General features: G+C 66.0%; 119 protein-coding genes and 1 tRNA gene (1 of these 120 cut by a window edge). 51 read left to right on the forward strand and 69 right to left on the reverse strand.

The genetic code is table 11. The features are described from left to right. Positions 1 to 22: 22 nt before the first annotated feature. From DBY63_RS12385 to DBY63_RS12395, 3 genes are read right to left on the reverse strand one after another with little or no spacing between them, the layout of a single operon-like run. Positions 23 to 619, reverse strand: a complete 597-nt coding sequence (locus DBY63_RS12385; protein WP_108582080.1) for a putative metallopeptidase — start codon at positions 617 to 619, stop codon at positions 23 to 25. A gap of 10 nt (positions 620 to 629) precedes the next feature. Continuing rightward, a complete protein-coding gene (locus DBY63_RS12390; RefSeq protein WP_108582079.1) occupies positions 630 to 959 on the reverse strand; it encodes a hypothetical protein in 330 nt (109 codons plus the stop codon). Then, positions 931 to 1,311: a hypothetical protein gene (locus DBY63_RS12395; RefSeq protein WP_108582078.1), complete on the reverse strand. Its 381-nt coding sequence runs from the start codon at positions 1,309 to 1,311 to the stop codon at positions 931 to 933. The genes DBY63_RS12390 and DBY63_RS12395 overlap by 29 nt, the downstream gene beginning before the upstream one ends. A gap of 436 nt (positions 1,312 to 1,747) precedes the next feature. Between DBY63_RS12395 and DBY63_RS12405 the strand changes: the two genes are divergently transcribed. Both DBY63_RS12405 and DBY63_RS12410 read left to right on the forward strand, forming a co-directional pair. Continuing rightward, positions 1,748 to 1,936, forward strand: a complete 189-nt coding sequence (locus DBY63_RS12405) for a hypothetical protein (RefSeq protein WP_108582076.1) — start codon at positions 1,748 to 1,750, stop codon at positions 1,934 to 1,936. 91 nt (positions 1,937 to 2,027) lie between these two features. Beyond that, a complete protein-coding gene (locus tag DBY63_RS12410; protein ID WP_108582075.1) occupies positions 2,028 to 2,309 on the forward strand; it encodes a hypothetical protein in 282 nt (93 codons plus the stop codon). Positions 2,310 to 2,335: 26 nt separating this feature from the next. On the opposite strand, the gene DBY63_RS12415 is transcribed toward DBY63_RS12410, so the two are convergent. The 10 genes from DBY63_RS12415 to DBY63_RS12455 all read right to left on the reverse strand — a co-directional run bounded on the left by DBY63_RS12415 (position 2,336) and on the right by DBY63_RS12455 (position 6,850). Beyond that, a complete protein-coding gene (locus tag DBY63_RS12415) occupies positions 2,336 to 2,566 on the reverse strand; it encodes a hypothetical protein (protein ID WP_108582074.1) in 231 nt (76 codons plus the stop codon). Between the two features lie 332 nt (positions 2,567 to 2,898). Continuing rightward, on the reverse strand, positions 2,899 to 3,486 hold the full coding sequence (locus DBY63_RS12425) for a hypothetical protein (protein WP_108582190.1): 588 nt from the start codon (positions 3,484 to 3,486) through the stop codon (positions 2,899 to 2,901). A gap of 82 nt (positions 3,487 to 3,568) precedes the next feature. Further along, on the reverse strand, positions 3,569 to 3,727 hold the full coding sequence (locus DBY63_RS24880; protein ID WP_158541727.1) for a hypothetical protein: 159 nt from the start codon (positions 3,725 to 3,727) through the stop codon (positions 3,569 to 3,571). Then, positions 3,724 to 4,170 (reverse strand): recombination protein NinB, encoded by a 447-nt coding sequence (locus DBY63_RS12430; RefSeq protein WP_108582072.1) that lies wholly within the window; start codon positions 4,168 to 4,170, stop codon positions 3,724 to 3,726. Before DBY63_RS12430 ends, DBY63_RS24880 begins: the two co-directional genes overlap by 4 nt. Further along, positions 4,163 to 4,288 (reverse strand): hypothetical protein, encoded by a 126-nt coding sequence (locus DBY63_RS25255; RefSeq protein WP_256594387.1) that lies wholly within the window; start codon positions 4,286 to 4,288, stop codon positions 4,163 to 4,165. The genes DBY63_RS12430 and DBY63_RS25255 overlap by 8 nt, the downstream gene beginning before the upstream one ends. Continuing rightward, the gene (locus DBY63_RS12435; protein WP_108582071.1) at positions 4,288 to 4,734 is read right to left on the reverse strand and encodes a RusA family crossover junction endodeoxyribonuclease; all 447 of its coding nucleotides are present in this window, start codon (positions 4,732 to 4,734) and stop codon (positions 4,288 to 4,290) included. The genes DBY63_RS25255 and DBY63_RS12435 overlap by 1 nt, the downstream gene beginning before the upstream one ends. Then, on the reverse strand, positions 4,727 to 5,299 hold the full coding sequence (locus DBY63_RS12440; protein WP_108582070.1) for a hypothetical protein: 573 nt from the start codon (positions 5,297 to 5,299) through the stop codon (positions 4,727 to 4,729). Before DBY63_RS12440 ends, DBY63_RS12435 begins: the two co-directional genes overlap by 8 nt. Next, positions 5,247 to 6,185: a DnaT-like ssDNA-binding domain-containing protein gene (locus DBY63_RS12445; protein ID WP_108582069.1), complete on the reverse strand. Its 939-nt coding sequence runs from the start codon at positions 6,183 to 6,185 to the stop codon at positions 5,247 to 5,249. The genes DBY63_RS12440 and DBY63_RS12445 overlap by 53 nt, the downstream gene beginning before the upstream one ends. Positions 6,186 to 6,188: 3 nt before the next feature. Next, entirely contained in the window at positions 6,189 to 6,500 is a 312-nt protein-coding gene (locus tag DBY63_RS12450) for a CII family transcriptional regulator (RefSeq protein WP_108582068.1), read from the reverse strand. 2 nt (positions 6,501 to 6,502) lie between these two features. Continuing rightward, entirely contained in the window at positions 6,503 to 6,850 is a 348-nt protein-coding gene (locus DBY63_RS12455; protein WP_349254542.1) for a YdaS family helix-turn-helix protein, read from the reverse strand. Between DBY63_RS12455 and DBY63_RS12460 the strand changes: the two genes are divergently transcribed. The 14 genes from DBY63_RS12460 to DBY63_RS12520 all read left to right on the forward strand — a co-directional run bounded on the left by DBY63_RS12460 (position 6,840) and on the right by DBY63_RS12520 (position 16,815). Next, the gene (locus tag DBY63_RS12460) at positions 6,840 to 7,496 is read left to right on the forward strand and encodes an XRE family transcriptional regulator (RefSeq protein WP_158541728.1); all 657 of its coding nucleotides are present in this window, start codon (positions 6,840 to 6,842) and stop codon (positions 7,494 to 7,496) included. The genes DBY63_RS12455 and DBY63_RS12460 overlap by 11 nt on opposite strands. 35 nt (positions 7,497 to 7,531) lie before the next feature. After that, on the forward strand, positions 7,532 to 8,455 hold the full coding sequence (locus tag DBY63_RS12465; RefSeq protein ID WP_108582065.1) for a hypothetical protein: 924 nt from the start codon (positions 7,532 to 7,534) through the stop codon (positions 8,453 to 8,455). 8 nt (positions 8,456 to 8,463) lie between these two features. Then, positions 8,464 to 9,087, forward strand: a complete 624-nt coding sequence (locus DBY63_RS24750) for a hypothetical protein (RefSeq protein ID WP_146750252.1) — start codon at positions 8,464 to 8,466, stop codon at positions 9,085 to 9,087. Positions 9,088 to 9,276: 189 nt separating this feature from the next. Then, positions 9,277 to 9,498, forward strand: coding sequence for a hypothetical protein (locus tag DBY63_RS12470; protein WP_108582064.1), 222 nt, complete (start codon positions 9,277 to 9,279; stop codon positions 9,496 to 9,498). A 106-nt stretch (positions 9,499 to 9,604) separates the two neighbouring features. Further along, entirely contained in the window at positions 9,605 to 10,105 is a 501-nt protein-coding gene (locus DBY63_RS12475; protein ID WP_108582063.1) for a hypothetical protein, read from the forward strand. A gap of 115 nt (positions 10,106 to 10,220) precedes the next feature. Further along, positions 10,221 to 10,481, forward strand: a complete 261-nt coding sequence (locus tag DBY63_RS12480) for a DUF1654 domain-containing protein (RefSeq protein WP_108582062.1) — start codon at positions 10,221 to 10,223, stop codon at positions 10,479 to 10,481. An 812-nt stretch (positions 10,482 to 11,293) separates the two neighbouring features. Continuing rightward, the gene (locus DBY63_RS12485) at positions 11,294 to 11,623 is read left to right on the forward strand and encodes a hypothetical protein (RefSeq protein ID WP_108582061.1); all 330 of its coding nucleotides are present in this window, start codon (positions 11,294 to 11,296) and stop codon (positions 11,621 to 11,623) included. Continuing rightward, positions 11,620 to 11,826, forward strand: coding sequence for a hypothetical protein (locus DBY63_RS12490; protein WP_108582060.1), 207 nt, complete (start codon positions 11,620 to 11,622; stop codon positions 11,824 to 11,826). Before DBY63_RS12485 ends, DBY63_RS12490 begins: the two co-directional genes overlap by 4 nt. Next, a complete protein-coding gene (locus DBY63_RS12495) occupies positions 11,823 to 12,023 on the forward strand; it encodes a hypothetical protein (protein ID WP_108582059.1) in 201 nt (66 codons plus the stop codon). Before DBY63_RS12490 ends, DBY63_RS12495 begins: the two co-directional genes overlap by 4 nt. 108 nt (positions 12,024 to 12,131) lie before the next feature. Next, positions 12,132 to 13,034, forward strand: a complete 903-nt coding sequence (locus DBY63_RS12500; protein WP_108582058.1) for a lambda-exonuclease family protein — start codon at positions 12,132 to 12,134, stop codon at positions 13,032 to 13,034. Between the two features lie 11 nt (positions 13,035 to 13,045). Next, positions 13,046 to 14,029 carry a recombinase RecT gene (locus DBY63_RS12505; RefSeq protein WP_108582057.1) on the forward strand — a complete coding sequence of 328 codons (984 nt, stop codon included), beginning with the start codon at positions 13,046 to 13,048 and terminating at the stop codon, positions 14,027 to 14,029. Between the two features lie 5 nt (positions 14,030 to 14,034). After that, positions 14,035 to 14,235 (forward strand): hypothetical protein, encoded by a 201-nt coding sequence (locus DBY63_RS12510; RefSeq protein ID WP_108582189.1) that lies wholly within the window; start codon positions 14,035 to 14,037, stop codon positions 14,233 to 14,235. A 10-nt stretch (positions 14,236 to 14,245) separates the two neighbouring features. Next, positions 14,246 to 15,070, forward strand: coding sequence for a cell division protein FtsK (locus DBY63_RS12515; RefSeq protein WP_108582056.1), 825 nt, complete (start codon positions 14,246 to 14,248; stop codon positions 15,068 to 15,070). A 5-nt stretch (positions 15,071 to 15,075) separates the two neighbouring features. Beyond that, the gene (locus tag DBY63_RS12520) at positions 15,076 to 16,815 is read left to right on the forward strand and encodes an AAA family ATPase (protein WP_108582055.1); all 1,740 of its coding nucleotides are present in this window, start codon (positions 15,076 to 15,078) and stop codon (positions 16,813 to 16,815) included. A 95-nt stretch (positions 16,816 to 16,910) separates the two neighbouring features. Here DBY63_RS12520 and DBY63_RS24755 read toward each other — a convergent pair whose 3' ends face one another. After that, entirely contained in the window at positions 16,911 to 17,492 is a 582-nt protein-coding gene (locus DBY63_RS24755) for a hypothetical protein (protein ID WP_146750253.1), read from the reverse strand. Here DBY63_RS24755 and DBY63_RS12530 point away from each other — a divergent pair. Then, complete coding sequence (locus DBY63_RS12530; RefSeq protein WP_108582053.1) at positions 17,491 to 19,554, forward strand: DNA cytosine methyltransferase; 2,064 nt, start codon at positions 17,491 to 17,493, stop codon at positions 19,552 to 19,554. The genes DBY63_RS24755 and DBY63_RS12530 overlap by 2 nt on opposite strands. A 12-nt stretch (positions 19,555 to 19,566) precedes the next feature. Here DBY63_RS12530 and DBY63_RS24760 read toward each other — a convergent pair whose 3' ends face one another. Then, on the reverse strand, positions 19,567 to 20,025 hold the full coding sequence (locus tag DBY63_RS24760; protein ID WP_146750254.1) for a hypothetical protein: 459 nt from the start codon (positions 20,023 to 20,025) through the stop codon (positions 19,567 to 19,569). Between the two features lie 171 nt (positions 20,026 to 20,196). Between DBY63_RS24760 and DBY63_RS12535 the strand changes: the two genes are divergently transcribed. The 3 genes from DBY63_RS12535 to DBY63_RS12545 all read left to right on the forward strand — a co-directional run bounded on the left by DBY63_RS12535 (position 20,197) and on the right by DBY63_RS12545 (position 21,881). Beyond that, positions 20,197 to 20,481, forward strand: coding sequence for a hypothetical protein (locus DBY63_RS12535; protein ID WP_108582052.1), 285 nt, complete (start codon positions 20,197 to 20,199; stop codon positions 20,479 to 20,481). A gap of 94 nt (positions 20,482 to 20,575) precedes the next feature. After that, positions 20,576 to 20,812, forward strand: coding sequence for a DUF4224 domain-containing protein (locus DBY63_RS12540; protein ID WP_108582051.1), 237 nt, complete (start codon positions 20,576 to 20,578; stop codon positions 20,810 to 20,812). Position 20,813: 1 nt separating this feature from the next. After that, on the forward strand, positions 20,814 to 21,881 hold the full coding sequence (locus DBY63_RS12545; protein WP_108582050.1) for a tyrosine-type recombinase/integrase: 1,068 nt from the start codon (positions 20,814 to 20,816) through the stop codon (positions 21,879 to 21,881). Between the two features lie 121 nt (positions 21,882 to 22,002). Here the strand turns inward: DBY63_RS12545 and DBY63_RS12550 are convergent. After that, positions 22,003 to 22,090 (reverse strand) — tRNA-Ser (locus tag DBY63_RS12550). Between the two features lie 127 nt (positions 22,091 to 22,217). On the opposite strand from DBY63_RS12550, the gene DBY63_RS12555 reads away from it, so the two are divergent. The 7 genes from DBY63_RS12555 (at position 22,218) to DBY63_RS12585 (ending at position 26,346) form a co-directional block, all read left to right on the forward strand. After that, the gene (locus DBY63_RS12555; protein WP_108582049.1) at positions 22,218 to 22,886 is read left to right on the forward strand and encodes a Bax inhibitor-1/YccA family protein; all 669 of its coding nucleotides are present in this window, start codon (positions 22,218 to 22,220) and stop codon (positions 22,884 to 22,886) included. A gap of 49 nt (positions 22,887 to 22,935) precedes the next feature. Next, positions 22,936 to 23,331 (forward strand): sulfurtransferase complex subunit TusD, encoded by a 396-nt coding sequence (tusD, locus tag DBY63_RS12560; protein WP_007162312.1) that lies wholly within the window; start codon positions 22,936 to 22,938, stop codon positions 23,329 to 23,331. A 1-nt stretch (position 23,332) separates the two neighbouring features. Further along, positions 23,333 to 23,689, forward strand: a complete 357-nt coding sequence (gene tusC, locus DBY63_RS12565; protein ID WP_108582048.1) for a sulfurtransferase complex subunit TusC — start codon at positions 23,333 to 23,335, stop codon at positions 23,687 to 23,689. Continuing rightward, entirely contained in the window at positions 23,686 to 23,985 is a 300-nt protein-coding gene (tusB, locus tag DBY63_RS12570; RefSeq protein ID WP_108582047.1) for a sulfurtransferase complex subunit TusB, read from the forward strand. The genes tusC and tusB overlap by 4 nt, the downstream gene beginning before the upstream one ends. A gap of 2 nt (positions 23,986 to 23,987) precedes the next feature. Next, on the forward strand, positions 23,988 to 24,299 hold the full coding sequence (locus DBY63_RS12575; protein ID WP_108582046.1) for a TusE/DsrC/DsvC family sulfur relay protein: 312 nt from the start codon (positions 23,988 to 23,990) through the stop codon (positions 24,297 to 24,299). Then, a complete protein-coding gene (locus tag DBY63_RS12580) occupies positions 24,296 to 25,279 on the forward strand; it encodes a glycosyl transferase family protein (protein ID WP_108582045.1) in 984 nt (327 codons plus the stop codon). Before DBY63_RS12575 ends, DBY63_RS12580 begins: the two co-directional genes overlap by 4 nt. 65 nt (positions 25,280 to 25,344) lie before the next feature. Further along, positions 25,345 to 26,346, forward strand: a complete 1,002-nt coding sequence (locus DBY63_RS12585) for a glutathione S-transferase family protein (RefSeq protein ID WP_108582044.1) — start codon at positions 25,345 to 25,347, stop codon at positions 26,344 to 26,346. Between the two features lie 3 nt (positions 26,347 to 26,349). Here the strand turns inward: DBY63_RS12585 and cysG are convergent, their stop codons facing one another. The 5 genes from cysG to DBY63_RS12610 are packed head-to-tail and all read right to left on the reverse strand — an operon-like array spanning position 26,350 to position 33,531. Continuing rightward, entirely contained in the window at positions 26,350 to 27,744 is a 1,395-nt protein-coding gene (gene cysG, locus DBY63_RS12590; protein ID WP_007162306.1) for a siroheme synthase CysG, read from the reverse strand. Next, a complete protein-coding gene (gene serS, locus DBY63_RS12595; protein ID WP_027597797.1) occupies positions 27,744 to 29,021 on the reverse strand; it encodes a serine--tRNA ligase in 1,278 nt (425 codons plus the stop codon). The genes cysG and serS overlap by 1 nt, the downstream gene beginning before the upstream one ends. 47 nt (positions 29,022 to 29,068) lie before the next feature. Next, positions 29,069 to 30,397: a replication-associated recombination protein A gene (locus DBY63_RS12600; RefSeq protein WP_108582043.1), complete on the reverse strand. Its 1,329-nt coding sequence runs from the start codon at positions 30,395 to 30,397 to the stop codon at positions 29,069 to 29,071. Positions 30,398 to 30,406: 9 nt separating this feature from the next. Then, positions 30,407 to 31,030 carry an outer membrane lipoprotein chaperone LolA gene (lolA, locus tag DBY63_RS12605; protein ID WP_007162303.1) on the reverse strand — a complete coding sequence of 208 codons (624 nt, stop codon included), beginning with the start codon at positions 31,028 to 31,030 and terminating at the stop codon, positions 30,407 to 30,409. Between the two features lie 17 nt (positions 31,031 to 31,047). Next, a complete protein-coding gene (locus DBY63_RS12610) occupies positions 31,048 to 33,531 on the reverse strand; it encodes a DNA translocase FtsK (protein ID WP_108582042.1) in 2,484 nt (827 codons plus the stop codon). Positions 33,532 to 33,787: 256 nt separating this feature from the next. On the opposite strand from DBY63_RS12610, the gene aat reads away from it, so the two are divergent. From aat to infA, 3 genes are all read left to right on the forward strand, one after another. After that, positions 33,788 to 34,477 (forward strand): leucyl/phenylalanyl-tRNA--protein transferase, encoded by a 690-nt coding sequence (aat, locus tag DBY63_RS12615; RefSeq protein ID WP_077173029.1) that lies wholly within the window; start codon positions 33,788 to 33,790, stop codon positions 34,475 to 34,477. A gap of 35 nt (positions 34,478 to 34,512) precedes the next feature. Next, on the forward strand, positions 34,513 to 35,220 hold the full coding sequence (locus DBY63_RS12620) for an arginyltransferase (RefSeq protein ID WP_007162300.1): 708 nt from the start codon (positions 34,513 to 34,515) through the stop codon (positions 35,218 to 35,220). A 94-nt stretch (positions 35,221 to 35,314) separates the two neighbouring features. Further along, the gene (infA, locus tag DBY63_RS12625) at positions 35,315 to 35,533 is read left to right on the forward strand and encodes a translation initiation factor IF-1 (protein ID WP_002553999.1); all 219 of its coding nucleotides are present in this window, start codon (positions 35,315 to 35,317) and stop codon (positions 35,531 to 35,533) included. A 71-nt stretch (positions 35,534 to 35,604) separates the two neighbouring features. On the opposite strand, the gene clpA is transcribed toward infA, so the two are convergent. Both clpA and clpS read right to left on the reverse strand, forming a co-directional pair. Next, positions 35,605 to 37,875, reverse strand: a complete 2,271-nt coding sequence (clpA, locus tag DBY63_RS12630) for an ATP-dependent Clp protease ATP-binding subunit ClpA (RefSeq protein WP_007162299.1) — start codon at positions 37,873 to 37,875, stop codon at positions 35,605 to 35,607. A 48-nt stretch (positions 37,876 to 37,923) separates the two neighbouring features. Next, a complete protein-coding gene (clpS, locus tag DBY63_RS12635) occupies positions 37,924 to 38,280 on the reverse strand; it encodes an ATP-dependent Clp protease adapter ClpS (RefSeq protein WP_007162298.1) in 357 nt (118 codons plus the stop codon). Between the two features lie 222 nt (positions 38,281 to 38,502). Between clpS and cspD the strand changes: the two genes are divergently transcribed. Next, positions 38,503 to 38,778: a cold shock domain-containing protein CspD gene (cspD, locus tag DBY63_RS12640; RefSeq protein ID WP_007162297.1), complete on the forward strand. Its 276-nt coding sequence runs from the start codon at positions 38,503 to 38,505 to the stop codon at positions 38,776 to 38,778. Between the two features lie 2 nt (positions 38,779 to 38,780). Here the strand turns inward: cspD and DBY63_RS12645 are convergent, their stop codons facing one another. Next, the gene (locus tag DBY63_RS12645; RefSeq protein ID WP_108582041.1) at positions 38,781 to 39,101 is read right to left on the reverse strand and encodes a SelT/SelW/SelH family protein; all 321 of its coding nucleotides are present in this window, start codon (positions 39,099 to 39,101) and stop codon (positions 38,781 to 38,783) included. A 71-nt stretch (positions 39,102 to 39,172) separates the two neighbouring features. Between DBY63_RS12645 and DBY63_RS12650 the strand changes: the two genes are divergently transcribed. After that, positions 39,173 to 41,371: a patatin-like phospholipase family protein gene (locus tag DBY63_RS12650; RefSeq protein WP_027597792.1), complete on the forward strand. Its 2,199-nt coding sequence runs from the start codon at positions 39,173 to 39,175 to the stop codon at positions 41,369 to 41,371. Here the strand turns inward: DBY63_RS12650 and DBY63_RS12655 are convergent, their stop codons facing one another. From DBY63_RS12655 to recQ, 3 genes are all read right to left on the reverse strand, one after another. After that, a complete protein-coding gene (locus DBY63_RS12655; protein ID WP_108582040.1) occupies positions 41,372 to 43,570 on the reverse strand; it encodes a FimV/HubP family polar landmark protein in 2,199 nt (732 codons plus the stop codon). It abuts the gene before it with no gap. A gap of 239 nt (positions 43,571 to 43,809) precedes the next feature. Continuing rightward, positions 43,810 to 44,247: a MarR family transcriptional regulator gene (locus DBY63_RS12660; RefSeq protein ID WP_007162293.1), complete on the reverse strand. Its 438-nt coding sequence runs from the start codon at positions 44,245 to 44,247 to the stop codon at positions 43,810 to 43,812. 73 nt (positions 44,248 to 44,320) lie between these two features. Beyond that, a complete protein-coding gene (recQ, locus tag DBY63_RS12665; RefSeq protein ID WP_027597790.1) occupies positions 44,321 to 46,459 on the reverse strand; it encodes a DNA helicase RecQ in 2,139 nt (712 codons plus the stop codon). A 162-nt stretch (positions 46,460 to 46,621) separates the two neighbouring features. Between recQ and DBY63_RS12670 the strand changes: the two genes are divergently transcribed. Together DBY63_RS12670 and DBY63_RS12675 are read left to right on the forward strand one after the other, a co-directional pair. Next, a complete protein-coding gene (locus tag DBY63_RS12670) occupies positions 46,622 to 47,206 on the forward strand; it encodes a YecA family protein (protein ID WP_007162291.1) in 585 nt (194 codons plus the stop codon). A 3-nt stretch (positions 47,207 to 47,209) separates the two neighbouring features. Further along, positions 47,210 to 47,608, forward strand: coding sequence for a YbaN family protein (locus DBY63_RS12675; RefSeq protein ID WP_007162290.1), 399 nt, complete (start codon positions 47,210 to 47,212; stop codon positions 47,606 to 47,608). A 70-nt stretch (positions 47,609 to 47,678) separates the two neighbouring features. On the opposite strand, the gene DBY63_RS25000 is transcribed toward DBY63_RS12675, so the two are convergent. The 4 genes from DBY63_RS25000 to DBY63_RS12690 form a co-directional block, all read right to left on the reverse strand. Beyond that, complete coding sequence (locus DBY63_RS25000) at positions 47,679 to 47,846, reverse strand: hypothetical protein (protein WP_007162289.1); 168 nt, start codon at positions 47,844 to 47,846, stop codon at positions 47,679 to 47,681. Between the two features lie 59 nt (positions 47,847 to 47,905). Continuing rightward, the gene (locus tag DBY63_RS12680) at positions 47,906 to 48,517 is read right to left on the reverse strand and encodes a tRNA-uridine aminocarboxypropyltransferase (protein WP_007162288.1); all 612 of its coding nucleotides are present in this window, start codon (positions 48,515 to 48,517) and stop codon (positions 47,906 to 47,908) included. A gap of 61 nt (positions 48,518 to 48,578) precedes the next feature. Continuing rightward, positions 48,579 to 50,144, reverse strand: coding sequence for a PAS domain-containing methyl-accepting chemotaxis protein (locus DBY63_RS12685; RefSeq protein WP_108582039.1), 1,566 nt, complete (start codon positions 50,142 to 50,144; stop codon positions 48,579 to 48,581). A gap of 107 nt (positions 50,145 to 50,251) precedes the next feature. Beyond that, positions 50,252 to 51,151 (reverse strand): LysR family transcriptional regulator, encoded by a 900-nt coding sequence (locus DBY63_RS12690; protein ID WP_044342329.1) that lies wholly within the window; start codon positions 51,149 to 51,151, stop codon positions 50,252 to 50,254. A gap of 135 nt (positions 51,152 to 51,286) precedes the next feature. On the opposite strand from DBY63_RS12690, the gene speB reads away from it, so the two are divergent. From speB to DBY63_RS12705, 3 genes are all read left to right on the forward strand, one after another. Next, entirely contained in the window at positions 51,287 to 52,237 is a 951-nt protein-coding gene (speB, locus tag DBY63_RS12695; RefSeq protein ID WP_027601158.1) for an agmatinase, read from the forward strand. Positions 52,238 to 52,374: 137 nt separating this feature from the next. Then, complete coding sequence (locus DBY63_RS12700; protein ID WP_108582038.1) at positions 52,375 to 53,880, forward strand: cytosine permease; 1,506 nt, start codon at positions 52,375 to 52,377, stop codon at positions 53,878 to 53,880. Positions 53,881 to 53,943: 63 nt separating this feature from the next. Then, positions 53,944 to 55,323, forward strand: a complete 1,380-nt coding sequence (locus DBY63_RS12705) for a sodium:solute symporter (protein ID WP_108582037.1) — start codon at positions 53,944 to 53,946, stop codon at positions 55,321 to 55,323. Here DBY63_RS12705 and DBY63_RS12710 read toward each other — a convergent pair. Further along, positions 55,320 to 56,582 carry a cytochrome P450 gene (locus DBY63_RS12710; protein WP_108582036.1) on the reverse strand — a complete coding sequence of 421 codons (1,263 nt, stop codon included), beginning with the start codon at positions 56,580 to 56,582 and terminating at the stop codon, positions 55,320 to 55,322. The genes DBY63_RS12705 and DBY63_RS12710 overlap by 4 nt on opposite strands. 202 nt (positions 56,583 to 56,784) lie before the next feature. On the opposite strand from DBY63_RS12710, the gene DBY63_RS12715 reads away from it, so the two are divergent. Continuing rightward, a complete protein-coding gene (locus DBY63_RS12715; RefSeq protein WP_027601161.1) occupies positions 56,785 to 57,438 on the forward strand; it encodes a DUF2238 domain-containing protein in 654 nt (217 codons plus the stop codon). Here DBY63_RS12715 and DBY63_RS12720 read toward each other — a convergent pair. Next, positions 57,435 to 59,132 carry a dihydroxyacetone kinase family protein gene (locus tag DBY63_RS12720; RefSeq protein WP_108582035.1) on the reverse strand — a complete coding sequence of 566 codons (1,698 nt, stop codon included), beginning with the start codon at positions 59,130 to 59,132 and terminating at the stop codon, positions 57,435 to 57,437. The two genes, DBY63_RS12715 and DBY63_RS12720, sit on opposite strands and share 4 nt — an antisense overlap. Positions 59,133 to 59,343: 211 nt before the next feature. Between DBY63_RS12720 and msrP the strand changes: the two genes are divergently transcribed. Both msrP and msrQ read left to right on the forward strand, forming a co-directional pair. Continuing rightward, entirely contained in the window at positions 59,344 to 60,354 is a 1,011-nt protein-coding gene (gene msrP / locus DBY63_RS12725) for a protein-methionine-sulfoxide reductase catalytic subunit MsrP (protein ID WP_027597781.1), read from the forward strand. Beyond that, a complete protein-coding gene (gene msrQ, locus DBY63_RS12730; RefSeq protein WP_027597780.1) occupies positions 60,354 to 60,965 on the forward strand; it encodes a protein-methionine-sulfoxide reductase heme-binding subunit MsrQ in 612 nt (203 codons plus the stop codon). The genes msrP and msrQ overlap by 1 nt, the downstream gene beginning before the upstream one ends. Before the next feature lie 166 nt (positions 60,966 to 61,131). On the opposite strand, the gene DBY63_RS12735 is transcribed toward msrQ, so the two are convergent. Both DBY63_RS12735 and DBY63_RS12740 read right to left on the reverse strand, forming a co-directional pair. Continuing rightward, on the reverse strand, positions 61,132 to 61,731 hold the full coding sequence (locus DBY63_RS12735; protein WP_007162268.1) for an START domain-containing protein: 600 nt from the start codon (positions 61,729 to 61,731) through the stop codon (positions 61,132 to 61,134). 50 nt (positions 61,732 to 61,781) lie between these two features. Next, positions 61,782 to 62,036 (reverse strand): YkgJ family cysteine cluster protein, encoded by a 255-nt coding sequence (locus DBY63_RS12740; protein WP_027597778.1) that lies wholly within the window; start codon positions 62,034 to 62,036, stop codon positions 61,782 to 61,784. A gap of 185 nt (positions 62,037 to 62,221) precedes the next feature. Here DBY63_RS12740 and DBY63_RS12745 point away from each other — a divergent pair, with 185 nt between their 5' ends. Further along, positions 62,222 to 62,773 (forward strand): exonuclease domain-containing protein, encoded by a 552-nt coding sequence (locus tag DBY63_RS12745; RefSeq protein WP_108582034.1) that lies wholly within the window; start codon positions 62,222 to 62,224, stop codon positions 62,771 to 62,773. Between the two features lie 82 nt (positions 62,774 to 62,855). Then, positions 62,856 to 63,137 carry a pyrimidine/purine nucleoside phosphorylase gene (locus DBY63_RS12750; RefSeq protein ID WP_108582033.1) on the forward strand — a complete coding sequence of 94 codons (282 nt, stop codon included), beginning with the start codon at positions 62,856 to 62,858 and terminating at the stop codon, positions 63,135 to 63,137. A gap of 110 nt (positions 63,138 to 63,247) precedes the next feature. On the opposite strand, the gene pdxB is transcribed toward DBY63_RS12750, so the two are convergent. Further along, positions 63,248 to 64,411: a 4-phosphoerythronate dehydrogenase PdxB gene (gene pdxB / locus DBY63_RS12755; RefSeq protein WP_108582032.1), complete on the reverse strand. Its 1,164-nt coding sequence runs from the start codon at positions 64,409 to 64,411 to the stop codon at positions 63,248 to 63,250. Positions 64,412 to 64,541: 130 nt separating this feature from the next. Here pdxB and DBY63_RS12760 point away from each other — a divergent pair, with 130 nt between their 5' ends. The 3 genes from DBY63_RS12760 to DBY63_RS12770 all read left to right on the forward strand — a co-directional run bounded on the left by DBY63_RS12760 (position 64,542) and on the right by DBY63_RS12770 (position 68,889). Then, on the forward strand, positions 64,542 to 65,903 hold the full coding sequence (locus DBY63_RS12760) for an MATE family efflux transporter (protein WP_044342320.1): 1,362 nt from the start codon (positions 64,542 to 64,544) through the stop codon (positions 65,901 to 65,903). A gap of 93 nt (positions 65,904 to 65,996) precedes the next feature. Then, positions 65,997 to 68,150 carry a mechanosensitive ion channel family protein gene (locus tag DBY63_RS12765; RefSeq protein WP_108582031.1) on the forward strand — a complete coding sequence of 718 codons (2,154 nt, stop codon included), beginning with the start codon at positions 65,997 to 65,999 and terminating at the stop codon, positions 68,148 to 68,150. A gap of 88 nt (positions 68,151 to 68,238) precedes the next feature. Beyond that, entirely contained in the window at positions 68,239 to 68,889 is a 651-nt protein-coding gene (locus tag DBY63_RS12770) for an SGNH/GDSL hydrolase family protein (protein WP_108582030.1), read from the forward strand. 260 nt (positions 68,890 to 69,149) lie between these two features. Here DBY63_RS12770 and tusA read toward each other — a convergent pair whose 3' ends face one another. Beyond that, entirely contained in the window at positions 69,150 to 69,389 is a 240-nt protein-coding gene (gene tusA, locus DBY63_RS12775; protein WP_108582029.1) for a sulfurtransferase TusA, read from the reverse strand. Between the two features lie 56 nt (positions 69,390 to 69,445). Further along, positions 69,446 to 70,507 carry a 23S rRNA (cytidine(2498)-2'-O)-methyltransferase RlmM gene (gene rlmM / locus DBY63_RS12780; protein ID WP_027597770.1) on the reverse strand — a complete coding sequence of 354 codons (1,062 nt, stop codon included), beginning with the start codon at positions 70,505 to 70,507 and terminating at the stop codon, positions 69,446 to 69,448. Positions 70,508 to 70,704: 197 nt separating this feature from the next. Between rlmM and acnA the strand changes: the two genes are divergently transcribed. The 3 genes from acnA (at position 70,705) to DBY63_RS12795 (ending at position 74,333) form a co-directional block, all read left to right on the forward strand. Continuing rightward, entirely contained in the window at positions 70,705 to 73,404 is a 2,700-nt protein-coding gene (gene acnA / locus DBY63_RS12785) for an aconitate hydratase AcnA (protein WP_108582028.1), read from the forward strand. Positions 73,405 to 73,563: 159 nt separating this feature from the next. Continuing rightward, a complete protein-coding gene (locus DBY63_RS12790; RefSeq protein WP_108582027.1) occupies positions 73,564 to 73,740 on the forward strand; it encodes a YhfG family protein in 177 nt (58 codons plus the stop codon). After that, positions 73,737 to 74,333: a Fic family protein gene (locus DBY63_RS12795; protein WP_108582026.1), complete on the forward strand. Its 597-nt coding sequence runs from the start codon at positions 73,737 to 73,739 to the stop codon at positions 74,331 to 74,333. The genes DBY63_RS12790 and DBY63_RS12795 overlap by 4 nt, the downstream gene beginning before the upstream one ends. Before the next feature lie 6 nt (positions 74,334 to 74,339). Here the strand turns inward: DBY63_RS12795 and DBY63_RS12800 are convergent, their stop codons facing one another. From DBY63_RS12800 to DBY63_RS12875, 16 genes are all read right to left on the reverse strand, one after another. Continuing rightward, the gene (locus tag DBY63_RS12800; RefSeq protein ID WP_108582188.1) at positions 74,340 to 75,230 is read right to left on the reverse strand and encodes a LysR family transcriptional regulator; all 891 of its coding nucleotides are present in this window, start codon (positions 75,228 to 75,230) and stop codon (positions 74,340 to 74,342) included. Positions 75,231 to 75,305: 75 nt separating this feature from the next. Next, complete coding sequence (locus DBY63_RS12805; RefSeq protein WP_042136361.1) at positions 75,306 to 76,265, reverse strand: ABC transporter substrate-binding protein; 960 nt, start codon at positions 76,263 to 76,265, stop codon at positions 75,306 to 75,308. 9 nt (positions 76,266 to 76,274) lie between these two features. Then, the gene (locus DBY63_RS12810) at positions 76,275 to 77,456 is read right to left on the reverse strand and encodes an acyl-CoA dehydrogenase family protein (protein ID WP_042136359.1); all 1,182 of its coding nucleotides are present in this window, start codon (positions 77,454 to 77,456) and stop codon (positions 76,275 to 76,277) included. Further along, positions 77,457 to 78,782 carry an LLM class flavin-dependent oxidoreductase gene (locus DBY63_RS12815; protein ID WP_108582025.1) on the reverse strand — a complete coding sequence of 442 codons (1,326 nt, stop codon included), beginning with the start codon at positions 78,780 to 78,782 and terminating at the stop codon, positions 77,457 to 77,459. Continuing rightward, on the reverse strand, positions 78,779 to 79,726 hold the full coding sequence (locus tag DBY63_RS12820; RefSeq protein WP_108582024.1) for an ABC transporter substrate-binding protein: 948 nt from the start codon (positions 79,724 to 79,726) through the stop codon (positions 78,779 to 78,781). The genes DBY63_RS12815 and DBY63_RS12820 overlap by 4 nt, the downstream gene beginning before the upstream one ends. A 70-nt stretch (positions 79,727 to 79,796) precedes the next feature. Further along, on the reverse strand, positions 79,797 to 80,885 hold the full coding sequence (locus DBY63_RS12825) for an LLM class flavin-dependent oxidoreductase (protein ID WP_108582023.1): 1,089 nt from the start codon (positions 80,883 to 80,885) through the stop codon (positions 79,797 to 79,799). Positions 80,886 to 81,303: 418 nt separating this feature from the next. Beyond that, on the reverse strand, positions 81,304 to 82,170 hold the full coding sequence (locus tag DBY63_RS12830) for an ABC transporter permease (RefSeq protein WP_027597761.1): 867 nt from the start codon (positions 82,168 to 82,170) through the stop codon (positions 81,304 to 81,306). Between the two features lie 15 nt (positions 82,171 to 82,185). Next, a complete protein-coding gene (locus DBY63_RS12835; RefSeq protein ID WP_027601178.1) occupies positions 82,186 to 83,067 on the reverse strand; it encodes an ABC transporter ATP-binding protein in 882 nt (293 codons plus the stop codon). A 14-nt stretch (positions 83,068 to 83,081) separates the two neighbouring features. After that, positions 83,082 to 83,963: a TauD/TfdA family dioxygenase gene (locus DBY63_RS12840; protein WP_042137627.1), complete on the reverse strand. Its 882-nt coding sequence runs from the start codon at positions 83,961 to 83,963 to the stop codon at positions 83,082 to 83,084. 26 nt (positions 83,964 to 83,989) lie between these two features. Then, positions 83,990 to 84,997 carry an ABC transporter substrate-binding protein gene (locus DBY63_RS12845; RefSeq protein ID WP_223855428.1) on the reverse strand — a complete coding sequence of 336 codons (1,008 nt, stop codon included), beginning with the start codon at positions 84,995 to 84,997 and terminating at the stop codon, positions 83,990 to 83,992. A 166-nt stretch (positions 84,998 to 85,163) separates the two neighbouring features. Continuing rightward, the gene (locus DBY63_RS12850) at positions 85,164 to 85,847 is read right to left on the reverse strand and encodes a TerC family protein (RefSeq protein ID WP_108582022.1); all 684 of its coding nucleotides are present in this window, start codon (positions 85,845 to 85,847) and stop codon (positions 85,164 to 85,166) included. Positions 85,848 to 86,009: 162 nt separating this feature from the next. Beyond that, positions 86,010 to 86,747, reverse strand: a complete 738-nt coding sequence (locus DBY63_RS12855) for an ABC transporter substrate-binding protein (protein ID WP_108582021.1) — start codon at positions 86,745 to 86,747, stop codon at positions 86,010 to 86,012. Between the two features lie 118 nt (positions 86,748 to 86,865). Further along, positions 86,866 to 87,582, reverse strand: coding sequence for an ABC transporter ATP-binding protein (locus DBY63_RS12860; protein ID WP_108582020.1), 717 nt, complete (start codon positions 87,580 to 87,582; stop codon positions 86,866 to 86,868). Further along, entirely contained in the window at positions 87,582 to 88,370 is a 789-nt protein-coding gene (locus tag DBY63_RS12865; RefSeq protein ID WP_042137849.1) for an ABC transporter permease, read from the reverse strand. The genes DBY63_RS12860 and DBY63_RS12865 overlap by 1 nt, the downstream gene beginning before the upstream one ends. 26 nt (positions 88,371 to 88,396) lie before the next feature. After that, the gene (locus tag DBY63_RS12870) at positions 88,397 to 89,395 is read right to left on the reverse strand and encodes an aliphatic sulfonate ABC transporter substrate-binding protein (protein ID WP_027601184.1); all 999 of its coding nucleotides are present in this window, start codon (positions 89,393 to 89,395) and stop codon (positions 88,397 to 88,399) included. Between the two features lie 17 nt (positions 89,396 to 89,412). After that, a complete protein-coding gene (locus DBY63_RS12875) occupies positions 89,413 to 90,396 on the reverse strand; it encodes an aliphatic sulfonate ABC transporter substrate-binding protein (protein ID WP_256594388.1) in 984 nt (327 codons plus the stop codon). A gap of 259 nt (positions 90,397 to 90,655) precedes the next feature. Between DBY63_RS12875 and DBY63_RS12880 the strand changes: the two genes are divergently transcribed. Both DBY63_RS12880 and DBY63_RS12885 read left to right on the forward strand, forming a co-directional pair. Next, the gene (locus DBY63_RS12880) at positions 90,656 to 92,023 is read left to right on the forward strand and encodes an LLM class flavin-dependent oxidoreductase (protein WP_077173052.1); all 1,368 of its coding nucleotides are present in this window, start codon (positions 90,656 to 90,658) and stop codon (positions 92,021 to 92,023) included. Between the two features lie 17 nt (positions 92,024 to 92,040). Continuing rightward, a complete protein-coding gene (locus DBY63_RS12885; protein WP_108582019.1) occupies positions 92,041 to 92,826 on the forward strand; it encodes a MetQ/NlpA family ABC transporter substrate-binding protein in 786 nt (261 codons plus the stop codon). Between the two features lie 42 nt (positions 92,827 to 92,868). Here the strand turns inward: DBY63_RS12885 and DBY63_RS12890 are convergent, their stop codons facing one another. The 15 genes from DBY63_RS12890 to DBY63_RS12960 all read right to left on the reverse strand — a co-directional run bounded on the left by DBY63_RS12890 (position 92,869) and on the right by DBY63_RS12960 (position 107,564). Further along, on the reverse strand, positions 92,869 to 93,471 hold the full coding sequence (locus DBY63_RS12890) for a class I SAM-dependent methyltransferase (protein ID WP_108582018.1): 603 nt from the start codon (positions 93,469 to 93,471) through the stop codon (positions 92,869 to 92,871). A gap of 29 nt (positions 93,472 to 93,500) precedes the next feature. Next, positions 93,501 to 94,247 (reverse strand): ABC transporter ATP-binding protein, encoded by a 747-nt coding sequence (locus DBY63_RS12895; RefSeq protein ID WP_027601189.1) that lies wholly within the window; start codon positions 94,245 to 94,247, stop codon positions 93,501 to 93,503. 3 nt (positions 94,248 to 94,250) lie between these two features. Further along, on the reverse strand, positions 94,251 to 95,573 hold the full coding sequence (locus DBY63_RS12900) for an ABC transporter substrate-binding protein (protein ID WP_108582017.1): 1,323 nt from the start codon (positions 95,571 to 95,573) through the stop codon (positions 94,251 to 94,253). A gap of 56 nt (positions 95,574 to 95,629) precedes the next feature. Next, positions 95,630 to 96,676, reverse strand: a complete 1,047-nt coding sequence (locus tag DBY63_RS12905; protein WP_074584495.1) for a branched-chain amino acid ABC transporter permease — start codon at positions 96,674 to 96,676, stop codon at positions 95,630 to 95,632. A gap of 10 nt (positions 96,677 to 96,686) precedes the next feature. Next, the gene (locus DBY63_RS12910; RefSeq protein ID WP_108582016.1) at positions 96,687 to 97,568 is read right to left on the reverse strand and encodes a branched-chain amino acid ABC transporter permease; all 882 of its coding nucleotides are present in this window, start codon (positions 97,566 to 97,568) and stop codon (positions 96,687 to 96,689) included. 170 nt (positions 97,569 to 97,738) lie between these two features. Next, on the reverse strand, positions 97,739 to 98,530 hold the full coding sequence (locus DBY63_RS12915; protein ID WP_108582015.1) for an ABC transporter ATP-binding protein: 792 nt from the start codon (positions 98,528 to 98,530) through the stop codon (positions 97,739 to 97,741). A gap of 3 nt (positions 98,531 to 98,533) precedes the next feature. Further along, positions 98,534 to 99,625 (reverse strand): dimethylsulfone monooxygenase SfnG, encoded by a 1,092-nt coding sequence (gene sfnG, locus DBY63_RS12920; protein ID WP_027597745.1) that lies wholly within the window; start codon positions 99,623 to 99,625, stop codon positions 98,534 to 98,536. Positions 99,626 to 99,851: 226 nt separating this feature from the next. Beyond that, positions 99,852 to 101,036, reverse strand: coding sequence for a signal peptide prediction (locus tag DBY63_RS12925; protein WP_074584498.1), 1,185 nt, complete (start codon positions 101,034 to 101,036; stop codon positions 99,852 to 99,854). Further along, positions 101,033 to 102,022: a GTP-binding protein gene (locus DBY63_RS12930; protein WP_108582014.1), complete on the reverse strand. Its 990-nt coding sequence runs from the start codon at positions 102,020 to 102,022 to the stop codon at positions 101,033 to 101,035. Before DBY63_RS12930 ends, DBY63_RS12925 begins: the two co-directional genes overlap by 4 nt. Continuing rightward, positions 102,019 to 102,318 (reverse strand): hypothetical protein, encoded by a 300-nt coding sequence (locus tag DBY63_RS12935; RefSeq protein WP_027601197.1) that lies wholly within the window; start codon positions 102,316 to 102,318, stop codon positions 102,019 to 102,021. Before DBY63_RS12935 ends, DBY63_RS12930 begins: the two co-directional genes overlap by 4 nt. A 9-nt stretch (positions 102,319 to 102,327) precedes the next feature. Continuing rightward, positions 102,328 to 103,077 carry an SDR family NAD(P)-dependent oxidoreductase gene (locus tag DBY63_RS12940; protein WP_108582013.1) on the reverse strand — a complete coding sequence of 250 codons (750 nt, stop codon included), beginning with the start codon at positions 103,075 to 103,077 and terminating at the stop codon, positions 102,328 to 102,330. Between the two features lie 10 nt (positions 103,078 to 103,087). Beyond that, positions 103,088 to 103,858: an SDR family NAD(P)-dependent oxidoreductase gene (locus tag DBY63_RS12945; protein WP_037006823.1), complete on the reverse strand. Its 771-nt coding sequence runs from the start codon at positions 103,856 to 103,858 to the stop codon at positions 103,088 to 103,090. 11 nt (positions 103,859 to 103,869) lie between these two features. Then, positions 103,870 to 105,228, reverse strand: a complete 1,359-nt coding sequence (locus DBY63_RS12950; RefSeq protein WP_027601200.1) for an MFS transporter — start codon at positions 105,226 to 105,228, stop codon at positions 103,870 to 103,872. A 25-nt stretch (positions 105,229 to 105,253) separates the two neighbouring features. Further along, positions 105,254 to 106,135, reverse strand: a complete 882-nt coding sequence (locus DBY63_RS12955) for a polysaccharide deacetylase (protein ID WP_027601201.1) — start codon at positions 106,133 to 106,135, stop codon at positions 105,254 to 105,256. 73 nt (positions 106,136 to 106,208) lie between these two features. Then, positions 106,209 to 107,564, reverse strand: a complete 1,356-nt coding sequence (locus DBY63_RS12960) for an amidase (protein WP_108582012.1) — start codon at positions 107,562 to 107,564, stop codon at positions 106,209 to 106,211. A 286-nt stretch (positions 107,565 to 107,850) separates the two neighbouring features. On the opposite strand from DBY63_RS12960, the gene DBY63_RS12965 reads away from it, so the two are divergent. Beyond that, positions 107,851 to 108,191, forward strand: partial view of a GntR family transcriptional regulator gene (locus DBY63_RS12965; protein WP_108582011.1) — the 5' portion only. 673 nt of this gene lie beyond the right edge of the window; the window shows 341 of its 1,014 coding nt (coding positions 1-341); the start codon lies at positions 107,851 to 107,853; the stop codon falls past the right edge of the window.

Consider the following 108,191-nt stretch of genomic DNA (forward strand, 5'->3'; position numbering starts at 1 on the left):
ACTTCCGTCAATGTGCTGTCAATCAGGCCGACTTGAGCAGACAGGTTCCGCAGGCCCTCGCAATGTTGATTTTCTCCACCTCGGGGCGGCTGCTCGCGGCTTCCACCAGGCGCTGCACGTCCGGGCTGGCGCCATACCGACGCACCACGCCGACGAACTCCTCGACGTCGTGGCCGCGCAGCTTCAGCTTGGGCATGCCGTCCCGGGTGAACGCTGGGGCGCCGAAGGCATCCAGCTCCTGAGCGATGTGGTAGAGCTCGTGCTCGACCAGGGCGCAGAACTCGGCGTCGCTGCATTCGGCGCAATAGTCAGCGGCCAGGGTGATGAGGAAGTCCGGGATGCCGCCGAACCACTCAACCATCTGCTGCTCTGCCCTCGCCTTTTGCCACCCACCGGCACGGAACGCGACCTGCTCGGCCTGGCCTAGCACCAGGCGGCTCGCCTTGACGAAGCCTGTCCTGGCCCAGAGAAAGCCGATGTCCGCGTCGAGCAGGTGGATGTGGTCCTCGTTGCGCAGCCGCCCACCCTCACGAACGAAGGTGGCCATGGCCCAGTCCCGCAGCTCAAGCGACGGAACGAGCTGCGGCCAATGGGCGGTGGGTGGCCGGGGACGGTTCATCACTACGCTCCTATCGAGGCAGGTCCTGTGCCTGGGCTTGGCCTGCAACTTCAACAGCTTTGGCCGCAGCCTCGCTGGCCTGCTGCGCTGCTCCGGCGGCAACCTCAGCAGCCTTACCGGTCTGGCTCGCGAGGGTTTCGAGCCGCTGATCCTTTTTGCCCAGCGCCTTGTCGTAGGCGTCACGGATCGCGGCGAGCTCCACGAGCATGATTCGGTGAGCGCTGTACATGGCGGCCTGGTACCCGAAAATTCCGCCGCTCAGCACCAGAAGCGCGCCGAGCGCCCACAGTTCGTACCGTCGCCACCAGGCTTTAGCTCGCTTCAGGGTTTCGCCGTTCATAACCGGTCCTCTGCAAGGCCTGCCGTAGCTGCGAGACCTCGCTCGTCAATTGGCTGATCTGGGCTTCCTGCAGGTCGAGCTGCGACTTCATTGCCTTCATGGTCCCGGTGAGTTCGCCCACCGTTCGGTACATCTCGTTGCGCTCTTTCGTCACCGTCTCCAGTGTCGTCCGAAGGTCTTTGTTCTCTTCGGTCAAGCGCTCCAGCATGTCCTTCTCGGCGCGATCATTCGCGACGGAGGCGTTGGTGCTGGAGTAGAACTTGCGGAGCCAGGTCAGGCCCCAGGCGAGGCCAATACCGCCAGCGGTGAACCACCCGGTCGGGTTTCCGCCGCCCAGATCGGATGGGTCCATTTGCGTACTCCAGAAATGCGAAAGGCCCGCCTAAGCGAGACGTTAAAGATTAGGGATAGCTAGGCGATAACCACGCTAGAACAGTCGCCGGAGAGCGCTTCGTGGACAGCTTCCTTCCCGTACCAGACAGCCCATCGCGGCAATATCTGCTCCGTCTGCACCGGCATTTCAATGCCCGGCTCGACGAGCTTCACCGATTGAGCATGGATGACCCCAAGCTAGAAGAGGTCCTTCGAGATTTCGAAGGACTCACGCAGCGTACGAAAGAGCTGGTAGAGGAAGTAGCGGTCAGATTAGCGCTAGAGGCATCCCGCCCCTCTAGTTAGGGGGGGCGCATCTGCAGCCGGATGGTATCTATTCGCTGACAAAATGCTCTAGGACAATACTTTCAGAGCGTTCAGAATCTCGCCACCACTCGCCCTGAAGGTTGCACAAAATGCTCGTGAATCTCGAAAATGCGCTTTCGGACCATCGGAAGTTGGAAAGCTGCATTGATTCGATGAGGTCGATGACATCTCTGGATCCATTGACTCAGGAATTTATCAATCAACTTGTCGCCCTGGCCGAAGCAGCAGCAGATCTCGTCTCAGAGTCCGCGGTATCGGAAGCACTCGAAAAGGCCTAGGGGCACCATCGAAAAGCGCCACTTTTTCTCTTGAGCGAAGCGTACCGACGCGTGCCAGACTGCCTCGCATTGATCAAGCGAGGAGTGGACCATGCGCAACCGGGTCGAGAGGATGAGCCTGTGCTCATACGTGCAAGCGTTTTTCCCCATGAACTTTGACGTGACACTTGATCGAAGCGATGTCAATCCTGATCACCGGGTTCTGACAGTCCGAGATGCAGTAACTCACAACACAGCTGTGTACGAGGGGCCGCTGCTTGCGATCATCGATATCTGCTCAATGGGAGATATCGCGGCGCGCATGTGCAGTCAGCTTGCCGAGCAGGCAACTGGCCCACGCAAGTCACACCTCGAGATGAGACAGCGTGCATAAAAGACCCGGCCGGAGCCGGGCGTTGTTCACTTTCTCAGGCAGCCCGGAAATCGCTTTGCGGCGTCCGACACGTACTGCTTGCCGTCCTTCCCCATGCACCAGGTGCTGCCGTACTGACGGAAGCTGGTGAACTGGCTGCCTTCGACATCCATTCTCGCCGCACGACGAAACTTGCGATGCCATTTGGCCTTGTCGGCCTTCTCGCTTTCGCAGGTCGTCATTCCGAAGATAGGTGTCTTTCTGTGGCTTCGGCTCATAGGGGCCATCCCGCGGCATCAGCGCGCCGCTCCTGCATGGTCAGCTCGTGGAAATACCGGCGAGGATTGCCGCACATGAAGCAGGAGCAGACCTTACCGTGGTTGGCGAACATACCCGCCATCCTGGCGTCATTCGTCCACGCCTCATGGGCACTCTGCTTTCGGTAGAACTTGGCCTTCACGCGTTGCGCATGATGCCTTCTCTCGGATCGATCCATGGTCATCTCCAATGGCCAGATCCAAGAAAGCCCCGGGAGACGAATCTGCCGAGGCTTCTGATGGGGTGCTACTTCACACGATGGATAAATCATGCCGCCAGCCGCACATTTGTGTCAAGCCGCACACTTCATCGCCCTTAGAAGGCCCGCGACGGGGCCCAGCGCCATCTTGTCGAGGTCATTGCAGGCGGTGAAACAAGCCTGGACGAACTCCTCCCATTCCCGGTCCCAATTGCGAGCGTCAAGCTCGACGCCGTAGGTGTAATCGAGAAAGGTGCGGAAGGCCTCAGGGGTCGGCAACGGATCGGGCGCCGCACTTTGTCCGCCCTGGTGCTGGCGCCGGTACCGGTATAGCACCGCCATGGCGACGAACTCGGCCTTGGCGTGCTTCTTCGCGTACATCTTGGGCCCGCGCAGGTAGGCCAGCTGGAACACCGACCATTCGGCTACCTCGCGCCACAGGTCGTTGCTGTCCGGGTGATACAGGTGGTTGCCGAAGGCGAACAGGTCCGCCGGCAGGCGCTCCACCACGCTGCGGACGTGGGCGCCAATAGTCTCGCTTACCAGACCGGCCACGCCGCGCACGCGCTCGGTGCTCTGGTAGGGACCGACTAACGCCAGCGACTCGCAATGGCGGTTGGTCCCGTCCCCTGGGCGGTAGTAGGCGTTGAACCACTCGTCTCGGGCTGAACTCAGGCGCATCTGGGATACCTCGGAAATCTGGATTGCGACTTGCGCGGCCACCTGGCGGCGCAGACAACTGCAGGCATCCTTGCCGGGTGAATTACAGGCGACACTTTGCCTGGCGCTCGATTTGGTCTTGGCGGTCACGGAGCAGCCGGCGAAGCTCCCGGGCCTCCTTCTCGCGCTTCAGCTGGAGCAAGCCGTGCCCGACGATGCCAACGCCGATCAGGGGGACCAGGTACGACAGGAAGGTCATCATGCGGTCCGCCTCTGGCCGTAGATCGCCAGCATCAGGTCTTCGGGGTGTGGCAGCAGCAGCTCCAGGTGCTCCGCGCAGTAGCGGTCAAGCAGGTCGAGGTACTCGGCCATCTGAGCTTGGGTGAACCCGCTCGTCTTCGCGCGGCCGATCTTGAACTCACCCCCTGCGGGTCCTGGCATGGCCACCTTGCGGATCTCGCAGGGCCACAGCCGCGCCACCAGGATCTCGTGCCATTCCTCGGCGCTGGCGAACTGACCGAAGCTCTCGGCCAGGTGCTTCTGGATGGCGTTGTTCCACATCCACAGCAACCGGTTCTGGGCATCGCTGCGCTGGCTACGGATTTCGGTGATGGCGATCTTCCGCGGCTTCGACAGGTCCAGGCCGGCAAGGAAGGACAGCAGGCGCTCGCGATCGGCGGGCGTGCGGATCACGAGATCAGTCATCGCCCTGCCCCTCTACATCGCCCAGCCAGTCACAGGAAAGCCGGACAGAGCGTTGAGAGCGCAGACCAAGCAGGTTGTGCAGGTGCGCCAGCAGGATCAGCAGCCAGTAGATGCCCATCACGCCGCCTCCTTCGTCATCAGCGGCACGATCCGCACGCGCACGCACGGCGTCTCGGCGTAGCGCTTGCGCACGATGGCGTCGACCACCTGGACGTCGTCCTGCCAGACCACGCCATTGAGGCCGTCGTAGATCGCCTTGATCACGTTGTCCATGTCGGGCTTCGTGGTCGGGAATACCTGGCCGGCGACGGCCTGGGCCTTCCACTTTTTCGACTTCGACTGAGGGATCGGAAGCAGGATCTGCAGCTCGACCATGACCGGGTGCGGGATCAGGTCGCGACCGGCCATGGCGATCTGCGCTGCGTGGGCGATCAGCCCCTCATAGGCCACCGTTTCCTTTGGCGTGAACATGCGGGCATGGGCGCCCACCTTGCCGATACGGGGGCGGCCCTTGCCGATGGGCTTGCCGGGTACCACAAACTCCACCGCGGAGAATTCACGCATGGTTGTCTCTCCGGATACGCATCTTGGCGAGCAGCATGGCGCGGGCTTGCGCTGGATCGCTGGGAATGCCCTGGGCTTGCATGAGGTCCCGCGCCTGTTGGTGGCTATGGGCGAACTGCACCTGCATCGGCGACTTGTGCTCGTGCTCGATGCCCAGGGGGATCGTGTCCTCAAGCGGCTTGCCCATGACGGCCCGGGCCCGGACGATCGAGTAGTTCCGCGCAAAGGTCTTGCGCAGGGTCTTGTTGTCCGGCCGCGCGGTGCGCAGGTCGTAGGTGCCGGTCTGCTTGGCGGCAACGCGGACAGCGTCGTGCTTGTACTCACCGCGCAGCGCCTGGTCCCAGGCCTCCTCCTCGGTGGGCAGGCCGGGCACATGCAGGCAGAGCTGCCGGAAGACGTTCGCCGGCGGCGGCCAATCGAACTCGTCGCCCTTCTCGACCAGCAGGGTCAGGCCGTTGGCGATCTGGCGGCCGCTCACGTCGTGCAGTACGGTCGCCCAGACGCTGTCCTGGTCAGCTGTGACGCCAAAATTCGCCGTCCAGCGGTGCCCGTACATCTCGGCCATCTTCGTCCAGAGCTTGTCCAGCAGGTCCTGCCTGAGCTTCCCGGGCTTCTCGGGCTTTTCGCTCGGCGATGTGGTGCTTGACGATTTCTGGAGCAGAGAGCTTGCGCCCTCCACCAGCGTGAGTACCGGCTTGGGCTTGATAGGTTCTTCCGGGATTCGATTGGGCATGGCGTTGGTCTCGGATGATCTTCTGGGCGAGCTCGTGCTCCCACTGGCCTTGGGACTGGTACTTGTCCGGTCGGCAGATCCAGTAGGAACGGAATTCGAGGAGGGTCTGGGGTTGAACAGGGGTGTTGCCGATGCCGTTGCGCATCGCCGTGGCCTTCCAGGTCCTGGCGGCTGGCTCCCAGCTGTCGTGCATCGGGAAACGGCTCTCCGGGCTCACGCGCGGAGGAGGAGTAGGATTGTCTTTACCGGATACCGGAGGTGTGCCCACTTTCGGAAACTCACCCCCTGCCGCTTCCCTGCCCTCTTGTCCGTCGTAACCCGCGTGGTTACTAGGTTTCGAAGTGCCCTCTTCTCTGCCCACTTCATCTGCCCACTTACTGCCCACTTTATTTCGCGCGGACTGATCCCGTTGAGCGAGCAGTAAGGGGAAAACAAGTCGTCTATCGGCCTGGTTCTGTCCGACCAGACCTACCTTCTGCAGCCATACCAGGGCGCGACGAAGCTCCTTTTCGGACGGCTCTCCACCCTTGATGCCCTGGTGCGGCTCGACATACAGCTCCTCGGCCAGCGACTTCCACGAGATGCCTCGCTTGAGCCCCACGATGCCGGTGCCGTAGTCCATGAACGGACGAAGCCCGAAGGTGTACGTCAGCCTTGCCAGGTGAGGCAGGCCGCGCAGCGCTTCTCGCTCGTCGTCGTTGATCTGGAATGTGGGCACAGCTCAATCCCAGCCCAGGGGTCCTGGGCGTTTCTTCTCAGCTTTGAGGCCGATGCGTGCCATGGTTTCGAGCGCCGAGAGGTACTCGGCCGTCACCACCACCGCACTATCTGGAACGACACGCAGGCCCAACAGCGCGAGCACCTTCGCCCAGCGCTGGTACTCGTCCTCATTCCATCGAGAAACCGTCGATTCGCTGCAACCGACTTCCAGGGCTATCTGCTTCTGACTTACGCGCGGAACGCGCTGCAAGATCAGGGTTTCGATCTCCCGTGCTATGTCATCCCTGGTAGGGCTCAATGCGGTTGTGTTCATGGTTAGGACGCTAGTTGGGACGGCTCGGGTATCGGATAGATGTCCGGCCGCAGCTCGTGACGCGAAACCCCGGAAGCTGCCTCGATTTCGAGGACGCGCTCGGCGGGAACCTTGCCCAGTGCGCACCAGCGCTGGACTGCTTGAGGGGTGACCTTCAGCGTTCGCGCTAGGGCCGATTGGCCACCAGCCGCTACAGCTGCGCGAGTCGGCGCGTTCTGTTCCTGCTGCATAACAAGGACCTCGTCAGTTGGGCTACAACCAAAAGTTACAGGCAAGGACGAAATGATACAAGCAAAACTTGCAATGCCACCTACAAGCCAAGGTTGTAATCTGGGCCGCATGAATAGCATCGGCTCTAGAATCACAGCCGCACGCGAAGCGCGCGGGCTGAACCAATCGGAACTAGCCAGACAACTCGGCGTGACGCCTCAGGCTGTCCAGAAGTGGGAAGCGGGAGAAACTGAGCCGCGGCGAAAGCGCGTCGAAGAGATGGCTGTCATCCTCGGCACCTCCGCCGAGCACCTTCTCATTGGCGGCTCGCGCCCGGATGCCGAACAGTCCAACGTCGGCCAGCCGATCCCCATCACCTCCCCCTTCCGGCAGATCCCTATCGTCGGGACCGCCCAACTCGGTGCGGAGGGCTACTGGACCGCCTTGAGTCCCAGCGAGGGGCACATCAAATTTCCCACTCAGGACAAGGATGCCTATGCGCTGCGCCTACGCGGCGACTCCATGTCCCCTGCCATTCGATCTGGCTGGGTGGCAATCATCGAGCCGAATGGCGACCTGGTGCCAGGCGAATACGTCTACATCAAGCTGCACGGTGTCCACGACGAAGGCGAGAGCATGGTCAAGGAGCTGCTGCGGGCGGATGACTACGAGGTCAGCCTCATGTCGATCAATGACGCTTTCGGGCGGCGCAGCATTCCCTGGGAGCAGATTCAGCACTGCTACCCCGTCGGCGCCATCGTGCCGCCGAGCAAGATCGTGCAGTGACATTCGAAAATTATTGACTCAAGGAGCGAGCGAACATGCTTGACCAGAACCAGCGGTGGATACATTTCTACGGGATTCACCTTGCACAAGTGCCTCCCGATGCGCCTACATATCAAATACTGGAAGTCTTCCAGATACTTGATCAGGTCTATAGGGACAAGAAATTCTTCACTGTAATAGATAAAGGCACCGCATCCATTCGAATCAGAGACCTGAGTATCGAAAAGGTGAAGGGCCAAATTCATATTCTGTTTCAGTATTCCGACAAAAAAATTTCCGACCCCGCATTCTCAAAGTTCGCGACTGGCGATGTCAGGTCAGCCCTGAAAGAAGAAGACGAGGGCGTAGCTGTTTCCGCGCATGCAGTAATCTATACAAAGCCTATCAAGGATGGCGGTCTTGAGTTTGAAATGAGGCTCGAGGATTCGCCGGGAATCGGCAAAACAAAGATTACCAGGATAATGAACCAATTCCTAAAGCACTACCTTACCCGGGATTATGTAGATCCGTCCGATAACGCAATAAAAAAATGCCACCCCACCTTTGTAATGGATCATTACAGCAAGCAAAGCTTGCGGCAGGATCTTGAAGAAGGGGAACTCAAGTATATTGAGCTTGTAAAAAACGAAACCATTCATGACCTAGACGAGCAGCCATGCCTAAAACGTGTCGAGCAAGTCATAAAGATCACAGCTGAAAAAAAGAGCACAGGTGACGAGGCAATTAATTTTGCCAATGCAGTCAAACGATATGCTCGCACAAAGGACTATCATGATATCCGAGTTGTCTTCAACAACAACGAAGGCAAGCAGCGATCCGTGAAGGTCCCTACATTCAGGGAGGATGCTGGGGAGATTCTGTTTGGCAAGCTTGAAATGGTTGAGGTAGATTATAGCCTTCCTCAATGTGCCATGAACCTAGATCCAACGTTCATAATCAAGATGAACTCTCTGAAATAGGTGCAAAAATGCAAAGCTTGCGCCGACTGTTGATGCCACTCGCCTATCTGCGAATACAGCGCCAAGATAAGAATTTTGATGAGCTATGGCTGCCAGGCATATTAACGGTGTTAACCGTTTTTCTCCTAGCTCTTTCGAATGGGAAGATACCTGTATTTGGTAGCACCGGCGCAATAGCCAGTGTTGTTAGCTACTTGCAAATATTGAGCGGATTTTATATTGCATCACTTGCCGCCATTGCCACCTTCAATAAGGAGTCGATGGATAAGCCCATGCCTGGCATCCCACCAAAACTTAAGATTAGAGGCCGGGTCAAGCCCGAGAATTTATCCAGAAGACGCTTCTTATGCTTTATGTTCGGATATCTATCATTTGTATCATTGATACTTTATTTTGCTGGAAGTGGAATTAATCTTTCGGCTAGTGCAGCCAAGGATATACTCCCAACAGAAATGGCACCTTTCATCAAGTGGCCACTAGTTGCAGCGTATACCTTCGCGACATACAATATGCTTATCACCACTCTTCTTGGCTTATATTATATGACTGACCGCATTCATAAAGAGGAGCCGAGATTCGTTGATAGTCCGTCGCAAACGTCAACTGCGCCAGCTGAATCAGATACCGACTAACGCCGAATCATGAGGTCAAGAAGGTCACCAGCCCGCCCCGCGCGGGCTTTTTTTTGCCCATGGTCTACGCTAAATGCCTGGGCTCGATCAGCCCCCAAGGTATTGAGCCAAGGCCCGCACAGGAGTCCGGGCCTTTCTTTTGCGTCGGCACGATCCGGCCTATGCTGAGCCTTTGCCCTGGAGGTAGCTATGGAAGACCCCCTACTCGCCCTGCTCTACCGCCTCAACGAGAATCAGCTGGCCCTAGGCATGGCCATCGAGGAGCTGACGGCCTGGGTCGTTGATCGTGGCTCCGTCGACGTCGGCAAAGCTGTCGAGCAGCACATGCTCTCGCTCGAAGCGAATTCGCATGTGATTGCTGATGCACTGGCCGACCTCATAGCCGAACGTGCTGGACGCCCCAAAGGATAGGTCAATCACCTACCGCCCACCCCGCTATCTGAACAGCCTGTCACGTTCTGAGCCTACAAAGGATCGAGCGGCTAGAATACGGACATCAACGACATGGAGGTAATACATGAGGCTATACCGCTGCACTATAGGCACTTTGACGCTGGCGCTGGCACTGACCGCGGGTTGCGTTAGCAAGCCGGCTCCTCAGCCGAGGATCGCCTTCCCCGTTGCTGAATATAACGCCCTGCCGAAGGAAGGAACTGGAGTCGTCGAAGGGCAAGCCTTCATGAAGACCGTCGGCGGTGATGTCAAATTCGGTGCTGGGTCAGAGGTAACACTGAACCCGATAACTTCGTACTCCGAGCAGTGGTACAGGCATTACTATGAGCTGCGCTCACCGCTGCAGGCGGCGGATACGCGCCAGGATTCGTACATCCTGACTACCCAAGCCGATGGCAGCGGGAATTTCAAATTTACCGACGTGCCGCCTGGTCGGTACTTCGTTACCTCCACCGTTCGATGGCAGGCCCCTAGCCAATTTGGCCTCACCAACCAAGGCGGCTGGCTGACGAACCGTATTACGGTGTCGAACGGTAAGACAACGCGTGTGATGCTCACTCGCTAACGCCCGCACCACAAGCAAGCCCGCCTCGCGCGGGCTTTTTTCCGCCTGGAACCTTGTCGCTCCGCTCTGTGTCGCATACTGTATATTTGAACAGTGTCACAGTAAGGAGGTACCCATGTCCCGCAGCAATGCCCAGGTAGTCAAGAAACAGGTCCAAGTCTCCAGCTATGAGCGGCTGTGTCGCCGCATCAACGCACATATCGCCGAGCCGCAAGCGCAGTTAGAAAGGAGGTGTAGGGTCGAGCGCCTGGATACGGACCACGACGACGACTGGGAGCGGGTTGTGGACGAGATGCGTGAGGTGGATGGCCTGTCCGTTGATCAAAGCGGCACTGGATACGAATTTAGCTGGCGGGAGGTGCCTGCCACTGACTGAACGACCCCACACGAAAAGCCCGCCGAGCGCGGGCTTTTTTGTGCCCTACAACTTTTTCTTGGAAAGAATTACAAGTTTTGCTTGCAGACTACAAAGCAGGGTTGTAACTTTAACTCACAGCCAGCAACCACTGGCCGGGCAGCTCCACCGCCCCTGCTCTTTCACAATCCGACGCAACAAAGAAATCACAGACCGCATTGCCTCTACGGCGACCGGCAATCAGACAGGCCCGAAAGCCTGCCCACGCGAAGGCGACCCCGAGGGGCGACCGGGACGGCTGATTGAGGGCATCTAGCCCGCTCCGCGCGAGAGACCCGCAAGCAATGCGCCGTTTTCACTGGCTGGCCCTGGCAACAGGGCCAGACGGGAAGACAACCGAGGAAAGCACCATGCGCATCTATCTGATCGTGTTCGCCATGACCTGCGCCGCTTTCTTCGGCGCCGTCGAGTACACCAAGCCCGTCAAGGACCAGCCGATGGTGATCATCGGCTACATGGACAAATAGGCCTGGTTCGCCAGGCTGCATCGGAAGCAGCACTGCCCGGTCGGTACGCCGGGTCCTGTACCGAGGGTCGCGTCAGAGGCTTGCCAGTCAGCAATGGCCTGCATGCCCCGGCGCGATAGTGCTGCCTCCGATGCAGAAGACGGAGTCGCGCCAGCTAGCACACAACAGGCGCTGGCACTACATCACCGCCGGCTACGGCTCAATCCTGACGCCGGCACCTTTTCGCCGGGCTGCTGCACACCGCCCCCACCGGTTGCAGCCCGGCCTTTTATCCCGCGCCGTCCGGCGCCCATCGAGACCCACACCATGACCATCGCCATCCAGCATGAGCGGGCGCTCGAGTGCGCCCACGAGCAAGTGCTCCAGCTCGAGCACGACATCGACACGGCCAACCCCAGCACCATGCTGGCCTTCGCCATCCACTGTGACATGCAGATCGACCCGCAGCGCCAGGTGGTGCTGCTGGAAACCCTGGCCAGCATGCGCGATCGCCAGTTCAACGAGGCCTACATGACCCTCGCCAGCATCAGCCTCCCCCTCGCTAAGGAACTGATGGAGTGGCGCCGGGTGCTGCTGGCCGAGCACGAACCTTTCTTCACCGCCGAACTGGCCAAGCGCCGCAAGGAGGCAGCATGAGCACCGAACAGGAAATCGCCCAACGCATGGTGGAGATGTGGATCGCCCGCATTCCCGCCTTCGGCGACGGCATCGCCGAGGGCATGAACGAGATGGCCTATGCCCTGGGCGCCATCGATGACCGCACCCACGATCACAACCGGGTTCGGATCTCTCAGGAAGTGGCCAAGGTCTGGGCCAAGACGCGGGGGGCTGCGGCATGACCGCTTCCCCTGCGCCAAGCACCACCGACGACCTGGTCGCCCACGCCGAAGCACGCCACACCCTGCTGCTGCGCGCCAGGCAGTCGCTGCCCGAGGCCCTGGGCCTGCCGCCGGAGACCAGGCTGATCGACACCCCGATCCGCTCCCCAATGATGCGCCGGCCTGGTCGGCGCTGGTCGGTGGAGGTCGCGTCGTGAGATGCCGACCGATCTGCCGCGCCCTGCTCGGCGGCGGCCTCGCTGCTGTTGTCCTCTACGCCCTCCTGATGACCCTTTGGCTCGCCACGCACTGAGCCTGGAGCACCCATGAACGCACTCGTTTCGGTCGGCCAGCTCGACCGCCAGAAGTACCTGGGCGGCAGCGATGTCGCCGGCATCCTCGGCATCAGCCCCTGGCGCACGCCGCTGGACATCTACCTGGACAAGATCCAGCCGCGGCGCCCGGACGATCCGTCCAAGGCGAAAATCTTCTCCCGGGGTCAGCGGATGGAGCCCTATGTAATCGACCTGCTGGCCGAGGAGACCGGGATGGTGATCGTCCGCCGCGGCGAGCGCTATCGAGACCCGGTGCATGACTTCATGGCCGCGGAGATCGATGCCGAGGCCGAGAGCGGCGAGAACATCGAGATCAAGACGGTCTCTCCCTTCAAGGCCCAGGCCTGGGGCGAGGAACAGACTGACGCGATCCCGGTGCACTACACCGCCCAGGCCATGCACGGGCTCATGGTCACCGGGCGCCAGGTCTGCGTCTTCGGCGTGCTGATCGGCGGCGATGACTTCCGGATCTACCGAGTTGAGCGCGACGCCGAGACCATCGAGGCGATCCGCACTGCCGAGATCGAGTTCTGGGACCGGATCCAGCGACGCGACCCACCGCCACCCTCCGCGGTGACCGACATCCTGAGGCTGTTCGACAAGGACTCCGGCGCCAGCATCGAGGCCGATCCCACCACGGCGGCCATGGCAGCGGAGCTGTCCGGCATCAAGGCCCAGCTCAAGCGGCTGGAGAACGAGCGGGACCGCCTGGAAGAGCACATCAAGGTCTTCATGCTCGATTGCACCTCCCTGACGGTGCAGGGCCGGCCGGTGGCCACCTGGAAGACCCAGGAGACCCGACGCTTCGACCAAACAGCATTCGGCGAGGCGCATCCCGCCCTGCTCGAACAGTTCAAGCGGACCACCAAGTCCCGCGTCTTCCGCCTCAAGTAAGGAAACCGACCATGTCCCAAGCTCAGCTCAAGGCGGCCGCCCAAGGCGGCGCCGGCAATTCCCGCCAGATCCTGGCCCAGACCGCCACAGATGCTGGCGCTGGCAACGTGAAGAAATTCTTCGAGAGCCAGAAAGGCATGCTCAAGCAGGTGCTGCCGAAGCACCTGGACCCGGACCGGATGCTCCGGATCGCCTTGGGCGCCATGCGTACCACGCCTAAGCTCATGAACTGCACCGTCGAGTCCCTGCTGGGCGCCGCGGTCCAGTGCTCGATGCTCGGCCTGGAGCCGAACACCCCGATGGGCCACATCTACCTGATCCCCTTCGACAAGCGCGAGAAGGTCGGCAACGAGTGGCGCACCACGAAGACCGAAGTCCAGATCATCATGGGCTACAAGGGGATGCTGGACCTGGCGCGCCGCTCCGGCCAGATCATCAGCATCGGCGCCCACGAGGTCTGCGAGAACGACGAGTTCGACTATGCCTACGGCCTGGACGAACGCCTGCACCACAAACCGGCCCTGGGCGACCGTGGCGAGGTCATCGCCTTCTACGCGGTGGCGAAGCTGGTCGGCGGTGGCCATGCCTTCGAGGTCATGAGCCGCGAGCAGGTCGACCAGATCCGCGACAAGTCGGCGGAGAAGAACAGGGCGAAGCGCGACAACCGCGGCAATCTGATCATCACCGGCCCCTGGGCAGACCACTACGTCGAGATGGGCCGCAAGACGGCCACCCGGCGGCTCTTCAAGTGGCTGCCGATGAGCATCGAAATGGCCAAAGCCGCCAGCCTGGACGAGCGGGCCGACACTGGTGCCAGCCAGGCGCTGGATACCGCGCTGCAGGGTGACTACACCGTGCTCACTCCGAGCGACCCCGAGCCCCAGGAGCCGGACGGCGCCAGCGCCCAGGCCGAGCAGCAGGACGATCAGCCAGCCACCGATACCGTCTCCGCCCAGCAGCAGCAGGCTGAGGACGAAGAACTCGACATGGGGTGATGCACATGGCCAGCCGGACCGTAGAGGAGCTGTTTGACCGCGTCGAGCAGTTCACCGCCCTGCTGGCCGCCGCTGAGGACGGCGCGGATACCGACTGGGAGATCCAGTTCACCACTGATATCCGCGACCAGTTCGAGCGCTACGGCGCCCATACCTACCTCAGCGACGCCCAGCTGCAGTCGCTCAACAAGATCGCCCACCAGTAGGAACCGCCCTATGAAACCGGAACACCGCGCCATCATCGACAGCGCCAAACGCCACGGCTGCATGCCCTCGGAGCTCGCCCACGAGTTGCTGGTCCACGACCTGGTGGAAATGAACCGCTTCGAGCTGCACAACCTCAAGGCGCCCTATCACAAGCTGAACGAGGAAGCGCAGCAGGAAGTGATTGACCGCCTCACCAAGAAGACCGAGGAAGCGGTCACCCGCGCCATCAGCATCATCAGCGCCCGGGGTGTCGCATCGGTGCCGATCGAGGTGCGCGCCATCAAGGTAGAAGCCAAGGCCCTGACCGTCACGGCCAAGGTCGATGCCTCTGCTCCAGACAAGCACGAGCTGACCGACTCAGCCGGCAAGCTCTGCCTGCTAGTGTTAGCGCCGGACGATTACCGCGAAGGCTTGGACGCCATCCAGCCCGAGCGCGACCAGCACGAGATGCCGATGCAGGTCGCAGACCTCTTGGGCAGCCCGGAAGAGCTGGCCGAGCGCCTGGGCGGCAGTGCCGAGGATGTCGTCGCAGCCGGGGGCGAAGCTCCCGATCAGCAGGATGAAGAGCAGGAGGATGCGGCGACCGGCGTCCCGCCAACGGTCTACGGCGTGGCCCCCTATTCCGACATCTGCACCGTCCTGGCCCGCGCCACCCCGGTGGTCACCATCGACTACCTGCAGAGCCGGTTCGCCATCGGTAGCGATGCCGCCCGCGCCCTGGTGGTCCGCCTGCTCGATGACAAGGTCATCGCCGTGGACAGCGAAGCGGAGAACCCGCTGCACAACACCTACCGCGTCACCAAGGACCTCGACGAAGTCGTCTCGATGGAGTAACCAGCATGCGCGTCACGAATATCACCGTTACCAACGTCCAGGGGCTGCGAAATGCAGCCCTTGCCGTATCTGAGCCCCTGCTGCTGGTGTCGGGTGACAACGGCGCCGGGAAGTCCAGCCTGCTAGATGCGATCAGCATGGCGTTCACCGGCCAGCCGCGCCGGGTGTCCCTGAAGAAGGACCTGGGCCAGCTGGTCAATGACGATGCCAAGAAAGGCGAGGCCCACGTCGCCTACGTCGACGCCGCCGGCGAAAGCCAAACCGCATGGATGATGCTGCCGGGTGGTAAATCGGTGGTAATTCCCGATGCGCCGTTCCTGCCCTTCGTCCTGGAAGCTGCGAAGTTCGCGGCCCTGGATGGTAAGGAGCGCCGGAAAATGCTTTTCGAGCTGACCGGTGCCGGCGCCGGCGCTGCCGAGGTGGCCCGCCGCCTCGAGGCCCAGGGCGCCGACCTGGCGAAGTTCGAGAAGGTGAAGCCGCTGCTGCGCGGTGGCTTCCCCGCCGCCGAGGCCCAAGCCAAGGAATACGCCGCCGAGTCGCGCGGCGCCTGGAAGGCCATCACCGGCGAGAACTACGGCAGCCAGAAGGCAGAGGCCTGGAAGCCGGAGCTGCCACCCACCACCGTCACCCAGGAGCAGATTGCTGACGCCGCCAAGGCCTTGTCCGATCTCGACAGCGACCTGGCCGAAGCGCAGCAGACCCTGGGTGGCCACAAGGCCAACGCCCAGGCCGCCTCCCAGCGCCAGGCCAAGGTCGCGGCACTGCGCGAGACGGCTGACCTGCTGCAACGGCGCCAGGACAAACTCGGCGCCGACCAGGCCCGAGTGACCGAATGGGAGCCGAAGGTGGCCGAGGCCCAGCGCGCCGCAGCCGGCGAGCCCGCGCACGATCCGCTGGCCTGCCCGCACTGCCAGGGCCAGGTGCTGGTGGAACGCGGCCAGTTGGTGGCGTACGTGGCGCCAGAGCAGGTCGCCGAGCCGGAGGCCGCCCGCCGCCTGGTCGAGTACCAGGGCTATCTGCAGAGCGCCCAGCGCGCCGTGACCGCCAGCCAGCGCGATGTCGACCAGTCCCGGGCCGCTGCTGAGCAGCTGGCGGACCTGGAACAGGAGGCCGCCGCGGTACCGGATGCCAAGGCCATGCAGAACGCCGAGCAGGCCATCACCGAGATCCGCCAGGAGCGCGACAAGGCTCGGGCCAAGCACCAGGCTCTGCTGGATGCACACGGCGCCATCGTCGGCCGCGACGCGGCGATAGCCAACGCTGCCCAGCACCATGCCGACGTCGTGGCCTGGTCGCTGATCGCCGAGGCCCTGGCGCCCACCGGCATCCCCGCCGAGATCCTGGCTGGCGCACTGGACCCGTTCAACGAGCTGCTGGCGGCTCAGGCCGCGGTGGCCACCTGGCAACCGGTGGTCATCACCCCCGAGATCGAGATCACCTACGGCGGGCGTCTCTACGGCCTGCTCTCGGAATCGGAGAAGTGGCGCGCCGACACCTTGCTGGCTATCGCCATCGCGCGGCTGTCCGGCATCCGCCTGGTCCTGCTGGATCGCTTCGACGTGCTGCAGCCCACCGCCCGCCCCCAGGCGCTGAAGCTGCTGCTCAGCCTGACCCGCTCCGGCGACCTCGATAGCGCAGTCATGGCCGGGACGATGAAGGAGCCAATGGCAAAGGTGCCGGCGGGGATCCAGCAGGTATGGATCCAGGGCGGCGTGATCACCGAGACCGAAGATAAGGCCGCATAAGCGGCCTATCTGCACAAGCTGAGTGCCTACCTTGTCTTTAAGCTATTAACGCAGGACAGATAGGCACTTCGGTCATCGGTCAGGCTCAACACGTATCACGAAACCATCTCGGCCAGCATGACTATCTCTTCCGCAACACTAATTCGCTCTAAATCATTAATCCTATTTATTAACGCGAAATATAGCATCGTGGCCGACAGGGCGAATATGGTTCTATTATCACCCTCATATGGATGCTCTACTTTTTTAGGAAACTCCAAGTTTCCGACAAAAGATGCAATTCGGGCATCGTCAAAGGAAATTGAAAGCATCGCATTATGCGCAAACTGATTACGTATCTTTACTAGGTATTTGAAATCATGCATCTCTGTCTTCGACAGGACGCCAATCAGATAGGCATTCTCAATCGAGAAATCAAGCCTCCCAGGCGGTGCAAGGTTTCTGTGCATGCTCTCTGAAGCTAGCGGCATTCTTCGAGCCATGAGATCCCGCAAGGCATCTTCAAGTACACAAAGAGTAAGAACTGCACAGCCACGTGCCGACTCTTTTTCGAACGCAACTAGAAATTCATTAAATCCCAGAACTTGTTTTTCATTCAAATCAAAATACCTCAGAAATAAGATTGAACCCGCAATAGCATTCTGTTCAACCAAACCCATTTGAAGGAATCCTAACATGACCGCATTCCAGCGGCGGGCCTCGCTCGACTTCAAAACGCAGTACGGCCTGGGCTTCAGCAGCCAGGACGACGAGATCATCGTGGACTTCTTCTGCGGTGGCGGCGGCGCCGGTACTGGGCTGGAGATGGGACTGGGCCGCCCTGTGGCGGTTGCCAAGAACCACAGCGCGGCGGCGATCAGCATGCACACCGCCAACCACCCCACCGCCCGGCACTTCACCACCGACGTCTTCGACGGTGATCCAGATGCCGAGTGTGCGGGCCGCCCGGTCGGCTGGTTCCACATGAGCCCCGACTGCACCCACCACAGCCAGGCCGCCGGCGGCCAGCCGCGGAAGCGCGAGATCCGGAACTTGTCCTGGATTGGCCTGAAGTGGGCCGGCAAGAAGCGCCCCCGGGTGATCAGCCTGGAGAACGTGAAGCAGATCCTGCAGTGGGGCCCGCTGATCGCCAAGCGGTGCAAGGCTACCGGCCGGGTGATGAAGGTCGACGGCACTGTGGCCGCCCAGGGCGAGCGCGTGCCGGTGCACCAGCAGTTCCTGGTGCCGGACCCGAAGCGTAAGGGCCAGACATGGCGCCGCTTCGTCCAACTGCTGCAGGGCATGGGCTACCAGGTGGAGTGGCAAGTCGGCCGGGCCTGCGACTACGGCGCGCCCACCAGCCGCGAGCGCCTGTTCATGATCGCCCGCTGCGATGGCCAGCCCATCGTCTGGCCGGCGCCGACGCACGCCAAGGCCCCGGCCAAGGGGCAGAAGAAGTGGCGCAGCGCCAGCGAGTGCATCGACTGGTCGATCCCGTGCCCTTCGATCTTCGAGCGGAAGAAGCCGCTGGCGGCCGCCACGCTGCGCCGGGTGGCCAAGGGCATGCGGAAGTTCGTGCTGGACTCGGCGGATCCCTTCATCGTGCCGATTGCCAACTGGTCGCGGGAAGCCGCGCTTTCAACTGCCGATCCGCTACACACCGTCACCGCCTGGCCGCGGGGTGGCTCGTTCGCGATCGCCAGCCCCACCCTGATCGGCCTCGGCGGCCCGGCCTATGCCGGAAAGCCCGCTGATGCTGGCGCGCCGCTGGGCAGCGTCCTGACCGAGAACCACCGGGCTATCGTAGCGACGACCCTGGTGTCGGTAGGCTACGGCGAGCGGGACGGCCAAGAGCCTCGGGTGCCCGGCTTGGACAAGCCCCTGGGCACGGTCATGGCTGGCGGCATCAAGCACGCGGTGGCGGCTGCCCACCTGGTGAAATTCCGCTTCGACTCTGGCGGCGCTGCTGCCGACGAGCCGATGCCGACGATCACCAGCGGCGGCAACTGCCAGCGTCCGGCTGGTGCGGCCCACGCCATGGGCGTCTGCACTGCCTTCCTGGAGCAGGCGAACGGCGGCTTCAATACCACGCTAGCGCACAGCGTAGAGCGGCCGATGACCACCGTGACCAACTCGGGCAGCCAGCAGCGTCTGGCGGTGGCCACCCTCGCCCACCTGCGCGGCAACTGCGATGCCCGGGCGCCGCAGGATCCGCTGCACACCATCAGCGCCGCGGGCCAGCACCATGGCGCGGTCACCGCGTTCCTGTCCCGTCAGTTCGGCGCTTCCATCGGCCAGGGCGTGGACGAGCCAGCGCCCACCGTCACCGCGGGCGGCGGCGGCAAGACCTCGGTGGTCGAGCTGCAGCTGGCGCCCGAGGTAGAAGCCGGCGCTCTGCGCGTGGCGGCCTTCCTGATGAGCTACTACGGCACCGACAACACCAGTCGGCCGGACGAGCCGTCGCCCACGGTCACCACCAAGGACAGGCTGGCCCTGGTCACCGTCACCATCCAGGGCACGCCCTACGTGGTGGTGGACATCGGCCTGCGCATGCTGCAGCCGCGGGAGCTGTACCGCGCCCAGGGCTTCCCGGAGGACTACCAGATCGACCGCGGCGCCGACGGCAAGGCGTTCACCAAGAGCCAGCAGGTGCACATGTGTGGGAACAGCGTCAGCCCTCCCCACATGGCGGCGATCGCCCGGGCCAATGATCCGTGGCGTGTAGCCCAGGAAATCACTCCCAGTATCGTCGCGGCTTAATCTGCAAAATAACTACTTGGACGATACGGCGTGAGGCTCGTTCAAGTATCTCTTTATTGGCTCAGACGCTACGGCAACAATCAGTGCCGACAATAAACTGATTATTGCAACGACGAGTATCCTGTCCCGATCGGCCTTTCGATCAGAAAGGTATTCAAGACCCTTCCCACCCAAATAAAAATAAGAGTTGTCATTCGTCGTACCGCCCATAGTGTGGGCGCTTTTGTAGATCTGAGGCCCATCGCCCTGGGCCCATGCCTGTAACAGATGCGTCATATAAGTGTCTGCAAACTTAGGACTATCAGGGATAGGCCCAGTAAAACCTAAATATCCGGAACTAATAAGACTGGCAAGAGGGTAAAAATCACGATGATCATTAGTTATTCTAGAGACCATCTTAATCGCATCAAACACACCGAGCGTTTGTTTATCGTAAACCTCTTTGAGAATCTTCAAAGTGGATTTTTTCACAGGAAACTCCATTTAATCGGGACCGCTATTATGGATAGCAAAGAAACCTTGGTTAAGCGAGAAAGGCTGTGAACTCTCCGATCTACTGCCGCACCAGCGGCCAGCGCGTCGGCACGTGCGCGTGCCTGCGCTGCAATCCCCCACCACCTGATCCAGCACGAGGGCACTGACATGGCTCGGCAACCCATTAAAACCCTGGTGCGCGGCGAGCGGCTCACGCTGCGCGAGGTGTCCGACCGCTACGGTATCGCCTACGAGGCAGTGCGCGAGCGGTACTACCGAGCCAAGAAGCGCGGCGAGGACCTGGTCAAGCCTTCGCAGAAGGCCAAACAGACGAAGCGCCTGGTGCTGGCTTTGCTGGAGCAGGAATTCGCTGGAGTTGAAGTCGCCAGGGCCCTGGGCTGCAGCCCCCAGGTAGTCAGCTACTACAAGACCACCTACCTATCTGACCGGTAAACGCCTCGTCACCTGAGCCGAACGCGCCAGCTATTCGACTCACCCCTCTCCTATCATCTTGCACCGCTGGCCGCCGGCCGGCGAAGGACTCCCTATGCCCGAAGTATCTGAGTTCCTCGACGGCCAGGAGCTGGCCACCATGATCGGCCGCAAGTCGAAAGCTGCCCAATGCGCCTGGCTGGACGCGCACGGGTGGCGCTACGAACGCAACGCCGCCGGCCGCCCGGTTGTAGGGCGCGTCTATGCCCGGCTGAAGCTGGCCGGCGTGAAGCCGAATGCCACCAATGCTGCGTCCGACGCCTGGGCGCTGGACTTATCGAGAGTGAGTTGAGATGCGCCCGAAGGAACCAGGGAATAGGGATTTGCCGCCAAGGATGATCAGGCGGACCAGGAAGCTGAAGTCTGGAAGGGTCTGGGTTGCCTACTACTACAACCAGACTCTGCCGGGAGGGGGACAGAAGGAGATTCCGCTGGGCGGGGACCTCGACGAGGCGAAAGCGGAATGGGCACGGCTCGAACGGACAACGATGCCGAAGTCCATGAAGCGCCTGGGAGATGTGTTTGATCGGTACGAGCGGGAGATTGTCCCGTCTAAGGCAGCCCGGACACAGAGGGACAACCTGCTATCGCTGAAGCAGCTGCGCGCAGCGTTCTCCGATGCACCAGTCGAGGCGGTGACGCCGCAGGTCATCGCCCAGTACCGGGACAAGCGGACAGCGAAGGTTCGGGCGAATCGAGAGATCGCCCTGCTATCCCACGTCTACAACATCGCCAGGGAATGGGGGATCACCAACATGGAGAACCCGGCCAAGGGCGTGCGGAAGAACAAGGAAACGCCACGGGACTTCTATGCACGGGACGAGGTATGGAATGCGGTCTACGCCCACGCCTGCATCGAGCTGCGTGACGCCATGGACCTGGCCTACCTGACGGCGCAGCGGCCCAGCGACGTGCTGGTCGCTCGTGCCGCCGACATCCAGGACGGGTTCCTGCTGGTGGCCCAAGGCAAGACGTCCAAGAAGCTGCGGATCAGGCTTCTAGCCGGCGAGGTGCCGACCGCCTTGGGCGTGCTGGTTAAGAAGCTGCTGGAGCAGCGGAAGGACCGGGGAGTGGTCGGGCCGTACTTGGTCACCACGCCAGACGGTCGCCGACTGACTTCGAGCATGCTCCGGATCCGCTTCGACGAGGCACGGATAGATGCTGCAGCGGCAGCGCTGGAAAGCCTCGATGAGATGTTGGCCGCCGCTATTCGCCAGTTCCAGTTCAGGGACATCCGACCTAAAGCAGCGTCCGAGATTGAGGACCTGGGGCGCGCATCGAAGCTCCTCGGCCATACCGACAAGCGCATAACCGAGACCGTCTACCGGCGCGTCGGCGAAGTCGTTGACCCTACCCGCTGATCCGGTAGTTACGGAAACTCACTTTAAAGTTACGGAAACCGGCCTCATATAAAGGCTAGCTGAAGTCGTGCGCCCAGAAACGCGAAAGCCCCGTCATGCGGGGCTTTCAGGGTGTTGCAGGTGGCGGAAGCGCAGAGATTCGAACTCTGGGACCCTTGCGAGTCGGCGGTTTTCAAGACCGCTGCCTTAAACCACTCGGCCACACTTCCGTAAGAGGGGCGCATAGTACCTGATGGCAACACACTGTCAAACAGTCGCAAGCGATCCTTAAGCAACATTTGCTATCTTCGGGGTCGTACGGTACATCACACCGTTAATTTAGCTTTGGAGTACACCATGAACGAGCGTCAATACGCCTACAACCCTGCTATCGCGCAACCGCGGGACGTCAGCCGTGTATTGCGCAACACCTATGCCCTGCTGGCCATGACTCTGGCGTTCAGCGGCCTGGTCGCCTACGTCTCGCAGCAGATGCGACTGCCCTACCCCAACATCTTCGTGGTCCTGATCGGCTTCTATGGCCTGTTCTTCCTGACCGTGAAGACCCGCGACAGCGGCTGGGGTCTGGTCAGTACCTTCGCCCTCACCGGCTTCATGGGCTACACCCTGGGCCCGATCCTGAACATGTACCTGGGCCTGCCCAACGGTGGCAGCGTGATCGCCTCCGCTGCCGGCATGACCGCCCTGGCCTTCTTCGGCCTGTCGGCCTACGCCCTGATCAGCCGCAAGGACATGAGCTTCCTCAGTGGCTTTCTGATGGCGGGCTTCTGGATCCTGCTGGGCGCCGTGGTGCTGTCCTTCTTCGTCCAGATCAGCGGCCTGCAACTGGCCATCAGCGCGGGCTTCGTGCTGTTCGCCGCCGCGGCCATCCTGTTCCAGACCAGCGCCATCGTGCACGGTGGTGAAGACAACTACATCATGGCTACCATCACCCTGTACGTCTCGATCTACAATATGTTCATCAGCTTGCTGCAGATCTTCGGATTCGCCAGCAACAACGATTGATCACGAGCGGTAGCCCAAGAGGCCCGCTTCGGCGGGCCTTTTTACATCCATGAAATTTGCCATCGTTGTCCTTTCTCCACCCCAGGCGCCTTCGGCGCGTCGGGCCCTGCGCTTCTGCGAGGCGCTGCTGGCCGGGGGTCACGAGCTGTCGCGCCTCTTTCTTTACCGCGACGGCGTCCATAACGCGTCTCACGCCCTGGTCAGTGGCCAGGACGAATCCGATCTGCCCGCCCGTTGGCGCGAGCTGATCGAACGCCACCAGATCGACGCCGTGGTCTGCATCGCCGCCGCCCTCAAGCGGGGGCTGCTGGACGAGAACGAAGCGCGGCGCTACGAACGTGAGGGCGCGGTGAACGTGCGGGCGCCCTGGCAGCTGTCCGGCCTGGGCCAGTTGCACGAGGCGGTGCAGGACGCCGATCGCCTGCTCTGCTTTGGAGGCGACTAGCATGGCCAGGAGTACTCTCGTCATCTCCCGCCAACCGGCCCTGAGCGGCCCCGGTCCGCGCGAGGCGCTGGATATCGTACTGGCCGGTGGTGCCTTCGAATTGCCCCTGGCGCTGCTGTTCGCGGGTCCTGGCGTAACCCAGCTGCTGGCGGCCGACAGTGCAGCCATCGAGCAGAAGGACCTGAGCGCCAACTTCTCTGCGCTGCCGCTGTTCGGTGTCGAGGCCATCTACGCTGAAGCCGCCGCCCTACACCGCCTGGGCATCACGCCGGAGCAGTTGCCCGCCTGGGTGACTCCGCTGGAGCCCGAGGGGCTGATGGCGCTGATCCACGACCATGACCAGGTGATTTCCATTTGACTACCCTGCACCTGTTTTCCCGCTCGCCGCTACTGGACGCCGGTGCCCTGGACGGCCTGAGCTGGGTCCGCGGCGAGGACACCGTTCTGCTCACCGGCGCTGCCGTCGAGGCCCTGCGCTCTGGCAGCGCGGCGGCGGAGTTGTTGACGCAACTCCCGGCCGAGGCGGCCCTCTATGCCCTGGCGGAAGACGTCCAGGCGCGTCGCCTGCAACCCGAGCGGGCCGTGACCCTGATCGACTACCCCACCTTCGTCGACCTGAGCGTGAGCTGCGCCAAGGTCATCAGCTGGACCTAGCCATGCCTCTCGACCTCGACCCCGAAGGCTATCTGCGCGACCTCTCCCAGTGGAGTCCCGAAGTAGCCCAGCAACTGGCACTCAAGGAAGGCATCGAGCTGACCGAACGCCACTGGCAGGTGCTGCAGGCGCTGCGTGACTTCTACGCACAATTCCAGCTTTCACCAGCCAACCGGCCACTGATCAAGTACATTGCCCAGACGCTGGGCCCGGAATTGGGCGCCAGTCTGCAGCTCAACCTGCTGTTCAAGGGCGCGCCGGCCAAGCTCGGCGCCAAACTGGCCGGCCTGCCGAAACCGGATAATTGCCTATGACCCTCACCACGCCCGAAGAACACCCCTTCGCCGTCTATGTCCGGGCCCTGGGCAAGGGCAAGCGCGGCGCCCGCAGCCTGACCGAGGCCGAGGCGGAAATGGCCATGGGCCTGATCCTCGACGGCCAGGTGACCGAAGCCCAGCTCGGTGCCTTTCTCATGCTGCTCAGACACAAGGAAGAGAGCGCCGAGGAACTGGCCGGCTTTACCCGCGCCGTCCGGGCGCGGCTGCAGCCGCCTGGCTTCACGGTCGACCTCGACTGGCCCTCCTACGCGGGCAAGAAGCGTCACCTGCCCTGGTACCTGCTGGCGGTGAAATGCCTGGCCGGCAGTGGCGTGCGGGTGGTCATGCATGGCGGTGGTACCCACACCGCGGGCCGACTCTATACCGAACAGTGCCTGGCCGACCTGGGGATGCCGACCGCCACTGACTGGCGGGACGTCGACGCCCTGCTCGATCGCGGTCAGCCGGCCTTCCTGCCGCTGGCCGCCTGGATGCCGGCCCTGCAGCGGATGATCGATCTCAAGGCCGAGCTCGGCCTGCGCTCGCCGATCCACTCCCTGGTCCGGCTGCTCAACCCCAGCCAGGCGCGCTGCATCCTGCAGAGCATCTTCCATCCGGGTTACCAGGAGGTGCACCGCGAGGCCAGTCGTCTGCTGGGTGATGACAGCATCGTCATCAAGGGCGAAGGCGGTGAAGTCGAGCGCAATCCCGATGTCATCGCCCACCTCTACGGCACCCGTGGCGGCGAAGCCTGGGACGAAAGCTGGCCGGCGCTGACCGAGCGTCGCCAGGTCAAGCCGGAGCGCCTCGATCCGGCCCTGCTCGCCGCCACCTGGCGCGGGGAAGCGGAAGACCCCTATGGGCGCCTGGCGGTCATCGCCACCCTGGCCGTGGCCCTGCGCGCCCTGGGCCAGGACCAGGCCAGCGCCCAGCGCGAAGCCGAGCGACGCTGGGAAGCGCGCGACCGGACGCTCTGACGTCGCCTCAGGAACCCGGAGCGGCTCCCCGGGTTCCTAACCGCAACGCAGCGGAGGATGACGATATGGGCTTGTTGGTCGATGGGCAGTGGCAGGACCGCTGGTACGACAATGGCAAGGATGGCCATTTCAAACGGGAAGAGGCCCAGCGTCGGGACTGGATCGCCCGCCCCGAGCAAGCCATTCCGCAAGGCGCCTCGCGCTACGCCCCGGAAGCCGGGCGCTACCACCTCTATGTGTCCCTGGCCTGTCCCTGGGCCCACCGCACCCTGATCTATCGCCAGCTCAAGGGCCTCAGGGACCTGATCGGCGTCTCGGTGGTCAGCTGGCTGATGCGCGAGGAAGGCTGGACCTTCGACCTGGCCAAGGGCTCCAGTGGTGACGACCTCTATCACCTCGAGCGTCTCTACCAGCTCTATCAGCGCGACCAGGCCGACTACACCGGCCGAGTTACCGTGCCGGTGCTCTGGGATCGCCAGGAGGAGCGCATCGTCAGCAACGAATCCGCCGAGATCATCCGCATGTTCAACGGCGCCTTCGACGAGCTGACCGGCAATCGCCTGGACCTCTACCCGGAGGCCCTGCGCGGGCGCATCGACGCCCTCAACGAGCGCATCTATCCGACGGTCAACAACGGCGTCTACCGGGCTGGCTTCGCTACCACCCAGGAGGCCTACGAAGAGGCCTTCGACGAGGTCTTCGCCACCCTCGACGACCTGGAAAAGCTGCTGCAGACCCAGCGCTATCTCACCGGCGAATGGCTTACGGAAGCCGATTGGCGCCTGTTCACCACCCTGATTCGCTTCGACGCCGTTTACCACGGCCACTTCAAATGCAATCTGCGGCGCATCCGGGACTATCCGGCGCTACAGGGCTGGCTGAGGGAGCTGTATCAGTGGCCGGGGATCGCCGAGACCGTGGACTTCGAGCACATCAAGCACCACTACTATGGCAGCCATGCGCAGATCAATCCGACCGGTATCGTGCCCAAGGGGCCGGCCCTGGAGCTGGATCTGCCCCATGGCCGCGAGGCCCTGAGCAGTGCCGGCATCCAGGGCGCGGCCTAGGTGTCAGACCGTCGTCTGGGCGCCTTCGAACCAGGCCAGCTTCTCGCGTAGTGCCACCACTTCGCCGACGATCACCAGCGTCGGCGCGTGGACCTCATGCTCGGCAACCAGCTGCGGCAGATCCTGCAGGGTACCGGTAAATACCCGCTGATTGAGCGTGGTGCCCTGTTGCACCAACGCCGCCGGCGTTGCCGGATCCTTGCCATGGGCGATGAGTTGCTCGCAGATGGTGGGCAGTCCCACCAGGCCCATGTAGAACACCAGGGTCTGCCCCGGCGCCACGAGATCGGTCCAGGGCAGATCGGCCGAGCCGTCCTTGAGATGGCCGGTGACGAAGCGCACCGACTGGGCATGGTCCCTGTGGGTCAGGGGAATGCCAGCATAGGCCGCACAGCCACTGGCCGCGGTGATGCCCGGCACCACCTGGAAGGGAATGCCTTCGGCCGCCAGCTCCTCGATTTCCTCGCCCCCGCGACCGAAGATGAAGGGATCGCCTCCCTTCAATCGCAGGACCCGCTTGCCCTCCCGGGCCAGCTTGACCAGCAGGCGATTGAGATCATCCTGCGGCACCGCATGCTCGGCGCGACGCTTGCCGACATAGATGCGATCGGCATCGCGCCGGCACATGTCGAGGATGGTTGGGGCCACCAGGCGGTCGTAGAGCACTACGTCGGCCTGCTGCATCAGCCGCAGGGCGCGGAAGGTCAGCAGATCCGGATCGCCGGGACCGGCGCCGACCAGATAGACCTCGCCGCGAAAGGTGGCGGTCTCGCTGGTCAGCTTGGCTTCCAGCAGCTGTTCGGCCGCCTGGGGCTGGCCGGAAAAGACCTTTTCCGCGACCTCGCCTTGGAACACTTCTTCCCAGAAGATCCGCCGCGCCTGGAGATCGGCGAAGCGCGTCTTCACCCGGGCGCGAAAGCGCTGGGCCAGTTGCGCCAGCTGCCCGTAGGTCGCCGGGATCCAGCTCTCCAGCTTGGCCCGCACCAGGCGCGCCAGCACCGGGGCGTCACCGCCGCTGGAGATGGCGATCACCAGGGGCGACCGATCGACGATGGCCGGGAAGATCACGGTGCACAGCTTCGGCGCATCCACCGCGTTGACCGGCAGGCCCAGGGCCTGGGCGTCGTGGGACACCCTCTCGTTGACCTCGTCATCGTCGGTGGCCGCGATCACCAGGCAATGTCCGGCGAGATGGTCCGCCGCATAGCGCTCGACCCGGCAACTGCCGCCCCGCGCCTCGACGAAGGCGCGCACCTCAGGCTCGATCTCCGGCGCCACCAGGGTGATGAGCGCGCCGGCTTCGGCCAGCAGCACGCTCTTGCGCAGGGCGATATCGCCCCCGCCGATCACCAGTACCGGACGGCCGTCGAGCTTGTGGAAGAGCGGCAGGTAGTCCATCAGCCGATGACCTCGAGGCCACCCATGTAGGGCTTGAGGACGTCGGGAACGCGGATGCTGCCATCGGCCTGCTGATAGTTCTCCAGCACGGCGACCAGGGTACGACCCACGGCCAGGCCGGAGCCGTTGAGGGTATGCACCAGCTCGGGCTTGCCCTCGGCGTTGCGATAGCGGGCCTGCATGCGGCGCGCCTGGAAATCACCGCAATTGGAGCAGGACGAGATCTCGCGATACTTGCCCTGGCTCGGCACCCAGACTTCCAGGTCGTAGGTCTTGGTGGCACCGAAGCCCATGTCGCCGGTGCACAGCGACAGCACCCGGTAGGGCAGTTCCAGGCGCTGCAGTACGGTCTCGGCGTGGCCGGTCAGCTCTTCCAGGGCCTGGAAGGAGGTGCTCGGCTCGACGATATGGACCATCTCCACCTTGTCGAACTGGTGCTGACGGATCATGCCGCGGGTGTCGCGCCCCGAGGCTCCGGCTTCGCTGCGGAAGCAGGGAGTATGGGCGGTGAACTTGAGCGGCAGACGCTTGGCGTCGAGGATCTGGCCGGCGACCAGGTTGGTCAGGGTGACCTCGGCGGTGGGGATCAGGTAGAGATCGCTCTCGCCTTCGCGGCCGATCTTGAACAGGTCTTCCTCGAACTTGGGCAGCTGACCGGTGCCCTGCAGGGTTTCGGCCTGCACCAGGTAGGGCGTATAGGTCTCTTCGTAGCCGTGCTCGCCGGTGTGCAGGTTGAGCATGAACTGCGCCAAGGCGCGGTGCAGACGGGCGATGGGGCCACGCATCACGGCGAAGCGGGCGCCGGAGAAACGCGCAGCGGTCTCGAAGTCCAGCCAGCCGTGGGTCTCGCCCAAGGCGACGTGATCCTTGATCTCGAAGTCGAACTCACGCGGCGTGCCCCAGCGACGGACCTCGACGTTGTCGTCTTCGTCCTTGCCGACCGGTACCGAGGCATCGGGCAGGTTGGGCAGGCCCAGCAGCAGGGCATCCAGCTCACCCTGGACCAGATCCAGCTCGCGCTTGGCTTCTTCCAGTTCGCTACCCATGCGATCGACCTCGGCCAGCAGCGGCGCGATGTCTTCACCGCGCGCCTTGGCCTGGCCGATCCCCTTGGAGCGGGCATTGCGCTCGGCCTGCAGGGTCTCGGTGCGGGTCTGCACGGCCTTGCGACGAGCTTCCAGCGACTCCACCAGGCTGACGTCCAGGACGTAGCCACGGGTCGCCAGACGTGCGGCCACCTCCTCGGTTTGGGTGCGAACCAGTTTCGAATCAAGCATGTCCGTTTCTCTTGCTTAGGAATGGGGGCAACGGCGCGGGCGGGGGGTCAGGAACGCCGCCGGCGCTGGCGCGGGCTGGACCGGTCGAGGTCCGCCAGGTGCTGCAGTTTATCGCGGATCTTCAGCTCCAGCCCACGGGGAACCGGCTCATAGTAACGGCGCGGCTCGAGCTCTTCGGGAAAGTAGTCCTCGCCCGCGGCATAGGCCTCAGGCTCATCATGGGCATAGCGGTATTCGTCGCCGTAGCCGAGATTCTTCATCAGTTTGGTCGGTGCGTTGCGCAGGTGCAGCGGCACCTCGCGCGAGCCGTTCTGGCGCACATCGGCCAGGGCGGCCTTGTAGCCCAGGTAGACGGCGTTGCTCTTGGGCGCGCAGGCCAGATAGACGATCGCCTGGGCGATGGCCAGCTCGCCTTCCGGACTGCCCAGGCGCTCCTGGACGTCCCAGGCGTCCAGGCACAGGCTCAGGGCGCGCGGATCGGCGTTGCCGATGTCTTCGCTCGCCATGCGCACCACTCGCCGGGCGATGTACAGCGCATCGCAGCCACCGTCGATCATCCGCGCGAACCAGTAGAGGGCACCATCGGGATTCGAGCCGCGCACCGATTTGTGCAGCGCGGAGATCTGGTCGTAGAAGGCCTCGCCACCCTTGTCGAAGCGGCGGCGCTGATCGCCCAGCAGACTCTGGAACAGCTCGGCGTCCAGGACGCCGCCATCCTCGGCCAGGTCCGCGGCGTTCTCCAGCAGGTTGAGCAGTCGGCGACCGTCGCCATCGGCCGCGGCCAGCAGCAGCGCCAGGGCGTCGTCGGGCAGACTCAGCTGGCGCTCGCCCAGGCCCTTGGCGCTGGTCAGGGCGCGGCGTGCCAGGCCGCCGAGAGCCTCGTCGTCCAGGCTCTTGAGCACATAGACCCGCGCTCGCGAGAGCAGCGCGTTGTTGAGCTCGAAGGAGGGATTCTCGGTGGTCGCCCCGATGAAGATCAGGGTGCCATCCTCGACATAGGGCAGAAAGGCGTCCTGCTGCGACTTGTTGAAGCGATGCACCTCGTCGACGAAGAGGATGGTGCGGCGGCGATACTGGGCGGCCTGCTGCTTGGCCACCTCCACCGCGTGGCGGATCTCCTTGACCCCGGAGAGTACCGCCGACAGCGTTTCGAAATGGGCCTCGGAGACCTGCGCCAGCAGCCGCGCCAGGGTGGTCTTGCCCACCCCGGGCGGCCCCCAGAAGATCATCGAATGCAGCGCACCCTGCTCCAGCGCCTCGCGCAGGGGCTTGCCCCGCGCCAGCAGGTGCTGCTGACCCGCGTATTCATCGAGGGTCTCGGGACGCATGCGGGCAGCCAAGGGCTGCCCGACGGGTGCGGTGCTGAAGAGATCCATGGGGTGCGATCACTCCTGGATGACGTCGGCTCCCTTGGGCACCTGGAAGGTGAACTGGGACGCGGCCACCGGCTCGTTGAGCTTGACGTTGAAGAAGAGGATGTTGGTTCGCTGACCGGCACCGTCGATCAACTGCATGTCGTTGATCACGCCGTTGCGGAAGGACAGCCGCAGGCTGTCGAACAGGGTGTCCTTGGTCTTGGGCTTGAGCACGAAGTCGACGACGTTGCCGGCGTCCTTGCTGGTGACGTCGAAGCTGCTTTCGATCTTGGAGATGTCGCCCGACAGGAGCAGCGCCGGCGTCTGGGTCAGGCGCAGGTCCAGCTTGCGAATGGTGACCTGCTCCAGGTCCGGGTCGTACAGCCAGACCTGCTTGCCATCGGACACCAGCAGCTGCTCCTGGGGGGCATCGGAATGCCAGCGGAACAGCCCGGGACGCTTGAGGCTCATGTTGCCGGCGGTTTCCTGCAGGCGGGTACCCGAGCCATCCAAGGTCAGTTGCGAAAAGCGCGCGGTCAGGGTCTGGGCCTTGTCCAGCAGTTGCGACAGGCGACCCACCGACGCCTGGTCGGCATGGGCGGAAAAGCTTACGGCGGCCAGGGCGGCCAGGGCGAAGCAACGCAGCTTGTGCATCGAGGTCCTCATGGATGTCAGTCTCTCACCGGAGCAGGCGCTGTGACCTCACGCGAGCCGTTGGTGTTCATGGGCGATACGACACCGGCCATTTCCATGGTTTCGATCATGCGTGCCGCCCGGTTGTAACCGATCTTGAGCTTGCGCTGGACCGCGGAGATGGAAGCCCGGCGACTCTCGGTGACGAAGCGCACCGCTTCGTCGTAGAGCGGATCGTCCTCGTCGCTCTCGCCGCCTTCGCCACCACCCCCCTCGAAGCCTGCCCCGCCGCCCTCGTCCGGGCCGCTGAGGATGTCTTCGATGTAGTCGGGGGCGCCGCGCTCCTTCCAGGCCTCGACCACGCGATGGACCTCGTCGTCGGACACGAAGGCGCCGTGGACGCGAATCGGCAGGCCGGTACCCGGCGGCAGATAGAGCATGTCACCGTGACCAAGCAGCTGTTCGGCGCCGCCCTGGTCGAGAATGGTCCGGGAGTCGATCTTGCTCGACACCTGGAAGGCCATCCGCGTCGGGATGTTGGCCTTGATCAGACCGGTGATGACGTCCACCGAGGGACGCTGGGTGGCCAGGATCAGGTGGATGCCAGCCGCTCGCGCCTTCTGCGCGATCCGCGCGATCAGCTCTTCGACCTTCTTGCCGACGATCATCATCATGTCGGCGAATTCGTCCACCACCACCACGATGGTCGGCAGGGTCTTCAGTAGCGGCGCCTCGTCGTCCATGCTCTCGCGACGATAGAGCGGATCGGTCAGCGGCGTGCCCGCTTCCTCGGCGTCCTTCACCTTGCGGTTGAAGCCGGCCAGGTTACGCACGCCCATGGCCGCCATCAGCTTGTAGCGCCGCTCCATCTCCGCCACGCTCCAGCGCAGGGCGTTGGCGGCTTCCTTCATGTCGGTGACCACCGGACAGAGCAGGTGCGGAATGCCCTCGTAGATCGAGAGTTCCAGCATCTTGGGATCAATCATGATCAGCCGCGCGTCTTCCGGGCTGGACTTGAACAGGATCGACAGCAGCATGGCGTTCACGCCCACCGACTTACCGGAGCCGGTGGTACCGGCGACCAGCAGGTGCGGCATCTTGGCCAGGTCGGTGATCACCGGCTTGCCGCCGATGTCGTGACCCAGGGCCAGGGTGACGGGCGACTTGGCAGCCGCGTACTCGGGCGATTCGAGCACCTCGGAGAAGCGCACCATCTGGCGATCCTCGTTGGGAATCTCGATACCCACGGTGGTCTTGCCGGGAATGACTTCCACCACCCGGACGCTGAACACGGCGAGGGAGCGCGCCAGGTCCTTGGCCAGGTTGGAGATGCGACTGACCTTGACCCCGGCCGCCGGCTGAATCTCGAAGCGGGTGATCACCGGGCCGGGATGGACGCTCTCCACCAGCACCTCGACGCCGAACTCCTTGAGCTTGACCTCCAGCAGGCGCGACATGTTTTCGAGGAATTCCGGCGAGTAGCTCTGCTGTTTCTTTTCGGCGCGATCCAGGATTGATAGCGGCGGCAGGGTGCCCTCCAGGTCCGCATCGACACGGGTGACGGCGGCTGCCGGCGCATAAGGCGCAGGGGCTGGCGCCGGCGCAGCCTTGCGCGGCGGCGGGCTGGGCATGGCCACGCTGGCAGCCGCCGCGACGGGTGCGGCTGCAACTGGTACGGACTCCGCCGGCTCGGCGACGAAGCGACTGGGCGCCGGCATCTCGATGCGCGGCGCGGCGCGCTCGACCCGTGGCGGGGGCGCGATGTCGAGCAGGTCGTCGAGGTCTTCGTCGGCGACCGGAACCGGCACGTCACGCGCCTTGCTCTTGCGGGCCACCGGCGGTGACACCGGCTCGTCGAAGACGTCCAGCTCCGGAGCCTGACGGCGACCGCCGGCCAGGCGGCTGAAGCCACCCTGCACCAGATCCAGCAGATCGAGCACGACCTTGCCGGTGAAATCCATCACCTTGAACCAGGACAGGTCGGTGAAGACGGTGAGCCCCAGCAGGAACAGCGCGAGGAACAGCAGCGTGCTGCCCTGGACATTGAGGGCGGCGACCGACAGCTGCCCCAGGCTCTCGCCCAGCGCGCCGCCGGCGGACGCCGGCAGCGCCGAGGCCGCATGGAAGTGGATATAGGCCAGTACCGAACCCGAGATCACCAGCAGCACCAGGCCGGTCAGCCGCCAGGAAAACAGCCAGCCGCTCCATTCCCAGGGCAGATGCCGCTTGCGGAAGATCTGCCAGGTCTTGACGGCGAGCAGTACGGGAAACACAAAGGCGAAATAGCCGAGGGCCATGAACAGCACGTCGGCCAGCCAGGCGCCGGCGCGGCCCGCGGTGTTATGGACCTGATCGATGCGACTGGTGTGGGTCCAGCCCGGATCGGAGGGGTCGTAGCTCAGCAGAGCCATGAGCAGATACAGGCACAAGGCGGCCAGTGCGATGAGCACCACCTCCTTGAGACGATAATGCAGATGCTCACGCCATTGGTTGACGTGGCTGACAGAACTGGATTGCTTCAAGCGCGCTTTTCCCGCACACGGAACGTGTGACCGTGAATCAAAAACAGTGCGCCATTCTAGATCGCCCGGGCCCTGCTTCTACAGTCCCACGGCGAAACATGGCACGATAGCGGCCGGCCGTACCGGAACCGCCTTCAGGCACAACATTGGAGCATTCTTTCGTTGTCCTGACAAAGAGTTATGACGATTTCTTGAGCTTGTTACGCACAAGCGGCACAGCTTCGGCTCCACCCATCAGAAGGCGCCCTCCCCTACCATGGTGAAATGGCTGACCCGCGAAAGCCCCGACTTTCCGCCGCTGCAGCAGGCGCTACGCGAACCCAACGGCCTGCTGGCCATCGGCGGCGACCTGAGTGCGGCGCGCCTGATCAGCGCCTATCGACATGGCTGCTTTCCCTGGTACCAGGCCGGCCAGCCCCTGCTCTGGTGGTCGCCGGATCCGCGGACGGTGCTTTTTCCGCCGGATCTGCACGTCTCTCGCAGCCTGGCCAAGACTCTGCGCAAAACGCCGCTGCGGGTCACCTACGACCAGGCGTTCGAGCGGGTGATCCTGGCCTGCGCCGGTCCGCGCCGCGATGCGGACGGCACCTGGATCACCGCGGAGATGCGTCAGGCATACCAGCAACTGCACACCCAGGGCTGGGCCCACTCCGTGGAGGTCTGGGACGGCGACCAGCTCGTCGGCGGCCTCTATGGCATCGCCATGGGCAAGCTGTTCTTCGGCGAATCCATGTTCAGCCACGTCGACAACGCCTCCAAGATCGGCTTCGTGACCCTGGTCCGGGACCTGGCGGCCTGGGGCTTCGTGATGATCGACTGCCAGATGCAAACCGCACATCTGCAGAGTCTCGGTGCGAGCAGTCTCTCTCGGGAACGCTTTTCCGAATACCTGGCCAAATACCTGGATCAGGCCAGCATGGCCGCCTGGCCTACCTTCTGCGGGTGACTTACACTCAGGCTAGGCTTATGTAGAGGTTCGACATGACCGAGCTGGCGAGACTCAAGTTCTACGCAACCCAGCCTCACGCTTGCAGTTACCTGCCCAACGAGCAGGCGACCACGCTGTTTCTCGACCCCTCGCAGCCCATGAACGGCCAGATCTACGCGGAGTTGTCCGAACTGGGCTTCCGCCGCAGTGGCGACCACCTCTATCGTCCTCACTGCCAGCTCTGCAAGGCCTGTGTCCCCGCCCGCATTCCCGTCGCCCGCTTTCGCCCCAGCCGCAAGCAGAATCGCGTTCTCAAGCGCAACCTTGACATCAAGGTCAGCCGCTGCGACCCGGGCTTCACCGAAGAGCGCTATCAGCTGTACGCCCGCTACATCAGCGAGCGGCACGCCGACGGCGACATGTTCCCGCCGAGTCGCGGCCAGTTCTCCACCTTCCTGGTCAGCAACCTGCCCTACGCCTTCTTCTATGAGATGCGGGTGGAAGATCGTCTGATCGGAATCGCCGTCACCGATGTCCTGCCCAACGGCATGTCGGCCGTCTATACCTTCTACGATCCCAGCGAGGAGAAGCGCAGCCTCGGCGTCTTCGGCATCCTCTGGCAGATCGCGGAATCCCGGCGCCTTGGCCTGGATGCGGTTTATCTCGGTTACTGGATCAAAGGGTGTCGCAAGATGTCCTATAAGACCGAGTATCGCCCCATCGAGCTCTTCGTCAATCAGCGCTGGGTCGCCCTGGCCTGACGAAATAGCGCTTTTTCTGAATTTCTGTCAGAATATGGGCCTTTTTCGCCCGGACTGCTCTGGGCCTATCTTGTCACCGAGGGCTTTTCTATATATGTCGAAAGAAGACAGCTTCGAAATGGAAGGTACTGTCGTCGACACCCTGCCCAACACCATGTTTCGCGTGGAGTTGGAAAATGGGCACGTCGTCACCGCGCACATCTCCGGAAAGATGCGTAAGAACTACATCCGCATCCTGACGGGGGACAAGGTTCGCGTGGAGCTGACGCCTTACGATCTGAGCAAGGGCCGGATCACCTACCGCGCGCGTTAAGCGAATCCTTTCATGAAAAAGCCCGGCGATGCCGGGCTTTTTCATGAGCGATTGTAAACCGCGACCTGCCCTCAGGCAGGCTCGGCCGTGGTCTCGAACTCGAACTCCAGCTCGTCGTTCACCGCATCGATGTGCACGATACCGCCATGGTCGGCCAGATCGCCAAACAGGATCTGTTCGGCCAGCGGCCGCTTGATCTTGTCCTGGATGAGGCGCGCCATGGGACGAGCACCCATCTGCACGTCATAGCCACGCTCTGCCAGCCAGCCACGGGCCGCATCGCTGACCTCAAGCTGCACACGCTTGTCCTCGAGTTGCGCCTGGAGTTCGGTGAGGAACTTGTCGACGATGCTCTTGATGACTTCGGTGCTCAGGCGGCCGAACTGGATGATCGTGTCCAGACGGTTGCGGAACTCTGGCGTGAAGCTCTTCTTGATAACTTCCATGGCATCCGTGGTGTGATCCTGCAGCGTGAAGCCAATGGAGGCACGGGATGCGGTTTCGGCACCGGCGTTGGTGGTCAGGATCAGGATCACGTTACGGAAGTCGGCCTTGCGACCGTTGTTGTCCGTCAGGGTGCCGTGGTCCATGACCTGCAGGAGCAGGTTGAACACCTCGGGGTGGGCCTTCTCGATCTCGTCGAGCAGGAGCACGCAGTGCGGCGTCTTGGTGATGGCCTCGGTCAGCAGGCCACCCTGGTCGAAACCGACATAGCCGGGGGGCGCACCGATCAGCCGGGACACGGTATGCCGCTCCATGTACTCGGACATGTCGAAGCGCACCAGCTCCACACCCATGGCCTTGGCCAGCTGCCGCGCCACCTCGGTCTTGCCCACGCCGGTGGGACCTGCGAAGAGGAAGGAACCGACCGGCTTGTCCGGCGACTTCAGACCGGCACGGGACAGCTTGATGGCAGTGGACAGGGATTCGATCGCCAGGTCCTGACCGAACACGGTCAGCTTGAGGTCACGCTCCAAGTTGCGGAGCAGCTCCTTGTCGGAACTGTTGACGGTCTTGGGGGGAATCCGCGCGATCTTGGCGACGATGTCCTCGACCTGCTGCACGTCGATGCGCTCGGCGCGCCGATCCTCGGGCTGCAGGCGCTGATAGGCGCCGGCTTCGTCGATGACGTCGATGGCCTTGTCAGGCATGTGGCGGTCGTTGATGTAGCGGGCGGCCAGCTCGGCTGCCGCACGCAGCGCCTCATCGGTGTACTCGATGTGGTGATGCTGCTCGAAGCGCCCCTTGAGGCCACGCAGGATGCCGTAGGTGTCGTCCACCGAGGGCTCGACCACGTCGACCTTCTGGAAGCGCCGAGCCAGTGCCCGGTCCTTTTCGAAGATACCGCGGAATTCCTGGAAGGTGGTGGAGCCGATGCAGCGGATCTCACCGGAGGACAGCAGCGGCTTGAGCAGGTTGGAGGCATCCATCACCCCGCCCGAGGCCGCGCCGGCACCGATGATGGTGTGGATCTCGTCGATGAAGAGCACGGCATGGGGCCGTTTCTTCAGCTCGGCCAGCAGGGCTTTGAATCTCTTCTCGAAGTCACCACGGTACTTGGTGCCGGCCAGCAGGGCACCGAGGTCCAGGGAGTAGACCACGCTGTCCGCCAGCAGATCGGGGACCTGACCGTCGACGATGCGCTTGGCCAGGCCTTCGGCGATGGCGGTCTTGCCGACCCCGGCCTCACCCACCAGCAGCGGATTGTTCTTGCGACGCCGGGCGAGGATCTGGGCAACGCGCTCGACTTCGTGCTCGCGGCCGACCAGTGGATCGATGCGGCCCTGCCGCGCCTGCTCGTTGAGGTTGCTGGCGTAGGCTTCGAGCGGATTGTTGGAGGAACTGGGCTCGGCACCCTCCTCCTCGGCGGCGTCCTGATCCTGTTCGGCTTCAGGGGCGGCGCCGGGCACCTTGGAGATGCCGTGGGCGATGAAGTTGACCACGTCGATCCGCGCCACGCTCTGCTGCTTGAGCAGGAACACCGCCTGGCTTTCCTGTTCGCTGAAGATGGCCACCAGGACGTTGGCCCCGGTCACTTCGCGCTTGCCCGAGCTCTGCACGTGGAAGACCGCACGCTGCAGGACCCGCTGGAAGCCCAGCGTCGGTTGCGTTTCGCGCTCGTCATCCTGCTGTGGAATCAGGGGCGTGGTGGAATCTATGAATTCCAACAGATCGCGACGCAGGCGATCGATGTTGGCGCCGCAGGCTCTCAACACGGTGGCGGCCGCTTCGTTGTCCAGCAGCGCCAGCAGGAGGTGCTCAACGGTCATGAATTCATGACGCTTCGTCCTCGCCTCCTTGAAGGCGAGATTCAGGGTGACTTCGAGCTCACGATTCAACATAGCTTCACCTCATAGCCCAAGCAGCACAGTAGCCCAAGCAGCACAGATCTAACTTTCGATTTCGATTTCACACAGCAGCGGGTGGTTGCACTCCCTCGCATATTGATTGACTTGCATGGCCTTGGTTTCAGCGACATCGCGAGTAAATGTTCCGCAGACCGCCTTTCCCTGAGTATGCACAGTGAGCATCACCTGGGTAGCCGCTTCGCGGTTCATGCTGAAGTAGCGTTCCAGCACCTCGACGACGAACTCCATCGGGGTGTAGTCATCGTTATACATCAGAACGCGATATCTGGCTGGCCGTTTTAGTGCAGGTTTGGCTTCCTGCACCGCCAGGCCACCGTTGTCGCCGTCCTGATGTTCGTTGTCGTCCGCCGCCAGTCGGATGGGGTCGATTACACGCATTCTGATCGATTCCGAATTACGGGATGAATAGCAGGAAAAAAAGAGCTTGATCCACGTCTCAGCCGCCTAGTGCCTTGCCTTGACTAAGACTGAAAGGGTGTTACAAACATCCTGTACCCGACGAGGTACCAAGGGTTCCGTTGTAGTGGCGTCTGTGTGGATTCACTGGAACTGTAGTCGAATGATACTCCAGGCTTGGAGTCCTTTGCAGAGGGAGCCGGTATGCTCAGTGGCAAGGTCAAATGGTTCAACAACGCCAAAGGATATGGCTTCATCGTTGCAGATAACAGTGATGAAGACCTATTCGCTCATTACTCGGCCATTCAGATGGACGGTTACCGCACACTCAAGGCGGGCCAGGCGGTCAACTTCAATATCGTTCAGGGTCCCAAGGGCCTGCACGCCGTCGAGATTCGCGCGGCCGAAGTGAGCGCACCCGCCGCAGCGCCAGTCACCAATACCCTCGATGTACGGGATACGGTCAGCTCGGAAGCCTGATCTCACGCCCCTTCGGGGGCGCCATCCCCGCCTTCGCGCCGCTGTCCCTCGCCGTGCCCCAGATCGCGCTCCGGAAACATCAGGTCCCTGACCCGGTTCTTAAGCGTTCTGGCATCGGGAAAGCCGCCATCCCGCTTGCGCTCCCAGAGCACCTCCCCGCCACAGGCGATCTCGAACACACCACCGGTTCCCGGTAGCAGCGTCACCCCACCCAGATCCGTACCAAAGGTGCTGAGCAGCTCCTGAGCCAGCCAGCCCGAGCGCAGCAGCCATTGGCACTGGGTGCAGTAATGGATGGTGATGACAGGTTTGGCGTTCGCCACGGTACACCTCGCAAGGCCTGGGCTCCCTATAATACGCAGCCCTCGATCCCGTCCGCCATGTGGTCCGTCCTATGCGCCTGTTGCTGCCCGTAGTCTGCCTTCTGCTGTCCGCCCTGGCCTGGGGTGCGCCACCGCCCAAGGTGGGACTGGTGCTGTCCGGCGGCGCGGCCCGGGGGCTGGCGCATATCGGCGTGCTCAAGGCGCTGGAGGAACAGGGCATCCAGGTCGACGCCATCGCCGGCACCAGCATGGGCGCGGTGATCGGTGGTCTCTATGCCGCCGGCTACAGCGCTGAGGAACTGGAACGCATCGCGCTGGACATGGATTGGGGCCAGGTGCTCTCCGACCAGCCGCCACGCAAGGACGTGCCCTTCAGGCGCAAGCAGGACGACCGCGATTTCCTGGTCAAGCAGAAGCTGAGCTTTCGCGACGATGGCACCCTGGGCCTGCCGATCGGGGTGATCCAGGGCCAGAACCTGGGGATGATGCTGGAAAAGCTGTTCGTGCATACCAGCGACACCCGGGATTTCAACCAGTTGGCCATCCCCTTCCGCGCCGTGGCCACGGACATAACCACCGGCGAGAAGGTGGTGTTCGACCACGGCCACCTGCCCCGGGCCATCCGCGCCAGCATGTCGATTCCGGCGGTGTTCGCCCCGGTGGAGATCGACGGCCGGCTGCTGGTGGACGGCGGCATGGTCGACAACATCCCCATCGACGTGGCGCGGGACATGGGCGCGCAGCGGGTGGTGGTGGTCGACATCGGCACCCCGCTGCTCAAGCGCAAGGACCTGACCACGGTGCTGGACGTGCTCAATCAGTCCACCACCCTGATGACCCGCAACAACTCCCAGGCGCAACTGGCGACCCTGGGCAAGCAGGACCTGCTGATCCAGCCGCCGCTGGCCAGCTATACCAGCGCCGACTTCAGCGAGGTCAAGGCGCTGATTGATGCGGGCTACCGGGCGACGATGGCCATGGCCGGCGAGCTCGCGGTGCTGCGCAAGGACGCGAAGAACGAACGCACCACCGCGGTGGCGGCCGCGCGTGCACCTAGCAGCCGCACCCCGGTCATCGACGCCATCCGCATCGAAAACGATTCCAAGGTCGAGGACGAGGTCATCCGCCACTACATCCGCCAGCGCCTGGGCGAACCGCTCAATGTCGAGCGCCTGCAGGATGACATGAGCACCCTCTATGGCCTGGACTACTTCGACCAGGTGGAATACCGCATCCGCCGGGATGGCCCCGGTGACAACGTGCTGGTGATCTACGCCCGCGGCAAGCGCAGCGGCACGGACTTCCTGCGGCTGGGCCTGAATCTGTCGGATGACCTGCGAGGCGACAGCGCCTTCAACTTCGGTGCCAGCTATCGCATCAATGGCCTCAATCGCCTGGGTGGCGAATGGCTGACGCGGGTGCAGATCGGCGACCACCAGGAGCTCTACAGCGAGTTCTACCAGCCGCTGGACGTCGGCTCACGCTATTTCATCGCCCCCTATATCGGCGGCGAGGCGCGCAACATCGAACAGCTGGAACGCAACGACCCCATCGCCGAATACCGCCGCGAACGCTATGGCTTCGGCCTGAACGTGGGTAGGCAGATCGGCAACAAGGCCGAGATACGCCTGGGCATCGGCCACGACTGGGGCAGCACCAAGGTGCACGTCGGCCCGCGAGAGACACCCGAGGAGTCCTTTACCGAAGGCTTCTACGTATTGCGCTATTCGCTGGACGATCTGGACGACGTGAACTTCCCGCGCGAGGGCCAGGACCTGGCCTTGACGCTCAAGCAATTCGATCCGAGCCTGGGCTCGGATTCGCGCTATCGCCAGCTGGATCTGCACCTGAACAAGGCGCTCAGCTACGGCTACAACACCTTCGTGCTGGGTGGCGGTCTGGGCCGCACCCTATCGACCGACAGCGACACCAATGTGGTGACCAGCAGCTTCCTGCTGGGCGGAGCCTGGCAGCTCTCGGGCTATCGGCAGGACGCCCTGTCCGGGCAGAACTACGGTCTGGCGCGACTGATCTATTACCACCAGCTCACGCAGCGCTCGCTGTTCCCGCTGGACACCCCGGTGTACCTGGGTGGCAGCCTGGAGCAGGGGCGGATCTGGAACCGCGATGACGACTACGACAGCGGCAACATCAGCGCAGCCAGCCTGTTCCTCGGCCTGGATACGCCACTGGGGCCGCTCAAGTTCACCTATGGCCTGAGCGACCAGGGCGAGCACGCCTTCTACATCAACCTGGGCAACAGCTTCTGATCAGGCGATGCGGGACAGCAGGATCTCGGCCCGCTCGCGCTGACTGTCGCTGCCCTCGCTGACGATCTCCTGCAGCAACGAGGTCGCGTGCTGGACGTCGCCCTGGTCGAGACAGGCCTCGGCCTCGGCGAACCGCCGGGCGATGGTGTCGGCCATGAAGTGCTCGTCGAGACTCAGGTCCAGCTCCATGACCGCCGGCAACTCGCCCAGGCCTTCGGGGAAGTCGTCCTCGAGGCTGACCTCCAGGGCATCGACCTGCTTCCACCCGGAATCGGCATCCAGCTCCTCGGTCAGGGCAATGGCCTCATCGAGACTGAGGTCGGCCAGATCCAGGTCATAGTGCTCTTCGGTCACCGGGGCAGGCGCCGCCGGCTCGGCGAATTGCAATTCCGCCGACCACTCGCTCGCTGGCGCGTCGAACGCCGGCAGGTCGAGGTCCAGATCATCTTCCAGCAGGGGGTCCACCGGTTCGGCGGACATCCCGGGAAACTGGGCATGCAGCACTGTCAGGCTCGCCGCCACGCCGCCCAGCGCGAGAAAGCGCTGTTCGTGCTGCCGGAACGCCTGGGCCTCGCCCAGGGTGGCCAGTACCCGGAGCAGCAGCAGCCGCAGATCCTGCCGCCGATCGTCTTCGGCGAGACCGCTTTCCAGCACTTCTCGCGCCTGGCCGTAACGGCCATAGGCGATGTAGATCTCCGCACGACCGGCATGATCGTCGACCGGCGCCGGGCTGGCGACGGTCGCCGGCCTGGCCTTGGCAGGCACCGGCTGGGTAGCGGCCAGAACGGGCTCGGGCAGGGGCTCCGCCCTGTCGAGCTGCTCGACCTCGTCCTCCACGTCGACAGCAGCCTCTTCGGCCTGGCGCCGACGCCACCAGAGCACCCCGGCCAGGGCCAGAATGGCCGCGGCGCCAGCCAGCAACAGCGAGCGCAGGGACAGCAGGCCTTCGTCGGCGCTGTCGGACGTGGAACCCACAACGGGTGCCGCCTGCGGCGCTGGCGTTGCAGGTGCCGCGGGGGTGGCTACCGGCGCCGGCGCGGCCAGGGCCACCGAACGCGCCTGCTTCAACTGCTGCTGCAGACCGTCACGGTCCTGCTGAAGCTGTTCGATCATCGCCTCTTTCTGCGCCAGCAGCGCGTCGTAGCGCTCCTGCAGCTGGGTGAGCTGACCCTCCAGATCGCCGACCTGCCGACCCAGGTCCTGGGTCACCAGCAGCGGCTTGGTGTCCTCGGCAGGGCTCGCGGCGGGCTGCGGCGCCGTTACGGGTGGCGCCGCCCCTTCGCTTGCCGGGGCTGGGGCCGCGACGGGCGCTGGTGCGGCTGCCGAGGCCGCGGGTGCAGGTGCCAGCACCGGCGCGGCGGCGACCGGTGCCGCGGGCACCGGGGTGGGCGCCGGCGATGGGGCGGCCCTGGCCACCACGGGTTGCCGCGGGGCAGGCTCGCTGACCCCCACCGGCAGCCGCAGGCGCTGCCCGGCCTTGAGTCGCCCGGGATCGTTGTTGGCGAAGGACGCCGGATTGAGCGCGAACAGATCGGCCATGAGCTGCTCCGCCGACCGGTTCGCCATGGGCCCCAGGCGCTTGGAAATGCTCCAGAGGGTGTCCTTGGGACGCGTCTGGTAGACGCCTTCCCCGGCAGCCAGATCCGGCGAGGGTGCCAGCGCCTGGCGCGGCGCTGAAACGGCTTGTCGAGCCATCGATCCCGTGGCGGGGGCCGCAGCGGCGGCGCGGGTGGGTGCAGGCTGGACGCGCGCCGGCGCCGTACTGGCGACGCTGGTAGGGGCGCCACCGCTGCGCGGGGGATCCACCAGCAGGGTGAATTCGCGCAGCTGCTTGCCGCCTGGCTGTTCCAGCTGAACGATGAAGCCGAGATAGGGCTCGACCAGCGAGCGGCGCGAGGTGACCTCGATGTAGCTGCCGGCCGCCGTGCGCAGATGCGGGGTGAACACCAGGTCATCGAGGAACTGGGTGCGGTCCACGCCAGCCTGGGCGAACGCCTCGTTCGCCGCCAGGTGGATGCGGAAGTCCCCGGCATCGGCATCGCCGATATTGACCAGCTCGATCCGCGCGCGCAGGGGCTCGTTCAGAGCGGACTGCAGGGTGATGCCCCCCAGGCCGAGCGCGAACGCCGCTTGAGGAAGAGTGGTCAGCGCGGCGGCCGACAGGATTATAAAGGCAAGGGGACGGCGTTTCGCGACCATGGATACCGCTGCGTCAGGTATTCGAGTAAACCGGTGTTTTAGCGCGGTGGCTCACAAAAATCGCCTCCGCTACGCTGGAACGTAGCATCGATACCGACAGACGGCAAACCGATGGCCGCACGCGCCGAAAAGCCCACCGCGAAGGCGACCGGGCGCGATAGGCGATCCCAGACGCCTCGGCCGAAGCGGGTGTTGATGGCGGGGGGCGCTACCGCGCGGGGCAAGCCGCCAGACGGCAGTCAACCGCGCTCGAGATTGGCCAGGACGCGCTGGTGTACCTGTTGGCAGATGGCGATCTCTTCGTCGTCCAGGCCGCTGAGCAGCTCCTTGCGCAGGGCTTCGGCGATGGTCTCGATCTTCTCGATCAGCGGACCGGCCTCCTGGGTCAGCATGATGCGCTTGGCACGCCGGTCCTCGGTGACCGCCAGGCGCTTGACCAGCCCCTGCTTTTCCAGACCGTCCAGCAGCCGTGCCAGGGTCGGCCCCTCGATGCTGATGCTCTGGGCGAGCTCACGCTGGGTGGGCTGGACGCCCTTCATCCGCGCCAGGTTCAGCAATACCTGCCAACGCGCCTGAGACAGCCCCAGATGACTCAGGCGCCGGTCGAGCTCGGCGCGCCAGGCACGGGACACGTGGAAGATCTGGCGGCCAAACAGGTGTGGATCGGTAGGGGTCATTCAGGCTAAACCTTGTACTTGGATTTTCTCATTATTCTGTTTACCGGCATGGCGGGGCAACCGCCGCGCCTCGCTAGTCCGCCAATTCCGCCTGCAGGGCTGCCCGCACGCAGTACAGCGCACCCGCCGCCACCCGCCCTTCGAAGCGCGCGGCGACCTGGGCTACCGGCGGCAATTCGCCCTCATCTTCGAGGAAGGCATCCTGGATTTCCGCCAGCAGATCCTCTGGCAGGTCCAGGGCCTGCTCCAGGGCGATCTGCTGCCCGGCGATGGCCTCGGCCAATAGTGCATAGACATTCTTTTCCGAGCAATTAAGCTGGCGCGCCGCCTGCTCGGGCGTCATCCCGGCGCGTACCAGGGTCAGCACCTCGTGGCGCACGTCGGCGACCGGCGCGGGCGCGGCGTCGCCGTCATTGAGCGCGTCGAGAAAGGCCTGGCCATAGCGCTCCAGCTTGCGCGCGCCCACGCCGCTGACCCGGCTCATCTCGTCCAGCGAGCGCGGCTGGCTGCGCAGCATCTCCAGCAGGGTGGCGTCGGGGAAGATCACATAGGGCGGTACCGAGTGCTCCTCGGCCAGCTTGCGTCTCAGGGTGCGCAAGACCTCCCAGCGTTCGCGTTCGTCGGCGCGCACCAACTGGCTGGCGGCACTGGCCGAACCACTGCCACTGCTGCCCCGCCCGCGCTGGGGCTTGGGATCACGGCGCAATTCGATGCGCACTTCGCCGCGCAGCAGGGGGCGGCAGCTTTCGGTCAGGCGCAGGCCGCCGAAGCCGTCGACATCCACCTCGGCCAGGCCACGGGCGACCAGCTGGCGGAACAGGGTGCGCCATTCGTCTTCGCCGCGGGCCTTGCCCAGGCCGAACACGGCCAGGCGCTGATGGCCGAGGCTCACGATCTTTTCGGTTTCCCGACCGAGCAGGATGTCGACCAGGTGCCCTACCCCATAGCGCTGACCGCTGCGGTAGATGGCCGACAGCGCCTGGCGCGCCGGTTCGGTGGCGTCCCAGGTCTCCACGGTGTCGATGCAGTTGTCGCAATGGCCGCAGGGCTGGGGCAGGTGCTCGTCGAAATAGGCCAACAGCACCTGTCGCCGGCAGCGGGTTTCTTCGCACAATGCCAGCATGGCTTCGAGCTTGTGCCGCTCGATGCGTTTGTGGCGCTCGTCGCCTTCGGAGTTCTGCATCATCTGCCGCAGCAGCAGCACGTCCTGCAGGCCGTAGGCCATCCAGGCGTCGGCCGGCAGGCCGTCACGGCCGGCACGCCCGGTTTCCTGGTAGTAGGCTTCCAGGCTCTTGGGCAGATCGAGGTGGGCAACGAAGCGCACGTTGGGCTTGTCGATGCCCATGCCGAAGGCGATGGTGGCGACCATGATCAGCCCTTCCTCGTTGAGGAAACGCTTCTGGTTGGCGGCTCGCACGTCATTGGGCAGGCCGGCGTGATAGGGCAAGGCCGGAAAACCCTGGTTGCTGAGCTGCTCGGCCACCTCCTCCACCTTCTTGCGCGACATGCAGTAGACGATGCCGGCATCGCCGCGACGCTCGGCCAGAAAGGCCAGCAGCTGCTTGCGTGGCGACTCCTTGGGCACGATGCGATAGAAGATGTTGGGTCGGTCGAAGCTGGAGAGAAAGCGCTCGGCCTGCTCCAGGTGCAGGCGGCTGGCCATCTCTTCGCGGGTACGGGAATCCGCGGTGGCGGTGAGCGCCAGGCGCGGCACGCCGGGAAAGTGTTCGGCCAGCTGACCGAGCTGCATGTATTCCGGGCGGAAGTCATGGCCCCACTGGGACACGCAGTGGGCTTCGTCGATGGCGAACAGGGCGATCGGCAGGCGCTTGAGGAAATCCAGCATGCGCGGCTGGACCAGGCGCTCGGGTGCGAGATAGAGCAGCTTGATCTCGCCGCGCTCCAGCTGCGCAGCGACGGCTCTTTGCTGTTCGCCGGTCATGGTGGAGTTGAGCGCGGTCGCCGACACGCCCAGTTCCAGCAGGGTGGCGACCTGGTCGTCCATCAGCGCGATCAGCGGCGAGACCACCACGGCCACGCCGGGCCGCAGCAGGGCCGGCACCTGGTAGCACAGGGACTTGCCGCCGCCCGTGGGCATCAGCACCAGCGCATCGCCACCGCTGGCCACGCGCTCGATGATCCGGGCCTGGTTGCCACGGAACGCGTCGTAGCCAAAGACGTCTTTAAGGATGCGCAGCGCAGGTTCTGACATGAAGCCTCCTCGAATGGAACGGCCATTATACGGATGCCGAGGTCGCTGCGGCGGTGCTTTTCCGTCGGCCGGCGCCGGGCCGTCAGGTTCGACGTGACCGGGGCGCTCGTCTACAATTCCGGCCGTTCTGCCCTTTCGAATCCTTTCCGAGGTAAGTAGCCGATGTCCTTCGCCGAACAATTGACCCGTCTGCGCGATTTTCTCGATGCAGACGATCTGCACGAAGAAGCGCTCGACTACGTAGCCGCCCATGGCTACCTGACCGCCCTGTCCATCTGCCCGGAAGAGGTTCCCGAACGCGAGTGGATCGACGCCCTCTTCGCCGAGCCGCCGCAGTATCGCGACGCCGCCCAGCAGGAGGAGATCGAGCGCTCCCTGGTGCAGCTCAAGGCGCATATCCTGCGCGTGCTGGGCAGTGACGAAGAGCTGGACCTGCCCTGCGACCTGGATCTCGGCCCCGAGCCGGACGACTCCGAACTGCGCGGCTGGTGCATCGGCTTCATGGAAGGCGTGTTCCTGCGCGAAGCCGTGTGGTTCGAAGACGCCGAAGACGAGGTCAGCGAGCTGCTGCTGCCGATCATGGTGGGTTCGGGTCTGTTCGACGAACAGCCGGAGTTCTCCGAGATCGCCCAGGACCGTCGCCTGGTCGCCGACATGATGGTGCAGATCCCGGAATTGCTGACCCAGCTGTTCCTGCTCTGCCATTCCCCCGAAGAAAAGCCGGCGCTGCTCAAGCCGCGTCACTGAGCGATGGACGAGGCCACCCCCAGACCCCGCCAGCGCAAGGGCTGGGTCCGCTACCTGCTGCTGGGCCTCGGCTGGCTCAGCGTGGCCCTGGGCATCATCGGCGCCTTTCTGCCCTTGCTGCCCACCACGCCCTTCCTGCTCCTGGCCGCGGCCTGCTTCATGCGCAGTTCGGAGCGCTTCTATCTGTGGCTGATCAACCACAAATGGCTGGGGCCCTGGGTCAAGCCCTATCTGGAAGGCGAAGGCATCCCGCTCAAGGGCAAGGTCTACGCCATCGTCGCCATGTGGATCAGCGTGGGCTTTTCCTGCTGGCTGGTGCCCTACGTCTGGGCACGGGTAGCGGCCTTCACCAGCTGCGCGGCGGTGACGGTCTACCTGCTCCGGCAGAAGACCCGGCGCTAGCCGCGCGACCGGCATGAAAAAAGGGCGATCAGTGATGATCGCCCTTTTTTCATGGGAAACGCAGCGGCGCTCAGGCGGCTCTGGCCATGGGGGTCGGCGGTGCCTGATCGGGGACGGTGGGCTCGCCCGGCTCGCTGGGCTGGATGGGCGCCGGATCGGGCTGATCGGGTTCACCGCCAGCACGGGGCATGGCAAGGCTGGCGAATTCGTCGTGCTGGCGGATCGGGAAGCGGGACATGGGGTGACTCCTCTGCTGACTCTCTCTAGGTAGAGTGGTCCGGCACCCGGGTAATTCCCTCAGTCGCGCGGCTCTGCGCCGCCATGATTGCGTGCAAAGGTTTCCGGCCCCATGGCGGCGATCTGGCCGTCGATCAGCGCCTCGAAGGGTGCCAGCAAGGCATCGAAGCGGCGCGGCGCCTCCAGCGCATTCAACGCCGCGACCACGGCCTCCACGGTCGACAGCGCATCCGGCGCCGGGGCCTTGCGCACCCGGTAGCGCGAGGGTGCGCCAGGCGGCAGGGTAAGCCTGGGCAGGGCCGCCAGCAGCGGATTGGCGTGCAGCAGCAAGCGCGCCTTGCGCCAGGTGCCGTCGGGAATCACCAGCAGCCGTGGCGCTTTGGTCACGGCAGCAGGCGGCAACAGATCGACCGTGACCGCCTCGGGTCCGGGAAACAGCAGCCAGGCGTCATGATCGGCGAGCCAGAGCGGCAGGTCGGGAAAGGTCTCGCCAATCTCCAGCTGCGCATTGTCGAGCCCCAGGGCGGCCAGGCGCGCCGTGTTGAGCGGATGGCGCCGCTCGCTGGGATGCTGCAGCAGCAGCACCCGGGTGCGACTGGCCAGGGCAGGAATCAGCGCGCACAGGCAGAGCGACAGGGGACGCTGGCAGCGGGCGCAGGCGGGACGGGACATCAGGGCTTCCGGAGCGAATCGGGGCGGCGATCATACCGGATCGCCGCCGCCCTGCTCCGCCCTAGCGATTGAAGCGCGCGGTGAGATCGTGCAGGTAGTCGGCCATGCCTTCCAGTTCGCGACTCAGTTCCGAGCCGCGACGGGCCTGGGCCGAGCTGTGATCGGAGAGATCGGCGATGCGGCTGATCTGGCGGTTGATGTCCTCGGACACGTGACTCTGCTCTTCCACCGCAGTGGCCATCTGCTGGCTCATGGCGGTGATGAGGCTGACCGAGGCACTGATGCCTTCCAGGGACTCGCGTACCGCTGCCGAGTGGCGTTCGCTCTGGCGCGAGGTCTCTTCGCCGCGACTGGCGGTGGCCACGGCGCGGTCGGCATTGGCCTGCAGATTGGCGATGATCTGGTGGATCTGTTCGGTGGATTCGCGGGTGCGCGAGGCCAGCGAGCGGACCTCGTCGGCCACCACGGCGAAACCGCGACCGGCTTCGCCGGCGCGGGCGGCCTCAATGGCGGCGTTGAGCGCCAGCAGGTTGGTCTGTTCGGCGATGGCGGTGATGACGTCGGCAACGCTGCCGATGCTCTGGGTCGAGTTGGCCAGCTCGCCAACGGCCTGACCGATGTCGCTGACCGCTGCGCCGAGTTCGCGCATGGAGGTCAGGCTCTCTTCGGCCTTGTCCCGCCCGGAATGCACCAGACTCTCGGCATTGGCGGCGGCCTGGGCGGTCTCCTGGACGTTCTGCGAGACCTCGTGGATGGTGGAAGTCATCTGGGTGATGGCAGCGGCGGACTGGTCGGTCTCATGGCGCTGCTGATCCAGCAATTCGGCCTCGGACTGGGCCAGTTGGGAGGATTCGCGGGCCTTCAGGCGCACGCTGTCGCCGACATCGGCCAGGCGGGTCAGGGCCGTCTGCAGTCGCGCGGCTTCGCTGTGCAGCGCCAGGTCCAGGCGGGCCGGGGCGCCGCACTGGTCGCTGTAGGTCGGGGCGACCACGGCACTGGAAAACATCTTTGGATGATCGGCGAGGATGCGCTCGATGCTGGCGCGTTGGCGATACAGCTGATGGCCACTGATACCCAGCAGCGCCGCGACGATGAGGACCGCCTGAGCCGTGTCATCAAGCAGGAAGTGGCCGCCGAGGATGACGCCAGTGGCTGCCACCGTCGACCAGCAGGCGGCGATGGCGCTGCCCAGGCGGCGAGTCATGGGCACGGGGGCCTTGCCGGCATTGATGCGGGCATAGAGTTCGCCGGCGCGACGGACTTCGCTGGCGCTGGGCAGCGAACGCACGGATTCGTAACCGATCACCCGGCCCTGCTCGAGGATCGGGGTGACATAGGCGCTCACCCAGTAGAAATCACCGTTCTTGCAGCGATTCTTGACGATGCCCATCCACGGCTTGCCCTCCTTGAGGGTCGCCCACATGTGGCCGAACACCGGCGGCGGCATGTCGGGATGACGCACCAGATTGTGCGGACTGCCGATCAGCTCCTCCCGGGTATAGCCACTGATGGCGATGAAGGCCTCGTTGCAGTAGGTGATGTTCCCCTGCAGGTCAGTGGTGGAGATGAGTCGTTCTTCTTCCTTGAAGGTACGGCCTTGCTGGGTGACCGGCAAATTCGTGCGCATGCGGGTGCCTTATCTAGCGGGTTATCTACTCCGTGCGACATCAACCAGTTCAATGGTGGCCAACTGCCGTCACAGGCGCCGACGGTAACCATTTGGTTATCGTCATACTAGCTATCGGCATGTTGCATCTGGGCTTTAAGGATGCGCTGAAAACTCTGGATAAGCGGCTCCTTTCCGCGCCCTCGACGGCTGATGAGGGAGAACGGCGCCTGATAGCCAAAGGTGGCCGGTTGCAGGGCCTTGAGCCGCCCTTGGTCGACCCAGGCGTGGACATAGTGCTCCGGGAGATAGCCGATATAGGCGCCCGAGAGGATGAGGATCAACTGCGCTTCCATGCTTTCCACGGTGGCGGCGCTTTCCTTGAAGCCATGGCGAGCCAGCTCGGCCTGACTCCAGTAGCCGCGTCGTACCATCCGCTGGCGGGTGATCATCTCGGCCGGGATGCGCCGCTCCTGGAACAGTGGATGCCGATCGCTGCAATACAGCCAGTGCTGCTCGCGATACAGCGGCTGGTAGACCACCCCGTTCATACGGGCGGAAAAGGCGCCCACGGCGAGATCCAGCCGTCCTTCCAGGACGCCGAGCTGCAATTCATAGGGGCTGGTCACGGCCAGGTGCAGATGCACGCCGGGATAGTCATGGGTGTAGCGGCCAATCACCTGCGCCAGCGGCAGCGCCGGTTCGCTGGACAGCGAATCCAGCACGCCGAGGTTGAGGGTGCCGCTCAGTTCGCCCCTGAGCGTGGTGGCATAGCGTTCGAAGCCCTCGATCTCGCCCAGGATGCGCAGGGTTTCCTGATGGAAGAGTTCACCCTTGCTGGTCAGGGCGAAACCGCCCCGGCCGCGATGACAGAGGGTGACGCCGAGCTGACCCTCCAGCTGGCTCATGTAGGTGCTGATGGCCGAGGTGGACAGGTTCAATTCCTGCTGCGCCGCGGCGAATCCCTGGTGGCGAACCACGCAGGCGAATAGCTTGAGCAGGCGGATGTCGTGGAGGGCATTGGCCATGGCGGACTCCGGTGGACGCAGCCCGGCAGTCTAGCCATTAGTTCAGAAATCTCTGAAGTGATTTTTTGTCCGGGCCGATTCTTCAGCCGCCATCGGCTTTGCACAATCGGGACATCACTACGACGAGGATGACCCGTGGAAAAGATCCTGCACCAGCCGCTGGGCGGCAACGAGATGCCCCGTTTCGGCGGCATCGCCAGCATGCTGCGACTGCCCCACCTTGCCTCCCCTCAAGGCCTCGATGCCGCCTTCATCGGCATCCCGCTGGACATCGGCACCTCGCTGCGCTCCGGCACCCGCTTCGGTCCGCGCCAGCTGCGCAGCGAATCGGTGATGATCCGGCCCTACAACATGGCCACCGGCGCGGCGCCCTTCGATTCCCTGAGTGTCGCCGACCTGGGCGATGTGGCCATCAATACCTTCAATCTGCTCGATACGGTGCGCCTGATCGAGGCGCATTACGACCAGGTGCTGGAGCACGATGTCATCCCCCTCACCCTGGGCGGCGATCACACCCTGACCCTGCCGATCCTGCGCGCCATGAAGAAGAAGTACGGCAAGATCGGCCTGGTGCACGTGGATGCCCACGCCGACGTCAACGAGCACATGTTCGGCGAGAAGATCGCCCATGGCACCACCTTCCGCCGCGCGGTGGAGGAAGGCCTGCTCGACTGCGACCGGGTGGTGCAGATCGGCCTGCGCGCCCAGGGCTACGCCGCCGACGATTTCGACTGGTGCCGCGAGCAGGGCTTTCGGGTGGTGCAGGCCGAGGAATGCTGGCACAGATCGCTGACGCCGCTGATGGCCGAGGTGCGCGAGCGAGTCGGGGGCGGACCGGTGTATCTGTCCTATGACATCGACAGCATTGACCCGGCCTGGGCGCCAGGGACCGGCACGCCGGAGATCGGCGGCCTGACCACCATCCAGGCGCTGGAGATCATCCGCGGCTGCCGAGGACTCGAGCTGGTGGGCTGCGACCTGGTCGAGGTCTCCCCACCCTATGACACCACCGGCAATACCGCGCTGCTCGGCGCCAATCTGCTCTACGAAATGCTCTGCGTGCTGCCGGGGGTGGCCTACCGCTAACCCACCAAGGTGCGGCGACCCGCCATGATGGCCGCCCACCCGCTGTCTTTTCGCTGCCGAACACCGGCGGATCGCCTGGTCCGCCGACAACAAGAACGCGGGTCCGGCCTGCGTATAACCGTGTCGAGGCGTCATCCATGGACCATCATGACGGCATCACCCGTATCGAAACCTTTGGCGTCGAGCAGATTCCCGACCACGAACGCCATGCCACCCCCTTCGACCTGTTCCGCCTGATCTTCGGCGGGGCCAACACCTTCGCCACCGCCGTGCTCGGCAGCTTTCCGATCCTGTTCGGCCTATCCTTCCAGGCCGGGGTGCTGGCCATTGCGAGCGGGGTCCTGTGTGGCGCCCTGATCCTGGCGCCCATGGGGCTGTTCGGCGCGCTCAACGGCACCAACAACGCCGTCTCCTCCGGTGCCCATTTCGGCGTCCACGGCCGTATCGTCGGCTCCTTTCTCTCGCTGCTGACCGCCATCGCCTTCTTTTCGCTGTCGGTCTGGAGTTCCGGCGATGCCCTGGTGGGCGGTGCCCAGCGCCTGGTCGGACTGCCGGAGAACGCGCTAAGCCTGGGGCTGGCCTACGGGCTGTTCGCCGTGCTGGTGCTGACGGTGTGCCTCTATGGCTTTCGCTTCATGCTGTGGGTCAACAAGATCGCCGTGGTCAGTGCCAGCCTGCTGTTCCTGCTCGGCATCCCGGCCTTCGCCGGCAGCTTCGACGCCGGTTACGCCGGCACCCTGCAAGCGGGTCAGCCGGGCTTCTGGGCAGCCTTTGTCGGCGCGGCCCTGGTGGCCATGAGCAATCCGGTGTCCTTTGGCGCCTTTCTCGGCGACTGGTCGCGCTACATTCCGCGGCAGACGCCCCGCCTGCGCATCCTGCTGGCGGTGATCGCGGCCCAGGCCGCCACCCTGATCCCCTTCCTGTTCGGCCTGGCCACCGCCTCGCTGGTGGCGACCAGGGCACCCGACTACATCGCGCAAAACAACTATGTGGGCGGTCTGCTGGCCATCGCGCCTACCTGGTACTTCCTGCCGGTATGCCTGCTGGCGATCATCGGCGGCCTGTCCACCGGCACCACCGCGCTCTATGGCACCGGCCTGGATCTCTCCAGCGTGCTACCCCGGCTGCTGACCCGGGTACGGGCGACCCTGCTGATCGGGCTGGCGGCCATCGCCTTCATCTTCCTCGGGCGCTTCAGCTTCAACCTGGTGCAGAGCGTCTCCACCTTTGCCGTGCTGATCGTGACCTGCACCAGCCCCTGGATGGTGATCATGATCCTCGGACTGGTGGTCCGCCGCGGCTTCTATTGCCCGGACGATCTGCAGGTGTTCACCCGCGGCGAGCAGGGTGGCCGCTACTGGTTCCACCATGGCTGGAACTGGCGCGGCATGGGCGCCTGGATTCCCAGCGCCCTGCTCGGCCTCGCCTTCGTCAATCTGTCCGGTCAGTTCGTCGGGCCCCTGGGTGAACTGGCGGGCGGCATCGACCTGAGCCTGCCGCTGGCCCTGGGCAGCGCCGCCCTGCTCTATCTGCTGCTGCTCCTGCTGTTCCCGGAACCGGCGGCCGTTTATGGCCCGACCGGCCCGCGACGCCCCGGACGCAGTCGTGCCCGCACCTCGCTCCCGGGCATCCGCGCCGCCTGACACCTGAACCCTGTCACGGGGTCGGTGCGCCCGACCCTGTCTAGTCCTGCAAGAGATTCCGTCATGCTCCTGGATATTTCCGTTGTTCTGGCCTACGCCCTGGCCATGCTCCTGCTCGGCTGGTACGGCATGCGCCGCGCCCGCAATCAGGAAGAATTCCTCGTCGCCGGTCGCAACCTCGGCCCGGCCTGCTACCTGGGCACCATGGCCGCCACGGTGCTGGGTGGCGCCGCCACCGTGGGCACGGTGCGCCTGGGCTACGTCCACGGGCTGTCCGGCTTCTGGCTGTGCGCCATGCTGGGTAGTGGCATCCTGGTGCTCAATCTGTTTCTCGCCAAACCCCTACTGAAGTTGCGCATCTACACCGTGACCCAGGTGCTGGAACGGCGCTATACGCCCCTGGCCCGGCAGGCCAGCGCCGCCATCATGTTCGTCTATGCGCTGATGCTGAGCGTGGTCTCGGTGCTGGCCATGGGCACGGTGATCCAGGTGCTGTTCGAGCTGCCCTTCTGGAGCGCCATCCTGGTCGGTGGCAGCGTGGTGGTGGTCTATTCCAGCATCGGCGGCATGTGGTCCTTGACGCTGACCGACATCGTCCAGTTCGTCATCAAGACCGCAGGCCTGATGTTCGTGCTGCTGCCGATCTGCCTGACCCGGGTCGGTGGCTGGGATGCCCTGGTGGCCAAGCTGCCGGCCAGCGCCTTCGCCCTGACCACCCTCGGCTACGACACCATCTTCACCTACTTCCTGATCTACTTCTTCGGCATCCTCATCGGCCAGGACATCTGGCAGCGGGTCTTCACCGCGCGCAGCGAAGGCGTGACGCGCGTGGCGGGCAGCCTGGCCGGTGTCTATTGCGTGATCTACGGCCTGGTAGGTGCGCTGATCGGCATGTGCGCCCGGGTGCTGCTGCCGGACCTCGCCGACGCCAACAACGCCTTTGCCGCCATCGTCCGCAGCGCCCTGCCGGACGGCATCCGCGGCCTGGTGATCGCCGCCGCCCTGGCCGCCATGATGTCCACCGCCAGTGCCGGTCTGCTGGCCGCGTCCACCACCCTGACCGAAGATCTGTTGCCGCGACTGCGCGGCGGCCGGGCCTCGACCCTGGGCATGGCGCGGTTGTTCACCCTGCTCACCGGACTCGCCGTGCTCGCCATCGCGCTGCTGGTCAATGACGTCATCGGCGCCCTGACCTTGGCGTACAACCTGCTGGTAGGTGGCATCCTGGTGCCGCTACTGGGGGCCATCCTCTGGCCGCGCGCCACCACGGCGGGTGCCCTGGCCAGCATGCTGCTGGGTTCCGGCGCGGCCATCGTCTTCATGCTCAAGGACGGCCTGGAGGCGAATACGCCGATCTATTTCAGCCTCGGCCTGAGCCTGGTCAGCTTCGTGGTGGTAAGTCTGCTCACGGCGCGCTCCCAGGTGGCGGCGCGGGCCGCCTAGCTGACCGAACCGCGCGTCCGCTGCACCGCCTGAACCTCGCTCAGGATCAGGCCGCTGGCCGGGCGCATCGGCATCCGGGCCAGGTCGATGCGCAGGTCCTGGGTCGGTACCTGATAGGTCATGTCCTGCAGCAGCAGGCGCAGGGCGGAGGTCATGAGTTCCAAAGCGATACCCTCACCCGGACAGCGGTGCTGGTGGGCCACCTCACCGCCGCCCTGGGGTACGAAGGCGACCTCCGGAGGCTGTTCTGCGAGAAAACGCGTGGGATCGAACACCTCGGGACGTGACCAGCTGCGCGGATCGCGGTTGGTGCCATAGAGATCGAGCAAGACCCGCGTGCCGCGGGGAAAGGCGACGCCGTGCCATTCGAAGCTCTCCCGCACCCGCGCTACGGTGAAGGGAAAGAAGGCGTAGAAGCGTCGTACCTCCTGGGCAAAGGGCAGCCGGGCGGCGGGGTCGGCCCGCAGTCGTTCGCGCCAGGCCGGTTGCTTGTACAGCGCCAGGGCGGCGAAGGTGGAAAAGCGTGCCACGGCCACCGTTGGCCGCAGCACATTGAGCAGTTCCACCGCGGCCACCCGCGGCGACAACGGCTGGCCATCCGCTTCCCGGTGCTGAGCGATCAGCGCCAGGGCGCTGCCGGCAGGCGCCGGCCGCTGGCGGGCCTGCTCGACCTGGCGACCGAGCCAGAGCTCCAGCCGCTGTCGAGCGCGGCGGGCGCCCAGGTTGCCCAGACCCACGCGGCCACCGCCCTCGATCAGGGCGACCAGCTCGGCACAGCGCTGCCCTTCCTCCTCCCTGTCCAGGGCGACACCCGCCCAGTCGCAGACCGCGCGGGTATAGAGGCGATGCAATTCATCCAGCAGGACGATCTCGCCGCGGCTCTGCCAGCTGGCCAGGCTGGCGCGCCACTCCTGTTCCACCCGGGTCATCAAGACCTCCACCCGCGTCGATCGGGTGATGTCGACGAAGAGTGCCTTGCGCTGGCGATGGGCCGCCCCGTCCAGGCCCTGGACGCCGCCTTCGCCGAAGAGCGTCTTGCGCAGCTGACGAGGCGCAGCATCCACCCGGCTGAAGCGCTCTTCGCGATAGAACAGTTCGACCGCCGCCGGGCCGCGCAGGCAGAGGGTGGGCTGCAGCAGCAGGCGCGTGGCGAAGACATCGCTTTCCAGACGTGCACAGCGATTGCTGATGAAGGCATAGCCCTCGCGTAGCAGTGCCAGGCTCGAATCGAAGGCCGGGAGCTTGGGCAGGATGGACATTGGAGAGGCTCCAGGGTAGCGGAAAGACCTGCTCGTGGGACCGCCGGCAAGCGGCGCCGGTGCCGCCGTTGCGCTTGCGGTTTTTGCCAGCGAAGCCGCGCCGACACGGGATCGCTGCGCTGGAACGGCAGCGCTCGAATGCCGGTCCATGCTGCTGGGATCGCCGTCGCGATGCTCCGCTTTCCGCACAAGGCGCTCGTGTTTGAACACCACCCGCTGCTCTCGTCTGCAACTCGCCCTGCTGCTGATGCTGGCGCTACTGACCCTGACGCTCGGCTGGGCACCCAGCGACCGTCTCACCTGGATGATCGAGCAACTGCTGGTGATCGCTGCGCTGGCGGGCGTCGCCCTCGTGCAGCGGCGCTTCCAGCTGTCGGCCAGCGCCAGTCTGCAACTCTACGGCTTTCTGGTGCTGCACCAGATTGGCGCTCACTACACCTATTCCCAGGTGCCCTACGAGGAGGCCTGGCAGGCACTGACCGGCTTTCGCCTGGACGAGGCGTTGGGCCTGCAGCGCAATCACTACGACCGGCTGGTGCATTTCGCCTACGGCCTGCTGCTGGCGCGCCCCGTTCGCGAGGTGGTCCAGGGCCTGAGCGGCCTGCGCGGCTGGCGGAGCGCCTATGTGGCCCTGGAATTCGTGCTGGCCTCCTCGGCCGGCTACGAACTGATGGAGTGGCTGGGCGCCGACCTGCTCGCGGAAGACGCCGGGGAGGCCTTCGTCGGCGCCCAGGGCGATCCCTGGGATGCGCAAAAGGACATGGCCCTGGCCTTTCTCGGCGCCCTGCTCTCCCTGGGTTGCCGCCATGGCTGGCCCGGACGCCGCAGGACTAGTCAGGGCCCTGGCTCGGCCTAGCGGGCCATTACGGGTTCCAGCGCCTCCAGCCAGCAGACCACCGCGACGGCGCCGCCATCGGGAATGCCGCGGGCGCGCTCGCCCAGGTAGCTGGCACGGCCCTGGGCCGGCAGCATCTCGGCGGTGGCCTCGGCGCCCTCACGGGCAGCGGCGAGGGCAGCGGCAAAGGCCTGCGTCGGGCTGGCGCCCGCCTGGGCGCCGGCCAGCAGGGCATCCGCGGCCGGGCGCAAGGCATCGAGCATGGTGCGCTGGCCCGGCTGGGCGCCACCCAGTTCGGCCAGGGCCTGGACGCCCCCGTCGAACGCCTCGGCCCACTGCGCAAGGGTCGGACGCTCCACCCCATCCAGCACCTGGGCGGCGCGAACCAGGGCGCAGGCATAGAAGGGGCCGGAGCTGCCGCCAATGGCCCGGCGCAGCGCCTGACCGGTGGCGGCCAGGGCGCTGGCCGGGGTATACCAGGCACTGGCCGGCAAGGCGCGCATGGCTTCGGCGCCCCGGGCCAGGCTGGTGCCCAGGTCGCCATCGCCGGCGCGACTGTCCAGATCGGTGAGGCGGGCTTCGTTGGCCAGCAGGCTGGCGATGACGGCATCTGCCGCCGCCTGCAGCCGCGCGGCCAGGGGACCGGGGGTGCGAGGGATCGTTTCGGCTGCCGCCGCGGGTGCGGGCAACAGCGTGGGCGCCGCCGGGACCCGGCCGTCACCCGGCCAGGCTCGCGCCTGGGTCGGCGCATCGAGCAGCGCCAGGCACGCCTCATCCACTGGCATCAGCGACAGCGAACAGCCGGGCATGTCCAGGGCGCTGAGGAAGGTGCCGGTCCAGGCGCGTTCCACTACCAGGCCCCGCTCGCGCAACTGGCTCAGTGCAGCCCGCGCCACCAGCGCGAGTTCCAGCGGCGGCGTCGCGCCCAGGCCATTGACCAGCAGAGCCAGGCGCGTGCCCTTTGGATAGCCGCCGTCTTCGACGAGGGTATCCAGCAGCCGCGCCACGGTGGCGTCGGCGCCCAGCCGGGGGCCGCGCTCGACGCCCTGCTCGCCATGGATGCCGAGGCCCCATTCCACCTCGTCGTCCGCCAGCTGGAAACCCGGATGCCCCACTGCCGGCACCGTACAGGCGCCCAGGGCCACGCCCATGCTGCGCAATTCGGCGCTCGCGGCGCGGGCCAGGGCAGCCACCTCGCCCAGGGGACGTCCGGCGGCGGCTGCCGCGCCCGCCAGCTTGTGGATCAGCACGGTGCCCGCGATGCCCCGGCGCCTTTCCGGCGCCACCGTGTGGCGCAGGGCCGCGTCGTCCGCCACCAATACCGTCTCGACCGGAATGCCTTCGCTGCGCGCCAGTTCGGCGGCCAGGCCGAAGTTGAGACGGTCGCCGGTGTAGTTCTTGACCACCAGCAGGGCGCCGGCAGGACCGGCCGCGGCCCGGATCGCGGCCAGCACGGCATCCACGCTCGGTGAGGTGAAGACGTCTCCCGCCACCGCCGCGGTCAGCATGCCCTCGCCGACATAGCCGGCATGGGCCGGTTCGTGGCCGCTGCCGCCGCCGGAAATCACCGCCACCGGGCGCTCGCCCGCTGCGGCCAGGGGCTGGCGCAGGATGACCTGTTCCTCGGCCAGCAGGGCCAGGCCGGGATCCAGGCTGACGAGACCTTCGAGCAGTTCGCGAACCACCGTGGTGGGGCTATTGATCAGCTTCTTCATCGGGGACTCCTGAGGGCGAGAGGTCGCCGCAGTATGGCACGGGGTCCCGCGCCTGCCTGGCAGCGACCTGAACGGCCGACTGACAGGCGCGCAACGGCCTTCCGCCGGACCGGGACGGCAGGCTATCGTTGGCCCGGGAAGCTTTTCACGACCGGGATGTCTCACGCTGTTAGCCAGCCGCGCTTCTGCGCGCTCCCCGTCGAGGTCCGTCATGCCGATCAAGATCGTTCCACGCTCTGCCTGTCGTGGGTCGGAGATCACCCCCGAAGCCGTCTACCTGTCCAGGCGCCAACTGCTCGGTGCCAGCGGTGCCCTGCTCGCCGGCGCCGCCCTGCCCGGCTGGGCGCTGGCCGCCGCCTCCAACTACGGCGACGTCGAAGCCGCCAAGGGCCCGGACTGGTTCGAGCGCAAGCTACCGGATACCCGCTGGCAGGCGGCCACGGTCAAGGGCGAGGACATCACCCCCTTCAAGGACGCCACCCACTACAACAACTTCTATGAATTCGGCCCGGACAAGAGCGATCCCGCGGCCCATGCCGCCCAGTTGCCGACCCAGCCCTGGAGCGTGGTGGTCGATGGCGAGGTGGGCAAGCCCGGCACCTACGGCCTGGAAGACCTCTTCGGCCCGGATACCCTGGAAGAGCGCATCTACCGCATGAGGTGCGTCGAGGCCTGGTCCATGGTCATCCCTTGGCTGGGCTTTCCGTTGGCCAGCCTGCTCAAGCGCGTCGAGCCCACCGGCAAGGCGCGCTACGTGAGGTTCGAGACGCTCAAGGATCCGCAGCACATGCCCGGCATGAATTCCAGCTTCGCCTTGCTGGACTGGCCCTATGTGGAAGGCCTGCGCCTGGATGAGGCCATGCATCCGCTGACGCTGATGACGGTGGGCATGTACGGGCGGGTGCTGCCCAACCAGAATGGCGCGCCGCTGCGCCTGATCGTGCCCTGGAAGTATGGCTTCAAGGGCATCAAGTCCATCGTCCGCATCAGTCTGGTGGCAGAGCAGCCGCGCACCACCTGGCAGGGCATGGCGCCCAACGAGTACGGCTTCTATGCCAACGTCAATCCGGAAGTGGATCACCCGCGCTGGAGCCAGGCCCGCGAACGGCGCCTGCCCAGCGGCCTGTTCAGCCCCAACGTGCGACCGACGCTGATGTTCAACGGCTATGGCGAGGAAGTGGCTTCGCTCTACAGCGGCATGGATCTGCGGAGAAACTATTGATGGGTGTACTGCTCTGGCGAGTGGTGGTGTTCGTCGCCGCGCTCTGCCCGCCGCTGTGGTGGCTGTACCAGGCCTGGATCTTCGCCCTCGGCCCGGACCCGGGCAAGGCACTGGTGGACAAGCTGGGCACCGGCGCCCTGGTGCTGCTGTTGCTGACCCTGAGTCTGACCCCGCTGTCGCGCCTCACCCGCTGGAAGCTCTGGCCGGTGATCCGCCGCCAGCTCGGGTTATGGACCTTCACCTATGCACTGCTGCACTTCCTCGGCTACCTGGCCTTCGTGCTGGGCTTCGACCTGTCGCAGCTGGGCGTGGAATTGCAGCGCCGGCCCTACATCATCGTCGGGGCCGCGGCCCTGCTGATCCTGCTGGCCCTGGCCGTCACCTCCAATCGCCCGGCCATGCGCCGCCTGGGCAAGCGCTGGAAGGAGCTGCATCGGCTGGCCTACCTGGTGCTGGGTCTGGGGCTGCTGCACTACCTCTGGATCGTGCGTTCGGACCTGGAAGAGTGGGCGATCTACGCCACCATCGGCGCCGCGCTGCTGGCCTTCCGGCTGGTGGATGGCTGGCGTCGCAAGAGACGCAGCCGGGCAGCCACTGCCCCTGCTCGCTGATTACCAGCGTCGAGGCAGAGGGGTTCGCCCTTCATGCATCAAAACCATATGGGTGGTATTAAAGACGCCTACTCAGGAATGCGGGTGGACCGCCACGGCTTGGCGCGGGGGAGGTATTGAACAGGCCTGGCGCCAACGGGCCAGGCCTTTGCCCGAAGGCGGTCGATCAGCGCTGCGCGGCCTGGCGCAGGCCCTTCAGGGTGTTGAGCGGGGCATCAACCACGAAGCTGTTGGCCAGCCAGGACGGCACGCTGCCACCCGGCTCGCTCTGGGCCTCGTAGGTCACTTCCGAGCCGCCGTTCTTCGGCACCACGCGCCACTGACCCTGGAAGCTGGCGACCCGTACATAGCCGTCGGCGGCAGGCCGATAGTCCGGCTGGCCTTCGAGGGTGCGGGTAAAGCCGCCATCGGGGGTCTTCTGCTCGGTGATGTGCAGCACCACGTCACGGGCGGTCACCGGCCAGGGCATGTCGATGCGCATGTAGGTCCAGGCCTGATTGTCCTGGCGCTTGAGCACCTGCAGCGACTGGCAGCGGAAGATCCACTTGCAGGAACCCACGGGGTCGTCCTGCAGCTTGGCGATGGTGGCCGGATCGGCCTTGATCTGGACCACGCCGCGGTAGGCCTTGTACTTGGAGCCGGCGACCGCGCGGGTGTAGACCTGGATGCCGTCTTCCTGCTTGGCGAGTTGCCAGTCCTCGGCCTGGGCCAGGCCGGTGGCTGCGAGCAGGGTCAGGGCGAGGATGGAGCGAAGCGGCTTGTGCATGGGACGTCCCTTGTTGTTGTGGTTGTCGGAGAGCGCAATTCAAAACCGGATCAGGCGGCGGTTTCACCTTCGAGGCGCAGCAGGATGGCCATGGCTTCGGCGCTACTGGTGCCGCAGAACGCCAGCTCGGCCTGGAAGCCGCCGCACACCGCCGGACGCAGCGGCGAGCCGAACAGGTCGCAGCGGTTGGTGCTGTCCAGGTGGGCGCAGCGCACGCCGGAGGGCTTGCCCTGGGGCATGCGTGGCAGCGGTGAGGAGATCGACGGCGCGATGCAGCAGGCGCCACAACCTGGACGGCACTCCATGGGTGAAACTCGCAGATAAGGAGGCTTCAAGCTTAAGAGCAAGGCTGGGGCCTCACAAGCGAATCGTGACCAGATGTCGCTATCGAGTCATGAATGTAACATTCATTCGCACCTCGCCACGCAACCCCGCGGCCTTTCCACCGTCTTATCTGCGACGATCGAGGCGGCTCCCCGAGGGCGTGACGATGAAGCATTGGCTGGTGCTGGACCTGGAAGCGACCACCGACGAAGGCGGCTGGCCCCTGGAGTTGATGGAGATCATCGAGATCGGTGCGGTGATGGTGGACGCCGAAGGCCAGGAGCTCGGTCGCTATCAGAGCTTCGTCCAGCCCCGGCGGCTGCCGCTGCTGACGCCCTTCTGCCGCGACCTCACCCATATCAGCCAGGCCGACGTCGATGGCGCCGATCCGCTGGAGAGCACCTGGCCGGCGTTCGAGGCCTGGCTGGGCGCCTATGAGACCACCCTCGCCGGCTGGTGCAGCTGGGGCGATTTCGACCGTCGCCTGCTTGAACGCGCCTGGCGCGAGCACGATCTGCATACCCACCTGGCCCGGGTGCCGCATCGCAATCTCAAGCAGGCCTTCGCCAAGGCCCGCGGCCTGGCGCGCCCGTTGGGACTCACCGCCGCCCTGGAATCGGCGGGACTGGCCTTTACCGGGGTGCTGCACCGCGCCGAGACCGACGCCCGCAACACCGCCAAGCTGTTGCCCGCCAGCCTGCCGGCCTTCGCGTGCTAGCCTCGTCTGGAGCGGTGACAGTGGGCCTCGGCCTTGGGCATACTCGCCGACGGTCCCAACCGCTTTCGCACAAGGAAATCCGATGTTCAAGGTCAACGAATACTTCGACGGCACCGTCAAATCCATCGCCTTCAGCCTCAAGTCCAAGCCCGCCACCCTTGGCGTCATGGCCCCCGGTGAATACGAGTTCGGCACCAGCCAGCTGGAAGTCATGCACGTGGTGGCCGGCGCCCTGACCGTCAAGCTGCCGGGCAGCGATGCCTGGGAAACCTTCGCCGCAGGCAGCCAGTTCACTGTGCCGGCCAATGCCAAGTTCCAGCTCAAGGTCGCGGAAGACACCGCCTACCTCTGCGAATACCACTAAGTCCGGGGGAGCCGTGCGGCTCCCGCGCCTTGCGCTCTCGTCATTCGGCCGTCCGGGCCGGCTGGCGGGAGGCCGCTCTCCCGCCTGAACGCTTGCGCCGCGCCTCGGTCCTAAGCGACACCGCCGCTTTCGGAGCCGTCGCCATGTCGCCAGCTGCAGCCCAGGGCCCTCGCCAGCCGAGCCACGCCCGCCCCATCGAGCACCAGCCCCGGAATCTCCCGACGCATGGGATAGCCCTTGCGCAGGGCGTCGAACGCCTGGGCGCGCGCCACGGCCGGCAAGCCGAGGGTCGCGCGTAGCGCCGCATCGTCGTCACGCGGATCATAGACCGCGCGGCAGACCCGCCTGAAGACAGTCGCCTCGGGCGTATCCCCGCTGAACACCAGGCGCTCCAGCTGCTGCGGCGGCAACAGATCGCCCAGATTCAGCCGCGGTGTCTCCCCGCTCCAGGCGCAGAAGGCTTCGTAGATCTGCGCCGTGCCGCGCCACTTGCCTTCCAGGCTGTGCCCGGCGATATGGGGCGTCACCAACTGGCACAGGCGGGCCAGTTCAGGATCGATGCCCGGCTCGCCTTCCCAGACATCCAGCGCCACCCTGAGCTCGGCGCCGCTGGCCAGATGCGTCCGCAGCGCGGCGTTATCGACCACCTCGCCCCGGCAGGCGTTGAGCAGCCAGGTCCCCGGGCGCAGGCTGGCCAGGCGAGCGGCATCGAACAGGTGTAGGGTGCGCTGCTCGCCGTCCCGGATCAGCGGGGTATGCAGACAGAGCACATCGCAGCGCTCGAGCAATTCGTCGAGGCTGTGGAAGTCACCCCCCTCCGCGGCCTGGCGGGGAGGATCGCAGACCAGCACCGTCCAGCCCAGTCCGCGCAGCACCTCGGCCAGGCGGCCACCGACCTGCCCGGCGCCGACGATGCCATAGGTGCGCTGGGCCAGCTCGGCGCCGGCACCATCGGCCAGTGCCAGCAGGGCGCCCAGCACCCAGTCCACCACGCCGCGGGCATTGCAGCCGGGCGCATTGCTCCAACGGATGCCGGCCTGGTCGAGATAGCCCAGGTCCAAGTGATCGGTGCCTATGGTGCAGGTGCCGACGAAGCCGACCCTGGACCCGGCCAGCAGCGCGGCGTCGACACGGGTGATGGAGCGCACCAGCAGCGCATCGGCGCGACCTACGGCGGCGCGATCAAAGGCGCGACCGGGAAGGCGCTCGAGGGTGGCGTGGGGCCCGAAGAAGGCGTCCAGCAGCGGAATGTTTTCGTCGGCGAGAATGTGCATGCCTGGGCACTCGCAAGGGCGGGGACCGGCACTTTAGCAGGCCATCGGCGGCAGGCAACGGTCGCCGCGAGGGTTGCCACCCGGGCCATGAGGACTAGACTATCGGCCCCGAAGCTGACCGAACGATCAAGTGACCTCCTCCCTGCCCCGCATCAGACGTGAATTCGGCGCCCTGCTCTCCCTGGCCGCGCCCATCGTCATCGCCCAGCTCTCCCATTCGGCCATGGGCTTCGTCGACGCCGTCATGGCCGGCCGGGTCGGCCCGCTCGACCTCGCCGCCGTCGCCCTGGGCAACTCCGTATGGATTCCGGTGTTCCTGCTGATGACCGGCATCCTGCTGGCGACCACCCCCAAGGTGGCCGAGCGCCACGGCGGTGGTCGCAGCCAGGAGATCGGTCCGCTGGTACGCCAGGCGCTTTGGCTGGCCCTGGGTTGCGGCCTCATCGCCAGCCTGCTGCTGCTCAACGCCCGCCCGCTGCTGGTGGCCATGCATGTCGACGCCCAGCTGATCGGGCCGACCCTGCTCTATCTCAAGGGCATCGCCATGGGCCTGCCCGCCACCGCCTTCTACTATGTGCTGCGCTGCTTCAGCGACGGCCTCGGGCGTACCCGCCCGGCCATGCTGGTAGGACTCGCCGGCCTGGCGCTGAACGTGCCGCTGAACTGGATCTTCATTTACGGCCACCTCGGCATGCCGGCGCTGGGCGGCGCCGGCTGCGGCTTCGCCTCCGGTACGGTGATGTGGGCGATGCTGCTGGCCATGCTGGCGATCATCCGCACCGAGCGCTATCGCGCCTGCGCCCTTTTCGCCCGCTTCGAGCGGCCCCATGGGCCGACGCTGCGCGCCCTGCTGGCCATCGGCGTGCCCATCGGCATCGCGATTTTCGCCGAATCCAGTATCTTTTCCGTGGTGGCCCTGCTGATCGGCGAACTGGGGCCGACCGTGGTCGCCGGGCACCAGGTGGCGCTCAACTTCTCCGGTCTGGTGTTCATGGTGCCCCTGGCGCTGGGCATGGCGGTGACGGTGCGGGTCGGCCAGGCGCTGGGGCGCGGCGAACCCCGCGAGGCGCGCTTTTCCGCCGGGGTCGGCATGGCTGCTGGGCTGCTCTGCGCCTGCGTTTCCTGCACCCTGATGCTGACCGCGCGCACGGCGATCGCCGGGCTCTATTCCCAGGACCTGGCGGTGATCCAGCTGGCGGCCTCGCTGCTGGTGTTCGCCGGCATCTTCCAGTTCTCCGATGCCATCCAGGTGACCGCCGCCGGCGCCCTGCGCGGTTACCAGGACACCCGCGCGACCATGATCATCACCCTGCTGGCCTACTGGGGCGTGGGCCTGCCGGTGGGCTGGGCGCTGGGCCTGAGCGACTGGTTCGGTGCCCCGCGGGGTCCGGCCGGCCTCTGGCAGGGGCTGGTGCTGGGCCTGACCTGCGCGGCCATCCTGCTGTCGGTGCGGCTGGCCCGCAGCGCCCGTCGACGCATCCACAGCGCCTAGCGCGCTGCCCTTGCTACACTGGCGCCCTCGCCCCGGCCGGCGGTCCTGCCGACCGGGACGGGCGTTTCCCTCTTTCGCGAGCGTGCGGCTTCGATGATCTTTCGCCTGCTACAACTCCTCTGCCTCTGCTTTCTGCTCATCGGCCCGGTTCAGGCCGCCCTGCCCGGACTGCCGGGCGCCCAGAAGGACCAGGTCGATCCGCAATTCGGCCAGTCCCTGGACCAGGTCATCAAGACCCTGGAGAGCGACCAGCAGCGCAATCGCCTGCTGGCAGATCTCAAGAAGCTGCAGGCGGCACAGAACAAGGCCGAGCCCAGCGCCTCCCAGGGCGTGATCGGGCTGATCACCGACACCCTGACGGTGGTCGAGCAGCAGCTGCAGCGCGACAACCTGCGCGAACGCTGGCAGTACCAGCTGGACCAAGCCGGCGCCGAGCTGGCCGCCTTGGCGCCGGCGCCCGAACAGCGCCTCAATCTGCTCTCCGGCTTTGTCGTCACCCTGGCCTTCTGGGCCGGTTGCGCCCTGGGCCTGAAGACCATCAGCCATCGCCTGCGGGTGAGATTCGGACTTTCCGAGGAGTTGCCGCTCAGGCCGCGCACCCTGGACCTGGTCCGTTTCGCCCTGCGCAAGCTGGCGCCCTGGCTGCTGGCCTTCATCCTGACCCTGGTGGTGTCGCTGTGGCTGCCGGATTCGCTGGGCAAGACTGTGGCCGTCGCCCTGGCCTATGCCGCCGTCACCGGCCCGCTGTTCGCCGCTACCGTGGTGGTGATCTGCTCGCTGCCCAGCGGCGCCCATCGCAGTCGCGCCCTGCTGATCCTGCGCCGACGCGCCTTCCGCCCGCTGTGGATCATCGGCAGCCTGGCCGCCCTGGGCGGCGCCGCCAGCGATCCGCACCTGGCCGAGACCCTGGGGCCACACCTGGCCGCGGTCATCGCCATCGGCGCCAACATCTGCGCGGCGCTGCTCACCGCCCAGTTCGCCCTGAGATTCCGCCGGCCCATCGCCCACCTGATCCGCAACCAGCCGCTGGCCAAGCGCCAGGCGCTGCACGGTCTGCAGGGCGTGCGCCACCTGATCGCCCGGCTCTGGCACCTGCCGCTGCTGATCCTGGTGGCGGTCTCGGTGGTGGCCACCTTCGTCTCCGCCGGCGATACCAGCGACGCCCTGCGCCGGGCGCTGCTGTTCGCCGTGACCATGGGCGCCGCCCTCGGGCTCAACGCCCTGGTGCGGGCGCGACTGCTGCACCGGCGCCATCACGGCCGAATACAGGAGGCCTATGCCGAACGGCTGCGCGCCTTCTTCGTGCTGGTGCTGGGCATCGTCATCTGGCTGGTGGGCATCGAGCTGGCCCTGCGCGCCTGGAATCTCTCGCTGCTCAGATTCAGCCAGGGTGACGGCCATGCGGTCGCCAGCAAGTTCTTCGGCCTGGGTGGCACCCTGCTGCTGGCGTGGCTGGTGTGGATCCTGGCCGACACCGCCATCCACCGCGGCCTCAACCTGCACCGCGTCAGCCCGAACAACGCCCGCGCCCAGACCATGTTGCCGCTGATCCGCAACGTGCTGTTCCTGACCATCTTCGTCATCGCCCTGATCGTCGCCCTGGCCAACATGGGCGTGAACGTCACCCCGTTGCTGGCCGGTGCCGGCGTCATCGGCCTGGCGGTGGGCTTCGGCGCCCAGAGCCTGGTAGCCGACCTCATCACCGGGCTGTTCATCATCATCGAGGACTCCCTGGCCATCGGCGACTACGTCGACGTCGGCAACCACCTGGGTACCGTCGAGGGCCTAACCATCCGCACCGTGCGGCTGAGGGACATCGACGGCATCGTCCACACCATCCCCTTCAGCGAGATCAAGAGCATCCAGAACTACTCGCGGCAATTCGGCTACGCCATCTTCCGTCTGCCGATTCCCCAGGCGCTGTCGGTGGACAAGGCCATCGAGATGGTCCAGGAGGTCGGCCGCTCGCTGCGCCAGGATCCGCTGATGGGCCGGGACATCTGGTCGCCGCTGGAGCTGCAGGGGGTGGAAAGCTTCGATTCCGGCATGGCGATCCTCAGATTCCGCTTCAAGACTGCGCCGATCAAGCAGTGGGAGGTGTCGCGGGCGTTCAACCTCAGGCTCAAACGCTACCTGGACGATGCCGGCATCGAGCTGGCCTCGCCGCGCATGAACGTGCGTTACGAGGTGGGCGGCTCGCCGCTGGATCAGGCGACGCGGGGCGGCCAGGCGCCCAGCGAGGGCTGACCCGGCCGCGCTGGCACGACCGCCGGCCCTCGCGATCGGCGGGAATAGCTTCTAGGGTGGGGATGACCTGTCCCGACGAGGCTTTCCCATGCCCTTGCGTACCCTGCTCTGCTATGGCGACTCCAACACCCACGGCACCCGCCCCCTGACCCAGTCCGGCGTGCTCGAACGCTTCGGTTGGGACGAACGCTGGCCCGGCGTCCTGGCCCGCGGCCTGGGCGCCGACTGGCGGGTGATCGAGGAAGGCCTGCCCGCCCGCACCACGGTGCACGACGACCCCATCGACGGCCATCACAAGAATGGCCTCCGCTATCTCAGGCCCTGCCTGGAAAGTCAGCTACCGGTGGATGTCCTGCTGCTGATGCTGGGCACCAACGACCTCAAGGCGCGGCTGTCGGTAGGGCCGGCGGATATTGCCAGTGCCTTGCAGATGCTGCTGGAAGAAATCAGGCGCTGCAACGCCGGACCGGACGGTGCCACGCCCAGGCTCATCGTCATGGCGCCGGTGCCCATCGAGGAAGTGGGCTTTCTCGGCGAGATCTTCGTTGGTGGTGCGGCCAAGTCCCGCGAGTTGGCCGCACGTTATCGCCAGGTGGCCGAAGCCCAGGGCGCGGCTTTCGTCGACGCGGGCGAGATCATCCAGGTGAGTCCGGTGGACGGCGTGCATTTCGAGGCGGACCAGCATCGCCGGCTGGGCGAGCATCTGGTGGGGGTGGTCAGGGGCCTGGGTGTTGCCTGACCGCAGCCGCCCACAGTGGAAAACGCTGCGCGGTTTTCCACGCTACGACTCGCTTGGCACCGGCCTGTTGGGCTTCGACGAGGGAGCCGTCTCAACCCAACCTACGGCTCACTTCCTGTGTAGGAGCGGCCCATGGCCGCGATAGGAGGTTAGGCCTTGGCTCGAAGTGACGAGATGAGCCCGCTTTATCGCGGCCATGGCGGTCCGCCGATGCGGCCGGTCCTACAGGTGCTCGACAGGCTGCGGAGCGGTGCCTGGCCTCACTCCACCTTCTTGCGAATCCAGTACAGATAACGCCCTTCCCCTTCGCTCTTTTCCACCAGTTCATGGCCGAGGAAGATGCAGAACTTGGGGATGTCGCGCTGGGTGGAGGGGTCGGTGGCGATGACCTTGAGCAGGGCGCCGGGGGCGATGTCGCGCACCTTGTTGTGCAGCATCATCACCGGCTCCGGGCAGTTCAGCCCGCTGGCGTCGAGGGTGGCATCGGCTTCGAGGGTCATGGGGTCTCCAGGGATAGAACGGTTACAGCGATCTGCATTCAGAGCCTGACGGCGGCCTAGGGTTTCCGATCCAGCCGGCGCAGATGACAGGTCACTTCCTCGCGATCGTGGTAGAGCTGCTTGCAGCCGATGGTGACGCGCTGGCCGCGAGCGGCGAAATGCGCGTGCAGCCGCTCGAGGATACCGGCCACTTCGCGATAGCGCTGCTTCATCGGCAGCTTGAGATTGACCACCGCCTCGCGGCAATGACCCTCGCCGATCCAGCGTTCGATCAGGGCCGCGGTGCGGGCGGGCTTCTCGACGATATCGCAGACCATCCAGTCGACCGGGTGCTTGGGCACGAAGGCGTAGCCGTCGACCTGCAGGTGCTCGACGAGGCCGCTGTCCATCAGCGCCTCGTTCATGGGGCCGTTGTCCACCGCCGTCACCAGCATCTCGCGGGCCACCAGCTGCCAGGTCCAGCCACCCGGGGCGGCGCCCAGATCCACGGCGCGCATCTCGGACGACAGCCGCGTCTCCCAGTCGGCACGAGGGATGAAGTGGTGCCAGGCCTCTTCCAGCTTGAGGGTCGAGCGACTGGGGGCCTCGCGCGGGAATCTCAGCCGCGGGATGCCCATGGGCCAGAGCGCGGCGTTGTCCGGCTCGACCAGGCCGACGAAGACCTCGCGCCCGCTGAGAAAGGTCAGCTGCAGGCGTGGCGCCCGGGCATCGTCCACCAGGCGGCCGGCCTTGCGCAGCGCCAGGGTCAGGGGGCGTTCGAACTTCTTGCAGAAGGTGGAGAGCGCCTTGCCGTCGTTGGTGTCGGGCATCTCCAGGGCCAGGCTGCCACAGACGGGATAGTCCGCCAGCAGCTCGAGCAGCGGACCGATGCGATCCTGCTCGGGCAGGCTGAGAAAGGCGCCGCGCGACCACTGGCGGGGAAAGATCAGCTCGGCGAAGCTGAGCTGCTGCATCAGCCGCGCCGCGTCCGCCGCGTCGCCGCAGACGAATTCGGCATAGGCCGCACCCGGCTTGCCCTTGGCGTAGCCGGCCACGCCGAGCAGCGCCGCCCGTTCGCCGAGCTCGGCGCAGACCTCGCCTTCGAATCCGGTACGGCACAGCAGCAACAGGGTATTCACGACAGGGCTTCCTCAAGGGGTCACGCAGGGCGCGCACTATACCCCAGCGCGCCCACTGGGGAACGCCGGCGGCGCCTATCGGTCCAGTACTACACCTAGAAAAATCAGTCCGCCCAGCGCTGGTTCGGCTCTCTTTCACCTTTCGAGGCCCGAACGGCCAGCGGGCAACCGTCGAAACGTCGATTAGGAGACCCCTGATGCCAGCCTTGGACAGCCTCAACAGCCTCAAGACCCTGCAGGTCGGCGAGCGCACCTATCACTACTACAGCCTGCCCGATGCGGCCAAGACCCTGGGCAATCTCGACCAGTTGCCCAAGTCGCTCAAGGTGCTGCTGGAGAACCTGCTGCGCTGGGAAGACAACCAGACCGTCACCGGCGAAGATCTCCAGGCCCTGGCCGACTGGACCAAGACCCGCTCCGCCGACCGCGAGATCCAGTACCGTCCCGCCCGCGTACTGATGCAGGACTTCACCGGGGTACCGGCGGTGGTCGACCTGGCTGCCATGCGCGAAGCCGTGGCCAAGGCCGGCGGCGATCCGCAGCGGATTAATCCGCTCTCCCCCGTCGACCTGGTGATCGACCACTCGGTGATGGTGGACCGCTACGCCAGCGAGAACGCCTATCATGAGAACGTCGAGATCGAGATGGAGCGCAATGGCGAGCGCTACGCCTTCCTGCGCTGGGGCCAGAACGCCTTCGACAACTTCCGCGTGGTGCCACCGGGCACCGGCATCTGCCATCAGGTCAACCTGGAATACCTGGGCCGCAGCGTCTGGACTAAGGACGAAGACGGCCGCACCTATGCCTTCCCCGACACCCTGGTAGGTACCGACTCCCACACCACCATGATCAATGGCCTGGGCGTGCTGGGCTGGGGCGTGGGCGGCATCGAGGCCGAGGCGGCCATGCTCGGCCAGCCGGTGTCCATGCTGATCCCCGAGGTGGTGGGCTTCAAGCTGACCGGCAAGCTGCGCGAAGGCATCACCGCCACCGACCTGGTGCTGACGGTGACCCAGATGCTGCGCAAGAAGGGCGTAGTGGGCAAGTTCGTCGAATTTTTCGGCGACGGCCTGGCCACCCTGCCCCTGGCCGACCGCGCCACCATCGGCAACATGGCCCCGGAATACGGCGCCACCTGCGGCTTCTTCCCAGTCGACCAGATCACTCTGGACTATCTGCGCCTGTCCGGTCGCCCCGAGGAAACCGTGCAGCTGGTGGAGGCCTACACCCAGGCCCAGGGCCTGTGGCGCAATCCCGGCGACGAGCCGGTGTTCACCGATGTGCTGGAACTGGACATGGGCGAGGTCCAGTCCAGCCTGGCCGGTCCCAAGCGGCCCCAGGACCGCGTGCTGCTCGGCGAGGTGGCCAAGACCTTTGGCGACTTCACCGCGCTGGCGCCGAAAAAGGCCGAGGCTGCCAAGGTCGGCAGCAGCGTCGAGGTCCAGGTGAACGGCGAGACCTTCCAGCTGGAAGACGGCGCCGTGGTCATTGCCGCCATCACCTCCTGCACCAACACTTCCAACCCCAGTGTCATGATGGCTGCCGGTCTGCTGGCGAAGAAGGCCGCGGAGAAGGGCCTGATGCGCAAGCCCTGGGTCAAGTCGTCCCTTGCCCCCGGCTCCAAGGTGGTGACCGACTACTACAACGCCGCCGGCCTCACGCCCTATCTCAACGACCTCGGCTTCGACCTGGTCGGCTACGGCTGCACCACCTGCATCGGCAACTCCGGTCCGCTGCTCGATCCGATCGAGAAAGCCATCCAGGACGCCGACCTCACCGTAGCCTCGGTGCTGTCCGGCAACCGCAACTTCGAAGGGCGGGTGCATCCCCTGGTCCGGACCAACTGGCTGGCGTCGCCGCCGCTGGTGGTGGCCTACGCCTTGGCCGGTAGCGTGAAGGTGGATCTCACCCAGGATCCGCTGGGCACCGGCAACGATGGTCAGCCGGTCTATCTGAAGGACGTCTGGCCCACCCAGCAGGAAGTGGCCGACGCCGTGCAGAAGCTCGACACCGCCATGTTCCACAAGCAATACGGCGCTGTGTTCGACGGCGATGAAAAGTGGCAGGCCATCCAGGTGCCGGACGCCGAGACCTACGTCTGGGACGCCGATTCAACCTACATCCAGAATCCGCCGTTCTTCGAGGGCATCGCCGGCGATCCGCCGCGCATCGCCGACATCCACGACGCCCGCATCCTGGCGCTGCTGGGCGATTCGGTCACGACCGACCACATCTCCCCGGCCGGCAACATCAAGAAGGACAGCCCCGCCGGCCGCTACCTGGCCGAGCATGGCGTGGACTACGCCGACTTCAACTCCTATGGCTCCCGCCGCGGCAATCACGAAGTCATGATGAGAGGCACCTTCGCCAATATCCGCATCAAGAACGAGATGCTCGGTGGCGAGGAAGGCGGCAATACCTTCCATGTCCCCTCCGGTGAAAAGCTGTCGATCTACGACGCGGCCATGAAGTACGAGCTGGAAAACACCCCGCTGGTGATCATCGCCGGCAAGGAATACGGCACCGGCTCCTCCCGTGACTGGGCGGCCAAGGGCACCAACCTGCTGGGCGTGAAAGCCGTGGTCGCCGAGAGCTTCGAGCGTATCCACAGATCCAACCTGGTGGGGATGGGCGTGCTGCCGCTGCAGTTCAAGGACGGCGTGGATCGCAAGTCCCTGGGGCTGACCGGCAAGGAGAAGATCGCCGTGCTGGGCATCGACGGCGTCGAGTTGCGTCCGCGCATGCCGCTGACCCTGGAGGTCACCCGCGAGGACGGCAGCCGCGAAAGCGTGGAAGTGCTCTGCCGCATCGACACGCTCAACGAGGTGAGCTACTTCAAGGCCGGCGGCATCCTGCACTACGTGCTGCGGGAGTTCCTGGCCAAGCCGGCGGCTTGAGGTCACGCGCCCCGGTCGCGCCGACCGGGGCAACCCCTCACTTCTAGCATAAGCGTTCGCGCCATCTGGGCTCGAACGGCGGGACTCCACCAGGACGCTCTGGCTGATAACGCACAGGCTTTCAGCTAAACTTGTAAGTGACCTGTGAGAGGTATCCTCATGCCCCAGCCCGATCTGGATAGGAAACGCCGCTACTTCGTACGCATGCGGCAGGCCAACTATGCAGCCAGCTTGAAACTGGAAGGCTTCGACCTGAAATCTGACGTCTCGGAAACCGTGGGGAAAGATAAGCACGCCCTACTTGCGCACTACCGACGTCTGAGCCAGGCGCAATGATCGATAAGTACGGAGCCAGCCAGGATCCGTACTGCTATCCCGGTACCACGACCTTACGCAACCTGCTCGACATCCGAGATGATGAACTCCTGGCTGCAGCCGAGCGCGACCTTTCTCGCCTCGCGGCCAGCAAGTTGACGTTCGAGTTACCGCCCTACAACCTTGACTATCTGTGCCAGTTGCATCGACTGCTGTTCCAGGACATTTACCCCTGGGCTGGCGAACTGCGCACCCTCGACATTGCCAAGGACAGCACCCGCTTCTGTACAGTGCGCCGGCTGGTACCCGAGGCCAACAAGCTGTTTTCCAAACTGCAGGCCGAAAACTGGTTCGAAGGGCAATCTCGTGACGTCCTGATCGGGCTGAGCGCCGAGCTCTACGGCGATCTGAACATGGTGCACCCTTTCCGCGATGGCAACGGCCGTGCCCAGCGCCTGCTGTTCGAGCATCTCATCATCAATGTGGGCTACGAGATCGATTGGTCACTGGTAACGCGCGATGAATGGATAGCTGCCAATATCGACGCCGTCCACTGCGACTACCGTGCACTGGAACAAATATTCTCTCGCTGCATAGGCTCAGCTATCGAGTGAGTGGCCTCAGCCCTCTAGTAAGCCTTGCGCTCCTCGCCCAAACCCCTCGACCACTTCCTGCAACGCCCCGAGAAAGGGCGGATGGATCAGCCACAGCTGGATCTCCGGCTTGAAGTCCTTCAGCGGGATCGCGGCCAGGCGGTCGCGGTGGGCGCTGCGGGCCAGTAGCGGCGCTGGGACCAGGCCGAGGCCCTGGCCGTCGGCGACCAGACCGAGCTGGAGTTCGGTGCCGTAGGTCTCCAGGTTGATGCGCAGCGCCTGGCCCTGCTCGGCCAGGGTGCGTTGCAGACTGGCGCGAAAACCGCAGCCGTCGGGATTGAGCACCCAGCCCTGGCCCTGGATGTCGGCCAGCCGCTGCGCCCTGCCCGGTACCTGGTCACGGGCACCGACTACCTGCAAGGGCATGGCGCCCAGTGGCCGGGCCTCGACGCCATCGGGAAACACCTTGTTGGCCGGAAACAGCACCAGGGCGCCGTCCAGCTCACCCTGCTCGATACGGTTGACCAGCACGCTGCCCCAACCCGTCGCCACCTGGGTGCGCAGCTCCGGGTAGCGGGTGCGGATGTCTTTCACGGCCTCCAGCAACAGCGCATCGCCCAAGGTCTGGGGTACGCCCAGGCGCAGCAGCCCGGAGGGCGGCGCATCGCCCGCCACCCGCTCGCGCAGGGCGTCCATCTCGCGCAGGATGGCACGGCAATGCCCATAGACCTCCTGCCCCAGGCGGGTCGGCTTGAGCGGCTTGGTGTGGCGGTCGAGCAAGTCGACGCCGAGGTCCTGTTCGAGACTCTGCAGGCGGCGGGTGATGGCCGGCTGGGTGAGCCCCAGGGACAGGGCAGCGGCATTGAGGGAGCCGCTGCGGATCACCGCGACAAAGGCTTCGATATCGTCGGTCTTCATGAGGAGGCGTCTGACTTCCCGCTGCTGGACATGCGCCTCAAGCATAACGCAAGGCCGCCTCCGTGGGTGTCGTACTCAGCGTTGCGCGGTCTGCGCCGGGGGTTCCAGGGCTGCCTGGAAGCCGTCGTAAAACAGGCGACTGGCCTCATAGCCCTTGACCAGCCCTTCGCCGGCAAAGAAGTCGACGGTGCGCTGGGCCTGGGCGATGGCCGCAGGAGTCACCGGTCCGATAGCGGTGCGCGCCCGGGCGAACCAGGCCTGGGCGATGGCGGCGTCGGCACGGGTACGCTCGGCCCAGGCGCTGGCGTAGCGCGCCGTGTGTTCGGGATCGGCATTGGCCCAGGTCCGGGCCTGCTGCAGCCGCCGGAGAAAATCGGCGATGGCCTGGTGCCGGGCGACATCGTTCAGCGCACCCTGACTGGCCACTACGAAACTCTGCGCGGGGATCAGGCCCTCGGCGGTGGTGAGCACCCGGGCGCCGTGGCGCTGGGCCTGGGTGACATAGGGTTCCCAGGTGGCGATGGCGTCCACCGAGCCGCCTTCCAGGGCATGGGAGGCGTCCAGGGCGTTGAGATAGCGGAAGTTCACCTGCTCGCGCGGCACCCCGGCGCGGTTCAGCGCGGCCAACGCCAGCTGCTGGCTCCAAGAGCCCTTCCAGATGGCCACCGTCTTGCCCTGCAGATCCGCCAGGCTATGGATGCTGGAGTCGCCGCGCACCAGCACTGCCACCCCCTCCAGGCTCTGGCGGCTGATGCCCACTACCCTGATCGGTGCGCCCAGGGCACCGAGGAACAGCGGCGGCGCATCGCCCAGCAGGCCCAGGTCGAGGCTGCCGACATTGAGCGCCTCGGCCACCGGCGAGCCGGCGGTGAATTGCTTCCATTCCAGTTGATACGGCAGGTTGCTCAGGACGCCGGCGGCTTCCATCACGGTGCGGGTGTTGTAGCTCTGGTCGCCCACCACCAGGGTGGTGGCCAGGGCCTGGGTAGCGGCCAGCAGGCCGAGGGTGAGGCCGAAGAGGGTCTTGCGCAGCATGGAAATTCCTCAGGTGTAGGCGCGGATGTCGGGATATTGGCCGTTGACCGCATAGCGCCCGACCTCCAGCACCTTGTAGGCCAGGGGGTCGTGCAGGCTGTGGGTGCGCACGTCGCGCCAGAAGCGATCCAGGCCCAGGCGGTTGTGGGTGGCGCGGGCGCCAAGGGCATCGAATACCCGGGTGGTGACATCGAGGGCGGTACGGGCGGCCAGTACCTTGGCGCTGGCCACGGCGATTGCCGTCTCGCCGCGCAGCTCGGCGGTGAAGGCGTCATCGGCGGCCAGCAAGGCGTCCACCTGCCGCGCGGCCACATCGGCCAGGGCCACGGCGCCCTGCTGGGCGATCCAGAGTTCGCCCACCTGGCTCACCACCAGTTGGTCCTCGCTGGCGCTGGCGGCGAGGGAATGCACCCAGGGCCGCGCCTCGGTGTGCAGATAGCGCCGCGCCTCGCGCAGGGCGCCCTGGGCGGCGCCCAGGTAGTACTGGGTGAAGGCCGACTGGTTGACCGGGGTGCGGATCACCGCGGCGAAGTCGCCCGCGTCTTCCAGGTCGCAGACCTGGACCTCCTCGGCACTGGCCCAGACGTCATCGAGGGTGAAGCTGCCGCTGTCGCTGCGGGCCACGCCGAAGTGGTCCCAGTCGTCGGCATAGGCCAGTCCCGGCCGGTCCGCCGGCAGGGTGACCATCAGGCGCGCCCCGCTCTCTCGATCGCGGGCGCTGATGGTGAGCCGATCGGCGAAGGCGGCGCCGCTGCAGAAGCCCTTGCGCCCGGTCAGACGATAGCCGCCATCAGCACTCGGCGTGGCGAGGATGTCGTCATCCCGTGGATTGACCACCCCGGCCAGCCACAGTCGGCCTTCGGCGATTTCCGCCAGCAGACGGTCACGCCGCGGCTGGGGCTCGCGGCGCAGGTTCACGGTATTGAGCAGGTGATAGCCAAAGAGCAGGCCCACCGAGCCGTCGCCGGCGGCGATCTCGCGCAGCACGCGCATGGCCAGCGACCAGAGCTGGCCGGCACCTCCGAGCCGCACAGGTATGACCAGGTTGGTCAGGCCGCTGTCCTTGAGTCGTTGCAGCTGGGCATCGGGACGAATGCGGTCGCGCTCGTCGGCCACCACCCGGGCGGCGAACTCCGCGCCGATCTCGCGGGCCAGCGTCAGCCAGCCCTCGGCATCCTTGGATGTGCTCATCTAGTCCTCCAGTGGGCCGAGGCCCAGGTGATCTCTCAGGGTCGAGCCCTGGTACTGGCGCCGGAACAGCCCGCGACGCTGCAGGTGCGGCACCACGCTTTCGCTGAATTCGACGAAGGAACCCGGCAGGTAGCCGGGGGAAATCACGAAGCCGTCGCAGCCACCGGCTTCGAACAGCTCGGCCAGCTGGTCGGCGATCTGGGCACCGGTACCCACCAGTTGCGGTACGCGGACGCTGGCGGCGTAGCTGCGACCCAATTCGGCCAGGGTGGTGCGCGACCCCAGCGCCAGCAGCTTCTCGGCAGCGGGCGGCGGCAGGTCGGCGACCTCGACCACCTCGCCCAGGGCGGTATCCAGGGTGAAGCGCGACAGGTCGATGTTGAGCTGGGAGCAGAGGGTGATCAGCCCCACTTCCGGTTGCGCCAGGGCGTTGTGTCTTTCCTGCTTGGCGCGGGCCTCGGCTTCGCTGCCGCCGATGAAGGGCATCACCGAGGTAAGGATCTTGCAGCCATCCGGCGAGCGCCCCTGCTCCAGCACCTGGCGGCGGACGTCGTCGCGAAAGGCACGCATGGCGGCGAGATTGGGCTGGATGGTGAAGATGGCCTCGGCCCAGCGCGCGCCGAAGCGTCGGCCGCGGCCGCTGGAACCGGCCTGGATCAGCACCGGGCGCCCCTGGGGACTGCGCGGGATATTGAGCGGCCCTTCCACGCGGAACCAGTCGCCCTGGTGATCGAGGGCGCGCACCTGCGCGGGGTCGGCCAGCACGCCGGCGGCCCGATCCAGGCGCAGCGCCTCGGGTCCCCAACTGCGCCACAGCTTGACGGCCACCTCGACGAATTCGTCGGCGCGGTCGTAGCGCAGATCGTGCTCCAGGTGACGCTCCTTGCCGAACAGCCGGCCCTCGCTGTCGTTCATCGAGGTGACGATGTTCCAGGCCGCGCGCCCGCGGGACAGGTGATCCAGAGTGGCGAAGGCCCGCGCCACATGAGCCGGCTCGTAGTAGGTGGTGGAGCGGGTGCAGCCCAGGCCAAGACGACGGGTATGGGCCACCAGGTAGGAGAGCAGCGGCAAGGGGTCGAGCCGGGTGGCGTCCTGGGCGCCCAGGCGCAGCGCGGTCTCCCGCGAGCCGCCGAGCTGGTCGCCCACCGCCAGGCGGTCGGCGAAGAACAGGAAGTCGAACAGCCCTTCCTCCAGCGCCTTGACCGCACGCACGTAGTAGTCCGGGTCGAGGAAGTCGCCCTGGGTCTCGGGATGGCGCCAGACGGCATGGCTATGGACGACCGGGCCGGCCAGCAGGAAGCCGGCGAGGTGCAGTTGACGGCTCATCGGCTGGCCTCCCGGGGCGTCTGCAGATAGCGGTTGAAGCTCTGGTCATAGAGCGACTTGACGTCGTAGGGCTGTTGCAACACTCCGGCCTTGACCAGGAAATCGGCGGTCTGCTGGCCGTCGGCGAGGGTCTGGGCGCTGATTGGCTCGACCCAGGTGGCGTCGCGGCGGAACCAGCTCTCGGCGATGGCCGGATCGGAGTTGTTGCGCCTGGCCCAGGCCTGGGCATAGACGTCGACGTGGTCCCGCGCCCAACTGCGCGCCCGCTGCAAACGGGCGACGAAATCGCCGATGGCGGCGCGGTTCTCGTCCAGGTGGCCGGTGTTAGCCACCACATAGACCGGCGCCGGCATCAGGTCCTTGGCGGTGACCAGCACCCGTCCGCCCTGGCGTTCCACCATGCTGACATAGGGCTCCCAGGTCGCGGTGGCATCCAGGGTGCCCTGGCTTACGGCGGCGACCGCCTCGGTGGGCATCAGGTAGCTGTAGTGCGGCGCATCGCTGGGCAGGCCGGCCTGCTCCAGCGCCGAATAGACCAGTTGCTGGCTCCAGGAGCCCTTCCAGATGGCCACGCGCTTGCCAGCCAGGTCCGCCACCGTCTTGATCGGCGAATCCTTGCCGACCACGATGGCGGTGCCGTCCGGGCGGTTGCGGGTCACCGCCACTACCTTGACCGGGCCACCGCGGGCCGCCAGGGCAATCACCGGGGTGTCGCCGACGATGCCCAAGTCGATGGAGCCAACGTTGAGCGCCTCCACCACCGGCCCGCCGGCGTTGAATCTCTTCCACTCGATCTGGTACGGCAGATCCTTGAGTTCGCCGGCCTGCTCCAGCAGGGTGCTGCTGTAGTAGAACTGGTCACCGATGGTGAGGGTGACCGCCTGGGCCAGGCCGGCGGAGGTGCCGGCCAGCAGGCCGGCGGCGAATAGCAATCCCTTGATCACGAAGGCGTCTCCTCGAGGGTATCGGGAGCGCTCCGTGGGTACGGTCGCGCGGTGGGTTGGTCAGAAAGTGTCAGCCGGTGCGACGAGCGCCGGCCAGGCGCGCGGCGACCTTCTCCCGGGTCAGGGGAATCAGCTCGCGACCGTATTCGACGGCGTCGTTGAGCGGATCGAAGCCGCGGATCAGGAAGCTGTCGACGCCCAGGTCGTAGTAGTCCAGCAGGGCATCGGCCACCTGCTCGGCGGTGCCCACCAGGGCGGTGGAGTTGTGCCCACCGCCGACCAGGGCGGCGATGCCAGTCCAGAGCCGGCGATCTACCCGGTCGCCCAAGGCCACGGTATCGCGCAGGCGCTGGGCCCCGACCGCCTCCGGCTTGGCCGGATGTACGGCGCCTTCTGCGGCCAGGCGCGCCTTGGCCTGTTGGCGGATGGCCTCGGCCTTGGCCCAGGCGGCCTCCTCGGTGTCGCCGAGGATCACCCGGAAGGAGACGTTGAACCTGGGGGTACGGCCGTGGCGTGCAGCTTCGGCGCGGACCGCGGCGATGGTCTCGCGGGTCTGGGCCAGGGATTCGCCCCACAGCGCGAAGACATCGGCGTGCTTGCCGGCCACCCGCAGGGCGGCGGGCGAGGAGCCGCCGAAATAGACCGGCAGGCTCGGCTGCTGCAGCGGCTTGATGGCGGAGAAGCCCTTCGCCACCCGGTAGTGCTCGCCCTCGTGGTCGAAGGGCTGGGTGCTGGTCCACTCCTGGCGCACCACGTCGAGGAATTCCTCGGTTCGGGCATAGCGCTGGTCGTGGTCGAGCCAGTCACCGTCCTTGCGCTGCTCCCCGTCGCTGCCACCGCTGATGATATGCACCGCCAGGCGGCCGTCGAGCAGATGGTCGAGGGTTGCCAGCTTGCGCGCTGCCAGCGTCGGGGCGACGAAGCCGGGCCGGTGGGCCAGCAGGAACTTGAGCTTCTGCGTCGCCTGCCCCGCCAGGGCGGTGACGAGGAAGCCGTCGGGTTGATCGGACCAGTAGCCGACCAGGATACGGTCGAAACCAGCCTGCTCGTGGGCCTGGGCGAAGCGGGTGACGTAGCCTTTGTCGAAGATGGGACCGGAGGGGGCGATGATCTCGGAGGTGAGGCGATGGCCGATCATGCCGAGGAATTGAACGCTCATGGTGGTGAATCCCGTGCCGAGGTAAGGGGATGCCTTCTTGGAAGGCGTTGGCTGGGGTCCACCTTAGGCAGGCAAGGCATAAGAAGGAAATTCCTTATGCGCATATCCTAATTCAAGTTTTATTTACTACATGCATTTAAGGTGGATAGCGCAGAGCTTCCTTATGTGGCCGCGACCGCACCGTAGCGTGGAAAACGGCGCAGCCTTTTCCACTGGGGATCGGGTGCGAAGGGTGCCCTCACCCCAGCCCTCTCCCAGGGGGAGAGGGGGTGGTCCGAGTGAGGGTTGAATGCTGCTGCTCCCGGGGCAAAGTCGGTGGCCTGTTGGGCCTCGACGGTGGAGCCTTCTCCACCCAACCTAGGTGCTATTCCGTAGGTCGGGTTGAACGCAGCGAAGCCCAACAAAAAGGCGCCAGACCCTACCGCTGCATGCCCCACTTCTTCACCGTCAGCCGTTCCAGAGTGGCGAAGACCAGGCCCTCCACCAGCAGGCCGATGATGATCACCGCGGCCAGGCCGGCGAAGACGCGGTCGGTGTAGAGCTCGTTGCGATTCTGGAAGATGTACCAGCCCAGGCCGCCCTTGCCGCTGGAGGCGCCGAACACCAGCTCGGCGGCGATCAGGGTGCGCCAGGCGAAGGCCCAGCCGATCTTCAGGCCCGAGACGATGGCCGGCAGCGCCGCCGGGATGAGGATCAGCCCGACGTACCTCAGGCCCTTGAGGCCATAGTTGCGCCCTGCCATGCGCAGGGTGTCGGAGACGCCGAGAAAACCCGAATAGGTGTTGAGCGCCATGGGCCAGAGCACCGAATGCACCAGCACGAACACCAGGCTGTTCTCGCCGAGGCCGAACCAGAGCAACGCCAGGGGCAGCAGGGCGATGGCCGGCAGCGGATTGAACATCGAGGTCAGGGTGCCGAGCAGGTCGCGACCGAACTGGGTGGAGACGGCCAGGGCGCTCAGCGCCAGGGCCAGGACCACGCCCAGCAGATAGCCCTTGAGCAGGGTGCCGAGGGAGATGGCGACCTTGGCCGGCAACTCGCCGGTCGCCAGGCCATCCCAGAAGGCCGCGGCGGTCTGCAGGAAGCTGGGCAGCAGCAGGTCGTTGCCCTGCCAGCGGGCGGCCACTTCCCAGGCCAGCATCAGGATCGCCAGGATCACCAGCTTGCGCAGCCAGGCCTGGCTCCACAGGCGCGTCGCCAGGGGTAGCTCGACCGCCAGCGGCAAATCGTCGAGGGGCGCGAGGTCCCGTTGGTATTCGGCCCGCACCGGGGGCTGTCGAGTCATGGGTCTACCTCGAAACTAGTAGGAAATGCGGCCCTGGACGATGGCCTGCTGCAGGCGCAGGCGCTCGTCGGCGACCTCCGGTGGCAGGGTCTGGACGTCGTCGGGGAACAGCAGGTTGTGGATGCGCAGTGCGGTGCTCTGGAATTCGGCGCCGCCGAAGTCCTCGAGGCCGAACTGGTGGCAGTTGAGTTCCGCGCGGACCCTGCCCGGATGGGGCGACAGGAGCAGGATGCGATTACCCACCACCAGCGCCTCTTCGATGGAATGGGTGACGAACAGCAGGGTGAAGCGCACCTCGTCCCAGAGCGCCAGCAATTCTTCCTGCATCTTGCGCCGGGTCAGGGCGTCCAGGGCGGCGAAGGGTTCGTCCATCAGCAGGATCTTGGGCTGCATGGCCAGGGCGCGCGCGATGGCCACCCGCTGCTTCATGCCGCCGGAAAGATGATGCGGATAGGCATCGACGAAGCGCGCCAGGCCGACCTTGTCCAGGTAGTGCAGCGCCCGCTCGCGCGCCTCGCCACGACTGGCCTGGCGACTGGCGAGCAGCGGGAACATGGTGTTCTCCAGCACCGTCTTCCACGGTGGCAGCTGATCGAATTCCTGGAACACCACGATGCGATCCGGTCCCGGGCCCTTGATCGGCTGGCCTTCCAGACGGATCTCGCCATGCAGCGGCGGCAGAAAGCCCGCCACCGACTTGAGCAGACTGGACTTGCCGCAGCCGGACGGGCCGAGCAGGACGAAACGGTCGGCGCCATGCACCTCGAAGGACACCTGGTGGGTGGCCCGCACCCGGCGCTCGCGGGTGCGGTATTCGAGGTCGAGATCCTGCACCTGCAGCAACGGCTGGGTCTGCGCCAGGGTCAGGTGTGGGCGGGAAGCGAGAGGAGCGTTCATGGTCGTCTCCTCCCTCAGAAAGGCGCATCGCCCTGGATGGTGGTGCGATACAGCTTGCGCCTCATATGGTTGGGGCAGCCGGCCGCCAGATGCAGCAGCGAGCGATTGTCCCAGAACACCAGATCATCGGGCTGCCACTGGTGGCGATAGAGGTGCTCGGGCTTGACGCTGTGGGCGTACAGCTCGGCCAGCAGCTCGCGACTCTCGTCTTCCGGCAGGCCGACGATATGGGTGGTGAAGCCCTCGCTGACGAACAGCGCCTTGCGGCCGTTCTCCGGATGGGTGCGCACCACCGGATGCACCACCGCCTTGACCTCGGCCAATTGCGCGGCGGTCAGGGTCGGCCGCCAGTTGCCCTCGAACTTGGGCTTGGCATAGGTGGCGGTGTAGGAATGCTCGGCCTGCAGACCGTCGAGCTGGCGCTTGAGCGCCTCCGGCAGGGTGTCGTAGGCCAGGTGCATGTTGGCGAAGATCGTATCGCCGCCCTCCTCCGGCAACTCCTGGGCATGCAGCATGGAACCCAGGCTCGGCAGCTCCTTGTAGGAGAGATCCGAGTGCCAGAACTTGCCGGCGTCGCCCAGGCCGATCGGCTGACCGTCTTCGACGATGTTGGAGACGATGAGGATCTCCGGGTGGCCGGCCAGGTGGAATTGCTTGAGCACATGGATCTGCAACTCGCCGAAGCGCCGACTGAAGGCGATCTGCTCCTCGGGGGTGATGCGCTGGTCGCGAAACACCACCACATGGTGGTCCAGGTGGGCGCGATGGACGCGGGCGAAGTCGTCGGCATTGAGCGGCCGGGCCAGATCGATGCCGAGGATCTCGGCACCCAGGTTGCCGAAGGGACGGATCTCGAAAGTCTGGCCGGCGGCCGGACGGGGGGATGCGAGAGTCATTGGAGTTTTCTCCTTGGTGGTCCAGCTCAGCTGCCGGGACGCTCGTGGGCTTCGGGGAAGAAGTAGTCCTGCCAGGAGGCAGCCTGGTGTTTCAGCACGCCCAGCTCATGCAGCTTCTGGGCGTAGACGAAGGTGCGCTGTGGTTCGACGGTGAAGTCGATCTCCGGGTCTTCGACGATGCGCTGCACCAGGGCCAGCGGCAGCTTGGAGTTCTCCACGCGGATATAGGCCTCGGCCGCGGCCGCCTTGTTGGCGCGGATGAAGGCCGCGGCTTCCACCAGGGCGTCGTAGAAGGCGCGGTAGGTCTTGGGATTCTCGTCGTGGAATTTCTCGGTGGTGTAGAGCACGTTGAAGGTGCCCGGTCCGCCGAGGACGTCGTAGCTGCTGAGGATGCGGTGGACCCGGGGATTCTCCAGCGCCTGGTACTGGAATGGCGGGCTGGAGAAGTGGGTGGTGATCTCCGCGCCGCCCGCCATCAGGGCGGCACTGGCATCGGGGTGCGGCAGACTCACGCTGATGGCATCGAATTTCCTGAACTGGGCGTCGCCGAAGACCTTGGCCGTTTCGATCTGCAGGGTGCGCGACTGGAAGCCCACGCCCGCCGCCGGCACGGCGATGCGGTCCTGGTCGGTCAGATCCTTGATCGACCTGACCTCGGCGCGATTGCTCAGCAGGTAGTTGGGCATGGCGCCCAGGGCGGCGATGGCCTTGACGTTCTGCCGTCCGCGGGTGCGATCCCAGACGGTCAGCATCGGCGGCACCCCGGCGGAGACCACGTCCAGCGAGCCGGCCAGCAGCGCCTCGTTCATGGCGGTGGCGCCGGAGATGCTGTTCCAGTCCACCTGGATGTCCAGGCCGGCGGCCTTGCCGTGCTTTTCGATCAACTGCCGATCGCGCACCACGTCGAGGATCAGATAGCCGATGCCGAATTGCTGGGCGATGCTGATCCTGCCCTCGGCGGCGGCACCGCCTGCGAAGCCCAGGGCACCCACCACCGCGGCGATCACCGCCAAGCCCTTCCCTACCCTGCTCATCATCCCGCTCCGTGCCGACTGGCCATCCGAAAGCGTTATAGGCTAATGAGCTGTTATAACTTTTGGTAAAGACGGAATTTGACTAACGATATGCAGTGACGGCGCAGCTCAGGTGCGCCGTCACTTGGGAGCTGCCATGGAGCGGGTCCAGGGCAGCTGGCGAAGCTCAAGCCGTGACGGCGCGCCGCGCCAGCAACTGACCCACCGCCAGCACGAAGACCGCGCCGACCGCCCCTGCCACATAGGGTACCCAGTGCACATCGGCAAAGCCCAGCCAGCCCTGCAGCAGTTCGTCGCTGGCGATCAGCTTGCCGGCGATCCAGCCCAGCAGCGCCGCGCCGGCCACCACCAGCCAGCGAAACCTTTCCATGAGCTTCAGGATGAGCTGGCTGCCGAAGATGATGATGGGAATGCTGATGAGCACCCCGGCGATGGCCAGGCCCAGGTGCCCCTGGGCGGCGCCCGCCACGGCGATGACGTTGTCCAGGCTCATCACCACGTCGGCCACCATGATGATCCAGATGGCCTGGCCCAGGGTGGTACCGGCCTTGACGTTGGCCTCGTCCTCTTCGGGCATCAGCAACTTGATGCCGATCCACAGCAGCAGCACGCCTCCGACCACCTTGAGCAGCGGCCAGCCCAGCACATAGCTGGCGACGAACAGCAGCAGGATGCGCAGGATCACGGCGCCGGCGACACCGCCGAGAATGGCCTTGCGTCGTTGCGCATCCGGCAGGCGCCGGCAGGCCAGGGCGATCACCACGGCGTTGTCGCCGCCGAGCAGGATATCGATGATGACGATCTGCAGGAGACCGGTGAGAAAGGCGGGATCGGACAGGGTGGCGAGCAAGATCGACCTCGAAGCTAAGGGTGCTGGGACAGGCATTGGGCAGCAGGAGCCGTCGATGATTTCATCGGGCCCCTGCCGCGGCGCCAAGAATAGCGCCCCAAGCTGTCATCCAGCCGACGAAACGGCGCCGCGGATCGATTCCGCCTGGCGCCGGGCGGCCCTTCAGCCGCCCGTCGAGGGCGCGCCGATCCGCACGTCGCCCTGCCCGCTGGCCGCCAGCGCGCGGGCTACCAGGCCGCTGCGCAGTTGCTCATCGAGAAAGTCCTGCGCGAAGGCCGCTGCGGCGGCGCGCCCCTTGGGTACGGCCATGGCCTGGCGGATCTCGGTGAAGCTGTCGGCCAGCACCCGATAGCCCGGATGAGCCGCGGCATAGGCTTCCAGGGGTTGGCGCACCCCGGCGGCGGCGTCCAGGCGCTGATCGACGAACCAGTCGATGGCCGCTGGCGAGGTGGGCGCTCGCACCAGCTCCGCCTGGGTCAGGGTGCGACTGAGATAGAGGTCATAGGCCGCGCCCTGCCCCACGGCGATGCGGCGCCCGGCCTGGTCCAGCTCGGCCACGCCCTGGGCCGGATCGTCCGCGCGCAGCAGGTAGGTGCCCTCGATGATGACATAGGGTTCGCTGAAGGCGATCTGCGCCGCGCGTACCGGTTCGATGGCGAGAAAAGCCAGGTCCCAGGCGTCTTCCTGCAGCGCGGCAAAGACCTTGCCGGCGGCGTCATGGGTCGTGAACTGCACCGGCACGCCCAGGCGCTCGGCCAGCGCCCGGGCCAAGGCCACCGAGACGCCGGCCGGCTCGCCATCGGCGCCGCGTTGTGCCAGCACCGGATTGCCGTAGTTGATCGCGGTGCGAAGAACGCCCTGGGGGGCCAGTTCGGCCAATACCGCTGCGGATGGGCTCATGGAAGCTCCTTGGAGGGGTCGACTGTCGGGGTGCGGCTGGGGCTCGCCGCGGCCATCCGATACTGCCCGCTCGCGGGCGATTGCGCACGCCTTCGTCGACCCTTCCGTGCTCGTTGCCTCACACCCTGAGCCGCTGCAATTCCCCATAGGCCTCGGCGGCCTGGGCCAGCAAGGCGGGGGCTCGCCTTTCACGCGGATGGGGCGCCGCCACGGCGAAGCGGCGCTGCACGCGGGAGGGCGCGCCGCCCAGGACCAGGACGCGGTCGCCCAGGTAGAAGGCCTCGTCCAGGTCGTGCGTCACCAGCAGCACGCCGATGTGATACCGGGCGACCAGGCGCAGCACCAGGTCCTGCAACTGCCAGCGGGTGAAGGCGTCCACCGCGCTGAACGGCTCGTCGAGCAACAGCAGCCGTGGGCGACCATAGAGTCCGCGGGCGATGGCGACCCGCTGGGCCATGCCGCCGGAGAGTTGCTTGGGCAGCAAGGCGCCCTGCCCCTCCAGCCCGACGTCACTGAGCAACTGCGCCGTCCAGGCACGATCGAAGCGCGCGCCGTCGGCGAAACCGACGTTGGCGGCCACGTCCAGCCAGGGCATCAGCCGCGGCTCCTGGAACACCACGCCGCCGCCCTGGCTGGCCGCGGCCAGGGTCATGTGGCCGCTGAAGGCGTCGTCCAGCCCGGCGGCGATGCGCAGCAGGGTGCTCTTGCCGCAGCCACTGGCACCCAGCAGGCTGACCACCTCGCCGGCGGCCAGGGTCAGGTCGACGCCTTCCAGCACCCGGCGCCCGGCAAAGGTCTTGCCGATGCGTTCGAGAGACAGCAGGGGTTCGCTCATCACTGGCCACCCTGGTAGGTATCGCGCCAGGCCAGCGCCCGGCGTTCCAGGCGCAGCAGCAATTCGTCACTGAGCTTGCCGAGCACCGCCAGCACCAGGATGGCGGCGATGACCACGTCCGGTCGCGAGGTCTCCCGACCGTCGCTGAGCAGGTAGCCGAGGCCGGCGGTGGCGGCGATCAATTCGGCGGCCACCAGGAACATCCAGCTCATGCTCAGGGCTCCGCGCAGGCCGGTGAACAGACTGGGCAAGGCGGCCGGCAGCAGGATGCGGCGGATCAGCGCCGGGCGTGACAGGCGATAGAGGCGCCCCACTTCCACCAGGCGGCGATCGACGTCGCGGATGCCGCTGACCAGCGCCAGGTACAGTGGAAAGAAGGCACCCAGGGCGATCAGCACGATCTTGGGCGTTTCATCGATACCCAGCCAGAGCAGCAGCAGGGGCACCCAGGCCAGGCTGGGAATGGCGCGCAGCGCCTGGAACAGCGGATCGAGATAGGCCTCGGCGCGGCGCGACAGCCCGACCCAGGCGCCGATCAGCAGCGCCAGACCCGCGCCCAGGGCGAAGCCACTGGCGACCCGCGCCAGACTGGCCGCCAGGTGCCGCCACAACTCCCCTTCCCCCAGCAGCCACAGGGTCCGCAGCACCTCGCTCGGCGGTGGCATCTGGTAAGCCGGCAGCCAGCCCAGGCGCACCACCGCTTCCAACGTCACCACCAGCCCCAGGGGCAGCACGGCGCCGCGCCAGCGGCCACCCGCGCCGCGGGCGGGTCGGGCGGCCTGGACCAGCGGCGCGGCCTGGGTCAGTTCATCACTCACGGCGCGGTCGCCTTGGCCACGGCGGGTTCGGCCTTGATCACCGCCTGGGCCAGCGCGGGCTGGACCAGGGCATCGACCGCCGCGACAGCGTCCACGCCAGGGCGTACCAGACCTTCCTCAGCCAGCAGCGGCGCGGCGCCCTTGAGCGCGGCGACGAATTGCGGACCGGGCAGCGGCTGGCTGAAATCGGTACGGGCGAGCTGGCGCTGGGCGACTTCCAGCGGCAGGCCGGACGCCTTGGCCAGCAACTCGGCGGTCTCCTGGGGATGGGCCAGGGTCCAGTGGCGCGCGTCCTCATAGGCGCCCAGCACCGCCTTGACCAGCTCCGGCTGGGCCTTGGCGAAGGCCTCGGTGGTGCTCAGCACGCCATAGCTGTTGAAGTCGAGATTGCGATAGAGCAGGCGCGAGCCCGCCTGCAATTCGCTGGCGGCCATGTGCGGATCGAGCCCGGCCCAGGCATCCACCTGGCCGCGCTCCAGGGCGGCGCGACCGTCCGGGTGCTGGAGATGGACGATGTCCACGTCGCCTTTCTTCAAGCCTGCCTCGCGCAGGCTGCGCAGCAGGAACAGATAGGGATCGGTGCCCTTGGTCGCGGCGATCTTCTTGCCCTTGAGATCGGCCAGGGACTTGAGCGGCGAATCCTTGGGCACCACCAGCGCGGTCCATTCCGGGCGACTGGCGAGATAGAGGGTTTCGATCGGGGCGCCATTGGCGCGGCTGAGCAGCGCTGCGAGCCCCGCGGTGGAGGCGAAATCGGTGCTGCCGCTGTTGAGGTATTCCAGCGAGCGATTGCTGCCCTGGCTAAACACCCAGCGCACGGCGATGCCCTGCTCGCCAAGGCGCTTTTCCAGCAGGCCCTGCTCCTTGAGCACCAGGCTGGTGGGGGCGTAGTAGGCGTAGTCCAGGCGGACTTCCTTGGGCGGTGCGGCCTGCGCCAGCAGCGCGCTGCCGAGCAGGGCCAGGCCGGCGGCCCAGCGTAGCGTGGTCTTGTGCATCTCGAGTTCCTTGTCGACTAGCGGGAGGTCAGGGGGGCGCTAGGGGTCCAGAGGTCCACGGCGCTGGCGTCCACGGCAGTGGGTAGCAGCTTGGCCGCCTGGAAGGCATCGGCGATGCGCTGCTGCTCGCCGAGGGCGGCGCGGCTGACCGGCTGGACATCGTAGGTGCGGCGGCGGTTGGCCAGCTCGACGGTAGCCTCGTCCAGGCGACCCCACTGCGGACCAAGAATCCGTGCCGCCTCGGCGGGGTGTTGCTTCACCCACTGCCCCGTGCGCTGCAGCTCGGCGAACACCAGGCCCAGCACCTCGGGATGAGCCTGGGCATAGGGCGTGGCGGCCAGGTAGTAGCGCTGGTAGCTGGCCAGGCCCTCGCCCGAGGCGAGGATGCGGACGTGCTGCTGGCGCTGGGCGCTGGCGACGAAGGGCTCCCAGGTCACCCAGGCATCCACCCTGCCATTCTCCAGGGCGGCGCGACCGTCCGCCGGGGTGAGATAGGCCGGCTGGATGTCGGCGAAGGTCAGCCCTGCCTTTTGCAGGGCGGCGATCAGCAGGTAGTGGCTACCGGCGGCCTTGGTCACGGCGATGCGCTTGCCCTTGAGATCGGCGAGGGTCTGCAGCGGCGAGCCCTCCGGAACCAGGATGGCCTGGGCCTGGGGCGATGGCGTTTCCCGGGCGAAGTAGGTGAGCTTGGCGCCCGCCGCCTGGGCAAACACCGGTACGGTGTCGGCGACGTCGGCGGAGAGATCCACGTTGCCGATGTTGAGGGATTCCAGCAGCGGCAGGCCGCTGGAGAACTCGTGCCAGCTGACGGTGATGCCCTGGGCTGCCAGATCCCGCTCCAGGGTGCCCTGCTCCTTGAGCAGCACCAGCAGGGTGGAGGATTTCTGGTAGCCGATACGCAGGCTGGTATCGGCCTGGGCGGCGCAGGCGAGGCCCAGCAGACCCAGGGCGAGCAGCTCCCGGCGGAGACCTGCGCGAAACGAACAGCGGATAGCGGCCATGGATGCCTCAGCGAGCAGCGAATGAATGGCCGCCACGATAAGGAATAAGCAAAGGTCAGATTAATACCGATTTGGAATTTGGTTAGAGGCGAGCGCCCTGCCGCGACGGCCCTAACGTTATTCCGAAAGGCTATTTAAAGCCTGGTCTATCTGGAAGCTAACGTATAACCACCGGACCACCGGATCTCTCCTTTCGCCTTGAACCCGAGGATCCCATGGCTGTGCTCCGGACTCTTCTCCCCATGGGGGCGCCCGCCCCATGACCGCTCCCGCCAAGCAGGTGCTGCTCAACGCCTTCAACATGAACACCGTGGGCCATATCAACCATGGCCTCTGGACGCATCCGCGTGACACCTCCAGCCGCTACCACACCCTCGGCTACTGGACCGAGCTGGCCCAGCTGCTGGAGCGCGGCCTGTTCGATGGGCTGTTCATCGCCGACATCCTGGGCGTCTACGACGTCTACGGCGGCAATGTCGACCTGACCCTGCGCGAATCCATCCAGCTGCCGGTCAACGACCCCTTCCTGCTGGTCTCGGCCATGGCCGCCAGTACCCGGCACCTGGGTTTCGGCCTCACCGCCAACCTCACCTACGAGCCGCCCTATCCCTTCGCCCGCCGCCTTTCCACCCTGGATCACCTGAGCGAAGGCCGCGTCGGTTGGAACATCGTCACCGGCTACCTGGACAGCGCCGCCCGCGCCATGGGCCTGGACAAACAGATTGCCCACGACCGCCGCTACGACCAGGCCGACGAATACCTGGAAGTGCTCTACAAGCTGCTCGAAGGCAGCTGGGCCGATGATGCGGTGGTCCGGGATCGTGTCCAGCGGATCTATGCCCGCCCGGAGCGGGTGCGCAAGGTCGCGCACCATGGCGAATTCTTCGATGTCGAGGGCTATCACCTCTGCGAGCCCTCGCGTCAACGCACCCCGGTGCTGTTCCAGGCCGGCTCCTCGGACCGCGGCCTGGCCTTTGCCGGGCGCCATGCCGAATGCGTGTTCATCTCCGGGCAGGACCAGGCCGCCACCCGCGCCCAGGTCGAGCGAGTGCGGGGCGCGGCAGTGGCCGCCGGCCGCCGCGCGGATGACGTCAAGCTGTTCATGGGCCTCACGGTGATCGTCGCCCCCACCGCTGCCGAAGCCCGCGACAAGCACGCCGAATACTTGCACTACGCCAGCCCCGAGGCCGGGGTCGCCCACCATTCGGCCTCGGTGGGCATAGACCTCGCCGCCTATGGCCTCGACGAACCCATCCGTCCGCAACGGACCGAGGCCATCGAATCGGCGCTCAAGCGCCTGGTGGCCAAGGACGCCGGCTGGACCCGCCGCAAGCTGCTGGAGCAGCACGCCCTCGGTGGCCGCTACACCGCCCTGGTCGGCGATCCCGGGCAGGTGGCCGATGCCCTGCTCGGCTGGATCGACGAAACCGGGCTGGACGGCTTCAACCTGGCCCGCACCGTCACCCCCGAGTGCTACGGCGACTTCATCGACCTGGTGATCCCGGAGTTGCAGAGCCGGGGTCGCTACAAGACCGCCTATGCCGACGGCAGCTTCAGACACAAGCTGTTCGGCCGTGGCGACCACCTCGACACCCGCCATTTCGGCAGCCGTTTCCGCCAGGACTGACCCTTCAAGGACGCCCCATGACCCGCCTCAAGCCCCTGCTCTTCGCCCTCGGCCTCTTCAGCACCGCAGCCTTGGCCGCGCCGCTCAAGATCGGCACCACCGCCGCCTTCGCCCCGCCACTGGAAGTCGCGGTGCAGGAGGCCAAGGCCGCCGGGGTGGACGTGGAGATCGTCGAATTCAGCGACTGGATCGCTCCCAACACCAGCCTCGCCAACCACGACATCGACGCCAACTACTACCAGCACATCCCCTTCCTGGAAAACGCCAAGCGCACCGCCGGCTATGACCTGGTGGCGGTGGCGCCGGGGATCATCAACAACGTCGGGCTCTATTCGAAGAAGTACCGCACCCTGGCCGAGGTCCCCAAGGGCGCACGGGTGGCCATCGCCAACGATGCCATCAACGGCGGCCGTGGCCTGTTGCTGCTGGAGAAGGCCGGCTTCATCAGCCTCAAGCCCGGCGTCGGCTACCACGCCACCCTGGCGGACATCACCGGCAATCCGCGCGACATCCAGATCGTCGAACCGGAGGCCGTGCAGCTGGCCCGCTCGCTGGACGACGTCGACGTGGCTCAGGGCTATCCGCACTACCTGCGCCTGGCCAAGACCATAGATCCCAACCAGGCCCTGCTCTTCGATGGCCTCGACCACCCCGAGTACGTCATCCAGTTCGTCGCCCGTCCGGACAACAGGGACGATCCGCGCCTGGCCAAGCTGATCGACCTCTATCAGCACTCACCCAAGGTCCGCGCCGCCCTGGACCAGGCCCACGGCACCCTCTACCAGCCGGGCTGGAAGGAGTGATCCGCGCCCTGCGCCTTTAGCGAGAACCCCACCTGGAGACCGTCAGAGCTTCTCCACGACGAAGGCGCAGCGTCCACGGTTGCGGCCGCCGTCGGGCAGGTCCATGAATTCGTCGATGAGGATGCGCACGCCCTGCCCCAGCAGCAGGGCGCGCAGTTCCTCAGGCGGATGGGAGTCATAGAAGAACGGCTGGTCGAACATCGTATCGACGAAGGCATCCGCCGCCGAGCCGCCCGCCGTCAGCATCAGCCGTCCCCCTTGCGGAGGCCCGGCGATCACCCGCGCCAGGAGCGTCGCGTGCCAGCGGCGCTCCAGATGGAACAGCGCATCCCACAGCAGCGCGCCCTGGTAGGGTTCGGCGCAGGCATAGGTTTCCAGCCGCGCCTCGATCCAGCGCTGCTTGGGAAATTCCCGCCGCGCATGGGCCAGCATGGCGGCCGCCTGATCGACCCCGAGCACGCGATGCCCCTGGGCGAGGATGGCGGCGGCGACCGGCGTGCCGGTGCCGCAGCCCAGATCGAGCAGGGTGGCGCCGGGTTCGAGCTTTTCCAGGAGCACCTCCAGGTAGCGACGCTCGTCGTCCCTGAGGCTGACGCGGGCCTGGCGAAAGCTGTCGGCGATGGCGTTGTAGGAGGTCTTGTTCATGGCGTGGGCTCCCTGGTCGTTCCGGGAGCTTAGCCCACCCCCAGGTAGGCCGCCTGCACCGTCTCGTGCGTCAGACCCATGCCGGGCACGCCGGACTGCACCACCCGCCCGCTTTCCAGCACGAAAGCCTGGTGGGCGTAGTCGAGGGCGATGGCGCTGTTCTGCTCGGCCATCAGCACGCTCAGGCCCTCCTCGCGGTTGAGCCGGGCGACGCTTGCGAAGATCTCCTCAACCAGCAGCGGCGCCAGGCCCATGGAGGGTTCGTCCAGCAGCAGCAGGCGGGGCCGCGCCATGAGTGCACGACCCAGGGCGATCATCTGCTGCTCGCCGCCCGAGGTCAGACCCGCCAGCTGCCGGCGCTTGCCGGCCAGGCGGGGAAACCAGGCATAGATGCGCTCCAGTTCCTCACGCTGCGCGGCGCGCCCGAGGCGGCGGACGAAACCGCCGCTAAGCAGATTTTCCTCCACGCTGAGTCGCCCGAAACAGTGGCGCCCTTCCAGCACCTGGACCAGTCCGGCACGGACCCGGGCATCGGCCGACTGGCCCGCGAGGTCCCGCCCCTCGTAGCGGATGGCGCCGCGGACCAGGGCGCCGCGAGCGGCGCCGAGCAGCCCCGAGAGGGCCTTGAGGGTGGTGCTCTTGCCGGCGCCATTGGCGCCCAGCAAGGCCACGATCTGGCCCTGGCCGACCTCCAGGCTGACACCATCGACGGCGAGGATGGCGCCGTCGTAACGGACTTCGATGGCTTCGACCGCCAACAAGGGGGTGGTCGTCATGGGTCAGCTCTCCTTGCTGCAATCACGGGGGGTTATGCCCTTTTCCTTGGCGTACTGCCGGGCCGAGGCCTCGATGATCGGTCGCAGGAAGGCGCGATCGGCCTGCACCCAGTCGCTCACCAGTTGCCACCTCTCGCCATCCCACTGCTGGATGCGGATGGCGCCGCCGCCTTCGTGGTCGGCGCAGGAAAGCGTGAGCGGCTGCACCAGCCCCTTGGCGCCCAGGGCCTGCAGGCGGGCGTCGTCCAGCTTCAGGTGTTCGAAGCCCCAGCGCACCTGCTCGCCGCTGAGGGGCTTGTCGCCATACTTGGCCTGGGCCAGGCGCAAGGCCTCGACATTGAGGATGCCGTTGACCACGCCGAGGTTGTAGTAGACGGTGCCGAAACGCTTGGGATCGGCCAGGTCGCTCTGCCCCTTGGCCACCACGTCGCGTTCGATGCCCTGCAGCACCGGGAAGGCGGTGCCCGAAGGGTGGGTGGTGATGGCCAGGAAGCCCTTGGCCGCCGCGCCAGCCGGACGCACGTCTTCCTCGGAGTTGCTCCAGATGTTGCCGATGATGTGGTCAACCGGGAAGCCGACTTTCTGCGCGGTCTTGATAGCCACCGGGTTCATCACCCCCCAGCCACGCAGGATCACCCAGTCGGGCTTGAGGCGGCGGATGTTGAGCCACTGGGACTGCTGCTCGTTACCCGGGTGCGGCACCTCCAGCAGGGTCAGCTCGAAGCCATAGCGATCCGCCAGTTTCTGCAGGACCTCGTTGGTCTCCTTGCCGTAGGGCGAGCCGTGGTAGAGGGTGACGATCTTCTTGCCCTTGAGGCTGTCGACACCACCGCCCTGCTGGCCTATCCAGTTGAGGATGGCCGAGACCTCCGAATAGGGATTGAGCTGCAGCGGGAAAACATAGGGGAAGACGCTGCCATCGGTGGAATCGGTACGGCCGTGGTTGATGGTGATCAGCGGCAGGTGATCGGCGGTGGAGCGTTCCAGGGTGGCATAGGCGATGCCCACCGACAGCGGATTGGTGGCAGCGGCGGGCGCGCCGTCATGGCCGTTCTTCAGGCGCTCGTAGCACTCCACGCCCTTCTCGACGATGTATTCGGTTTCGCATTCGCTCCATACCAGCTTGACGCCATTCACGCCGCCGTTGGCGTTGACGTATTTCATGTAGTCGATGAAGCCACCGAAGAAGCCGGTGCCGCCGGCGGCATAGGGGCCGACGCGATAGCTCTGCAGCGGGAAGTATTGCTCGCCGGCGGCCTGGACCGGGCCGAGGGAGGTGAGGCCCAGGGCCAGGACGAGGCTGCCGAGCAGATGACGTTTGCACATGGGGACTTTCCTTGTGGGGGTGTTGGGCCGGCGAGCCTGGCCGCCGGCGAAGGGGATCAGGCGCGGTGCAGGCGTTGCCAGCCGCGGGTGGCGAGGCGGGTCAGGCCCTCGGGTTCCTTGATCAGCACCAGGATGATCAGGGCGCCGAAGGCCATCTTCTGCAGGTTCTCCAGCTGGCCGGCGGCGATGAGGTCGGCGGGTAGCCAGCCGGCCAGGTTGGAGAGCAGCAGCGGAAACAGCACCATGAAGGCCGCGCCATAGAGGCTGCCGGCCAGGCTGCCGAGTCCGCCGAGGATGACGATGAAGAGGATCTGGAAGGAGCGACTCAAGTCGAAGCCGTGGGGCTCCACGGTGCCCAGGTAGGTAAAGGCCCAGAGCGCCCCGGCGATGCCGAGGTAGAAGCCGCTCAGGGCGAAGGCCAGCAGCTTGGCCCGCACCACCGACAGGCCCATCACCGCAGCGGCGGTTTCCCGGTCGCGCACCGCCATCCAGGTACGGCCGAGTTCGCCGTGCACCAGTCGCGCGGCGAAGGCGAACAGCACCAGGACCACTAGCAGGGTGGCCAGGTAGCGACCCAGCGGCCCGCCGAAATCCTGGCCCAGCAGCACCAGCGGCGGCGCACTGATCACCCCCGAGGCGCTGCCATGGGAAAACCAGTCGAAGCGGGTCAGGGCCCAGAGGACGAAGAACTGCGCCGCCAGGCTGGAGACGATCAGGTAGAAGCCACGGATCCTCAGGCTGGGCAGGCCGAACAGCAGGGACACCAGGGCCGCCAGCAGGCCGCCGGCGAACAGGCACAGCGGCAGGGGCCAGCCCATGCGTACCTGCAGGTTGTAGGTGGCGAAGGCGCCGACCGCCATGAAGGCGGCCGAACCCAGCGACAGCTGCCCGGCATAGCCGGTGAGCAGGTTCAGTCCTAGCCCGGCCAGGGCCAGTACCAGGAAGGGAATCAGCAGGGCATTGAACAGATAGTCGCTGCCGACCCAGGGCAGCACGCCAAAAGCCAGCATCAGGAAGGCGGCCAACGCCAGGCGCGCGGGTCGCACAGCGGGTGCACGGGAGGCCAGCGGACGCGCCGTCAGGGCGTCGAGGGAAGTGCTCATGGAAGGTCCTCTAGACGCGCTCGACCACGGGTTCGCCGAACAGGCCAACCGGTCGAATCAGCAGGAATACCAGGGCGAAGGCATAGGGAAACCAGTTCTCCAGACCACCGCCGATTAGAGGGCCGAGATAGACCTCGGCGAGTTTTTCGCTGGCGCCGATCAGCAGGCCGCCGACGATGGCCCCGGTGACCGAGGAGAAGCCGCCGATGATCAACACCGGCAGCGCCTTGAGCACGATCAGCGACAGCGAGAACTGCACCCCCAGCCGTGCGCCCCAGAGCAGGCCCGCCACCAGGCCGACGCAACCGGCCACCGCCCAGACCAGCGCCCAGATGCGCGGCAGACGGATACCCACCGCCTGGGCCGCCAGGGGATCATCGGCCACGGCGCGCAGCGAGATGCCCAGGCGGGTGCGCTCGAACAGCAGCGACAGTCCGATCACCAGCACCGCCGCCACCGCCGCGGCAAACAGGTCGAAGCTCGACAGCAGCAGCTCGCCCAGCTCCAGCGGACGGTCCTCGATACCCAGGTCCAGGCCGTGCACCTGGGCGCCCCACAGCGCCTGGGCGGCGCCCTCGATGAAATAGGCCAGGCCCAGGGTGGCCATGAACAGCACCAGCGGCGAGCGATTCACCAGCGGCCGCAGCACCGTGCGCTCCACCACCACCGCCAGCAGGATCATGACGCCCAGCGTGACCAGCAGCGCCAGCCAGCCGGGCAGGCCGCGCTCCACCAGGCTGACGTAGGTCAGGGCGGCGAACAGCAGCATGGCGCCCTGGGCGAAATTGAAGACGCCCGAAGCGCGGTAGATGAGCACGAAGCCCAGCGCCACCAGGGCATACATCACCCCGGCGAGCAGGCCGCCAAGCAAGACTTCCAAGAAAAACGCCATGGTTTTCTCCCTGAGGCGTTCAGTGTCCTTAGAAGCTGTTTACGATCTCGCGAGCTAGAGCCAAACAAGGCGGAAAGGCCTGAGGAAGCGGAGTTTACGAGTGGTAAATGAGCATTCCGAAGGTCTTTCCAACGCCGGTTGGCCGACGCGCAGCAGATCGTCAACAACTTCTAGTGACGGGTCCCGAGATAGGCGGCGATCACCGCCGGGTCGTTGCGCACCGCGGCGGGTGCGCCATCGGCGATGAGGCGACCGTAGTCCAGTACCACCACATGATCCGCTAGTTGCATCACCACCTGGATGTCGTGCTCGATCAGCACCACGGTCACTCCGCGCTCGCGGTTGATGGCCCGGATGTAGCCGCTCAGCTCGCGCTTCTCCGCGGCGTTCATCCCGGCCATGGGTTCGTCCAGCAGCAGCAGCCGCGGCTCGGCCGCCAGTGCCCGGGCCAGCTCCACGCGCTTCTGCAGCCCATAGGGCAGGCTGCCCACCGGGACGTCGCGCCAGGGACCCAGGTGCAGGAAGTCCAGCGCCCACTCGGCCACCGCCCGCTGCACCCGCTCTTCGGCCGGCGCGCGGCCCAGGCCCAGCGTCTGTTCCAGCCAGGAGGCGCGCCGATGGCGGCCGCGCCCGGTGAGCACGTTGTCCAGCACGCTCATACCTTTGAACAAGGCCAGGTTCTGAAAGGTACGCGCGACCCCGGCCCGCGCCGCTGTCTGCGGGCGGCGCAGCGCCGCGCTGCTGCCGGCCAATTGCACCCTGCCCCGCTGCGGTCGGTAGAGGCCGTTGATCACGTTGAGCAAGGAACTCTTGCCGGCGCCATTGGGCCCGATCAGGGCGCAGATCTCGCCTTCGCGAACCTGGAAGCCGACCTCGGCGAAGGCCGTGACCCCGCCAAAGGCCAGCGCCAGGTCGCTGACCTCCAGCAGCACCGGCGATGGCTTGGCCAGAGCCGCATCCATGGCCTAGGCCGCCGCCTGGGCCGCGGCCCGGGCTTCGAGGTCGCGCACCAGCGGCAGCACCCGCTTGCCGAAATACTCCACCTCTTCCTGGAAGTGCAGGAAACCGGCCAGCACCAGGTCCACGCCCACCGCCTTGAGGGCGACGATGCGCTCGGCGATCTGCTCGGGGGTGCCGATCAGGTTGGTCTTGAAGCCGTCGTTGTACTGCACCAGATCCTCGAAGCTGGACTTGGCCCAGTTGCCCTCGCCCTCCGGACTGGCCGCGCCGGCATTGCGCGCCTCGTGGCCGAAGGCCTGGACCGCCTCCGGGTTGGCCTTGGCGATGATCTCGTCGAGCACCGCGCGGGCCTCGGCCTCGGTGTCCCGGGCGATGACGAAGGCGTTGACGCCGACCTTGATCGCGTGGCCGTTCGCCGCGGCCTTGGCGCGCAGGTCCTCGACCTGGGCGCGGATGCCCTCGGGGGTGTTGCCGTTGGTGAAGTACCAGTCCGAGACCCGCGCCGCCATGTCCCGCGCGGCCCGGGAGCTGCCGCCCTGGAAGATCTCCGGGTGCGGCTGCTGCAGCGGCTTGGGTTTCAGGGTGTAGTTGCGGAAGCGATAGAAGTCGCCGGCGAAGCTGAAGTTGTCCTGGGTCCAGATGCCCTTGAGGGCGCGGATGAACTCCTCGGAACGCCGATAGCGCTCGTCGTGGTCGAGCCAGGGCTCGCCGATGCCATGGAATTCGCCCTTGAACCAGCCGGACACCAGGTTGATGGCGACCCGGCCGTTGGTAAGCTGGTCGATGGTCGCCAGCTGCTTGGCCGCCAGCGCCGGATTCCAGGGGCCGGGCAGGATGGCGGCGATCACCTTGAGACGCTCGGTGGCGGCCAGCAGCGCATGGCTGAAGGCCACCGATTCATGCTGGTATTCGGCGCCGTAGCCGGCGGTGAAACGGATCTGCGTCAGGGCGTAGTCGAAGCCGGCCTGCTCGGCGAGCTGGGCCAGCTTGCGGTTGTAGTCGATGCCCCAGTGGGTGCGCTGCTCGATGGTGCTGACCACCAGGCCGCCGCTGACGTTGGGGACCCAATAGGCGAATTTGACGGGGTTCTGCGACATGCAAAGGCTCTCCGGGTTGGGCTCGCCGCGAGGGCGAGCGAAACAGTGACCCTGAGCCTTCAATCAAGAACCGAACCAAGTCTAAAAAGCGTTTTCAATCAACGAGTTGCGAGAAAACGTAAGACGATTTCCGTTGTAGCGCCAAGGGCAGCTGTCCAGTCGCTGTTCCCTGGGCAACAGCGCAGCGAGGCGTCTGGCACGCCCTTCTCGCCCGGAAGCCGGCGGCTCAGGCCGCCGTGGTGCGCAGGAATTCGCTCCAGCGCCGCACCAGGTAGTTGTGTTCGTCCATCACCGAATTCCACACCCCGATATGGCTCATGCGCTGGGCGTAGGAACCCCCTTCGCGCCGCTGGCCCACCTCGATCAGCGGCAGGCCGTCGCTGCCGGCGAGTTCTTCCCGGGCCGGCAGGCCGCCGTACCAGAAATCCCACTCGGCGGCGCTGAGGTGATCCCGCGCACGCACCGGATTGGCGATATAGAAGCCCTGGCGCGCCATCACCGCGCCGGGCCAGCCGGCCAGCCACCAGTTGAGGTAGGCATAGGCGGCGTCGCGCACCCGGCCTTCCGCGCAGCGCGACAGCGACAGACCGCCGAACCAGGCGCGATAGCCCTCGCGCGGGACCGCCACCCGGTAATCCACCCCCGCCCGGTGCAGGGCCATGAGCATGGGCGACCAGAGACTCTGGATGTCCACCCCGGCGGCCAGGGTCAGCTCGCCGGCGCTGCGGTCGTCGGACCAGAACGCCGCGAAGTGCCGATGGCGCTGGCGCTCCACCAGCAACTCGGCCAGGCGGTCGATCTCCTCCAGGCGCAGGTTGCCGATGTCGTCGAACCGGGCGAGGCCGGCGGCCTGGATCGCCAGGGCGGCGTCCAGCGCGCCGATGGCGGCGTCGCTCTGCAGGGCGCTGTGGCCGCACCAGCCTTCGTCGATCAGCCAGGCCCAGCTCTCCTGCTGACCCGCCAGGGCGGCAGGCAGGCTTTCCGGGCGATAGGCGAAGCTGTCGGCGTTGTGGGTCAGCGGCAGCATGCTGATGCGCTCGCTGGGCTGGCCGCCGAGGCTGCCGTCGTGCTGCACATAGAGGCGGTCGCACGGCCGACAGCCGGGCGCCAGGCGATCCGTGGCATGCAGCCGGCCGCGCTTGGGCAGATCGTTGATCTCTTCCCAGAGCGCGATGCGGCGGATGTCGATGGGCTGGATCGCCCGCGCCGGCCAGACGAAGTCGACGTTGTGGAACCACTGGTCATAGAGGTCGTAGCTGCCCGGCTCCAGCACCGCGATGCGCTGGGCGGTCTGGACGTCGTGGATCTGGTAGACCAGGCGGATGCCCAGTTCCGCCTCCGCCCGCTGGCGGATGGGTTCGAGCAGGGTCACCGAGGTGCCCAGCACCCGCAGGGTCAGCGGCGTGCTCATGCGGCCCGTCCCAGGCCGCCCATGAAGGCGGCGAAGGAGCGTCTGAGCAGCGCGGTGTCCAGCTCGCGGACGATGAACACCAGCCGCGAGCGGCGTTCGCCCGCCGGCCAGGCCGGCAGGTGCACCGGCGGATGCAGGCTGTGCTGCACGCCGTGGATGACGATGGGTTGGCTGGCGTCGATCACGTCGAGGATGCCCTTGACTCGCAGGATGCGTTGCCCGTGGCATCTTAGCAGCATCGACAGCCACACCCCGAAGGCCATCCAGTCCAGCGGACGGTCGAACTCCAGGCAGCAGACCTCGGCGCTGCCGTGGCGACCTTCGGCGACGGCGGCGAACAGGCGCCAGCGGCCGACCTCGGCCGCCGGACCGGCGGCGCGCAGGCCCTCGCCCAGCAACAGGTCATCGCCGCTGGCCACCGCCGCCGCCAGGGCCCGGGTGGCGGTGGGATTGAGCTGGGCCAGATGCCGATCCAGCCGCTCCAGCACGGCAGGCGCGACCCGGTCGGCCTTGCTCAGCAACAGCCGGTCGGCTGCGGTGACCTGGTTGAGCCACTCCGGGTGCAGCCCTTCCTGCAAGGCGGCGTGCTCGGCGTCCACCACGGTCACCAGCAAGCCCAGGTGGAAGCGTCCGCGCAACTGGGGATCGAGATTGAGGGTGGCCAGGATCGGCCCCGGATCGGCCAGGCCGGTGGTCTCCAGCAATACCCGGCGAAAGGCCGGGATCTCGCCGCGACTGCGCCGCCCGTGCAGGGTCAGCAGCGCCGCCTTGAGATCGCCGCGCACCGAGCAGCAGACGCAGCCGCTGGGCAGCAGCACGGTGTCCGGGGCCACCTCTTCCACCAGCAGGTGGTCGATGCCGACCTCGCCGAATTCATTGATCAGCAGCGCCGTCTCGCCCAGGGCCTCCTGGGCCAGCAAGCGGCGCAGCAGGGTGGTCTTGCCGCTGCCGAGAAAACCGGTGATGACATTGACGGCGAGGCTCAAGACACTCCCTCCAGCGGCGCCAGCACCCGCAGATCCAGGGGATCGAGCGGTCGCCCCAGCACCGCTTCGGCCTGGCGCCAGAGGTCGTCCAGCCCTTCGGCCAGGGCCTGGCGCCCGGTCGGTCCCTGGATCAGGTAGGAGGCGCCCTGGACGTCGCTCACCGTCAGCCGGAACGGCGCCACCACCCGGTTGATGGCAGCGACCCGGCGCAGGCGCTCGCGCCGCCGGGGCAGGTCGTCGCCCAGCGGATCGCTCCAGTGGAGATCCGGCCCGAGCAGGCCGCACAGTCCGCACATGGCTACCTCCTAGGGCATGACGTCGCCGGAATTGGGGCCCAGGGTCTGGCCGACGAAGAGGTTGCCCCCCGGATCGCTGGCCAGCAGCAGCGCCACCGGCGCCACCTCCTCCGCCCGGCCGAAGCGGCCCAGCGGCAATTCGCGGGCCTTGGCCGCCTTCCAGTCGGCGCTGATGCCGTCCACGAGCGGGGTCTCGATGGGTCCGGGGGCGATGGCGTTGACCAGCACGTTATCGCGGCCCACCTCCAGCGCCAGCGACTTGGTGAAGCCGATCACCCCGGCCTTGGCCGCGGCATAGTGGCAGAGTTCGGCGCCGCCCTTGATGCCGAGCTGGGAAGCGACGTTGATGATGCGTCCCCAGCGCTGCGCCTGCATGAACGGCAGGGCGCGCTGGCTGGCGAGAAAGACACTGGTAAGGTCGACGCGCAGCATGTCGTTCCACTGCGCCAGGGTCAGGTCGACGCAGGGCGCCTGGGTCAGCATCCCGGCATTGTTGACCAGGATGTCGATGCCGCCATGGGCCGCCACGCAGGCGTCCACTCCGGCCCAGGCACCCTCCGACTCGCCGACGTCGGCGACGGTCTCGGTCACCACGGCCCCCAGGGCGCGGCATTCCGCGGCCACCTGCGCCAGGCGCTCGCTGTCGCGGTCGGCCAGCACCAGGCGCGCCCCCGCAGCGGCATAGCTGCGGGCGACGGCGGCGCCGATGCCGCTGGCCGCGCCGGTCACCAGGGCGCGGCGGTCTGTCAGCTCGAACATGTTCTGCTCCTCAATCGGGCCAGCGGACGGTGAGACCGCCATCGACGATCAGACTCTGGCCGGTGATGTAGCTGGCTTCGGGGCTGGTCAGGAAACGCACCAGCGCCGCCACCTCCTCGGGTTTGCCGACCCGCCCCAGGGGAATGCTGCGGGCGGCCTTGGCCAGGCCCTCCGGCCCCAGGGAGTTCTTGGCGTCCAGCGACTGGGGCGTCTCGATCAACCCGGGGATCACCGCGTTGCAGCGGATGCCCCGCGGCGCCAGTTCGACGGCCAGCGAGCGGCACAGCCCGGGCACCCCGGCCTTGGCCGCGGCGTAGTGGGCATGGTCCTGCCAGCCGTAGACGCCACCGGCGATGGAGGAGATGGCCACCAGGGCCCCGCCCTCCCCCAGGTGCCGCGCGGCGGCGCGAAAGGTGCGCATGACCCCGGTGAGGTCGACGTCGAGCATCTCCTGCCAGCGCGCGTCGCTCATTTCCAGCAGCGGCGCGGCGCGCAGGAGACCGGCATTGGCCACGGCGTAGTCGAGGCGGCCGAAGTGCGCCAGGGCGGCATCGGCCAGGGCGTCCACCGAGGCGCTGTCGCGGACGTCCAGGGGTTCGAGCAGGCAGTCGCCCCCCGCTGAAATCACCTTCTGGCGAGTCTCTTCCGGGTCATGGGGATCGCCGGGATAGTAGCCACCGACCACCCGCACGCCCCGCTGGGCATAGGCCACGGCCAGGGCCTGGCCGATGCCGCTGGCGGCACCGGTGATCAGGGCGACGGGAGAGGTATGAGCTGTCATGGAGGCTCCTGTTATTTGAGACTGGTGGGTTCGACGTGGCGCGCGGCCCACATCACCAGGCCGGAGAGAAAGCACGGCAGCGCCCCGAACCAGAGCGCGGCGCTGTGCCACTGGCCACCGCTGCCGAGCACGCTGGTGATGCCGAGGCCGGCGAGGATGGCGCCGAGCGGCCCCATGGCGTGGACGATGGCGCCACCGGTGGCGCGGATGCTGGTGGGGAAGCTTTCGCCCATGAAGAACAACATGGCCGAATAGGGTCCGGTGAGAAAGAACAGTCCCAGGCTGTAGAGCGCCACCACCGGTACCAGCTGGCTGGGCGCCTGCAGCATGGCGAAGAAGGCCAGGCCGCCACACATCCAGCCGAGGGCCACGGTGTTGCGCCGACCGATGCGATCGCCCAGCCAGCCATGGAACAGGTAGCCGATGAAGCCGACGGCGTTGGACAGCACCAGGATCCACAGCGAATTCTCGAAGCTGAGCTTGTGCACGCTGACGATCACCGAGGTCCCCAGCACGCTGAACACCTGGATCGCCGACCAGTTGAGCAGGATGGCCAGGCTCAGCACCAGGGTCGGTCGCAGGGCCTGGCCCTTGAAGGCCATGGCCACGCCGGCCTTGGCGTGCTCTTCGTAGTCCACGCCGTATTCCCGCGCCAGGCTGCGGGCGTCCTGCTCCTGGCCTTCGCGGCGCAGGCGCTGGATCCGGGCATGCACCTGGAATTGCGGGCTTTCCTTGAGCTTGCGCGCCAGCACGGCGATGACGAAGGCCGGCACGGCGGCGAACACGAAGCAGCCCTGCCAGCCGATATGTGGCAGCAGCAAGGCGGTGAGGCCCGCGGCGATCAGCGCGCCGATCGGCCAGCCACTCTGCACCAGGCTGTAGATGAAGCCGCGGCGGCGGATCAGCCGCGGATCGTCCGAGGCGGCATAGACCTCGGTCAGGTAGGTGGCGTTGACCCCCTCCTCCGCATAGCCCAGGCCGGCCACCGAACGCACCAGCACCAGCGGCACCTTGCCCATGCCGGCGCACAGCGCGGTCAGTGCCGAGCACAGGGCGGTGCCGCCGATGGTGACGATGATGCCGCCGCGGCGACCGATCCGGTCCACCAGCGGGCCGATGGCGAAGGCGATGATGGCCCCGCCCAGGGCTACCCAGGTGGCGAGTTCGGCCTGCTCGGCTTCGCTCCAGTTGAAGTGCCCACCCATCACCGGCAGCAGGGTGCCGAACAGGATGAAGTCGTAGACGGCGAACACCCAGGCGAAGAAGGCGATCCAGGTGGCGTAGCGGACATCAGCGGAAGACAGCGGCTGCGGTTTCCAGGCAGCCGTGGGGGTTTCCGGGTGGAGCGAAGAGGCGGCAGGGAGGGTCATGATCCTGTACCTGTGGGCTGGGCGCTTAGCGCTGGCGCGGCTGGCGCCGCAGGAAGTCGTCGGCGATCTCGTCCATGGTGGCGAAGCGCACCCCGGCGTGACCCTGGATATGCTCGATCAGGCGTTCGAGCATCAGCAGCACCTGCGGCCGCCCCGAGACATCGGGGTGGATGGTGATGGGGAAGACGGCGTAGTCCAGCTCGCGATAGACCCAGTCGAACTGGTCGCGCCACATCTCTTCCAGATGGCGCGGATTGACGAAGCCGTGGCTGTTGGGCGCCTTCTTGATGAACATCATCGGCGGCAGGTCGTCGAGGTACCAGTTGGCCGGAATCTCCACCAGATCGGTTTCCTGGCCGCGCACCAGCGGCTTCATCCAGCTCTCGGGCTGCTGGCTGTAGTCGATCTTGGTCCAGTTGTCGCCGACCCTCACGTAGTAGGGAGAGAAGTCGTTGTGCATCAGGCTGTGGTCGTACTTGATGCCCTTCTTCAGCAGCAGCTCGTTGGTCACCCGGCTGAATTCCCACCAGGGCGCGACATAGCCGGTGGGCCGCTTGCCGGCCAGGGCGGTGATCAGCTCGATGGACCGATCCAGCACCGCCTCCTCCTGCTCGGGGGTCATGGCGATGGGATTCTCGTGGCTGTAGCCATGGATACCGATCTCGTGGCCTGCCGCGGCCACCGCCTGCATCTGCTCGGGAAAGGTCTCCACCGAATGGCCCGGAATGAACCAGGTGGTCTTGAGGCCGTAGCGCTCGAACAGCTTGAGCAGTCGGGGCGACCCCACCTCGCCAGCGAACAGGCCGCGGGAGATGTCATCGGGCGAATCCTCGCCGCCGTAGGAACCGAGCCAGCCCGCCACCGCGTCGACGTCGACGCCGATGGAAACGAAGATTTCTTTGGCCATCGTTGCACTCTCCAGTACCCGGAAGAAAGCCAGGTCGATGGCGGAGCCGGGCCCCCGCCACCGCCGCTTGAATTCAGGCGCTGACCAGGGCTTCCACGGCCGTGGCGGCATCGAGCAGGCGTTCGTCCGCGGCGGCGGGGGCCACCAGCAACAGCCCGGTGGGCAGGCCCTGGGCATCGCGACCGCTGGGTAGCGAGACACCCGGCGCGCCGAGCAGGCTGCCGGCCATGGTCAGGCGCAGCAGCTCCAGATTGGTGGCGGCGAAGAGGTCGGCGTCGGCTTCCAGAGGGGCCAGCGGCGGCGCCACCCGGCCGACCGTCGGCACCAGCAGCAGCGCCTCGGCGAATTCGGCGGCAAAGGCTGCCCGCAATCGGTCGCGGCGTTCATGCAGGACCGCCAGGTGACCGTCGGGCAAGGCCCGCGCTCGCTCCAGGCGCTGCCGCACCCGCGGATCCAGGCGTTCGGCCGCGGGACCGTCGAGCACCTTGCGGTGCAGGGCGAAGGCTTCCAGGGCCCCTGGCCAACCTTCTGCGGCGAGAACGTCCAGGGCCTCGGCAAAGACCGTGCGGGCGCGGCGCTCCACGTTCACTCCGCCGCGGGCCAGCCGCTCGGCAGCGGCCAGCAGATTGGCCCGCACCGCCGGCTCCACCCGGGCGTCGTCCAGCACGCTGAGGTCCAGCACCACCCGCAGTTCCGTTGGCGCCGGCAACGGGCGGGCAGCCGCGCCCGCCAGCAGGCGATCCAGGCACTGCACATCGCGCAGGCTGCGCGCCAGCGGACCCGGTACGTCATAGGACGCGGCCAGTGGAAAGATCCCGGTCGCCGGATAGCGCCCCAGGCTGGGCCGATAGCCCACCAGTCCATTGAGGGCGGCCGGCAGGCGCACCGAACCGGCGGTGTCGGTACCGAACGCCAGGGGCACGATGTCGGCGGCGACGGCCACCGCCGAACCCGAGGAAGAGCCCCCCGGTATGCGCACCTCGCCCTGCGCCCGGGGATTGGCGGGCGTGCCGACATGGGGATTCGACCCGACGCCGGAATAGGCGAATTCGCTGAGATTGACCTTGCCCAGACTGACCAGGCCGGCCTGGCTCAGGCGCTGCACCAGCACGGCATCGGTGGCGGCCGGTGGCGCCAGGCGGCGCAGTTCGGCGCCGCAGGTGGTGACCTCGCCCTGCAGGTCGAAGAGGTCCTTCCAGGCCAGCGGCACCCCATCCAGCGGCGACCGCGGCTGCCCGGCCTGCCAGCGCTCGCGCGCCGCCAGGGCTTCGGCGCGTCCGCGCTCGGCGGTCAGGGTGATGAATACGGCCGAGGATGCCTGGGCGCGCGCCAGTGCCGCCTCGAAGACCGCGACCGGATCGAGGGTGCCGGCGGCATAGGCCTCGCCAAGCGCGACGGCATCCAGGGACAAGGCGTGGGCGGGTTCCATCGGCGCTCCTTAAACGTACATTTTATAATTTGGTACGTTTAACAGAGCAGGCTTTGTGCCAGCTTGAAAAAACAGGACGCCGCAGACTCGAAACGCTGACCTCTAGCGGTCGCCTGGGCCTTTTCCCGGTATCACCCTATAAAATGTATTTAAATTAAATAGATCCATTTTTGTGCAGAACCGTAACGCCTGCCCCGTTACCGTGCGTGCACCTGGCCCTGCCGGTAACGCGCGAAAGGCCGTAGGCCTGTGCCACAATTCTCATCTCGTTTCCGGAAGGTCCCCGATGTCGGCAGCAGTCCCCGCCCCCCTCGATGACAGTCGTACCGCCGCGCGCTACGCGATGATCCGCAGTGCGCTGCGCGAAGCCATCCTGGCCGGTCGCGCGGCGCCAGGGCTGGTGCTGGTCGAGGCGCCGCTGGCGCAACTGTTCGGCACCAGCCGGGTGCCGGTGCGCCAGGCGCTGACGCTGTTGCAGGAGGAAGGCCTGATCCGCCGCTTCGAGGGGCGCGGCTATCTGATCGATCCGGGCGGCACCGCGGGCGAGCCGCAGCGCCAGCCACTGACCCGCCAATTGCTCGGGCTGGACAGCAGCGATGACCTGATCGATACGCGCTCCCTGGGCGA

This window comes from Pseudomonas sp. RIT411 (genome assembly GCF_003057735.2).
GTDB lineage: Bacteria > Pseudomonadota > Gammaproteobacteria > Pseudomonadales > Pseudomonadaceae > Chryseomonas > Chryseomonas oryzihabitans.

Bases quoted from the DNA above. Each gene is read 5' to 3' on its own strand.
- DBY63_RS12385 (WP_108582080.1), bottom strand. From the start codon at position 619: ATGAACCGTCCCCGGCCACCCACCGCCCATTGGCCGCAGCTCGTTCCG.
- DBY63_RS12390 (WP_108582079.1), bottom strand. From the start codon at position 959: ATGAACGGCGAAACCCTGAAGCGAGCTAAAGCCTGGTGGCGACGGTAC.
- DBY63_RS12395 (WP_108582078.1), bottom strand. From the start codon at position 1,311: ATGGACCCATCCGATCTGGGCGGCGGAAACCCGACCGGGTGGTTCACC.
- DBY63_RS12405 (WP_108582076.1), top strand. From the start codon at position 1,748: ATGCTCGTGAATCTCGAAAATGCGCTTTCGGACCATCGGAAGTTGGAA.
- DBY63_RS12410 (WP_108582075.1), top strand. From the start codon at position 2,028: ATGCGCAACCGGGTCGAGAGGATGAGCCTGTGCTCATACGTGCAAGCG.
- DBY63_RS12415 (WP_108582074.1), bottom strand. From the start codon at position 2,566: ATGAGCCGAAGCCACAGAAAGACACCTATCTTCGGAATGACGACCTGC.
- DBY63_RS12425 (WP_108582190.1), bottom strand. From the start codon at position 3,486: ATGCGCCTGAGTTCAGCCCGAGACGAGTGGTTCAACGCCTACTACCGC.
- DBY63_RS24880 (WP_158541727.1), bottom strand. From the start codon at position 3,727: ATGATGACCTTCCTGTCGTACCTGGTCCCCCTGATCGGCGTTGGCATC.
- DBY63_RS12430 (WP_108582072.1), bottom strand. From the start codon at position 4,170: ATGACTGATCTCGTGATCCGCACGCCCGCCGATCGCGAGCGCCTGCTG.
- DBY63_RS25255 (WP_256594387.1), bottom strand. From the start codon at position 4,288: ATGGGCATCTACTGGCTGCTGATCCTGCTGGCGCACCTGCACAACCTG.
- DBY63_RS12435 (WP_108582071.1), bottom strand. From the start codon at position 4,734: ATGCGTGAATTCTCCGCGGTGGAGTTTGTGGTACCCGGCAAGCCCATC.
- DBY63_RS12440 (WP_108582070.1), bottom strand. From the start codon at position 5,299: ATGGCCGAGATGTACGGGCACCGCTGGACGGCGAATTTTGGCGTCACA.
- DBY63_RS12450 (WP_108582068.1), bottom strand. From the start codon at position 6,500: ATGAACACAACCGCATTGAGCCCTACCAGGGATGACATAGCACGGGAG.
- DBY63_RS12460 (WP_158541728.1), top strand. From the start codon at position 6,840: ATGAATAGCATCGGCTCTAGAATCACAGCCGCACGCGAAGCGCGCGGG.
- DBY63_RS12455 (WP_349254542.1), bottom strand. From the start codon at position 6,850: ATGCTATTCATGCGGCCCAGATTACAACCTTGGCTTGTAGGTGGCATT.
- DBY63_RS12465 (WP_108582065.1), top strand. From the start codon at position 7,532: ATGCTTGACCAGAACCAGCGGTGGATACATTTCTACGGGATTCACCTT.
- DBY63_RS24750 (WP_146750252.1), top strand. From the start codon at position 8,464: ATGCAAAGCTTGCGCCGACTGTTGATGCCACTCGCCTATCTGCGAATA.
- DBY63_RS12470 (WP_108582064.1), top strand. From the start codon at position 9,277: ATGGAAGACCCCCTACTCGCCCTGCTCTACCGCCTCAACGAGAATCAG.
- DBY63_RS12475 (WP_108582063.1), top strand. From the start codon at position 9,605: ATGAGGCTATACCGCTGCACTATAGGCACTTTGACGCTGGCGCTGGCA.
- DBY63_RS12480 (WP_108582062.1), top strand. From the start codon at position 10,221: ATGTCCCGCAGCAATGCCCAGGTAGTCAAGAAACAGGTCCAAGTCTCC.
- DBY63_RS12485 (WP_108582061.1), top strand. From the start codon at position 11,294: ATGACCATCGCCATCCAGCATGAGCGGGCGCTCGAGTGCGCCCACGAG.
- DBY63_RS12490 (WP_108582060.1), top strand. From the start codon at position 11,620: ATGAGCACCGAACAGGAAATCGCCCAACGCATGGTGGAGATGTGGATC.
- DBY63_RS12495 (WP_108582059.1), top strand. From the start codon at position 11,823: ATGACCGCTTCCCCTGCGCCAAGCACCACCGACGACCTGGTCGCCCAC.
- DBY63_RS12500 (WP_108582058.1), top strand. From the start codon at position 12,132: ATGAACGCACTCGTTTCGGTCGGCCAGCTCGACCGCCAGAAGTACCTG.
- DBY63_RS12505 (WP_108582057.1), top strand. From the start codon at position 13,046: ATGTCCCAAGCTCAGCTCAAGGCGGCCGCCCAAGGCGGCGCCGGCAAT.
- DBY63_RS12510 (WP_108582189.1), top strand. From the start codon at position 14,035: ATGGCCAGCCGGACCGTAGAGGAGCTGTTTGACCGCGTCGAGCAGTTC.
- DBY63_RS12515 (WP_108582056.1), top strand. From the start codon at position 14,246: ATGAAACCGGAACACCGCGCCATCATCGACAGCGCCAAACGCCACGGC.
- DBY63_RS12520 (WP_108582055.1), top strand. From the start codon at position 15,076: ATGCGCGTCACGAATATCACCGTTACCAACGTCCAGGGGCTGCGAAAT.
- DBY63_RS12530 (WP_108582053.1), top strand. From the start codon at position 17,491: ATGACCGCATTCCAGCGGCGGGCCTCGCTCGACTTCAAAACGCAGTAC.
- DBY63_RS24755 (WP_146750253.1), bottom strand. From the start codon at position 17,492: ATGTTAGGATTCCTTCAAATGGGTTTGGTTGAACAGAATGCTATTGCG.
- DBY63_RS12535 (WP_108582052.1), top strand. From the start codon at position 20,197: ATGGCTCGGCAACCCATTAAAACCCTGGTGCGCGGCGAGCGGCTCACG.
- DBY63_RS12540 (WP_108582051.1), top strand. From the start codon at position 20,576: ATGCCCGAAGTATCTGAGTTCCTCGACGGCCAGGAGCTGGCCACCATG.
- DBY63_RS12545 (WP_108582050.1), top strand. From the start codon at position 20,814: ATGCGCCCGAAGGAACCAGGGAATAGGGATTTGCCGCCAAGGATGATC.
- DBY63_RS12555 (WP_108582049.1), top strand. From the start codon at position 22,218: ATGAACGAGCGTCAATACGCCTACAACCCTGCTATCGCGCAACCGCGG.
- tusD (WP_007162312.1), top strand. From the start codon at position 22,936: ATGAAATTTGCCATCGTTGTCCTTTCTCCACCCCAGGCGCCTTCGGCG.
- tusC (WP_108582048.1), top strand. From the start codon at position 23,333: ATGGCCAGGAGTACTCTCGTCATCTCCCGCCAACCGGCCCTGAGCGGC.
- DBY63_RS12575 (WP_108582046.1), top strand. From the start codon at position 23,988: ATGCCTCTCGACCTCGACCCCGAAGGCTATCTGCGCGACCTCTCCCAG.
- DBY63_RS12580 (WP_108582045.1), top strand. From the start codon at position 24,296: ATGACCCTCACCACGCCCGAAGAACACCCCTTCGCCGTCTATGTCCGG.
- DBY63_RS12585 (WP_108582044.1), top strand. From the start codon at position 25,345: ATGGGCTTGTTGGTCGATGGGCAGTGGCAGGACCGCTGGTACGACAAT.
- cysG (WP_007162306.1), bottom strand. From the start codon at position 27,744: ATGGACTACCTGCCGCTCTTCCACAAGCTCGACGGCCGTCCGGTACTG.
- serS (WP_027597797.1), bottom strand. From the start codon at position 29,021: ATGCTTGATTCGAAACTGGTTCGCACCCAAACCGAGGAGGTGGCCGCA.
- DBY63_RS12600 (WP_108582043.1), bottom strand. From the start codon at position 30,397: ATGGATCTCTTCAGCACCGCACCCGTCGGGCAGCCCTTGGCTGCCCGC.
- lolA (WP_007162303.1), bottom strand. From the start codon at position 31,030: ATGCACAAGCTGCGTTGCTTCGCCCTGGCCGCCCTGGCCGCCGTAAGC.
- aat (WP_077173029.1), top strand. From the start codon at position 33,788: ATGGTGAAATGGCTGACCCGCGAAAGCCCCGACTTTCCGCCGCTGCAG.
- DBY63_RS12620 (WP_007162300.1), top strand. From the start codon at position 34,513: ATGACCGAGCTGGCGAGACTCAAGTTCTACGCAACCCAGCCTCACGCT.
- infA (WP_002553999.1), top strand. From the start codon at position 35,315: ATGTCGAAAGAAGACAGCTTCGAAATGGAAGGTACTGTCGTCGACACC.
- clpA (WP_007162299.1), bottom strand. From the start codon at position 37,875: ATGTTGAATCGTGAGCTCGAAGTCACCCTGAATCTCGCCTTCAAGGAG.
- clpS (WP_007162298.1), bottom strand. From the start codon at position 38,280: ATGCGTGTAATCGACCCCATCCGACTGGCGGCGGACGACAACGAACAT.
- cspD (WP_007162297.1), top strand. From the start codon at position 38,503: ATGCTCAGTGGCAAGGTCAAATGGTTCAACAACGCCAAAGGATATGGC.
- DBY63_RS12650 (WP_027597792.1), top strand. From the start codon at position 39,173: ATGCGCCTGTTGCTGCCCGTAGTCTGCCTTCTGCTGTCCGCCCTGGCC.
- DBY63_RS12655 (WP_108582040.1), bottom strand. From the start codon at position 43,570: ATGGTCGCGAAACGCCGTCCCCTTGCCTTTATAATCCTGTCGGCCGCC.
- DBY63_RS12660 (WP_007162293.1), bottom strand. From the start codon at position 44,247: ATGACCCCTACCGATCCACACCTGTTTGGCCGCCAGATCTTCCACGTG.
- recQ (WP_027597790.1), bottom strand. From the start codon at position 46,459: ATGTCAGAACCTGCGCTGCGCATCCTTAAAGACGTCTTTGGCTACGAC.
- DBY63_RS12670 (WP_007162291.1), top strand. From the start codon at position 46,622: ATGTCCTTCGCCGAACAATTGACCCGTCTGCGCGATTTTCTCGATGCA.
- DBY63_RS12675 (WP_007162290.1), top strand. From the start codon at position 47,210: ATGGACGAGGCCACCCCCAGACCCCGCCAGCGCAAGGGCTGGGTCCGC.
- DBY63_RS25000 (WP_007162289.1), bottom strand. From the start codon at position 47,846: ATGTCCCGCTTCCCGATCCGCCAGCACGACGAATTCGCCAGCCTTGCC.
- DBY63_RS12680 (WP_007162288.1), bottom strand. From the start codon at position 48,517: ATGTCCCGTCCCGCCTGCGCCCGCTGCCAGCGTCCCCTGTCGCTCTGC.
- DBY63_RS12685 (WP_108582039.1), bottom strand. From the start codon at position 50,144: ATGCGCACGAATTTGCCGGTCACCCAGCAAGGCCGTACCTTCAAGGAA.
- DBY63_RS12690 (WP_044342329.1), bottom strand. From the start codon at position 51,151: ATGGCCAATGCCCTCCACGACATCCGCCTGCTCAAGCTATTCGCCTGC.
- DBY63_RS12700 (WP_108582038.1), top strand. From the start codon at position 52,375: ATGGACCATCATGACGGCATCACCCGTATCGAAACCTTTGGCGTCGAG.
- DBY63_RS12705 (WP_108582037.1), top strand. From the start codon at position 53,944: ATGCTCCTGGATATTTCCGTTGTTCTGGCCTACGCCCTGGCCATGCTC.
- DBY63_RS12710 (WP_108582036.1), bottom strand. From the start codon at position 56,582: ATGTCCATCCTGCCCAAGCTCCCGGCCTTCGATTCGAGCCTGGCACTG.
- DBY63_RS12720 (WP_108582035.1), bottom strand. From the start codon at position 59,132: ATGAAGAAGCTGATCAATAGCCCCACCACGGTGGTTCGCGAACTGCTC.
- msrP (WP_027597781.1), top strand. From the start codon at position 59,344: ATGCCGATCAAGATCGTTCCACGCTCTGCCTGTCGTGGGTCGGAGATC.
- msrQ (WP_027597780.1), top strand. From the start codon at position 60,354: ATGGGTGTACTGCTCTGGCGAGTGGTGGTGTTCGTCGCCGCGCTCTGC.
- DBY63_RS12735 (WP_007162268.1), bottom strand. From the start codon at position 61,731: ATGCACAAGCCGCTTCGCTCCATCCTCGCCCTGACCCTGCTCGCAGCC.
- DBY63_RS12740 (WP_027597778.1), bottom strand. From the start codon at position 62,036: ATGGAGTGCCGTCCAGGTTGTGGCGCCTGCTGCATCGCGCCGTCGATC.
- DBY63_RS12745 (WP_108582034.1), top strand. From the start codon at position 62,222: ATGAAGCATTGGCTGGTGCTGGACCTGGAAGCGACCACCGACGAAGGC.
- DBY63_RS12750 (WP_108582033.1), top strand. From the start codon at position 62,856: ATGTTCAAGGTCAACGAATACTTCGACGGCACCGTCAAATCCATCGCC.
- pdxB (WP_108582032.1), bottom strand. From the start codon at position 64,411: ATGCACATTCTCGCCGACGAAAACATTCCGCTGCTGGACGCCTTCTTC.
- DBY63_RS12765 (WP_108582031.1), top strand. From the start codon at position 65,997: ATGATCTTTCGCCTGCTACAACTCCTCTGCCTCTGCTTTCTGCTCATC.
- DBY63_RS12770 (WP_108582030.1), top strand. From the start codon at position 68,239: ATGCCCTTGCGTACCCTGCTCTGCTATGGCGACTCCAACACCCACGGC.
- tusA (WP_108582029.1), bottom strand. From the start codon at position 69,389: ATGACCCTCGAAGCCGATGCCACCCTCGACGCCAGCGGGCTGAACTGC.
- acnA (WP_108582028.1), top strand. From the start codon at position 70,705: ATGCCAGCCTTGGACAGCCTCAACAGCCTCAAGACCCTGCAGGTCGGC.
- DBY63_RS12790 (WP_108582027.1), top strand. From the start codon at position 73,564: ATGCCCCAGCCCGATCTGGATAGGAAACGCCGCTACTTCGTACGCATG.
- DBY63_RS12795 (WP_108582026.1), top strand. From the start codon at position 73,737: ATGATCGATAAGTACGGAGCCAGCCAGGATCCGTACTGCTATCCCGGT.
- DBY63_RS12800 (WP_108582188.1), bottom strand. From the start codon at position 75,230: ATGAAGACCGACGATATCGAAGCCTTTGTCGCGGTGATCCGCAGCGGC.
- DBY63_RS12805 (WP_042136361.1), bottom strand. From the start codon at position 76,265: ATGCTGCGCAAGACCCTCTTCGGCCTCACCCTCGGCCTGCTGGCCGCT.
- DBY63_RS12810 (WP_042136359.1), bottom strand. From the start codon at position 77,456: ATGAGCACATCCAAGGATGCCGAGGGCTGGCTGACGCTGGCCCGCGAG.
- DBY63_RS12815 (WP_108582025.1), bottom strand. From the start codon at position 78,782: ATGAGCCGTCAACTGCACCTCGCCGGCTTCCTGCTGGCCGGCCCGGTC.
- DBY63_RS12825 (WP_108582023.1), bottom strand. From the start codon at position 80,885: ATGAGCGTTCAATTCCTCGGCATGATCGGCCATCGCCTCACCTCCGAG.
- DBY63_RS12830 (WP_027597761.1), bottom strand. From the start codon at position 82,170: ATGACTCGACAGCCCCCGGTGCGGGCCGAATACCAACGGGACCTCGCG.
- DBY63_RS12835 (WP_027601178.1), bottom strand. From the start codon at position 83,067: ATGAACGCTCCTCTCGCTTCCCGCCCACACCTGACCCTGGCGCAGACC.
- DBY63_RS12840 (WP_042137627.1), bottom strand. From the start codon at position 83,963: ATGACTCTCGCATCCCCCCGTCCGGCCGCCGGCCAGACTTTCGAGATC.
- DBY63_RS12845 (WP_223855428.1), bottom strand. From the start codon at position 84,997: ATGAGCAGGGTAGGGAAGGGCTTGGCGGTGATCGCCGCGGTGGTGGGT.
- DBY63_RS12855 (WP_108582021.1), bottom strand. From the start codon at position 86,747: ATGAGCCCATCCGCAGCGGTATTGGCCGAACTGGCCCCCCAGGGCGTT.
- DBY63_RS12860 (WP_108582020.1), bottom strand. From the start codon at position 87,582: ATGAGCGAACCCCTGCTGTCTCTCGAACGCATCGGCAAGACCTTTGCC.
- DBY63_RS12870 (WP_027601184.1), bottom strand. From the start codon at position 89,395: ATGCACAAGACCACGCTACGCTGGGCCGCCGGCCTGGCCCTGCTCGGC.
- DBY63_RS12875 (WP_256594388.1), bottom strand. From the start codon at position 90,396: ATGGCCGCTATCCGCTGTTCGTTTCGCGCAGGTCTCCGCCGGGAGCTG.
- DBY63_RS12880 (WP_077173052.1), top strand. From the start codon at position 90,656: ATGACCGCTCCCGCCAAGCAGGTGCTGCTCAACGCCTTCAACATGAAC.
- DBY63_RS12885 (WP_108582019.1), top strand. From the start codon at position 92,041: ATGACCCGCCTCAAGCCCCTGCTCTTCGCCCTCGGCCTCTTCAGCACC.
- DBY63_RS12890 (WP_108582018.1), bottom strand. From the start codon at position 93,471: ATGAACAAGACCTCCTACAACGCCATCGCCGACAGCTTTCGCCAGGCC.
- DBY63_RS12895 (WP_027601189.1), bottom strand. From the start codon at position 94,247: ATGACGACCACCCCCTTGTTGGCGGTCGAAGCCATCGAAGTCCGTTAC.
- DBY63_RS12900 (WP_108582017.1), bottom strand. From the start codon at position 95,573: ATGTGCAAACGTCATCTGCTCGGCAGCCTCGTCCTGGCCCTGGGCCTC.
- DBY63_RS12905 (WP_074584495.1), bottom strand. From the start codon at position 96,676: ATGAGCACTTCCCTCGACGCCCTGACGGCGCGTCCGCTGGCCTCCCGT.
- DBY63_RS12910 (WP_108582016.1), bottom strand. From the start codon at position 97,568: ATGGCGTTTTTCTTGGAAGTCTTGCTTGGCGGCCTGCTCGCCGGGGTG.
- DBY63_RS12915 (WP_108582015.1), bottom strand. From the start codon at position 98,530: ATGGATGCGGCTCTGGCCAAGCCATCGCCGGTGCTGCTGGAGGTCAGC.
- sfnG (WP_027597745.1), bottom strand. From the start codon at position 99,625: ATGTCGCAGAACCCCGTCAAATTCGCCTATTGGGTCCCCAACGTCAGC.
- DBY63_RS12925 (WP_074584498.1), bottom strand. From the start codon at position 101,036: ATGAGCACGCCGCTGACCCTGCGGGTGCTGGGCACCTCGGTGACCCTG.
- DBY63_RS12935 (WP_027601197.1), bottom strand. From the start codon at position 102,318: ATGTGCGGACTGTGCGGCCTGCTCGGGCCGGATCTCCACTGGAGCGAT.
- DBY63_RS12940 (WP_108582013.1), bottom strand. From the start codon at position 103,077: ATGTTCGAGCTGACAGACCGCCGCGCCCTGGTGACCGGCGCGGCCAGC.
- DBY63_RS12945 (WP_037006823.1), bottom strand. From the start codon at position 103,858: ATGACAGCTCATACCTCTCCCGTCGCCCTGATCACCGGTGCCGCCAGC.
- DBY63_RS12950 (WP_027601200.1), bottom strand. From the start codon at position 105,228: ATGACCCTCCCTGCCGCCTCTTCGCTCCACCCGGAAACCCCCACGGCT.
- DBY63_RS12955 (WP_027601201.1), bottom strand. From the start codon at position 106,135: ATGGCCAAAGAAATCTTCGTTTCCATCGGCGTCGACGTCGACGCGGTG.
- DBY63_RS12960 (WP_108582012.1), bottom strand. From the start codon at position 107,564: ATGGAACCCGCCCACGCCTTGTCCCTGGATGCCGTCGCGCTTGGCGAG.